97 protein-coding genes, 2 tRNA genes and 2 riboswitches (1 of these 101 cut by a window edge) are annotated in these 109,188 nt (G+C 64.8%); of the genes, 57 read left to right on the top strand and 42 right to left on the bottom strand.

The window, feature by feature from the left end:
• Positions 1 to 122: 122 nt before the first annotated feature.
• Entirely contained in the window at positions 123 to 608 is a 486-nt protein-coding gene (locus ACIQXM_RS17790; RefSeq protein WP_400933979.1) for an SRPBCC domain-containing protein, read from the top strand.
• Positions 609 to 617: 9 nt separating this feature from the next.
• Entirely contained in the window at positions 618 to 1,991 is a 1,374-nt protein-coding gene (locus ACIQXM_RS17785; protein ID WP_400933977.1) for an FAD-binding oxidoreductase, read from the top strand.
• Here the strand turns inward: ACIQXM_RS17785 and ACIQXM_RS17780 are convergent.
• The 5 genes from ACIQXM_RS17780 to otsA all read right to left on the bottom strand — a co-directional run bounded on the left by ACIQXM_RS17780 (position 1,981) and on the right by otsA (position 8,785).
• Complete coding sequence (locus tag ACIQXM_RS17780) at positions 1,981 to 3,705, bottom strand: glycoside hydrolase family 13 protein (RefSeq protein WP_400933972.1); 1,725 nt, start codon at positions 3,703 to 3,705, stop codon at positions 1,981 to 1,983. The two genes, ACIQXM_RS17785 and ACIQXM_RS17780, sit on opposite strands and share 11 nt — an antisense overlap.
• A gap of 129 nt (positions 3,706 to 3,834) precedes the next feature.
• Positions 3,835 to 5,205: a DUF4032 domain-containing protein gene (locus ACIQXM_RS17775; protein ID WP_400933969.1), complete on the bottom strand. Its 1,371-nt coding sequence runs from the start codon at positions 5,203 to 5,205 to the stop codon at positions 3,835 to 3,837.
• Between the two features lie 121 nt (positions 5,206 to 5,326).
• Positions 5,327 to 6,418, bottom strand: coding sequence for an ABC transporter ATP-binding protein (locus ACIQXM_RS17770; protein ID WP_400933966.1), 1,092 nt, complete (start codon positions 6,416 to 6,418; stop codon positions 5,327 to 5,329).
• 130 nt (positions 6,419 to 6,548) lie between these two features.
• Positions 6,549 to 7,325 (bottom strand): trehalose-phosphatase, encoded by a 777-nt coding sequence (gene otsB, locus ACIQXM_RS17765; RefSeq protein WP_400933961.1) that lies wholly within the window; start codon positions 7,323 to 7,325, stop codon positions 6,549 to 6,551.
• The gene (otsA, locus tag ACIQXM_RS17760) at positions 7,322 to 8,785 is read right to left on the bottom strand and encodes an alpha,alpha-trehalose-phosphate synthase (UDP-forming) (RefSeq protein WP_400933999.1); all 1,464 of its coding nucleotides are present in this window, start codon (positions 8,783 to 8,785) and stop codon (positions 7,322 to 7,324) included. Before otsA ends, otsB begins: the two co-directional genes overlap by 4 nt.
• 164 nt (positions 8,786 to 8,949) lie before the next feature.
• Here otsA and ACIQXM_RS17755 point away from each other — a divergent pair, with 164 nt between their 5' ends.
• Both ACIQXM_RS17755 and ACIQXM_RS17750 read left to right on the top strand, forming a co-directional pair.
• On the top strand, positions 8,950 to 9,822 hold the full coding sequence (locus ACIQXM_RS17755; protein ID WP_400933958.1) for a DsbA family protein: 873 nt from the start codon (positions 8,950 to 8,952) through the stop codon (positions 9,820 to 9,822).
• A gap of 151 nt (positions 9,823 to 9,973) precedes the next feature.
• Positions 9,974 to 10,050: transfer RNA gene (locus ACIQXM_RS17750), tRNA-Thr, on the top strand.
• A gap of 77 nt (positions 10,051 to 10,127) precedes the next feature.
• Here ACIQXM_RS17750 and ACIQXM_RS17745 read toward each other — a convergent pair.
• Entirely contained in the window at positions 10,128 to 11,105 is a 978-nt protein-coding gene (locus ACIQXM_RS17745; RefSeq protein WP_400933955.1) for a DUF5692 family protein, read from the bottom strand.
• 126 nt (positions 11,106 to 11,231) lie between these two features.
• On the opposite strand from ACIQXM_RS17745, the gene ACIQXM_RS17740 reads away from it, so the two are divergent.
• The gene (locus ACIQXM_RS17740) at positions 11,232 to 11,849 is read left to right on the top strand and encodes a TetR-like C-terminal domain-containing protein (protein ID WP_400933950.1); all 618 of its coding nucleotides are present in this window, start codon (positions 11,232 to 11,234) and stop codon (positions 11,847 to 11,849) included.
• 29 nt (positions 11,850 to 11,878) lie between these two features.
• On the opposite strand, the gene ACIQXM_RS17735 is transcribed toward ACIQXM_RS17740, so the two are convergent.
• Positions 11,879 to 13,087: an ROK family protein gene (locus ACIQXM_RS17735; protein WP_400933947.1), complete on the bottom strand. Its 1,209-nt coding sequence runs from the start codon at positions 13,085 to 13,087 to the stop codon at positions 11,879 to 11,881.
• 99 nt (positions 13,088 to 13,186) lie between these two features.
• Between ACIQXM_RS17735 and gap the strand changes: the two genes are divergently transcribed.
• Together gap and ACIQXM_RS17725 are read left to right on the top strand one after the other, a co-directional pair.
• Entirely contained in the window at positions 13,187 to 14,194 is a 1,008-nt protein-coding gene (gene gap / locus ACIQXM_RS17730; protein WP_400933943.1) for a type I glyceraldehyde-3-phosphate dehydrogenase, read from the top strand.
• Between the two features lie 260 nt (positions 14,195 to 14,454).
• Complete coding sequence (locus ACIQXM_RS17725) at positions 14,455 to 14,682, top strand: hexameric tyrosine-coordinated heme protein (protein WP_400933940.1); 228 nt, start codon at positions 14,455 to 14,457, stop codon at positions 14,680 to 14,682.
• Between the two features lie 28 nt (positions 14,683 to 14,710).
• On the opposite strand, the gene ACIQXM_RS17720 is transcribed toward ACIQXM_RS17725, so the two are convergent.
• The gene (locus tag ACIQXM_RS17720; RefSeq protein ID WP_400933937.1) at positions 14,711 to 15,457 is read right to left on the bottom strand and encodes a dienelactone hydrolase family protein; all 747 of its coding nucleotides are present in this window, start codon (positions 15,455 to 15,457) and stop codon (positions 14,711 to 14,713) included.
• 74 nt (positions 15,458 to 15,531) lie between these two features.
• Between ACIQXM_RS17720 and ACIQXM_RS17715 the strand changes: the two genes are divergently transcribed.
• The 4 genes from ACIQXM_RS17715 to ACIQXM_RS17700 all read left to right on the top strand — a co-directional run bounded on the left by ACIQXM_RS17715 (position 15,532) and on the right by ACIQXM_RS17700 (position 18,630).
• The gene (locus ACIQXM_RS17715) at positions 15,532 to 16,002 is read left to right on the top strand and encodes a GNAT family N-acetyltransferase (RefSeq protein WP_400933935.1); all 471 of its coding nucleotides are present in this window, start codon (positions 15,532 to 15,534) and stop codon (positions 16,000 to 16,002) included.
• 121 nt (positions 16,003 to 16,123) lie between these two features.
• A complete protein-coding gene (locus tag ACIQXM_RS17710; RefSeq protein ID WP_400933932.1) occupies positions 16,124 to 17,092 on the top strand; it encodes a patatin-like phospholipase family protein in 969 nt (322 codons plus the stop codon).
• Between the two features lie 5 nt (positions 17,093 to 17,097).
• Complete coding sequence (locus ACIQXM_RS17705; protein WP_400933929.1) at positions 17,098 to 18,177, top strand: PLP-dependent cysteine synthase family protein; 1,080 nt, start codon at positions 17,098 to 17,100, stop codon at positions 18,175 to 18,177.
• Between the two features lie 33 nt (positions 18,178 to 18,210).
• The gene (locus tag ACIQXM_RS17700; protein WP_400933926.1) at positions 18,211 to 18,630 is read left to right on the top strand and encodes a hypothetical protein; all 420 of its coding nucleotides are present in this window, start codon (positions 18,211 to 18,213) and stop codon (positions 18,628 to 18,630) included.
• A 12-nt stretch (positions 18,631 to 18,642) separates the two neighbouring features.
• Here the strand turns inward: ACIQXM_RS17700 and ACIQXM_RS17695 are convergent, their stop codons facing one another.
• Positions 18,643 to 19,227, bottom strand: coding sequence for a dihydrofolate reductase family protein (locus ACIQXM_RS17695; protein WP_400933923.1), 585 nt, complete (start codon positions 19,225 to 19,227; stop codon positions 18,643 to 18,645).
• A gap of 174 nt (positions 19,228 to 19,401) precedes the next feature.
• Between ACIQXM_RS17695 and ACIQXM_RS17690 the strand changes: the two genes are divergently transcribed.
• Together ACIQXM_RS17690 and ACIQXM_RS17685 are read left to right on the top strand one after the other, a co-directional pair.
• Positions 19,402 to 22,446, top strand: coding sequence for an alpha-mannosidase (locus ACIQXM_RS17690; protein ID WP_400933920.1), 3,045 nt, complete (start codon positions 19,402 to 19,404; stop codon positions 22,444 to 22,446).
• Between the two features lie 34 nt (positions 22,447 to 22,480).
• The gene (locus tag ACIQXM_RS17685; RefSeq protein WP_400933917.1) at positions 22,481 to 23,119 is read left to right on the top strand and encodes a peptidyl-tRNA hydrolase; all 639 of its coding nucleotides are present in this window, start codon (positions 22,481 to 22,483) and stop codon (positions 23,117 to 23,119) included.
• Between the two features lie 47 nt (positions 23,120 to 23,166).
• Here ACIQXM_RS17685 and ACIQXM_RS17680 read toward each other — a convergent pair whose 3' ends face one another.
• The 3 genes from ACIQXM_RS17680 to ACIQXM_RS17670 all read right to left on the bottom strand — a co-directional run bounded on the left by ACIQXM_RS17680 (position 23,167) and on the right by ACIQXM_RS17670 (position 25,360).
• Positions 23,167 to 23,628 carry a GatB/YqeY domain-containing protein gene (locus ACIQXM_RS17680; RefSeq protein ID WP_400933914.1) on the bottom strand — a complete coding sequence of 154 codons (462 nt, stop codon included), beginning with the start codon at positions 23,626 to 23,628 and terminating at the stop codon, positions 23,167 to 23,169.
• Positions 23,629 to 23,704: 76 nt separating this feature from the next.
• Positions 23,705 to 24,415 carry a bifunctional 4-hydroxy-2-oxoglutarate aldolase/2-dehydro-3-deoxy-phosphogluconate aldolase gene (locus tag ACIQXM_RS17675; RefSeq protein ID WP_400933912.1) on the bottom strand — a complete coding sequence of 237 codons (711 nt, stop codon included), beginning with the start codon at positions 24,413 to 24,415 and terminating at the stop codon, positions 23,705 to 23,707.
• Between the two features lie 117 nt (positions 24,416 to 24,532).
• A complete protein-coding gene (locus ACIQXM_RS17670; RefSeq protein WP_400933910.1) occupies positions 24,533 to 25,360 on the bottom strand; it encodes a DUF1684 domain-containing protein in 828 nt (275 codons plus the stop codon).
• 76 nt (positions 25,361 to 25,436) lie between these two features.
• Here ACIQXM_RS17670 and ACIQXM_RS17665 point away from each other — a divergent pair, with 76 nt between their 5' ends.
• From ACIQXM_RS17665 to ACIQXM_RS17655, 3 genes are all read left to right on the top strand, one after another.
• Positions 25,437 to 25,616 (top strand): hypothetical protein, encoded by a 180-nt coding sequence (locus ACIQXM_RS17665; protein WP_400933908.1) that lies wholly within the window; start codon positions 25,437 to 25,439, stop codon positions 25,614 to 25,616.
• A gap of 135 nt (positions 25,617 to 25,751) precedes the next feature.
• A complete protein-coding gene (locus ACIQXM_RS17660; RefSeq protein WP_400933904.1) occupies positions 25,752 to 27,281 on the top strand; it encodes an acetyl-CoA hydrolase/transferase family protein in 1,530 nt (509 codons plus the stop codon).
• 34 nt (positions 27,282 to 27,315) lie between these two features.
• Positions 27,316 to 28,605 carry an MFS transporter gene (locus ACIQXM_RS17655; RefSeq protein WP_400933901.1) on the top strand — a complete coding sequence of 430 codons (1,290 nt, stop codon included), beginning with the start codon at positions 27,316 to 27,318 and terminating at the stop codon, positions 28,603 to 28,605.
• 123 nt (positions 28,606 to 28,728) lie between these two features.
• Here ACIQXM_RS17655 and ACIQXM_RS17650 read toward each other — a convergent pair whose 3' ends face one another.
• From ACIQXM_RS17650 to ACIQXM_RS17620, 7 genes are all read right to left on the bottom strand, one after another.
• A complete protein-coding gene (locus tag ACIQXM_RS17650) occupies positions 28,729 to 29,112 on the bottom strand; it encodes an RNA-binding S4 domain-containing protein (protein WP_400933899.1) in 384 nt (127 codons plus the stop codon).
• Between the two features lie 13 nt (positions 29,113 to 29,125).
• On the bottom strand, positions 29,126 to 30,061 hold the full coding sequence (locus ACIQXM_RS17645; RefSeq protein ID WP_400933896.1) for an HNH endonuclease: 936 nt from the start codon (positions 30,059 to 30,061) through the stop codon (positions 29,126 to 29,128).
• A gap of 408 nt (positions 30,062 to 30,469) precedes the next feature.
• Positions 30,470 to 30,760, bottom strand: a complete 291-nt coding sequence (locus tag ACIQXM_RS17640; protein ID WP_400933893.1) for a DUF1540 domain-containing protein — start codon at positions 30,758 to 30,760, stop codon at positions 30,470 to 30,472.
• A gap of 98 nt (positions 30,761 to 30,858) precedes the next feature.
• Positions 30,859 to 31,782: a hypothetical protein gene (locus ACIQXM_RS17635; protein WP_400933891.1), complete on the bottom strand. Its 924-nt coding sequence runs from the start codon at positions 31,780 to 31,782 to the stop codon at positions 30,859 to 30,861.
• Between the two features lie 10 nt (positions 31,783 to 31,792).
• Entirely contained in the window at positions 31,793 to 32,158 is a 366-nt protein-coding gene (locus ACIQXM_RS17630) for a DoxX family protein (RefSeq protein WP_400933888.1), read from the bottom strand.
• 114 nt (positions 32,159 to 32,272) lie between these two features.
• Positions 32,273 to 33,292, bottom strand: coding sequence for a LacI family DNA-binding transcriptional regulator (locus ACIQXM_RS17625; RefSeq protein WP_400933885.1), 1,020 nt, complete (start codon positions 33,290 to 33,292; stop codon positions 32,273 to 32,275).
• Between the two features lie 121 nt (positions 33,293 to 33,413).
• Positions 33,414 to 35,138: an alpha-amylase family glycosyl hydrolase gene (locus ACIQXM_RS17620; RefSeq protein ID WP_400933882.1), complete on the bottom strand. Its 1,725-nt coding sequence runs from the start codon at positions 35,136 to 35,138 to the stop codon at positions 33,414 to 33,416.
• Positions 35,139 to 35,419: 281 nt separating this feature from the next.
• On the opposite strand from ACIQXM_RS17620, the gene ACIQXM_RS17615 reads away from it, so the two are divergent.
• The 3 genes from ACIQXM_RS17615 to ACIQXM_RS17605 all read left to right on the top strand — a co-directional run bounded on the left by ACIQXM_RS17615 (position 35,420) and on the right by ACIQXM_RS17605 (position 39,375).
• Positions 35,420 to 36,706, top strand: coding sequence for an extracellular solute-binding protein (locus ACIQXM_RS17615; protein ID WP_400933879.1), 1,287 nt, complete (start codon positions 35,420 to 35,422; stop codon positions 36,704 to 36,706).
• A 129-nt stretch (positions 36,707 to 36,835) separates the two neighbouring features.
• Positions 36,836 to 38,443 (top strand): ABC transporter permease subunit, encoded by a 1,608-nt coding sequence (locus ACIQXM_RS17610; RefSeq protein WP_400933876.1) that lies wholly within the window; start codon positions 36,836 to 36,838, stop codon positions 38,441 to 38,443.
• Positions 38,440 to 39,375, top strand: coding sequence for a sugar ABC transporter permease (locus ACIQXM_RS17605; protein WP_400933873.1), 936 nt, complete (start codon positions 38,440 to 38,442; stop codon positions 39,373 to 39,375). Before ACIQXM_RS17610 ends, ACIQXM_RS17605 begins: the two co-directional genes overlap by 4 nt.
• Here ACIQXM_RS17605 and ACIQXM_RS17600 read toward each other — a convergent pair.
• Positions 39,372 to 40,349 carry an aldo/keto reductase gene (locus ACIQXM_RS17600; protein ID WP_400933870.1) on the bottom strand — a complete coding sequence of 326 codons (978 nt, stop codon included), beginning with the start codon at positions 40,347 to 40,349 and terminating at the stop codon, positions 39,372 to 39,374. The genes ACIQXM_RS17605 and ACIQXM_RS17600 overlap by 4 nt on opposite strands.
• Before the next feature lie 157 nt (positions 40,350 to 40,506).
• Here ACIQXM_RS17600 and ACIQXM_RS17595 point away from each other — a divergent pair, with 157 nt between their 5' ends.
• Positions 40,507 to 41,523: a CHAD domain-containing protein gene (locus tag ACIQXM_RS17595; RefSeq protein ID WP_400933868.1), complete on the top strand. Its 1,017-nt coding sequence runs from the start codon at positions 40,507 to 40,509 to the stop codon at positions 41,521 to 41,523.
• A gap of 13 nt (positions 41,524 to 41,536) precedes the next feature.
• Positions 41,537 to 43,105: an MFS transporter gene (locus ACIQXM_RS17590; RefSeq protein ID WP_400933865.1), complete on the top strand. Its 1,569-nt coding sequence runs from the start codon at positions 41,537 to 41,539 to the stop codon at positions 43,103 to 43,105.
• A 26-nt stretch (positions 43,106 to 43,131) separates the two neighbouring features.
• Here the strand turns inward: ACIQXM_RS17590 and ACIQXM_RS17585 are convergent, their stop codons facing one another.
• On the bottom strand, positions 43,132 to 44,166 hold the full coding sequence (locus tag ACIQXM_RS17585) for an LLM class flavin-dependent oxidoreductase (protein WP_400933861.1): 1,035 nt from the start codon (positions 44,164 to 44,166) through the stop codon (positions 43,132 to 43,134).
• Positions 44,167 to 44,418: 252 nt separating this feature from the next.
• Here ACIQXM_RS17585 and ACIQXM_RS17580 point away from each other — a divergent pair, with 252 nt between their 5' ends.
• A complete protein-coding gene (locus tag ACIQXM_RS17580; protein ID WP_400933858.1) occupies positions 44,419 to 45,492 on the top strand; it encodes a lipid II:glycine glycyltransferase FemX in 1,074 nt (357 codons plus the stop codon).
• 48 nt (positions 45,493 to 45,540) lie between these two features.
• Complete coding sequence (locus tag ACIQXM_RS17575; RefSeq protein WP_400933855.1) at positions 45,541 to 47,376, top strand: threonine/serine exporter ThrE family protein; 1,836 nt, start codon at positions 45,541 to 45,543, stop codon at positions 47,374 to 47,376.
• 68 nt (positions 47,377 to 47,444) lie between these two features.
• Here the strand turns inward: ACIQXM_RS17575 and ACIQXM_RS17570 are convergent, their stop codons facing one another.
• From ACIQXM_RS17570 to ACIQXM_RS17555, 4 genes are read right to left on the bottom strand one after another with little or no spacing between them, the layout of a single operon-like run.
• Positions 47,445 to 48,302 (bottom strand): siderophore-interacting protein, encoded by an 858-nt coding sequence (locus ACIQXM_RS17570; RefSeq protein WP_400933852.1) that lies wholly within the window; start codon positions 48,300 to 48,302, stop codon positions 47,445 to 47,447.
• A 27-nt stretch (positions 48,303 to 48,329) separates the two neighbouring features.
• Positions 48,330 to 49,142, bottom strand: coding sequence for a uracil-DNA glycosylase (locus ACIQXM_RS17565; RefSeq protein WP_400933849.1), 813 nt, complete (start codon positions 49,140 to 49,142; stop codon positions 48,330 to 48,332).
• A 27-nt stretch (positions 49,143 to 49,169) separates the two neighbouring features.
• The gene (locus ACIQXM_RS17560; RefSeq protein WP_400933846.1) at positions 49,170 to 50,168 is read right to left on the bottom strand and encodes a cation diffusion facilitator family transporter; all 999 of its coding nucleotides are present in this window, start codon (positions 50,166 to 50,168) and stop codon (positions 49,170 to 49,172) included.
• Entirely contained in the window at positions 50,165 to 50,650 is a 486-nt protein-coding gene (locus ACIQXM_RS17555; protein ID WP_400933843.1) for a transporter substrate-binding domain-containing protein, read from the bottom strand. The genes ACIQXM_RS17560 and ACIQXM_RS17555 overlap by 4 nt, the downstream gene beginning before the upstream one ends.
• A gap of 109 nt (positions 50,651 to 50,759) precedes the next feature.
• On the opposite strand from ACIQXM_RS17555, the gene ACIQXM_RS17550 reads away from it, so the two are divergent.
• The 4 genes from ACIQXM_RS17550 (at position 50,760) to groL (ending at position 54,111) form a co-directional block, all read left to right on the top strand.
• On the top strand, positions 50,760 to 51,062 hold the full coding sequence (locus ACIQXM_RS17550; protein WP_400933841.1) for a DUF3263 domain-containing protein: 303 nt from the start codon (positions 50,760 to 50,762) through the stop codon (positions 51,060 to 51,062).
• 39 nt (positions 51,063 to 51,101) lie between these two features.
• Positions 51,102 to 51,713: a LytR C-terminal domain-containing protein gene (locus ACIQXM_RS17545; protein WP_400933838.1), complete on the top strand. Its 612-nt coding sequence runs from the start codon at positions 51,102 to 51,104 to the stop codon at positions 51,711 to 51,713.
• A 204-nt stretch (positions 51,714 to 51,917) separates the two neighbouring features.
• On the top strand, positions 51,918 to 52,121 hold the full coding sequence (locus ACIQXM_RS17540; protein ID WP_400933835.1) for a cold-shock protein: 204 nt from the start codon (positions 51,918 to 51,920) through the stop codon (positions 52,119 to 52,121).
• A gap of 352 nt (positions 52,122 to 52,473) precedes the next feature.
• Positions 52,474 to 54,111, top strand: coding sequence for a chaperonin GroEL (gene groL, locus ACIQXM_RS17535; protein WP_400933832.1), 1,638 nt, complete (start codon positions 52,474 to 52,476; stop codon positions 54,109 to 54,111).
• Positions 54,112 to 54,200: 89 nt separating this feature from the next.
• Here the strand turns inward: groL and ACIQXM_RS17530 are convergent, their stop codons facing one another.
• The 6 genes from ACIQXM_RS17530 to ACIQXM_RS17505 all read right to left on the bottom strand — a co-directional run bounded on the left by ACIQXM_RS17530 (position 54,201) and on the right by ACIQXM_RS17505 (position 61,279).
• The gene (locus ACIQXM_RS17530) at positions 54,201 to 54,491 is read right to left on the bottom strand and encodes a WXG100 family type VII secretion target (protein ID WP_400933828.1); all 291 of its coding nucleotides are present in this window, start codon (positions 54,489 to 54,491) and stop codon (positions 54,201 to 54,203) included.
• Between the two features lie 153 nt (positions 54,492 to 54,644).
• The gene (locus ACIQXM_RS17525) at positions 54,645 to 56,057 is read right to left on the bottom strand and encodes a sensor histidine kinase (protein ID WP_400933826.1); all 1,413 of its coding nucleotides are present in this window, start codon (positions 56,055 to 56,057) and stop codon (positions 54,645 to 54,647) included.
• A 54-nt stretch (positions 56,058 to 56,111) separates the two neighbouring features.
• Positions 56,112 to 56,825 (bottom strand): response regulator transcription factor, encoded by a 714-nt coding sequence (locus ACIQXM_RS17520; protein WP_400933823.1) that lies wholly within the window; start codon positions 56,823 to 56,825, stop codon positions 56,112 to 56,114.
• Positions 56,826 to 56,904: 79 nt separating this feature from the next.
• Complete coding sequence (locus ACIQXM_RS17515) at positions 56,905 to 58,551, bottom strand: DNA repair helicase XPB (RefSeq protein ID WP_400933818.1); 1,647 nt, start codon at positions 58,549 to 58,551, stop codon at positions 56,905 to 56,907.
• The gene (locus ACIQXM_RS17510; protein WP_400933815.1) at positions 58,544 to 60,889 is read right to left on the bottom strand and encodes a helicase-associated domain-containing protein; all 2,346 of its coding nucleotides are present in this window, start codon (positions 60,887 to 60,889) and stop codon (positions 58,544 to 58,546) included. The genes ACIQXM_RS17515 and ACIQXM_RS17510 overlap by 8 nt, the downstream gene beginning before the upstream one ends.
• Before the next feature lie 126 nt (positions 60,890 to 61,015).
• Complete coding sequence (locus tag ACIQXM_RS17505; RefSeq protein WP_400933812.1) at positions 61,016 to 61,279, bottom strand: hypothetical protein; 264 nt, start codon at positions 61,277 to 61,279, stop codon at positions 61,016 to 61,018.
• 275 nt (positions 61,280 to 61,554) lie between these two features.
• On the opposite strand from ACIQXM_RS17505, the gene ACIQXM_RS17500 reads away from it, so the two are divergent.
• Genes ACIQXM_RS17500 through ACIQXM_RS17490 form a run of 3 tightly spaced genes read left to right on the top strand, consistent with a single transcriptional unit; the run spans position 61,555 to position 63,846 of the window.
• Complete coding sequence (locus ACIQXM_RS17500) at positions 61,555 to 61,938, top strand: cold-shock protein (RefSeq protein WP_210231717.1); 384 nt, start codon at positions 61,555 to 61,557, stop codon at positions 61,936 to 61,938.
• Positions 61,939 to 61,952: 14 nt separating this feature from the next.
• Complete coding sequence (locus ACIQXM_RS17495) at positions 61,953 to 62,516, top strand: DUF3027 domain-containing protein (RefSeq protein ID WP_400933808.1); 564 nt, start codon at positions 61,953 to 61,955, stop codon at positions 62,514 to 62,516.
• A gap of 55 nt (positions 62,517 to 62,571) precedes the next feature.
• A complete protein-coding gene (locus ACIQXM_RS17490; RefSeq protein WP_400933806.1) occupies positions 62,572 to 63,846 on the top strand; it encodes an MFS transporter in 1,275 nt (424 codons plus the stop codon).
• A gap of 33 nt (positions 63,847 to 63,879) precedes the next feature.
• Here the strand turns inward: ACIQXM_RS17490 and serC are convergent, their stop codons facing one another.
• A complete protein-coding gene (gene serC / locus ACIQXM_RS17485; protein WP_400933804.1) occupies positions 63,880 to 65,010 on the bottom strand; it encodes a phosphoserine transaminase in 1,131 nt (376 codons plus the stop codon).
• A 228-nt stretch (positions 65,011 to 65,238) separates the two neighbouring features.
• On the opposite strand from serC, the gene ACIQXM_RS17480 reads away from it, so the two are divergent.
• From ACIQXM_RS17480 to fdhD, 9 genes are all read left to right on the top strand, one after another.
• On the top strand, positions 65,239 to 65,937 hold the full coding sequence (locus ACIQXM_RS17480; RefSeq protein WP_400933801.1) for a metal-dependent transcriptional regulator: 699 nt from the start codon (positions 65,239 to 65,241) through the stop codon (positions 65,935 to 65,937).
• Between the two features lie 65 nt (positions 65,938 to 66,002).
• Positions 66,003 to 66,214, top strand: a riboswitch (cyclic di-AMP (ydaO/yuaA leader).
• Between the two features lie 221 nt (positions 66,215 to 66,435).
• Positions 66,436 to 66,987, top strand: a complete 552-nt coding sequence (locus ACIQXM_RS17475) for a M23 family metallopeptidase (protein ID WP_400933798.1) — start codon at positions 66,436 to 66,438, stop codon at positions 66,985 to 66,987.
• Positions 66,988 to 67,081: 94 nt separating this feature from the next.
• Positions 67,082 to 67,271, top strand: a riboswitch (cyclic di-AMP (ydaO/yuaA leader).
• 3 nt (positions 67,272 to 67,274) lie between these two features.
• Positions 67,275 to 68,174: an NlpC/P60 family protein gene (locus ACIQXM_RS17470; protein WP_400933795.1), complete on the top strand. Its 900-nt coding sequence runs from the start codon at positions 67,275 to 67,277 to the stop codon at positions 68,172 to 68,174.
• 32 nt (positions 68,175 to 68,206) lie between these two features.
• On the top strand, positions 68,207 to 69,091 hold the full coding sequence (locus ACIQXM_RS17465) for an NlpC/P60 family protein (protein WP_400933792.1): 885 nt from the start codon (positions 68,207 to 68,209) through the stop codon (positions 69,089 to 69,091).
• Positions 69,092 to 69,302: 211 nt separating this feature from the next.
• Positions 69,303 to 69,803 carry an HNH endonuclease gene (locus tag ACIQXM_RS17460; protein ID WP_400933789.1) on the top strand — a complete coding sequence of 167 codons (501 nt, stop codon included), beginning with the start codon at positions 69,303 to 69,305 and terminating at the stop codon, positions 69,801 to 69,803.
• A gap of 8 nt (positions 69,804 to 69,811) precedes the next feature.
• Positions 69,812 to 70,495: a molybdenum cofactor guanylyltransferase gene (locus ACIQXM_RS17455; protein WP_400933786.1), complete on the top strand. Its 684-nt coding sequence runs from the start codon at positions 69,812 to 69,814 to the stop codon at positions 70,493 to 70,495.
• A 22-nt stretch (positions 70,496 to 70,517) separates the two neighbouring features.
• Positions 70,518 to 70,808, top strand: a complete 291-nt coding sequence (locus ACIQXM_RS17450; RefSeq protein ID WP_400933784.1) for a DUF6457 domain-containing protein — start codon at positions 70,518 to 70,520, stop codon at positions 70,806 to 70,808.
• Positions 70,798 to 72,096: a molybdopterin molybdotransferase MoeA gene (locus ACIQXM_RS17445; protein WP_400933782.1), complete on the top strand. Its 1,299-nt coding sequence runs from the start codon at positions 70,798 to 70,800 to the stop codon at positions 72,094 to 72,096. Before ACIQXM_RS17450 ends, ACIQXM_RS17445 begins: the two co-directional genes overlap by 11 nt.
• A 134-nt stretch (positions 72,097 to 72,230) precedes the next feature.
• Positions 72,231 to 73,058 carry a formate dehydrogenase accessory sulfurtransferase FdhD gene (gene fdhD / locus ACIQXM_RS17440; protein WP_400933779.1) on the top strand — a complete coding sequence of 276 codons (828 nt, stop codon included), beginning with the start codon at positions 72,231 to 72,233 and terminating at the stop codon, positions 73,056 to 73,058.
• A gap of 20 nt (positions 73,059 to 73,078) precedes the next feature.
• Here the strand turns inward: fdhD and ACIQXM_RS17435 are convergent, their stop codons facing one another.
• Positions 73,079 to 74,755 carry an ATP-binding protein gene (locus ACIQXM_RS17435; protein ID WP_400933776.1) on the bottom strand — a complete coding sequence of 559 codons (1,677 nt, stop codon included), beginning with the start codon at positions 74,753 to 74,755 and terminating at the stop codon, positions 73,079 to 73,081.
• 127 nt (positions 74,756 to 74,882) lie between these two features.
• Between ACIQXM_RS17435 and ACIQXM_RS17430 the strand changes: the two genes are divergently transcribed.
• Positions 74,883 to 76,781, top strand: a complete 1,899-nt coding sequence (locus ACIQXM_RS17430; RefSeq protein ID WP_400933773.1) for an ABC transporter ATP-binding protein — start codon at positions 74,883 to 74,885, stop codon at positions 76,779 to 76,781.
• Between the two features lie 81 nt (positions 76,782 to 76,862).
• Here ACIQXM_RS17430 and ACIQXM_RS17425 read toward each other — a convergent pair.
• Positions 76,863 to 76,939 (bottom strand) — tRNA-Arg (locus ACIQXM_RS17425).
• Between the two features lie 67 nt (positions 76,940 to 77,006).
• Positions 77,007 to 77,516, bottom strand: coding sequence for a MarR family winged helix-turn-helix transcriptional regulator (locus ACIQXM_RS17420; protein WP_400933770.1), 510 nt, complete (start codon positions 77,514 to 77,516; stop codon positions 77,007 to 77,009).
• A gap of 86 nt (positions 77,517 to 77,602) precedes the next feature.
• On the opposite strand from ACIQXM_RS17420, the gene ACIQXM_RS17415 reads away from it, so the two are divergent.
• The 5 genes from ACIQXM_RS17415 to ACIQXM_RS17395 all read left to right on the top strand — a co-directional run bounded on the left by ACIQXM_RS17415 (position 77,603) and on the right by ACIQXM_RS17395 (position 83,192).
• Complete coding sequence (locus tag ACIQXM_RS17415; RefSeq protein WP_400933767.1) at positions 77,603 to 79,741, top strand: MMPL family transporter; 2,139 nt, start codon at positions 77,603 to 77,605, stop codon at positions 79,739 to 79,741.
• A gap of 530 nt (positions 79,742 to 80,271) precedes the next feature.
• Positions 80,272 to 80,583, top strand: a complete 312-nt coding sequence (locus ACIQXM_RS17410; RefSeq protein WP_400933764.1) for a hypothetical protein — start codon at positions 80,272 to 80,274, stop codon at positions 80,581 to 80,583.
• A 90-nt stretch (positions 80,584 to 80,673) separates the two neighbouring features.
• Positions 80,674 to 81,309 carry a DUF5819 family protein gene (locus ACIQXM_RS17405; RefSeq protein WP_400933763.1) on the top strand — a complete coding sequence of 212 codons (636 nt, stop codon included), beginning with the start codon at positions 80,674 to 80,676 and terminating at the stop codon, positions 81,307 to 81,309.
• Positions 81,299 to 82,276: an HTTM domain-containing protein gene (locus ACIQXM_RS17400; RefSeq protein ID WP_400933760.1), complete on the top strand. Its 978-nt coding sequence runs from the start codon at positions 81,299 to 81,301 to the stop codon at positions 82,274 to 82,276. The genes ACIQXM_RS17405 and ACIQXM_RS17400 overlap by 11 nt, the downstream gene beginning before the upstream one ends.
• Before the next feature lie 52 nt (positions 82,277 to 82,328).
• Complete coding sequence (locus tag ACIQXM_RS17395) at positions 82,329 to 83,192, top strand: serine hydrolase (protein WP_400933758.1); 864 nt, start codon at positions 82,329 to 82,331, stop codon at positions 83,190 to 83,192.
• Positions 83,193 to 83,469: 277 nt separating this feature from the next.
• Here ACIQXM_RS17395 and ACIQXM_RS17390 read toward each other — a convergent pair whose 3' ends face one another.
• Positions 83,470 to 84,096 (bottom strand): hypothetical protein, encoded by a 627-nt coding sequence (locus ACIQXM_RS17390; protein ID WP_400933755.1) that lies wholly within the window; start codon positions 84,094 to 84,096, stop codon positions 83,470 to 83,472.
• Positions 84,097 to 84,221: 125 nt separating this feature from the next.
• On the opposite strand from ACIQXM_RS17390, the gene ACIQXM_RS17385 reads away from it, so the two are divergent.
• From ACIQXM_RS17385 to ACIQXM_RS17365, 5 genes are all read left to right on the top strand, one after another.
• A complete protein-coding gene (locus ACIQXM_RS17385; protein ID WP_400933753.1) occupies positions 84,222 to 85,028 on the top strand; it encodes an inositol monophosphatase family protein in 807 nt (268 codons plus the stop codon).
• An 87-nt stretch (positions 85,029 to 85,115) separates the two neighbouring features.
• The gene (gene pcrA / locus ACIQXM_RS17380) at positions 85,116 to 87,629 is read left to right on the top strand and encodes a DNA helicase PcrA (protein WP_400933750.1); all 2,514 of its coding nucleotides are present in this window, start codon (positions 85,116 to 85,118) and stop codon (positions 87,627 to 87,629) included.
• Positions 87,630 to 87,839: 210 nt separating this feature from the next.
• Positions 87,840 to 89,009, top strand: a complete 1,170-nt coding sequence (gene sucC / locus ACIQXM_RS17375; protein ID WP_400933747.1) for an ADP-forming succinate--CoA ligase subunit beta — start codon at positions 87,840 to 87,842, stop codon at positions 89,007 to 89,009.
• A 38-nt stretch (positions 89,010 to 89,047) separates the two neighbouring features.
• Complete coding sequence (gene sucD / locus ACIQXM_RS17370) at positions 89,048 to 89,950, top strand: succinate--CoA ligase subunit alpha (RefSeq protein ID WP_400933744.1); 903 nt, start codon at positions 89,048 to 89,050, stop codon at positions 89,948 to 89,950.
• A gap of 54 nt (positions 89,951 to 90,004) precedes the next feature.
• The gene (locus tag ACIQXM_RS17365; RefSeq protein ID WP_400933741.1) at positions 90,005 to 91,435 is read left to right on the top strand and encodes a sugar porter family MFS transporter; all 1,431 of its coding nucleotides are present in this window, start codon (positions 90,005 to 90,007) and stop codon (positions 91,433 to 91,435) included.
• Positions 91,436 to 91,534: 99 nt separating this feature from the next.
• On the opposite strand, the gene ACIQXM_RS17360 is transcribed toward ACIQXM_RS17365, so the two are convergent.
• From ACIQXM_RS17360 to ACIQXM_RS17350, 3 genes are all read right to left on the bottom strand, one after another.
• Positions 91,535 to 93,478, bottom strand: a complete 1,944-nt coding sequence (locus ACIQXM_RS17360) for a BCCT family transporter (protein WP_400933997.1) — start codon at positions 93,476 to 93,478, stop codon at positions 91,535 to 91,537.
• A 396-nt stretch (positions 93,479 to 93,874) separates the two neighbouring features.
• Entirely contained in the window at positions 93,875 to 94,702 is an 828-nt protein-coding gene (locus tag ACIQXM_RS17355; RefSeq protein ID WP_400933739.1) for an aldo/keto reductase, read from the bottom strand.
• A 9-nt stretch (positions 94,703 to 94,711) separates the two neighbouring features.
• Positions 94,712 to 95,836 carry a VIT1/CCC1 transporter family protein gene (locus ACIQXM_RS17350; protein WP_400933738.1) on the bottom strand — a complete coding sequence of 375 codons (1,125 nt, stop codon included), beginning with the start codon at positions 95,834 to 95,836 and terminating at the stop codon, positions 94,712 to 94,714.
• 310 nt (positions 95,837 to 96,146) lie between these two features.
• On the opposite strand from ACIQXM_RS17350, the gene ACIQXM_RS17345 reads away from it, so the two are divergent.
• The 3 genes from ACIQXM_RS17345 (at position 96,147) to ACIQXM_RS17335 (ending at position 99,896) form a co-directional block, all read left to right on the top strand.
• On the top strand, positions 96,147 to 98,039 hold the full coding sequence (locus tag ACIQXM_RS17345; RefSeq protein WP_400933736.1) for a long-chain-fatty-acid--CoA ligase: 1,893 nt from the start codon (positions 96,147 to 96,149) through the stop codon (positions 98,037 to 98,039).
• Between the two features lie 40 nt (positions 98,040 to 98,079).
• On the top strand, positions 98,080 to 99,243 hold the full coding sequence (locus tag ACIQXM_RS17340; RefSeq protein WP_400933734.1) for an AI-2E family transporter: 1,164 nt from the start codon (positions 98,080 to 98,082) through the stop codon (positions 99,241 to 99,243).
• A gap of 77 nt (positions 99,244 to 99,320) precedes the next feature.
• Positions 99,321 to 99,896 (top strand): helix-turn-helix domain-containing protein, encoded by a 576-nt coding sequence (locus ACIQXM_RS17335; RefSeq protein WP_400933732.1) that lies wholly within the window; start codon positions 99,321 to 99,323, stop codon positions 99,894 to 99,896.
• 25 nt (positions 99,897 to 99,921) lie between these two features.
• Here ACIQXM_RS17335 and ACIQXM_RS17330 read toward each other — a convergent pair whose 3' ends face one another.
• Entirely contained in the window at positions 99,922 to 101,619 is a 1,698-nt protein-coding gene (locus ACIQXM_RS17330; protein WP_400933730.1) for an FAD-dependent monooxygenase, read from the bottom strand.
• Between the two features lie 165 nt (positions 101,620 to 101,784).
• Here ACIQXM_RS17330 and speB point away from each other — a divergent pair, with 165 nt between their 5' ends.
• The 4 genes from speB (at position 101,785) to ACIQXM_RS17310 (ending at position 107,035) form a co-directional block, all read left to right on the top strand.
• Positions 101,785 to 102,753, top strand: coding sequence for an agmatinase (gene speB, locus ACIQXM_RS17325; protein ID WP_400933728.1), 969 nt, complete (start codon positions 101,785 to 101,787; stop codon positions 102,751 to 102,753).
• Positions 102,754 to 102,791: 38 nt separating this feature from the next.
• The gene (locus ACIQXM_RS17320) at positions 102,792 to 104,465 is read left to right on the top strand and encodes a thiamine pyrophosphate-binding protein (RefSeq protein ID WP_400933994.1); all 1,674 of its coding nucleotides are present in this window, start codon (positions 102,792 to 102,794) and stop codon (positions 104,463 to 104,465) included.
• A gap of 270 nt (positions 104,466 to 104,735) precedes the next feature.
• Complete coding sequence (locus ACIQXM_RS17315) at positions 104,736 to 105,233, top strand: MarR family winged helix-turn-helix transcriptional regulator (protein WP_400933726.1); 498 nt, start codon at positions 104,736 to 104,738, stop codon at positions 105,231 to 105,233.
• A 149-nt stretch (positions 105,234 to 105,382) separates the two neighbouring features.
• Complete coding sequence (locus ACIQXM_RS17310; protein WP_400933992.1) at positions 105,383 to 107,035, top strand: MDR family MFS transporter; 1,653 nt, start codon at positions 105,383 to 105,385, stop codon at positions 107,033 to 107,035.
• A gap of 177 nt (positions 107,036 to 107,212) precedes the next feature.
• On the opposite strand, the gene ACIQXM_RS17305 is transcribed toward ACIQXM_RS17310, so the two are convergent.
• The gene (locus tag ACIQXM_RS17305; RefSeq protein WP_400933724.1) at positions 107,213 to 108,442 is read right to left on the bottom strand and encodes an FAD-dependent oxidoreductase; all 1,230 of its coding nucleotides are present in this window, start codon (positions 108,440 to 108,442) and stop codon (positions 107,213 to 107,215) included.
• Positions 108,439 to 109,188, bottom strand: the 3' portion of a protein-coding gene (locus tag ACIQXM_RS17300) for a class I SAM-dependent methyltransferase (RefSeq protein WP_400933722.1). The gene runs 24 nt beyond the window's last position; only the last 750 of its 774 coding nucleotides appear in the window; its start codon lies off the right edge, out of view; it ends in the stop codon at positions 108,439 to 108,441. Before ACIQXM_RS17300 ends, ACIQXM_RS17305 begins: the two co-directional genes overlap by 4 nt.

The raw sequence follows: 109,188 nt of genomic DNA, 5'->3' as shown, positions 1-109,188 counted from the left end.
GTAGGTCACCGCCGGACAATATTTGAGGGAAGAGCCTGTGCCAGTGTTGGTACAGGCTCTTCCTGTTTAACCGGCCCCGCCCTAAAACACCGGCTGATCTTGCCGCGGGCTAGGCTTGGTTCATGAACTCTTCCCTTTTTTCGCACGCTGAGCAGCCCGAGCCGGCGAAGGATTCCGCCTCCGTTCCGGACGTCGTCGTGGAGCGTCAAGTGCCCCGCGAGCTGCATGAAGCGTTCAACGGCTTCACCGAATACCTGCACCTCTGGTGGCCGGAAGAATTTACCGAGTTTGGCGAAGGCACACACCCCGAGATTGAATCAGCCGCGCTGACGGAAAGCGGTCCCGAGGGAGAGAGCGCTGTTTGGGCCACAGTGGCAGAACGGGTCCAGGATTCCAAGATCGTCCTGGACTGGGTGCGCGGCCACAGCCCGCAGGCTCCCACCGAAGTCCGTATCCGCTTCGAGCCGGTGGACGCTGCAACCACCAGTGTCACCGTGCAGCATTCCGGATTCGCCGCGGTTCCGGAAGCGGAGGAAACGGCAGGGAAATTCGCGGTTGCCTGGCCGCAGATCCTTGACCGTTACGCACGTTTCATGGGTGCCCGGTAGCATCCTCATATGACCCCCGACACGCTCCTGGACCTTGCCCGCTCCCTGCCAGACATTGAGGTGCAAACCTCAGACGAGGTGTTGGCGGCCTACGGAACCGATCAGGGGCCTGTGCTGGAGTACGTCAATCCGCTGGCCGTTGTGTGGCCACGGAGCGTCAGCGAAGTGCAGCAGGTCCTGCGCTGGGCCTCGCGCACCGGAACCGCAGTGGTTCCGCGCGGCGCCGGGACGGGTGTTTCCGGAGGCGCACACGCCACCGCAGGCAGCATTGTGCTCAGTCTGGAACGAATGAACCGGATCCTCGACATCCGGCCCGAGGACGAGCTGGCCAAGGTGGAGCCCGGCGTCATCAATGCGGATCTCAACAATGCCGCTGCCGAGTTCGGCTTGATGTACGCACCTGACCCGGCGAGCTACCGGATGTCCACCGTTGGCGGAAACGTGGCGACCAACGCCGGCGGGCTACGGTGCGCCAAATACGGGGTGACCCGGGACTCTGTGCTGGCCCTCGACGTCGTGCTCGCTGACGGCACACTTATCAGCACCGGACACCAGACCTTCAAGGGAGTGGCGGGATACGACTTGACCGGGCTTTTTACCGGCTCGGAAGGAACCCTGGGCATCGTCGTCGGAATTACCGTACGGCTGCGCTACCTGCCCGTCAAAGTATGCACGCTCGCCGGCTTCTTCCCGGACATTGAAAGCGCGGCAGCAGGTGTGCTGGCGGTTGGCCGTGCCCGTGTACAGCCGGCCATCATGGAGCTGCTCGACGCCGAGACCATGGTGGCGCTGGACGCCGCCCATGGTTCTCTCCTGCGCTCCCGCGGCGCGGCACTGCTGCTGGTCCAAACTGACGGATACGGGGCAGACGCCGAGGCGGACGTTGTCCGTTCGGTCCTCACCTCCGCCGGCGGGCTGGTCACCGTGGAAGGTTCCGATGAAGCAGTGGAGATGGTGAACCTGCGCCGCCACAGCCGCGGAGACGCTGTCCACACCGAACATCGGGTGGGGGAGGACGTAGCAGTGCCGCGGTCGCGGCTGGTGTCCTACATAGCTGAACTCAACTCCATGGCGCGCCGGCACCGGGTCCGGCTGAAAGTGGTGGCACATGCCGGGGACGGCAACCTGCACCCGACCTTCTGGGTGGACAAGGCTGAGGGCAGCGCCGCCGTTCAACGGCTGGACGCTGCCCTCGATGAATCCATTGCCGTCGCCCTGGCGATGGGCGGCACCATCACCGGCGAACACGGAGTGGGCCAGTTCAAGCTTCGCTGGCTCGCGCAGGAACAGCAGGAAGAAGTGCTGGACCTGCAGCGGCGCATCAAGGCTGCCTTTGATCCTGCAGGGATTCTCAATCCCGGAAAGGCTATTCTTACGCGCTAGCCGGCAGCTGAAGCCAGACCGTGCTGTTGGGGCGGATCTTCGTCCCTTCAAGGGCGGACGCCGAGCTGGTGGCCAGGACGGGAAGTTCCGGGAGCTGCACCGGGTCATCGCCCATGTTCATGGCAACCAGGACGTTGTTGTTGACGAAGGCCACCAGGCCCTCGGCGTCATGGTCGGGCCACCAGGCCAGGGTTCCGGCACCCAGCCCAAGTTCACGCCTTAGGTCCAGGGCTTTGCGGTACATGTTCAGCGACGAGAACTGATCGCTTCGCTGGATATCGCGAGCGTGCCGGCCCCAATAACCGGGTTGCGGCAGCCAGGTTTTTCCGGCGCTGCTGAACCCGAAGGACGGTTCGCTGACCTTCCACGGCAGAGGTACGCGGCTGCCATCGCGGCCCACGCGCAGCCCTGCCGTGCGGTGATACGTCGGATCCTGCCGGAATTCATCTGCCATTAGGGTGTGGTCGGGCAGCCCGAGCTCCTCACCTTGGTAGAGGTACACCCCGCCGGGCAGGGCGAGCATCAACAGAGTCGCTGCCCGAGCCCTCGCCGCACCCAGCTGATACTGCGGCTGGGTATCGAGAGGCCCGATGCCGTCTCCGCTGCGCAGGGTGTTGGCCTCCAGCCCAAAGCGGGACACATGCCGGACGACGTCGTGATTGGACAGCACCCAGGTGGTGGGAGCCCCCACCTTGTCGAAAGCCTTCAGCGAAGAATCTATGATCTCCCGCAGTTTGGGGGCATCCCAGGGATGCGTGAGGAAGGCGAAGTTGAAGGCCTGCTGCATCTCGTCTGAGCGAACCCAGTCCGTCAACCGGTCCAGCGGATCCACGTTCGCTTCGGCGCAGAGCACCCGGTCGCCGTCGTACTCATCAAGGAGCTTCCGCCAGGACCGGAAGATATCGTGGATTTCCGCCTGGCCGAACATGGGGGCTTCGTAGCCCGGGAAGCCCTCCGAGGAGGCGCCGTCGGCCTGCCCGCCCCAGTCCGGCAGCCCTGATTTCTTGATCAGTGCATGCGCCACGTCCACCCGGAAGCCGCCCACGCCGCGGTCCAGCCAGAAGCGCAGAATGCGCTCGAACTCCCTCCGGACGGCAGGGTTGTCCCAGTTGAAGTCAGGCTGGGAAGTATCGAAGAGGTGCAGGTACCACTGGCCGGGGGTGCCGTCCGGGTTGGTGACACGGGTCCAGGCCGGACCGCCAAAGTGGGACTGCCAGTTGTTTGGCGGCAATTCACCGTGCTCGCCGGTGCCATCGCGAAAAATGAACATGTCGCGGGCCGGGGATCCCGGGGCCGAAGCGAGTGCGTCCTGGAAAAGGGGATGCTGGTCGGAGCAATGGTTTGGCACCAGATCCACGATGACACGGATCCCGTACTCTCCGGCCTTGGCCACGAGGGCGTCGAAGTCATCCAGGGTGCCGAAAATCGGGTCGACGGCGCAATAGTCGGCGACGTCGTAGCCGGCGTCCTTCTGGGGGGAGCGGTAGAACGGCGAGAGCCAGATGGCGTCGATCGCCAGTTCTGCAAGGGCAGGAATTTCTTCGGTGATGCCAGGGAGGTCGCCGACGCCGTCTCCGCGCAGATCGCGGAAGGACCGCGGATAGATCTGGTAAATCACCGAGGACCGCCACCACTCCTTGCCGGGCTGTCCGTCATGGACGGGTACGGTCTGGAGTACCCCTCCTGGTAAGCGGGAAACTGCTGATGTGGTCATGTTTGACGAGCTTCCTCCTGTCTCGGGAAGGTCTTTAATCAATTCCATCAAAGCAATTAAAGCGGAACGGCTGGCCTGCTGCCATGAACTGCACCACAGGCGGGAGCGGGTTTTCAGTGCAGTCCGGGGCTAGCCGTCGGCCATCTGATCCGGGGAACCGCCGGCTTCCAGAATGTTCATGGTGCGGGTGTCGGTGCTGAGCAGAATCGCCGCCTCGTCCCGGCGGTGGCGGAGCACCGTGTCCATATAGGACTGAACTGCTTCAGCCATGGGGACGTTCCGGTTCTCCTTCTCCGACATGTACCACCGGTGCTCGAGTACCTCGTGCACCACTTCTGCCTGTTCCAGCTTGCTGCCCAATTCACGCGGCACGGACTTCACGATCGGCTCGAAGACCTGGGTGACCCACAGGTGTGCGCTGAGCTCCTCTTCCAGGTCGGGGTTGTTGTCCGCCCGGTAGGAGTCCATGTCATTGAGCAGGCGCCGGGCCTGGTTTTCCTGTGCATCCAAACCCGTCAGCCGCAGCAGGCGGCGCTGGTGGTGGCCGGCGTCGACCACCTTGGGCTGCAGCTGCACCTGGGTGCCGTCGGCGGTGGTCTTGATGGTGAGTTCGTCGACGTCGAAACCCAGGTCATTCAGGCGCCGGATACGGGCATTGACGCGCCAGCGTTCGCCCAGTTCGAAGGATTCCTTTTCCGTCAGCTCAGCCCAGAGGTTCCGGTAGCTGTCCATGATCCGCTCGCTGGTGGCGAGTGGATCAACGGTGTCCTCGATCAGGCCGCCCTCGGCGAGGTCCATCAGTTCTCCGGCGATGTTCACCCGCGCAATTTCCAGGTCATACTCACGCTGCCCGCGGGAGAGCTCGGGATAGAGTTCTCCGGTTTCGGCGTCCACCAGATATGCGGCAAAAGCTCCGGCATCGCGCCGGAAAAGTGTGTTGGAAAGGGAAACATCGCCCCAGTAGAACCCGGCCAGGTGCAGGCGCACCAAGAGAAGGGCCTGGGCATCGATAAGGCGGGTCAGTGTCACCTGGCGGAGGGTCTGGGAAAAGACGGCGCGGTACGGCAGTGAAAAGCGCAGGTGCTTAGTGACCAGCACGGGCTGCAGCTCATTGCCTTCCGCATCGAAACGGCCGGTGATCACGGCCACCGGCGCCACGCTGGGGACATTGAGCCGGCGCAGCTTGCGCAGCATGTGGTATTCCTGCCGGGCTACATGCTCGCTGGTTTCCTTGATGGCGATCAGCTCGTCGCCCATCCGGGCAAAGCGGACGACGTGGCGGGAAATGCCGCGGGGCAGAGCAGCAAGATTCTCCTTGGGCCACTCCTCCAGCGGCAGGTGCCAGGGAAGATCCAGCAGTGCCGGATCCATGGACGCTGCCGTAATGTTCAGCGACGCGAGGGCTTTTTCCGGCGAAGCAGTCCTCAGGCGCGGCAGTTTGCCCGTCTGCCCATAGTCCGTTGGTTCATCTCGCCACTGGGCGCCTGCGGGTTCGGTCATAAGCACATGCCTTTGGGTGAACGTTCTGTCTGGAAGACATTACTGAGTTAAACACCAATGCGGTGGCCCCATACACGAGTCTAGAACAGGTGCAGGAGCCACCGCATATCAGCGGAGAGGTTTAGGCCTGATCGGCCAGACGCTCGCCGTTGCTGGTGTCAAACAGGTGTACGTGGCCCTGCTGCGGGCGCACATACAGGGTGTCGCCCTTCATCGGGGGACGGCGGCCGTCGACGCGGACAACCATGTCCCGATCAGTTCCGTCCAGCGTGGTGTGGCCGTAGACGTAAGCATCGGCGCCGAGCTCCTCCACCACGTCAACTTCCACCTTCAGGCCGGAGCCGGAGGAATCCACCAGTTCCAGGTCTTCGGGGCGGACACCAACGGTGACCGTGTTGCCGGCAGCCTGGCCCAGCACCGAGCTGGATACCGGGTAGATGGCGCCGCCAAATGCCACACCGCCGTCCACTACGGGCAGTTCCAGCAGGTTCATGGCCGGAGAACCAATGAAGCCGGCGACGAAGACGTTCTTGGGGTGGTCATACAGGTTGCGCGGGGTGTCCACCTGCTGCAGGATTCCATCCTTGAGCACCGCAACGCGGTCACCCATGGTCATGGCCTCAACCTGGTCGTGCGTGACGTACACGGTGGTGACGCCCAGGCGCCGGGTCAGGGACGCAATCTGGGTGCGGGTCTGCACGCGCAGCTTCGCATCCAGGTTGGACAGCGGCTCATCCATCAGGAAGACCTGGGGGTTACGGACGATCGCACGGCCCATGGCGACACGCTGGCGCTGACCGCCGGAAAGTGCCTTCGGCTTGCGGTCCAGGTAATCCTCAAGGTCCAGCAGCTTGGCGGCGTCGCGGACGCGTTCCATCCGCTCTTCCTTGCCGACGCCGGCAATCTTCAGGGCGAAGCCCATGTTGTCCGCCACGGACATGTGCGGGTAGAGAGCGTAGTTCTGGAAAACCATGGCAATGTCACGGTCTTTGGGCGGAACATCCGTGACGTCGCGGTCGCCGATGAGGATGCGCCCGGAGTTGACGTCTTCGAGTCCGGCGAGCATGCGCAGCGAGGTGGACTTTCCGCAGCCGGAGGGGCCAACCAGGACCAGGAATTCGCCGTCGGCGATCTCCAAGGTGAGGTTATCCACTGCGGGGCGCTCAGTGCCCGGGTACAGGCGTGTGGCCTGGTCAAACGTTACCGTTGCCATGATATTTCTCCTTCACGGGCAGGTACGTGCCCGACGATCCGTTGTGAAGTGCTATTGAGTTAAAGAACGGGTGGCAGCGGTTGTGGCCGCGGTCACAGGGTCAGTATGCCATACCCGCGGACCGTGCAGGCTATCTGTGTCCGCGCCGCAGTTCCAGCAGTGTTTCCAGGACCTCGGTGAAGGCCTCCGGTGACTCAACCCGGAAGGCGGCACGGCTTTCTCCGGCCCCGATTTTGATGCCCACATCCGCCGGCTGCAGGGCGGCGAAGCCATGCTCGTCAGTCACATCGTCCCCGGCAAAGAGCACTCCCTGAGCTCCGGTGAGTTCGCGCAGTGCGCGGATGCCCTCGCCCTTGTTTGTGTGCACCACGGACGCTTCCAGTACCCGCTTCCCATCGGTGACCTGTACGCCGTCGAGGGCTCCGAGACCGCGCCGGCCGGCATCGGTCGCGGCGGATGCCACGTCATCGGGCGCACTGCGGGTATGGAGCACGACGCCGGCCGGCTTTTCTTCCAGCCAGGTGCCCGGGTGGGCGCTGGTCACGGTTTCCACTGCCTGCCGTGCGCGGGCCAGCAGGCTTGCCTGCTCCGGGGTCAGCCGAAGCGGCTGCGCATTGGGCCCGGTCCATGCCTCCGCGCCGTGACTGCCGATCAGCATGGTCTCCGGCTCGGGGGAGGCTGTCCGGCGCAGGCTGTCCAGGGCACGTCCGGAGATGAGCGCCGTGAAGGTTCCGGGGAGGGCCCCCAGGGCGGCGACCGCCGCAGCGGATGCCGGCAGCGGGCGGGCGTCATCGGCATGTTCCACCAGCGGAGCCAGCGTGCCGTCAAAGTCCAGCGCGACCAGCAGCGTTTCGGATGAGGCCAGCCGGGCCAGTGCTTCTGCAAGCCCCTCGGGAAGATTGCTCACCGGGCGGCCTCCGGCTCCACCTGCTGCAGGGCGTTGAGGAAGTTTTTGGACCAGCGCTCAACGTCGTTCTGCAGGACCTGCCGGCGCATCAGGCGCATGCGGCGCTGGGCTTCGCGGTCCGGCATATTGATCGCTGACAGGATGGAGTCCTTGAGCCCGTCGATGTCATGCGGGTTCATCAGAATGGCTTGGCGCAGCTGGTCCGCGGCGCCGGCGAATTCGCTGAGCACAAGGGCACCGGTGTTGTTGATGCGGGCGGCCACGTACTCCTTGGCCACCAGATTCATGCCGTCCCGCAGGGCTGTGACCAGCATGACGTCGGCCGCCAGGTACAGGGCCACCATTTCCTCCACCGGGTAGCTGTGGTGCAGGTAGCGGATGGCCGTGTTGCCCATGGTGTCGTATGTGCCGTTGATTCGGCCGACGGTGCCTTCAACTTCTTCGCGCAGGAGCCGGTACTGTTCCACGCGCTCCCGGCTGGGGCTGGCCACCTGGATCAGGGAGGCATCCTCGACGTTGAGCTTGCCGTCCTCCAGGAGCTCGCCGTAGGCCTTGAGCCGGTGGCTGATGCCTTTGGTGTAGTCCAGCCGGTCCACCCCGAGCAGGATGGTCTTGGGATCTCCCAGCTCCCGGCGGATCTGCTTGGACCGCTCGATGATGTCCTCGCGCTTGGCCAGCTCGGTGATTTGGTCCACGTCAATGGAGATCGGAAAGGCCTCGGCCCGCGAAACGTAGGAGACGCCGTCGTCGTTGGTGACGTGCACCTGCTGCTGCCGGACCGTGTGGCCGGCAAAGCGGCGGACGCAGCGCAGGAAGTTGCTGGCGTCGGAGGGACGCTGGAAGCCGATCAGGTCCGCACCGAGCAGGCCCTCAATGATGTTGCGGCGCCACGGCAGCTGGGCGAAGATCTCCAGCGGCGGGAAGGGAATGTGGTTGAAGAAGCCGATTTTCAGGTCCGGCCGGTCCTTGCGCAGCATCTGCGGAACCAGCTGCAGCTGGTAATCCTGGACCCACACCGTGGCGCCCTTCGCTGCCATGGTGGCTGCGGCGTCGGCGAAACGGCGGTTCACCGTCCGGTAGGAGTCCCACCAGGTGCGGTGGAACTCCGGCGGCGCAATCACGTCGTGGTAAAGCGGCCAGAGGGTGGCGTTGGAAAAGCCCTCGTAGTACAGCTCCACCTCGGAGGCGCTCAAGGGGACCGGGAGCAGATGCATGTTGTCATGATCGAACTCCTCCAGTTCCTCGTCCGGAGCTCCGTGCCAGCCCACCCAGGCGCCGTCGGCCTTGGCCATGACCGGGGCCAGTGCTGTCACCAGCCCGCCCGGGGAGCGCCGCCAGCTTTCGCCTTTCTCGGTGCTTACCCGGTCCACCGGAAGACGGTTGGAAACTACGATGAAGTCGAAAGCGCCATACCCGTCCCTGGCATTTTCTGCGGAATCGGCGGCAGCAGCGTTCACGATATGGACCCCTTGTTGGCTTAAGTGTTTAGGCCACTCTATCCAAGGCCGGAAACTTTGTGCCCGCTGAAGCCGTTGCAAGTAAGGGCCTGCACACTCGTTGGCCTAAACTGTTGCCTGCCGGCCGCATGCCCAAACGGGCAGGTGCGAGAGAGACATGAGGAACTATGACTGAGCGGAACCCCAAGCCCAGCAAAGCTGATCGTACGGCTGCTGCGCGTGACCAGGCGCGCGCCCTGCGTGAAGCCCAGAAGAAAAAGGAGCGGCGCAACAAGCTCCTGATCCGCTGGGGTGTGGTGGTTGCCGTGGTGGCCATCATCGTGATCGTTGCGCTGATCGTGATTAATTCCATCCGCAGCGGCAACGGTGCTGAGGCGGAAACCGGTACGTCTCCGGCCAACGCCAACCAGTACGGCGGCATCACGGTGACTTCCACCGACTCGCTGCAGCCCGAGGAACCGTTCGATGTGGACGTCGCGTCGCTGCCGGACGCGCCGACCGAGAACAAGGATGACGCCCCGGTTCCCCCGGGCATTGCTCCCGCCGAGGCAGGCCAGCCGGTGCCCATTGTGGTGTACGTGGATGTGAACTGTGTTCACTGTGCAGAATTTGAGGCTGCCTACAACTCCCAGATCGCTTCGTGGCTGGATGCCGGCGACGTCACCTTCCAGTACCGGACGGTCGCTTTCCTGGACCGCGGTTCACCGACCAATTATTCTTCCCGGGGCGCTAACGCCGCCGCCTGCGTCGCGGACACCAATCCTGAGTCCTACTGGGATTTCATGACTGCAATCTTCGGCCACTACGAGCAGGGCGAAATGAAGAACGCGGAATTGGCTGACATGGCCGATTCCGTGGGTGCCGGCGAGGCCGCTGACTGCATCAAGAATGACGGCTTCCGTGCCTTCGTGAAGTACACGGACCGCCTGGCCCGCGTCGACTATGTTGGCGGAACCCCCACCGTGTACGTCAACGGTGCCGAGACCAACGCGAACGATTTCACCGCCGCCGTTGAGGGCGCAATCGCAGCCAACAAGTAACCATTTTCCGGTTCTCCGGTGCGCCCGTTTCCCGCGTCGCCCCTTGCGGGTTTCGCGGGAACGGGCGCTCTGGGTTAACCTTGTCTAGCGCAGTTGCCGTGTTTGCCTTTTTCAAGCACGACGACGGCGGTTGCCGGCTTTGGCCGGCGCCGCCCCCTTAGCTCAGCTGGCCAGAGCACCTGTCTTGTAAACAGGGGGTCGCCGGTTCGAATCCGGCAGGGGGCTCCACTTAAAAAAGCCGCTCCTCCTCAGATGTAATGCTGAGGAGGAGCGGCTTTTTTATGCCCTGCCGGCGCCTGGCCGGATTAGACGGTAACCGGCCGGCCCGATTCCGGGGACCCAGGCAGGGCAGCCGGGGACTCGCCGGGGAGGTTCGCGTCGCGCACCTCCTGGTACTGAGGCAGGTGGGTGTACAGCTCGTCGCGCAGCGGGTTGCGGTGCCGCTTGACGATGGTGAACACCTGGTAGACAGCGACGGCGATGTTGGCCGCCAGTGAGATGGCCGACACGAGGAACAGCGCGGTCGGGTTGTGCGAGGATTCGACGGCGAACGGCGACGTGCTCACGAACGTTGGGACCGCCATCGTGAACATCATCCACAGCGCCAGCGTGTGGGCGCGGTGCTGCAGCCACGCACCCTTCTTGAGGAAGAACGCGGGGATCGTGCAGGAGATGAGCAGCGCCGCACCGGCGTAGAACGAGTGGTCACCGACGCAGTTATAGACGTAGGCGAAGTTCCACAGGTCGTACGCGATGATCCAGAACCACATCATGTCCGGCCAGATCATGTCCTTGGACTTGTCGCGGGAGACGATGATGCCCGTCCAGCCGCAGATGGTGAGCAGATTCAGGATGCCGGCGATGGCGTTCATGTAGTTCCACGGACCGCCGACCATGAAGACGCCGTCGTGCATGCCCTGCAGGCCCGCCACCTCGAAGTCGCGGATGACCGCTTCGGCGATGTTGATCGCCAGGATCAGTGCTGGGAACATCAGCATCCAGCGGTTCTTCGCCAGACGCGGGACGTACCGGATGAGCATGAAGCCCAGGCATCCGAGGAGTGCCGAGTACACCTTCACCCAGTGGAACCAGGTGCCGGTGGACGACCCTTCTCCGGCTGTGTGGGGCCACACAAAAACGGTCAGGAGGACGGGCAGCGCCACGAAGAAGGCCAGGCCGGCCCACTTCCAGCGCCGCGTCACTTCGTTAAGCGCAATGAGGGCAACCAGGACGACGCCGAACATCGCCCAGGAATACCAGGGAATCGATTCGTACAAGAACATCTAGGGACCTCTCCTTAGCAGCCCGGTGTATAAATGCCTTCGGTTTTAAAGGTAAAAACGCAAGTACCACGGGTCATTAGACACTTGGACCGATGTGTCCAAAAACGCCCGGTGGTACCTTCAGGCATGACCCATGGGGGCACCGAAGCGCAGCGTCATGCGGACGCGCGGGCGGCTCTGGCGGCCGCTCTCAAGGCTCGGCTGCGCACCGAGCCGCTCGATAAGGTGACGGTCACGCAGCTGACGCGCGACTGTGGGCTGACGCGACAGGCGTTCTACTACCACTTCCCCGACGTGCGGCATCTGGCGGTCTGGGTGTTTGAGACTGAGGTCGCCCGCCGGGTCCGGACCTTCGCCGCTGAGGTGGGATGGGCCGACGGACTGGTCTGGTTGATGCGGTACCTGCGTGACAACCGCTCATCGACTCTCGGGGTGCTCGACGGAGTGGGGCAGCCCGGGCTCGAGCGGTTCCTGTTTTCGCAGATGCGCCCCGTCACTGAAGCAGTGATGGACCGGGACGGCGGCGGGCCGAAGCGTCCTCAAGACCGCATCCTGGTGGTCGACTTCTACACCTCGGCCGTGCTCGCCGTGGTGCTGCGGTGGGTCGCGGACGGCATGGTTGAACACCCCTATCATGTGGTCGGCGATCTGGAGATCATGCTGCACGGCGCTGTGCGGGAGTCCGTCCGCCGCCTCGACGCACGTGGAGCGTCGCGGGGCGCGAATCGGCCGAGAACAACATGAACTGTGAATCCTTCACCGCTCCGCGTTACTCAGTTGGGACGGCGGACCTGCGGCACCAGCTCCAGCAGATGCTCCTCCACATGGTCCAGCGCCAGGCGCAGGGCGCCGGTGGGAACCAGCAGCTTGCCCATGTTTGAAACGGCCAACCTGGGCGGATCCGACACATAGCCGGCAAGTTCGCGCGTCATGGCCGGCAGCAGTGCCTCGGCAGACGCCGCTACGGCGCCGCCAATGACGATCAGCCGGGGATCAAAGAACGAAGAAACCAGGGCCAGCACCCGCGCCATCCGCTGGGCAATCCGCTCCAGGATTTCTTCTGCCACGGGATCACCGTCCGCAGCGGCCTCAAAAACGTACCGGGCGGAAGCACGGTTGGTCTTTGGTCCCACCAGCTCCCGGATCCGGCCGCTGTGGCCGGCCTTCAGGGCCGCGCTGCCCCAGACGCGGGCGAGTTTGGCGATGCCGTCCTCATTGCCCACGCCCGCCACGAGTTCCAGCCCGCCCATGGCTCCGGTCCCGCCGCGGGAGCCGTGCAGCAGCCGTCCGGCATCAATAATGCCGCTTCCCAGGCGCTCGCCGGCAAGGATGACGGCTAGGTTCTTTTCGCCGGAACCCACACCGCACCAGCGTTCCGCCAAAGCGGCAAGCTTGGCGTCGTTCTCCACCAGCATCGGCCACCCCCTGACTTCACCGAACTCCTTCTGGAGCCCCAGTTCAAACATGGGTGCTGTTGCCTGTCCCGGGGCGAGGGTACCGTCCCCGGACACCTGTGCCGCGATGCCCGTTCCGAGGCAGAGCACCGCAGCGGACGTGATGCCGGCGTCGCCGAGTGCGGCGTCAACCGCGTTGGTGAGCACCCGGCGTCGTTCAGCCGGTTCACCGCCATGGCGGGGGAAGCGCGCTTCGAAGCCGCCGACGACGGTTCCGGCCAGGTCCGCAACCAGAACCCGGACGGTGGCGATGCCGACGTCGAGCCCCAGGACGTAGCCGGCGTTTTCGTTGAATTCGAAGCGCCGCGCGGGCCGACCCTTCTGGCCTTCGGGCCGGGGAGGCACCGTCTCCCGCGCCCAGCCGCGGCTGATCAGGTCATCACAAACTGCGATGACGGTGGCGCGCGTCAGCCCCGTGGCCTCGATCAGGTCGGTGCCCGTTGCCGAGGGCGTGGAACGCAGCACCTCGAGCACCGCCCGAAGGTTGGTGCGGCGCAGAAGTTGGGGTGTGTTGGCCGAGGGGTCCATTGGGCTGCCTTTGACGTGTGGCGGTGATAACAGCATAATTGTAGGAGGTAATAAATTTAGTTTCTAAATCTAATCCTGACGAGCCTGAGGAGGCCCCCCATGACGGTACGAGTCGGAATTAACGGTTTTGGTCGCATTGGCCGCAATTTCCTGCGAGCAGCACTGGAGCACGGAGAAGGCTTTGAGGTTGTTGCAGTAAACGACCTCGGCGATCCCGCCCAGCTGGCGCACCTGCTGAAGTACGATTCCGTTGCCGGACGCCTGAGCGAAAAGGTCTCCGTCGAAGAAGGCAACCTGGTAGTGGGCGGATCCACCATCAAGGTCCTGGCTGAGCGCGATCCCGCGAACCTGCCCTGGGGTGAGCTCGGCGTTGACATCGTCATCGAGTCCACCGGTTTCTTCACCAAGGCCGAGGACGCACAGAAGCACATCACCGCCGGCGCCAAGAAGGTCCTGGTCTCCGCACCCGCCTCCGGTGACGCGTTCACCGTGGTGATGGGCGTCAACGACGGCGACTACGATCCCGCCAAGCACAACATCATCTCCAACGCTTCCTGCACCACCAACTGCCTGGGCCCGCTGGCCAAGGTCCTCAACGACGCCTTCGGCATCGAAAAGGGCCTGATGACCACGGTTCACGCCTACACGGCAGACCAGAACCTGCAGGACGGCCCGCACAAGGATCTGCGCCGCGCCCGCGCCGCAGCCCTGAACATGGTGCCCACCTCCACCGGTGCAGCCAAGGCCATTGGCCTGGTCCTGCCGGAGCTGAAGGGCAAGCTGGACGGCTTCGCCATCCGCGTTCCCGTCCCCACCGGCTCCGTCACCGACCTGACGGTCACGCTGGAAAAGGAAGCCACGGTCGAGGAAATCAACGCCGCCTACGCCAAGGCTGCACAGGACCCGCGCTGGGCCGGCATCCTCACGTACACCGAGGATCCCATCGTTTCCTCGGACATCGTGGGCGACCCGTCCTCCTGCATCTTCGACTCCGGTCTGACCCGCGTCATGGGCAACCAGGTCAAGATCGTCGGCTGGTACGACAACGAGTGGGGCTACTCCAACCGCCTGGTCGACCTGACCGGTCTGGTTGCCTCCAAGCTCTAAGGCAGCACCTCTCCTTCCGGAGAACAGCAGAGAACAACGCACGACGGCGCCGCGCCGGACCGCTTCCACGGTCCGGGCGGCGCCGTCGTCGTTTAATGCAGTGTGCGTGGAACCTGAGCCGACCCCTTCCGCTTTGGGTGTAGCGCTCCTTGTTTCGGCCCGCTGAAAGCGCACACACTGGGACAGACAGCACAGCTCGCCAGCAGTAGCAGCAGCAGCGGGTCCGCGGACACCGCGCCCACCCTGAGAGGACGGACACCATGGAGCTCGTTCCCAACAACACCCTGATTTGCGCAAGCCCGGAGGACGGCCGCAGGCTGGCCCTCAGCTTGGCCCTGCAGACCTCCTTAGCGATCCAGCCCGACGATCATGTGCAGGAAATCATCCGCGACGCGTACGCGAACAACCCTGAAGGCCTCATTGCAGCCGGCCACGTGGTTGCCACCGAGTTTGCAACGATCGCGGCCGCCAACAACTACTGGCGCTGATCGGCCCCCTTGGACAGTCGAGACGGAGCTAGGCCAGCGTTTTAGCCAGGAACTCCAGCGTGAGCCGCCAGGCGTCGTCAGCGGCATCCTTGTCGTAGGCAAACCGGTTGGTGTCGTTGAAGAAAGCGTGTCCGGTGCCGGGATACACCTCCGCCGTGAAATCGATGCCCGCGTCGGTCATGGCAGCTCCCAAATCGGGAAGCTTGTCCACCAAACCGGTGTCCTGATCACCGTAAAAGGCCAGAACCGGGCACGTGACGGTTGAGAGCTCGGGAACCGAGAAGTCGGCCCGGCCGTAGAAGGAGACGCAGGCCTTGAGCCGCGCTTCCTGGACGGCGAGGGAGAGGGCAAAGGTTCCTCCCATGCAGAAGCCGACGACGCCGATCCGCCCGTTCACGCCCTCGGCCGACTCCAGGAATTCAAAACAGGACTGCACCCGTGCCGAAGCCTGGGCTGAGAAGTCGGGGGAGCGGAACGGCGACATCAGTTCCCGCAGCTTTGGCTGCGCGGCGTGGCGCTGCTCAGGATCCGGATTGAAGAGCTGCTCACCGAGTTCAGTGGCGACATCATCGGTGATGCCGTGTTCGCCCAGCAAATCCGGGGCGACAGCCAGGTAGCCCTGTGCGGCAAACCGATCCGCCACACTGCGGATCTGGCTGACCAGCCCCCACGCTTCATGAATGACAATGACGCCGCCCCGCGGAGTTCCCTCCGGGCGGGCAACATAGGAATGAACCGCAGCGGAATCCTTACCCATAACCATCAATTCGTCCATGCCGACACCCTGCCACACAACGCACCGCCAAGCCACGAAGACCGTCGGCAGGGCAGGTTTGGTAGCCTGCCACGATGTACACAGTTCGTCAGGGGAACCCTGCAGATGTGCCGCAGCTGGCCAGGCTCCGCGCGGTCTGGAGTGCAGAGCAGGAACGCGCCCCAGCCCCGGAGCTCACAGCAGGAGACGGACCGCCGGATGGTTTTGTCGAAGACTTCCGGCACTGGGCGGAAGGGAATCCCCGTGAATTCTTCGTGGCTGAGGAGGACGGGGAACTGATCGGCATGGTGAACCTGCTGATCTTCGAGCGAATGCCCAAGCCGGGTAAAGGGCCCTCCTGTTGGGTGTACCTGGGCAATGCTTACGTGCTGCCCGTACACCGCAGTGCCGGCGTCGGCACCGGGCTGATGCAGGCGGCCATTGCCTTTGCCCGGGATCTCGGAGCAGTCCGGATGGTGCTGGCGCCCTCGCCCGAATCCGCGGATTTCTATGCCCGGCTCGGTTTTGAACCGGCCTCCGAACTGGCCGTGCACCGGTTCACCTAGAACCTCACGCGCAAAAACAGAGCCGGGGCAGGCCCAGCCGCAAGACAGCCTTGACCCTGCCCGCCCCCGCGGCAAGCGTTAAGGCCACCTTGGCACTGCACCGCACCCCTCAGGAGCCCCCATGCTGCGCATACTCTCGATCGACGGCGGCGGTGTCCGCGGCATCATCCCGGTCATCTGGCTGACGCACCTGGAAAAGCGGTCCGGGAAGCGCACCGCTGACCTGTTTGACCTCATTGTGGGAACCTCCGTCGGCGGAATGATCGCCCTGGCCCTGACCTGCCCGCGCGACGGCGGCGCTCCCTACAGTGCCGCCGAGCTGCGGCATCTGGACCTGGGCAGCGTAAAGAAGATATTCCCCCGCGGCCACCACGCGAAACATCCGGCACAGGCGCCGGGAACGGCCGCCTATTCCGCAGCACCGCTGCAGGAATTCCTGCACCAGGTCATGGGAAACGCGAAACTGTCCGAGGCATACCGTCCCGTGGGCGTTGTGACGTGCGATTTGGCCCACACCCAGGCACTGCACTTCACCGGCGGCGGGCTGGACCAGTCACAGCTCGGGGATGCGGATATGGCGCTTGCAGCCCGCGCGACATCGTCCCTGCCGAAGTACTTTCCCGCCGTCGATTATACCGATCCGGGCGGCACGGCCCGGGAACTGGTGGACGGCGGGCTGGCCGCCGATGACCCTGCGCTGGTTGCGTATTCGCTGGGCCGGACGCTTCAAGCGGCCGACGACGGCGCGCTGCTGGTCTCGCTGGGAACCGGCACCAGCGAGAGATCATCGGGGTTGCTGCTGAGCTCGGAACAGACCCGCAACAAAGCCGAGGCCCGGGGTCCGGAGCGGGACTTCTCCATGGTGCTCGAGGGACCGGGGCAGCTGATGCGCGAAAGCCTCCGCCGGCTTCTGGGCGGGGACTATGTCCGGATCCAGACCAGGCTCCTGCCCGGCACGCACCACGACTCCGACGACGCGAGCCCGAAAAACATCCTGGGGCTGCTGGCCACGGCTGAGAAAATGGTCCTGGAGTCATCCCCTGAGCTGGACCGGCTGTCCGCCGTGCTGCAGGAGCCGCCTGTAGGCTGAATCGGGTGACTATTACCCAGGCGGAAAACCGACGCTGGTCCGAGGATGCCATCCGGCGCATCGAGGCCGACAACAACCGCTCCGCAGACACCCACTTGTTTGAAGTTCCCGTCCCGGCCGGCTGGTCCGTGAAGGTGTACCTCAAGGACGAATCCACCCACCGCACCGGGAGCCTCAAGCACCGGCTTGCGCGGTCGCTGTTCCTCTTTGGGCTGGTCAACGGCTGGATCACCCGCGGCATGACCATCGTCGAGGCCTCCAGCGGCTCCACCGCCGTGTCCGAAGCCTATTTTGCCCAGCTGCTGGACCTGCCTTTTGTGGCCGTCATGCCCCGGACCACCAGCGCCGAGAAGATCGCGCTGATCGAGCAGTACAACGGAACCTGCCATTTTGTGGACGATCCTTCGCAGGTGTATGCGGCGGCGGAGGAAATAGCGCGCGCTGCCGGCGGGCATTACATGGACCAGTTCACCTACGCTGAGCGGGCCACCGACTGGCGCGGCAACAACAATATTGCCGAGTCGATGTTCGGACAGCTGAAGCTCGAAGACTTCCCCGTACCGGAGTGGATTGTGGTGGGAGCCGGAACCGGCGGAACCAGCGCGACGATCGGCCGCTACATCCGGTACCACCGTCATGGAACCCGCCTGGCAGTGGTGGACCCGGAAAACTCGGCGTTCTTCCCGGCCTGGCAGAGTCCCGGGACATCCGCCGTCGGCGGTCCCTCCCGCATTGAGGGCATTGGCCGGCCGCGGCTGGAACCCAGCTTTGTTCCCGCCGTCATAGACCACATGATCCAGGTTCCCGACGGCGCCTCCGTTGCCGCTGCCCGGCACCTGTATGCCTCCGCCGGTCTTCATGCCGGGCCCTCCACCGGGACCAACCTGTGGGGAGTATGGCAGCTGGGGGCGCAGATGGAAGCCGAGGGCCGTGCCGGCAGCATCGTTTCCCTCATGTGTGATTCCGGGGACCGGTACGCGGCCTCCTACGGCGACGACGCCTGGCTGGCGTCCCGGGGGCTGGATCCGGCACCGGCGGCGGCACTGCTCAAGGAGCTGTTCGAGACCGGACGCTGGCCCAAATAGGTTCTGTCGGCTTCGGACTGGGAATATGGAACTATGCGATCACTCAGCCACCAGGAAGCCACCCGCCTTGCAGAACAGACAGCGGCAGTAGCTGAGGCCCACATCCCCTATGGATCAGGGCTGGGTGCCCCGGCGTCGTTCACCCTGGCGTGGCTGATGGCGGGTGCGGGTATCGACGACGTCCGCGTGGCCAGCGGAAGCTCGGGCATGGGGGACCATTTCTGGATTGAAACGGACCAGTGGCGCATCGATCCGACGCTGCGCCAGTTCCCGCATCTGGTGCACCGTTCACTGGTGGAGCCGGTCACCGAGCCCGGCAGCTTTGAAGCGTTGAAGTACCACACGGTTCCCCGGTCACGGGAAGATGCAGTCCGGGAAGTGTCCTACGGTTTCCGGAACGCTGCCGAAACGGAAACGTTCGTCAACGAAATCACCGCCGCCGTCAGCCTGTAGAACGGTCAGGCCCTAGCCGCCGCCCGGTCTTCCGGCGGTGCCGGGCAGGATACCGTAGCGCAGGAACACCACGCCGTTGTTGAACCGGCGCTCGTCGAGCAGTTCGAGGCTGAGCTGCAGCCCGTCGGGCAGGAAAGGTTTTCCGCCGCCGACGACGACGGGCGAGAGCAACTGCTGTATCTCATCCACCAGCCCTGCCCGCAGCGCCTGGGCGGCGAGCAGCGGGCCGCCGATTGACAGGTCCCGGCCGGATTCTTCCTTCAGCCGGCGGACGGCGCCGGGATCGAAATCCCGCTCCAGCCGGGTGTTGGACGTGTCCGCGCTCAAGAGGGACCGGGAAAAGACAATCTTTGCCGCACCCTTCCAGATCGCGGCGTAATCCCGGATAGCCGGCGGTTCGGAGGCGGTGTCCATGGTCTCCCAGGCTGCCATCACCTCATAGAGTCCCCGGCCGTAGAGCTGGGTGCCGGTGTTGCGCTCCAGGTCGTTGACGAAAGCGTGGACTTCCTCATCCGGCATGCTCCAGTCGAAGTTCCCGTCCGCATCGGCCACATAACCGTCCAGCGAAGTAATGCATGTATATATCAACCGCCCCATGCCGTCCTCCTGCCTTTGAAGGGATCCCGCTGGTTGTTGCTGCCGGGATGTTGCTGATGCCTTCCGCCGGGTCGTGCCGCCACGTTAGCATCCGGTATCTGCCAATGCGGGGTTCCTCCCGTAAAGAGGGCGGCGCCTTCGCCAGGAGCAGGCTTATGAGAGGGTAGGTTCCCCGTGCACGACAGCCGCGAACTGGCGGAAGCCCGCGTCAACAGGTTCCTCCGTGAACGACTGCCCGGCAGCCTCTGGAGAAACCGGACACCGGCGGACGTCTCGGTTTGGGAGGCGCCGGGGGAACCGGTGCCGTTCGCCCGGGCGGTCACCCGGGACTTCCTGCCCTTCAGCGCCGGACAGCCATGGGGCGCCCCGTGGGGAACCACGTGGTTTCGTGTGTCGGGGATGGTTCCCGGATTCGACGAGGGCAGCGGGTACCGGCCTGAACTGCTCATCGACCTCGGCTTTGACGGGCAGGGCCCGGGATTTCAGGCGGAGGCCCTGGTCTACGCGCCCTCCGGCGACGTTGTGAAAGCGGTGGAACCGCGGAACCTGCACGTTCCGCTCCGCCAGGGTCCAGGGGAGCCCTTTGAGTTTTACGTGGAAGCCGCTTCCAACCCCAATGTCATTGCCGGCTTCAGTTATGCGCCCACCCCGCTGGGAGACCCGGCGACGGCCGGCACTGATCCGCTCTACGTTTTGCGGTCCGCAGACGCCGCCCTGCTGGATGTTGAGGCCTGGAACCTGGCCCAGGATTTCTTCACCCTCAACGGCCTGATGCATGAACTGCCGATGGACCTGCCCCGCCGCTATGACATTCTGCGGGCCATGGAGCGGGCGGTCAGCAGTGTGGACCCCTCGGACATTTCGGGTACGGCAGCGGCTGCCCGGGCGGAGCTGGCCGGCGTGCTGTCATCTCCTGCCTATGCCAGCGCGCACCGGGTCCACGCAGTGGGGCATGCGCACATTGACAGTGCCTGGCTGTGGCCGGTGCGGGAAACGGTGCGCAAGGTGGCACGCACTTTTGCCAACGTGCTGGAGCTGATGGAGCAGGACCCCGATTTTATATTCACTGCCTCCTCGGCTCAGCAGTACGCGTGGCTGAAGCAGTATTACCCGGAGCTGTTCGCCAGGGTGGCGGAACAGGTGGCCGCGGGACGGTTTGTGCCGGTGGGCGGCATGTGGGTGGAAGCGGACACGAACCTGCCCGGAGGAGAGGCGATGGCCCGCCAGTTCCTGGCCGGCAAACGGTTCTTCCTGGAGAACTTCGGGGTGGAATCGGAGGTGGTGTGGCTGCCGGATTCATTTGGCTACTCAGCTGCCCTGCCGCAGATTGCCCGGGCGGCCGGCGCGCGCTGGTTCCTGACACAGAAGATTTCCTGGAATGAAACCAACGTCATGCCGCACAGTACCTTCCGGTGGGAGGGCATTGACGGTTCTTCCCTGTTCACCCACTTCCCGCCGGTGGATACGTACAACTCCGAGTTGTCCGGGCAGGAGCTGGCCCGCGCCCAGCGCCAGTACAAGGAGAAGGGGTTCGGAAACACCTCGCTGGTGCCGTTCGGCTGGGGCGACGGCGGAGGCGGGCCCACGCGGGAAATGCTGGCGGCCGCCCGGCGCACGGCCTCGCTGGAGGGATCACCTGCGGTCCGGTTCTCCGGCCCGGAACGGTTCTTTGCAGCGGCGGAGGCCGAGCTCGCAGAGCCGGCCACCTGGTCAGGAGAGCTGTATCTTGAGTTCCACCGGGGCACCTACACCAGCCAGGCCAACACCAAACAGGGAAACCGCCGGAGCGAGCATCTGCTGCGCGAAGCGGAGCTGTGGGCTGTGGCTGCGCACCTGCGCATGGGTGCTGAGTACCCCTACGAGGCCCTGGAACAGGCGTGGCAGACGGTTCTGCTGCAGCAGTTCCACGACATCCTGCCGGGCACGGCCATTGCCTGGGTATACCGGGAGGCTGAGCGCAATTACACGCTGGTGGCCGCCGGGCTCCGGGTTTTGATTGAAAACTCCGCGCGGGCGCTGCTGGGCGACGGCGGCCTGACTGCGGCGCTGAACGCCGGGCCGTATCCCGTGGCGGGAGTGCCGGCCGGCGGAGCGGGACCGGCACCCGAACCCGGTCCGTGGACCTGGCAGCGCTGGACGGACGGATGGGTCATCAGCAGCAGCCGGCTGCGGCTGGCCGTAGACAGCGAGGGGCTGTTCCGTTCACTGTCGGATTTGCCCGGCGGCCGGGAAGTCTTCCTGCCGGGACGTCCGGGCAACCTGTTCCAACTGTTCCGGGACACCCCCAACCAGTGGGATGCCTGGGACCTCGATGCCTCCTACAAGTTCAGCACCCTGGATCTGATGCAGCCGGACGCCATGGAGATGGAGAGCGGCAGCGGCAACCGCATCCTGAGAATCACGCGCTCTTTCGGCAACTCCACCCTCGTGCAGAAGATCTCCCTGAGCCCGGACGGAGCTGCGGTGGACCTGGAGGTTGAAGTGGACTGGCACGAGCAGCAGAAACTGCTCAAACTCGCCTTCCCGCTGGATGTTCACGCTGCCGAGGCGGCATCGGAGATCCAGTTTGGCCACCTGTACCGGCCCACCCACGCCAACACTTCCTGGGACGCGGCACGATTTGAAGCAGTGGCACACCGGTGGATCCATGTGGGGGAGCCGGGCTACGGGGTGGCCGTGGCCAACGATTCGACCTACGGCCATGACACCTTCCGCGAACTGGTGGAGGGCCGGAGCTGCACCACTGTCCGGCTGTCCCTGCTGCGAGGCCCGGTGTTTCCGGATCCCACGGCTGATCAAGGTCCGCACAGCTTCCGCTTTTCGCTCCGCCCGGCGGCCGGCATCCCGGAAGCGGTTGCCGAAGGCTACCGGCTGAACCTTCCCCTGCGCCGAATCAGCGGCGTCGCCGGAACGGCCGTAACCCCGGTGGTGACGGTGGACAACCCGGCAGTGGTGGTGGAAGCGGTGAAACTGGCCGAAGACCGCAGCGGAGACATAGTTGTCCGGCTTTATGAGGCACACGGAAGCCGCGCCGGTGCAACGGTGCGGACGGGGTTCAGCTACGACGACGTCGTCTCCGCTGACGTGCTCGAACGGGCGGTACCGTCCGGATTGCCGCTGGTGGTTGGCGGGGGAGCGGAAGGGGAAACGGTGGAACTGCTGCTCCGCCCGTTCCAGATCGCCACGCTGCGATTCCGGCGCGGTGCACGCGGGCGGTAAAAAACAGCCTGCCGGGTCGTGAAAAACTGGAAGCATGCAACCCAGTGACACTGTCCAGCCGATCGTCCTGCTCGTGGATAAGGAAGATCCCGCAGCCCATCTGGATGCGGTGGCTGCTGCCGCCGTCGCCAGCGTCAGCGCCTATGCCCGCAGGACGGAGGACACCGCGTGGGAGAACTGGGTGTTTGGCCGGTTCACCAAGTCAGTTCGGCGGGCGGGACCGAAGGTATTCGAAAAGATGGCGGCGTCAGCGCCGTCGGGAACCGTCGTCGTCGGCCGGGCGAAAGCTGTTGCCTTTGAACCGGTCACCTACGAGGAGATGCCCGGGAAACTGCGCGGGCTGCAGGTTTCCGGCACGCATCTGCCGGATGACGCTCCGGTTCCCGGGACGCCCGGAGCTCCGGTGATCGTGGTGAACGAGGATCTGGAGATGTCCACGGGTAAAGCCGGCGCCCAGGCAGCCCATGCCCTGCTGGCCTGGTACCTGACACTGTCCGGCGAGGAACGCACCGCCTGGTACGACGGCGGACACCCGGCCAGCGTCCGGCTTGCCGCAGGAACCGAGTTCACCGCGCTCGCAAAGGATCCGGGCGCCGGACCGCTGATTGTTGATGCGGGGATGACGGAGATTGCCCCGAACACGGCCACCGCGTTCGTTGCGGCCGCCGGCTAGATCCGGCGGCCACCCGCTCCGGCGGCAAGGCGGAGGACTGCCTGAAATCAGGAGAGGCGGCTGCGAACGATCTCGCTGACAGCCTTGCCGTCGAAACGTCCGGCGACCTTGGCGGTCACCGGCTTCATGAGGGCACCCATCTGACGCATGGACAGTTCGGTGCCGTTGGCCGTCAGCTCCGCCACAGCCTCGTCCACAATGGCTTCGACGTCCGCCGCGGTCAATGCTGCCGGCAGATAGGCTTCGATAACTTCGGCTTCCGCGGTTTCAGCGTCAGCGCGCTCGGTTTCACCGGCCTCACGGTAAATCCCCGCGGTGTCCCGGCGCTTCGCGGCTTCCTTCTGCAACAGGGAAATGACCTGCGCGTCGTCGAGTTCCACGGGTGTCTTGCCGGACTTCTCCCGGGTCTCGATTTCACCGAGCACGTTGCGCACCGTCATCAGTGCGGTGCGGTTGCCGGCCTTCATGTGGATCTTCATATCGGCCTGGAGCTGTTCTTTGAGTGTCATGGGGACTCATTTCCGGTGGAGATCGTGGTGGATGCTTCTTCCATGATCTCAGCTGCGCGGGCTTAGCTCTGCGGTCTCAGCTCGGTGACCGCAGCGGCGCTTCCGCCGCCGCGGCGCAGACCAAGCGGGTCCGAACACCCAGGGCACGGATGTTCCCGCCGGGGAGCAGGGCATCGCCGAGAAGGGAACGACCCAGTCCAACGGCGGCCGCACCCGCTGCCAGCCAGCCGGCCGCTTGGTTCCACCCGATGCCGCCGGCAGCGATCAGAGGGACCGCGGGAAGCGTCCGCCGGATGGTGCGGAGGTAGCCCGCTCCCAGGAACCCGGCAGGAAAGAGCTGCACCGCGGTTGCGCCGGTCCGCCACGCAAGGTGCACCTCACTCGGTGTGAGGGCGCCGGCATAGCTGGCAATTCCGCAGCTGCGGGCGGAATGGACCACATCGGGTGCCACCTGGGCAGATGCGACAAAGCGGGCGCCGGCACCGGCGGCCCGAAGAACATCGTCGGGAGTCAGGACCCCGCCGATGCCCAGCTCCACGTCCTCGGGAAGCCGGGGCCGGAGGTATTCGAGGGCCTGGATCGTTCCGGGTGCAGCGTTTGTCAGCATCATGGCACCCACTCCATTGGCCGCCAGCGTGTCCGCAGCGGCCGCGACCCGGGTGAAGTCCGGGCCGGGCCCGCCGCCCGGGAAAGTGCCCGTCTCAAGCACGGCCATGATCCGGCACTGGTGGAGGGCGCCGCCCATCGGTGCCCGGTTTGGCAAGGGACTGACGGGTTCGGTGCTCACGGTGAAACCTCCGGGACGCTACGGCTGAAGGGCGAAAGGGCGCCATCCTTGGACGATGCGTTCCTTTCGCAGTGCATACTCCCGGGCAGTTGCCCAGCTGCAGCATGCATCCTCCGTTCAGGCCGGGGATTCTGAAGCGAATCCGGGATCTTTCTCCCCGGCTTCAACAGGGGAACCGATAATATTTCCGCCCACCGGCATGGGGCAGGTTCCAAAAGGCGTAAAGGCGCTGGGGTAATTGACGGCGCGGTTGAAGTCCAGGGTTACTTCGGACGTCCCGGGTGCGGGCACCTCGAAGGCGACCTTCCGCCAGCCGGCCGTGCTGTGGTGGTTGGTCGCATCGTGAAAGGTAAGGGCCAGGCGGCTGCCGCCCTCGGCGCTGACCTGAAGCCGGCAGTCCTGTTCCCAACCGGGCAGACGGAACACCACTTCCCCCACTGTGAGATGCACGCCGTCGACGGCGGGATGAGCGGTGCGGATCGGAACCTCCACCGGTTCGGGGTACGCCGCAAAGCGGCCCCGGATTACCAGATCCGGCCGGAAATCAAACGTCGGGACGCCCGTGAAAGCGGTAAACACGGGAGATTCCGCGTCCCGGGTGCGCAGAGCATAGCGCCCTCCCCGACGGGCCAGCTCCACCAAAACCTGCCGGCCGCCGGTATACACCCAGGACAGCGATTCCTCGTCCGCGAGGGAGGCGGTCACTGTCCCGTCAACGGGGAGGCCGGTTGATGCCAGGGTCAGGCTGTCCGCCGGACCGGCGGACAGCACTGCTGCGTCGTCGGCGGACCACAGCCCGGGAAGGCCCTCCGCCGGTGCGGGCCTTTTCGTCAGCCACTGCAGGGACGTCAGCGTCAGCCAGCCGTGCTCCTGCGCCAGCTCGGCGTTTCTGCTGCTGCGAAAGCGGTGCCACTGCTCCAAAGCTTCGGATGTGGGGGTGTTCATGGTTCCTCCGGTTCGGCAGCCGATTGTTTAACCCGCCGCTTGAGGAAGTGTAGCGGGGAGCTTTGTAGGATGAGGCATGGAAAACATGGAAAACAGCAGCACCTCCGGTCCTTCACTTGAGCAGTTGCGGCGCCGCCAGACAGAACTGGTGGCTGCTCTCGCCGTCGAACACAACAGTGCCGCGCTGGGCGCCCTGAGCACGGAATTGGAGTCCGTCCTTGAACAGATCCAGCAGGCCTCCGGCCGTTCGATGTAACGCAGTCCTGCGGCCTGCTTCCGCGCGCTAAGCCCTTCCCGCAGCAGGGCCTTGGCTGTGTCTTGGATGACACCTGAATATGACGCACGCCTCACAGCCGATAGTGTTGGTTGGTCCCATCTAGGAAAGGCCACCATGCACGACCGCATTCACCACGAAGGACTTTTTGGGCGCAGGATGTCTGCTGAACAGGCCGCGGCGCTCATCAAACCAGGCGTGACCGTGGCGATGAGCGGTTTCACCGGAGCCGGCTATCCCAAAGCAGTGCCGCAGGCGCTCGCCCTCCAGATGGAGCAGGCCCATGCGCGCGGCGAGGACTTCCAGATTAAGGTGCTGACCGGCGCCTCCACCGCTCCTGAGCTTGACGGTGTGCTTGCAAAGGCCGGCGGCGTGGAACTGCGTCTGCCGTACCAATCCGATCCCACTCTGCGGAAGCGGATCAACGACGGCGAACTGGAGTACATCGACATCCACCTCGGGCACGTGGCCCAGTACACGTGGTTTGGGTTCTACGGCCACATTGACCTTGCCGTGATCGAGGTGGTGGGCATCAACGAGGACGGCTCGCTGATACCGTCGTCGTCAGTTGGCAACAACAAGACCTGGATTGAGCAGGCGGACAGGATCATCCTGGAAGTCAACATCCAGCAGTCGGCTGACATGGACGGAATGCATGACGTCTATTACGGGACTGCCCTGCCGCCGCACCGCAAGCCGATCATGCTGGTGAATCCCGATGACCGGATCGGTGAACCCTATTTGCGGCTGGACCCGGACAAGGTGATCGCCGTCGTCGAGACCGATGCACCGGACCGGATGACGCCCTTTGCCGCCCCGGATGAAACCTCCCAGCAGATCGCGGCCCACCTGATTGATTTCTTCGGCGACGAAATCCGGGCCGGCCGCCTGACGGACAAGCTGCTGCCGCTGCAGTCCGGCGTGGGCAACATTGCCAACGCTGTCCTGGGCGGGCTGGCCACCTCGGGGTACACGGGGCTGACGGCCTACACCGAAGTAATCCAGGACGGCATGCTGCACCTGATCCGGGACGGGGTGATCCGGGTGGCGTCCGCAACGTCCTTCTCGCTCAGCCCGGCAGGGATCGAGGAGTTCAACTCCAATATCGAGTTCTACCGCAAGCGGATCATCCTGCGCACCCAGGAGATTTCCAACCATCCCGAACTCATCCGCCGCCTGGGCTGCATCGCCATGAACGGCATGATCGAGGCCGACATCTACGGCAACGTGAACTCCACCCACGTTGCCGGAACCGCCATGATGAACGGGATCGGCGGGTCCGGCGACTTTGCCCGCAACGGTTTCCTGTCCGCATTCCTGTCTCCGAGCACGGCTAAGGGAGGCAGGATTTCCGGAATCGTTCCGATGGTCAGCCACGTGGACCACACCGAGCATGACACCATGCTGGTTGTGACCGAGCGGGGCCTCGCCGACCTTCGCGGGCTCTCTCCGAAGCAGCGCGCCCGCACGGTTATTGAAAAGTGCGCGCATCCGGACTTCCAGCCGCTGCTGCAGGACTATTTTGACCGCGCCTGCCGGGAGAGCTTCGGCAAGCACACTCCGCATCTGCTGGACGAGGCCCTGTCCTGGCACCAGCGATTCGTGGAGACAGGTGACAGCCGCTTGCCGGAGCACGTTCCGGCCTAACGTCATTTTCCCCGGTGCATGCTAGAACTCTTCAGTGAGTGAAATTGAAAGTCCCGGAGCAGGGCAACCCAAAAACCGGCGCAAGGGACGTGTCCCGTTGCCTCTCTGGGCTGCGGCTGCCGCCGTCGTCCTGATTGCCGTCAACCTTCGTCCCGGAGCTACGTCAGTGGGCCCGGTCCTGGCCGAGCTGGAAGCAGCCCTGGGCATGGGGGCCACTCAGGCCGGGGTCCTGACCGCTCTGCCCGGGCTCACGTTCGCGGTCATTGGAGCACTGGCCGTATCCCTGTCCCGCAGGGCAGGGCTCAGCCGCACCATCACCATTGGGCTGGCCGCCGTCGCGGCGGGCCTGCTGCTGCGGTCGGTGGTGGAGTCCTCCGCGGTGTTCCTGGCCCTGACAGTACTGGCGTTTGCCGGCATGGCGGTGGGCAACATCCTCGTCCCGGCCTTCATTAAACGGCACGGGGGCACACGGACCGCCCTGCTGAACTCCGTGTACGGCACTACGCTGGCGGTCGGTGCGACCCTTCCGCTGCTGATTGCCGGACCGCTGTCCGCGGGCGGCGCGGACGGCTGGCAGCTCAGCATCAGGGTGTGGGGCGCCGCCGCGCTGATTGCCTTTGTCCCGTGGACCCTGATTTCGATTCGCGACTGGCGCGCCGGAGCGGAGGAACGCGCCGAGGCGGGAAGGACGGCTGCGGATGACGGCGGGCGGGTGCACATCACGTCGTCGCGCACTGCTGTGGCCCTGTGCGTGTACTTTGGTGTCCAGTCCATGAATGCGTACGTGCAGTTTGGCTGGGCCGCGCAAATCTACCGCGACGCAGGACTGAGCCAGTCCTCCGCGGGCCTGATGACAGCGATAATCGCTTCACTGGGAATTCCGGGCGGATTGATCATGCCTTCGCTGGTGGCACGGGCGCCGGGCCTGAAGTTCTATGTGGCCGCACTGGCCGTCTGCACCGGCGCCGGCTACGTGGGCCTGCTGCTGGCACCCGCCGAGGTGCCCTGGCTCTGGGCCCTCCTGCTGGGCGTGGGAGGGTTTGCCTTCCCGACGGCGCTGGCCCTGATCATTGCGCGTTCCCGAAGCCCCCGGGTCACCGCTGAGCTGTCCGGATTCTGCCAGCCTGCGGGATACCTGCTGGCGGCGCTGGGGCCCTTCGCCATCGGCGCGCTTCATGAATCCACGGGAAGCTGGACGGTGCCGCTGATCATTTTGATCGCTTCCTCCGCGGCCATGGCGGCCGCCGGAATCCTGGCGGCTGCCCCGCGGTTTGTCGACGATCAGCTGCGGCCTGCCGCCGCGGGAGTCCTGCCGCAGGCCTGACCGGCGGGCCTGACCCGCCTGACCCGCCGGACCAGCCGGACCAGCCGGACCAGCCGGACCAGCCGGACCCGACCCGGACCAGGCGGACCCGACCCGGACCAGCCGTCGCCGGCCCGGGTCGGGTCAGCGGTCCCCGCGCAGCCGGTCGATCTCGCGGCGGTCCTTCTTGGTGGGGCGTCCCGCGCCCCGGTCCCGCATGGGTATCCCGAGGGCGGGACCAACGGGGCGCGGCGGGGTGTGGTCGGTGAAGCAATGGGACGCAGCCTCTGCGCCCACCCGCTTGGCGATCAGCTGGCGGACTTCCAAGATGCGTTCGTAGCCCGGCTGGCGCACGCGGATGGTGTCTCCCGGCTGGACCGGCTGGGCCGCCTTGGCAGGGTTGCCGTTGAGCCGGACATGGCCGGCCCGGCAGGCGGCGGTGGCAGCGGACCTGGTCTTGTAGGCCCGAACGGCCCAAAGCCAGGCATCCACGCGGACTGATTTTGAAGTACTGGCTGGAATGCTCATGGGGTTACCGATTCTACTGCGCGTCCGCACCGCTGGAGGGCGCGCTCCGGAGGCGGTCGGCGTCGTCCTGGGCTTCCAGCTGTTCCGGCGTGGGCACCGTGCCGGGCAGGGGATTCCGGACGGGCAGCGGGCCGGCGGCCGAGGCCAGCATCTGCCGAAGCTCCGCAGGAGTGAAGGGATCGGGGGCGCCGCGGTGGGCCATGGCGTGGCAGTTGGGGCACAGGGGCACCAGGTCAGCCACCGGGTCCAGGGTGTAGTCCGGTCCGATGGCGGCAGGCGGAACAATGTGATGCACCTGCACAAAGTTCGCTCCGTTGGGCCCGTAAACCTGCTGCATCGACAGCCCGCACGCTGCGCAGGAGGTGCCGTGGAACGCGACACACCGGGCAACGGCGTCGGGGTCATGTTCATAGCGGTTGACAGCCACCTGCCTCAGCGTGTCCTGGGACATGCTTCCCGGAACCGGGATGGTGGGATCCACATCCCCCTGCCAGCCGTCCGGGACCGGCCTCGACCGCAGATATGAGGCCCACGCCGCACGAACCTGTCCCTGCACCTGCTCCGGAACAACGGTTCCCGTACTGCGCACCGCACCCCAGTTCAGATCTGGAACGCTCGCCGTCAGCAACTCGGCCGGCAGGGCGTCACCGGGCGGCAGAAGCAGATCAAAGACGATGCCTGCCAGCAGCCCCAGCCGGGCCGGCAGAGCTGCCCCGGGCTGCGGACCCGAAGCCACGACACCGTGTCCGAGCAAGCCGCGGCCGTGCCGGCCCTGGGCAAACAGCCACACATCGGTTCCGCGGTCCAGATGCTGACCGCGGCCCACGCGCCACCGGGTGCCGAAGAGCCCTGTGCGGTCCACCGTCGCGGCAGCCATCGCGTAATCCGTGCGGCCCGGGCCGGCACCAAATGCTGTGGCCGGATTCCAGCCGAGCACCACGGCGGCCATCTGTTCTCCTCTGCTTGTTCTCCACGGGCGAGTTTGACCCGGCTGAGCTTACCCGCCGTGAAGGCTTGAAGCATCAGCGGGTGCTTCCGGCGGCCTGCGGCGGCGCGGCCCTGCTGATCCGGGCCTCCCGGCCGTGGCCTTCGCGGACACGCAGCTCATTCTTCCGAATCTTACGGATGCCCTGGTCAGGCGCGCGCACTGGCGGACCATCCGGCGCGCCAAGTGTTCAGGGCCACGACGACGCCTCCGCTCCGGGTACCGCGCGGTGGGCAATGAGCGACCGCCGTCGACCGACCGATGAGCTGGAGCATCTGTCCGCTGCGGGTCTGCCTGAGCGGCGCCGTGCAGGAGGCGCAGGGGCGTCAAGGCTGTCAGGTGCGGGTCACACGTCCGTTGGTGGGGCGCAGATTAGCGGGTCTGGTACGTCAAGCAGTCCGCTGATTCTGCTCCGGGGCCCACTCTGACATCATGGGCGGTGCACATGAGGTGGTCATTGTGGGTGCACTCGCTCCGGGCGCACGCTCCGACCGAGGCCAGGACCTTTGGCAGGCCTCCCGTTGCCGTGGTGTCGATAAACGTGGAACAGCTGGCATGGTCCGGGGCTCCGCCTACGGTAATGGCATAGGCCGTGCAGCCGTCATGGTTGTAATCGCAGCTGTGGACGGAGCAATCGCTGACGGGCGCCACATGATCAGTCATGGTTCCTCCAAGGGGGAGTTGCTGTCTGTCGAATTCCGAACGTACCACCGGCGCGCGCCAATAATTAGGACGAATTTGTTGGACGTATTTGGCACCGGTCAGCCTTCGTCCAGGGCCTCCAGGCGTGCCTGGGCTTTTTCCACTGCGCGCCGTGCGGCGCGCGCGGAGCGGCGGGCAGCGTCGCGGGCGCGTTCCACGGTGCCGGCGCGTCGGTCCACGGCGATCACTTCGCTTTCCAGTGTGCGGATGCGTTCGCGGAGCTCGTCGATTTCATCCGTCAGCTCATCCCGGCGGTCAGCAACGGCGTCAACCTCCTCCTGTGCGGTCTGCAGGGCATTTTCCGCCTGCTCGGCACGCTGCCGGGCGTCGGCCAGGGTGGTCCGAGCGGCGCGGAGCGCGCGGACGGACGCGGCTTTTTCCCTGGGCGACGGCGCGCTTCCGGCGTTGGTATTCCCGCCCCCGGTCCGGGGGCGGGCAGGCCGCTTTCCGGCCAGCGCGGCCGCTGGCCGGACCAGCACGGGATCCGCGACGGCGCCGTCCACGTTTACGGGGTCCCAGCCGTTGGCTTCGAGCGCCCGGACCAACTGACCGCTGGCGGCGGCGTTGGCTGCTTCGGCGTCGGTCATGGCGGCCCACAGCGTTTGTTCCACCTCTGCACCCACGGCAGCACTGACCGGGCGGCCCAACTCCTCGGCGAGTGCGCGGGCCTCCCGAGCGGCTGACCGCAGCAGGCGCTGGCGTTCCCCGCTGAGACGGCGCAGTTCCTGCTGGTCAAGGTCCTGCTGGGCTTCGCGCAGGACGGCGCCCAGTTCCAGGACCTCGGTCACCAGCTCCGGGCGGTGCAGCGCGAGCATGTTGACCAGCCAGGCCCCGGCGGACGGTTTGGGCAGCGATCGGATTTCCCTGCCCAGCTCTTTGTCTCCGGCCTTCGACGCTTCTGCGGCAAGCTTGTTCCTGGCTGCAGTGAAGCCGTCCGGCATCAGCGCATACAGGTCAGCGATGATCCGGGCCTTGTCCGTCATTGCGGTTCACTCACTCCATCCGGTCAATCCGGCCCCACGCCACAAATGCGGCCATCACCAGCAGGATAGCCGGAAGGACAGCGGCTTGCCGCTGGTTCCGGCGAAGGTGAAGCAGGACCGCCAGGGCCATCAGGACCACCAGCCCACAGGCGGCCAGGGGTGTCAGAAGCGGAGCCCATCCCAAAACTCCGGGGACCAGGAGGGTGAGCCCGGCGAGAAGCTCCACGGCTCCAAGGGCGCGGATGGCGGCGGGGGAGTAGCCGTCGGTCCACGGCAGTTTTCCCAGCTGCCGGGAGGATCGTGTCAGCCGCTGGCCGCCGATTCCCATGAACATCAGTGCCAGGACTATCTGCAGGATCCAAAGAAAGAGAGACATGGCCGGGAGAGTGTTCCTTTAGCAGGACTGATTGACGCTTTAGTCAAGCACGGTTGGAACGCCAAGACGAGGGCACGGGTGCCGCTGCGAAGGGTGCGGGTCCGGTCCGTCCGGTCAGCGGCGCAGATCGGCCGGCACCGAGGTGCTGGACCGGACCACGAATTCCGTGGGGTAGAACCGCTGAATCCAGTCTGATTCGAGCGGTGTCTGTGCCAGAAGGGACAGAACGGCGGCGACGGCGGCTGCCCCCTGGCCCTTCGGATCCTGGCTGATGGTGGTTAGTCCAAACACCTCTCCCAGCTCGTGGCCGTCAATGCCGATGACGGACAGATCCTCGGGAACGCGCAGACCCAGGGCCTCCGCCGCGAGGATGGCACCGATAGCCAGTTCATCTGAGGCGCAGAAGATTCCGGTGGGCCGGCCGTGCGGAGACGCCAGCAGTGTCTTGGCGGCCTGCGCACCGCTGGCCACGGAAAAATCGGCGCTGTTGATATGCATGCAGTCCAGCCCCGCCCGGCCCATGGCCTGTTCGTAGCCGTCCCGGCGGGTGCTGCCCAGCCGGAAGTCCCGCACAAGTTCCTCGCCTCCGCCGATGTGGGCAATCTGGCGGTGCCCCAGCGAAATCAGATGTTCCGTCGCGAACGCAGAGATGTTGGCCTCGTCCACCCGGATGGTGTGGGTTTTCGGCAGCGGGCCGCCGATGGCGACAATCGGCTTTCCGACGGCATGCAGCTGGGCCAGTTCCTCATCGGTGAGTCTCAGCGCCACGGCTATGACGGCATCGAGCCGCTTGCGCCGCAGCATTTCGGTCAGCACGCTTTCGCGGTGTCCCGGTCCGTCGCTGGTGTTGTAGAGCGTGAGGTCATACCCGGCATCGATCAGGGCGGCGGCAGCACCTTCCAGCACCTGGGAAAAGTACCAGCGGCCCACCGTGGGCATCACGATGCCGATATTTCGGCTGCGGCCGGAGGCCAGCGACGAGGCGTTGTAGGACAGGACGTAGCCCAGTTCATCTGCGGCCTCCTGCACCTTTTGGCGGGTAGCCTCGGAGACTTTCCCGTTGCCGCTGAGGGTACGGGAAACCGTGGCCGAGGAAACGCCGGCACGTGCGGCCACATCTTTGATGCCTGCCACGTTATTTTGCCTCAATTCGGCCACGCCTGGCGGCTGCCTTAGCTGCTGGTTGGGGAAAACCGGCTGCTGGGAGGAGCAGAACCGGGCTGCGGCACCGGACCGGGGTCCGGTGCCGCACGCATTAGCTTAGCCGGAGCCAGACGGCGCGGTTGGACGCGAGCATTCCATCGGCTGCTGCGCCGGGCTCGCTGGCCACCAGCACCTCACCTTCCGGCAGGGCCACCGGCTCGGTGCCCATGTTCAGTACGGTCAGCACGCTTCCGTTGAGGAAGGCCACCACTGAGTTGCCGTCGACGTCGGGCCACCAGGCCAGCGAACCGGCCCCGAGGGCGTATTCCCGGCGCACGGCAAGGGCGCTGCGGTACAGGTTCAGGGTTGAGGCCGGGTCCTCCCGCTGGATGTCGCGGGCCAGCGAAGCCCACTCCGCTGGCTGGGGCAGCCAGGCGGAGCCGGTGCTGCTGAAACCGAAGCTGTCCGCGGCCGAGTACCACGGCAGGGGGACACGGCAGCCGTCACGGCCCAGGCGGGCGCCGCCGGTGCGGTGGTAGCTGGGGTCCTGCCGGAAATCGTGCGGCATGGTGGTGTGGTCCGGCAGGCCCAGTTCCTCACCCTGGTAGAGGTAGACGCCCCCGGGCAGGGACAGCATGAGCAGTGTGGCGGCGCGGGCGCGGGAGAGGCCAAGTTCGTGGTTGGGCTGAGGATCCTCCGGGCCCAAACCGTCGCCGGGGCGCTCCTGGTGGCCTTCAATGCCAAATCGCGTGGCGTGGCGGACCACGTCATGGTTGGAAAGTACCCAGGTGGTGGGTGCCCCCACCTTGTCAAAGGCCTCCAATGAGGAGCCGATGACGTGGCGGACGGAGCCGGGATTCCAGTCATGGTTCAGATAGGCGAAGTTGAACGTCTGGTGCATCTCATCGGGGCGGACCCAGTCGGAGAGGCGGTCCAGCGGGTCAATGGTGGCTTCGGCGCAGAGCACGCGCTCGCCGTCGTACTCTTCCAGCAGTTTCCGCCAGGACCGGAAGATGTCATGGACTTCCTGCTGGCCGAACATGGGCGCCTCGTGGCCCGGGAAACCGTCCGAGGAGCAGCCGTCCGCCCGGCCGCCCCAGTCCGGCAGGCCTGATTTCTTGACCAGGGCGTGGGCCACATCCACGCGGAAGCCGCCCACGCCGCGGTCCAGCCAGAACCGCAGGACGCGCTCAAATTCGGTGCGCACGGCGGGGTTGTCCCAGTTGAAGTCGGGCTGCGTGGAGTCGAACAGGTGCAGGTACCACTGGCCCGGGGTTCCGTCCGCGGCGGCGGTCCGGGTCCAGGCGGATCCGCCGAAGTGGGACTGCCAGTTGTTGGGCGGAGCATCGCCGTTGTTGCCGGTGCCGTCGCGGAAGATGAACATGTCCCGTTCCGGGGATCCCGGAGGTGAGGCCAGAGCGGCCTGGAACAGGGTGTGTTCGTTGGAGCAGTGGTTGGGGACAAGGTCGACAATGATCCGGATTCCGTGGCTGTCCGCAGCCGCCACCAGGGCGTCGAAATCTTCCAGCGTTCCGAACAGGGGATCGACGGAGCAGTAGTCGGCAACGTCGTAGCCGGCGTCGTTCTGCGGTGACTTGTAGAACGGGGAAAGCCACAGGGCGTCAATGTCCAGCTCTGCCAGCGAGCCCAGCTCAGCCGTGATGCCGGGCAGATCCCCGATGCCGTCTCCGCTCAGGTCGCGGAAGGAGCGCGGATACACCTGGTAGATGACCGAGGAGCGCCACCACTGGCGGTCGTGCTCGCTGGAGGCAGCGTGGAGGGGGACGAGGGAGGGGCCGGCAACAGGGCCGGTGACGGAGATTACATCGCTGAGCATGGGAGCCATACTAGGGGTATCTCGGCCCATAAATGAAAACGCTTACATAGAGGCCTTCAACCCCTCAGGTAGCTTATCTTTTGTGACCCGCCGCACCTCACAAAGTGATGCAGATCTGTGATTGGACGCACAAGGTGTACACGCTTACACTTTCTCCATACATAGGTTCTGACGGAGATCTCCGTCTGCTCCCGACCCTTGTGCTGTCACGGTTCAAAGAGGTTTCCGTGCCGGCAACGAGAATGCCGGTAACCACTTGAAAAACTAGGAGAGGTACACCAATGAAGGTGCACACCACGGGAACGACGGCGTTTGGCCGCCGTTCCTTCGCTCTCGGGGCCGTTTCGGTCACCGCTGCCCTTGTCCTCAGCGCCTGCGGCGGCAGCGACGCCGCCGAGAGCAAGGACTCCACCGACCTGGCCAGTGCCGGCGCCACCACCCTCACCATGTGGGTTGACGCGGAGCGTTCCCCGGCCCTGACCGATGTCACTGCACAGTTCAAGGAAGACACCGGCATTGAAATCAAGCTGGTCACCAAGGATTTTGAGCAGGTTTCCGATGACTTCATCACCCAGGTCCCCACGGGCAAGGGCCCGGACCTGATCGTCGGCCCGCATGACTGGCTGGGCAAGTTTGTCCAGAACGGCGTGATCGCGCCCATCGAGCTCGGTGACAAGGCTGACGAATTCCAGCCGTCGTCCGTTGCCGCCATGACCTATGAGGGCAGCACCTACGGTGTTCCCTACTCCATTGAGAACATTGGCCTGCTGCGCAATGCTGACCTGGTTCCCGAGCCGGCAGCCACCATGGATGAAGTGATTGCCAACGGCAAGGCCGCCGTTGAAAAGGGTGCCGAGTTCCCGTTCCTGGTGGGCATGGACCCCAAGCAGGGCGATCCTTACCACCTGTATCCGTTCCAGACCTCCATGGGCGTGCCCGTTTTCGGAACTGACGAGAAGGGCGGCTATGACGCCTCCAAGCTGGAACTGGGCAACGAAAACGGTGCGGCCTTCGCCGCCAAGGTGAAGGAATGGGGCGAGGCCGGCGCAGGCATCCTGAACTCCAACATCACCGCTGACATCGCCAAGGAGAAGTTCAATGCCGGAGCGTCCCCGTACTTCCTGACCGGCCCGTGGAACGTTCCGCTGGCACAGGAAGCCGGAATCAACGTCGTCGTCGATCCCCTTCCCACCACCGGTAACTTGCCTGCCCAGCCCTTCATCGGCGTCAACGGCTTCTTCATCAGCTCCAAGAGCCAGAACTCCCTGGCAGCCACCGAATTCGCCCTGAACTACCTCACCACCGAGGCCGTCCAGGATGCCATGTTCGAAGGCGGCGGACGTCCGCCGGCCCTCACGGCCTCCTTCGACAAGGCTGCCGAAGACCCGATCGTTGCCGCCTTCGGCAAGATCGGCGCCGATGGCGTTCCCATGCCGGCGATCCCCGAAATGGGCGCCGTATGGGCTGACTGGGGCGGCACCGAGCTTGCCCTGATCAAGGGCCAGGGTGACCCCGCGGAATCCTGGGCCACCATGGTCGGCAACGTGGAAGCCAAAATCGCCAAGTAGTCCGGCATCAGCCGCACCTAAGTTAGATACGTCCGCCGGCGGTTTCGCCGGCGGACCAGGTTTGCGGGCCGGGACGGTGCCCAGTTTCTGAGCGCCGTCCCGGCCCGAACCGGTTCAAGGAGAACCCCGATGGTTGACCAGCTGGACACACCTGTCCGCTCCGACAGTCCCGCACCCCCCAAGAAGCCCCGCCGCAGCCCCGATTCAACAGCCGGCCTGCTGGCCAAGATCCTCCTCCTGGGCCTGACGGATGCATTCGCGGTGTTCGTCCTCATGGCCCTGTTCATGAACGAGAAATGGCTCCTCCTCGTCGTCGCCGCCGCGGTGACCGTGCTGATCAACTGGATCTATCTGCGCCGCGGAGGCCTCCCGGCCAAATACCTGGCACCCGGCGTCCTGTTCCTGCTCATCTTCCAGGTCTTCGTGGTGGTGTACAGCGGCTACATTGCGTTCACCAATTACGGCGACGGGCACAACAGCACCAAGGACGACGCCGTCTCCTCCATCTCCATGAGCGCCCAGAAGCGCGTCCCGGATTCTCCTGCCTATCAGGTGTCCGTGGTGGAAAAGGATGATGTGCTCTCCCTTCTGGTCACCGATCCCGAGGGCGCCGTCCGCATCGGCACCACCGGCCAGCCGCTGGAGGACGTCGACGGCGCCGAGACGGGCGGCACCGGCAAAGCCACCGGCGTCGACGGCTACCGGACCCTGACCTTCAATGAACTGCTCTCCGTCCAGCAGGACATCACCGCCATCAAAGTGCCGCTCTCGGACGACCTCGCCGACGGCACCCTGCAGACCGCTGACGGTTCCAATGCCTACGTCTTCAAGCCGGTACTGATTTACGACGAGGCAGCGGACACCTTCACCGACACCGACACCGGTACCGTCTACAAGGACGGCGGCGAGGGCTCCTTTGTGGCGGACAACGGCGAACGCCTGGCCACCGGCTGGAAGGTGGGCGTGGGCTTCGACAACTTCGAGCGCGCCTTCACCGACCCGGACCTCCGCGGCCCGCTGGTCAGCGTCATCCTCTGGACCTTCGCCTTTGCCCTTTGTTCCGTGCTGCTGTGCTTTGGGCTGGGGCTGTTCCTGGCCCTGACGTTCAACCACGCCAACCTGCGCGGCAAGAAGTTCTACCGCACCATCATGATCCTTCCCTACGCCTTCCCGGCCTTCCTGGCCGGGCTCGTGTGGTCCGGAATGCTCAACCAGCAGTTCGGCTTCATCAACGAAGCGCTCTTTGGCGGGGCGGACATCCCGTGGCTGACCGACCCGTGGCTGGCCAAGTTCAGCGTGCTGCTGGTGAACACATGGCTGGGCTTCCCCTATATGTTCCTGGTGTGCACCGGCGCCCTGCAGTCACTGCCCGAAGACGTCAACGAGGCAGCGCGCATGGACGGAGCCTCCGCCTGGCGGATCTTCCGGTCCATCAAGCTGCCGCTGCTGCTGGTCTCCACCGCTCCGCTGCTGATCTCCACATTCGCGTTCAACTTCAACAACTTCAACGTGATCTTCATGCTCACCGGCGGCGGGCCCCGGTTCTCCGACACCAACATGGACATCGGAGCCACCGACCTGTTGATCACCTTGGTCTACAAGGTGGCGTTCGGCCAGGGATCCGGACGTGACTACGGGCTGGCGAGCGCCCTGGCGGTCCTGATCTTCATCATCGTGGCAGTTATCTCAGCGGTCAGCTTCCGGCAGACCAGGGCCCTGGAGGAAGTGAACTCATGAGCATCTCGACTCAAACCCCGGCCGGCAAGCGGTCCCCGGCGGGCACACCTGACCGGACTGTTCCGCAGCCCCGCAAGAGCTTTGGACACTGGTTCCGGGACAAGGGCTGGCGCCACCTCGTAGGCGTGGTCATGGGCGTTTTTGCGCTCTTCCCGCTGGCCTATGTGCTTTCGGCGGCGCTGAGCCCCACCGGCACCCTGGTCTCGGCCAACGGCCTGTTCACCACCGTGCAATTCGACAACTTCGTCGACCTGTTCTCCGATCCGCAGAAGCCCTTCGCCAAGTGGTTCGTGAACACGCTCGTCGTGGGGCTGGTCACCAGCGCCGGCACCGTCTTCCTGGGGGCACTCGCGGCGTACTCGTTTTCCCGGATGCGGTTCACCGGCCGCCGGTTCGGACTGATGAGCCTGATGCTCCTGCAGATGTTCCCGCAGATGCTCGGCGTCGTGGCCATCTTCCTGCTGCTCAGCGGCATCTCCGACGTTGTGCCGTGGCTCGGGCTGGGCAGCCAAACCGGTCTGATCATGGTCTACCTGGGCGGAGCCCTGGGCGTGAACACCTACCTGATGTACGGCTTCTTCAACACCGTGCCCAAGTCCCTGGACGAGGCGGCGCGGATTGACGGAGCCAGCCATGTGCAGATCTTCTTCACGATCATCCTGCGCCTGGTCACACCCATCCTGGCCATTGTGGGACTGCTGTCCTTCATCACGGCCACCGGCGAATTCCTGATCGCCTCCATTGTGCTGAACGATCCGGACAGCCAGACACTGGCCGTGGGCCTGTACTCCTTCATCGGGGACAGCCAGTCCCGCACCTGGGGCGTTTTCTCCGCCGGCGCAGTCCTGGCCGCACTGCCGGTCATGGCGCTGTTCCTGTTCCTGCAGCGTTTCATTTCCTCCGGACTGACCTCCGGAGCAGTAAAGGGCTAAAACCCCGCCGGGGCCCGTGGAGTGTAATCCTGCTCCAACTCCTCCAGGTCCTCCGGCGAAAGCCGGAGGTCCAGGGCGGCCACCGCGTCATCCACATGCCCGACGGCGCAGGCACCCACCAGGGGTGCGCTCACCACCGGATGGGCGAGGACCCAGGCAAGGGCCACCTGGGCACGGGTCACTCCGTGGCGCAGTGCTACCCGCAGCACTGCGCCGGCCACTGCCCGGTTGGCATCCTGCTGCCCGGAGTAGAGGGAATGGCCCAGCTCATCCTGCTGCTGCCGGAGGCTGACCTCGTCCCACCCGCGCGCCAGCCTGCCGCGGGCCAGCGGCGAGTAGGCGAGCACACCGGTGTGCGTGGCCGTGCACAGGGGAAACATTTCCCGCTCCTCCTCGCGGTAGACAAGATTGTAATGGGCCTGCATGGTCACGAACGGGAACCACCCGCGGGCCTGCTGCAGCGCCAGCGCCTGCGCGAACTGCCAGGCATACATGGTGGAGGCGCCCAGGTAGCGGACCTTTCCGGCCCGCACCAGGCCGTCCAGGGTTTCGAGGGTTTCCTCCAGCGGAGTGGAACTGTCCCACCGGTGGATCTGGTAGAGATCGATGTAGTCCGTTCCCAGCCGCTTCAGGCTTTCGTCCACCTGCCAGAGGATGTGTTTGCGCGAGAGGCCCCATCCGTTGGGGCCGGGCGTCATTTCCCCGTGGACCTTGGTGGCTATGACCACCTCTTCCCGGCGTGCGTCCTTAAGGACTGTTTCGCCGATGATCCGCTCGCTGTCTCCCGAGGAATACACGTTTGCGGTGTCAAAGAACGTGATGCCCAGCTCCAGGGCGCGGCGCAGCACCGGCCGGGACTCGGATTCGCGCAGCGACCACCCGTGGGTCCCGCGCTGCGGGTCGCCGAAGCCCATGCACCCCAGGCCCACCGCCGACACAGCAGTGCCTGAGTTTCCCAGTTTTACGTATCTCATGCGTTCGCTCTTTTGCCTTGGCGGAACAGCGCCCGGCGGCCCGGGTACCGGCGATGCTACAGCCGGGGCAGGGAAGCGGAAAGAGCATAGCCGCACTGCACCGCCGCACTGCACCGAACCCCTGCCCGGAACCAGTTTCACGGTCCTATACTGAGCCATGCCTACCGCTCAGGAGCCGCAAATCCGGGCAGCCTTCCGGATCCCCGGCAACACGGATGCCTCATCTCCCGCCCAGCCGGTCCCAGCCGCAGCCGCGGAACACATTGCAGGGAGAGTGGCCGCCAACGAACCGGCGCCGTCCGAGCCCGAGGGCCCGGTGGGGCTGCTCCTGGTGGAGTACCTGCACGGACAGTTCCTGGCCATGCTTCGGGAGGATCCGCGGGTGCGGGCCAACGAGGCGGATGCCGTCCACAAGATGCGCGTCAGTACCAGACGGATGCGGTCGGCGTTGGCCAGCTACCGCAGAGTCTTGGGTCCTGGACAGGTGCAGGAGGTGCGCGATGAACTGAAATGGCTGGCCGGGGTTCTGGGTGCCGCCCGGGACGCCCAGGTGATGCGCTCGCGCCTGCAGTCCCTGGCGGCCGCGCAGCCGCCGGAGCTGGTGATGGGACCGGTTCGCCAGCACATTGACGAAGAGCTGCTGGGAGAATACCGGGCCGCCCAGGCGCTGGTGCTGCAGGCGCTCGACGGCGACCGTTACCGCAGCCTGCTTGAGCGGCTGGAGATTGTGGTCACCAAACCGGACTTTACTCCCGAAGCGGACGCGCCGGCTGCGCAAACAGCAGCACGGATGCTGACACGGGACCGGAAACGCCTGCACCGGCAGGTGAGGGAGGCCCGCACCGCGGGCAGCGGGAACCCGGGGTCCGAATCCCTGCACGAGGCGCGCAAGGATGCCAAACGCCTGCGCTACGCGGCCGAGGTTGCCCAGCCGGTGTGTACCAAAGGGTCCGCCGAGCTTGCGGCCGGCGCCGAACATATCCAAAAGATCCTTGGCGAGCATCAGGACAGTGTGGTCAGCCGGGAGTATCTGCGCCGGCTCGGTGCCGAAGCCGCGGGAGCCGGCCGAAACGGATTCACGTACGGACTGATGTACGAGGTGGAAGAAGAACGCGGAAGGACAGCACGGAAGCGGTTCCGGAAAGCATGGTCAGGATTCCCGCGCGTGGTTTGACGGAGGTGTCCTGATGGATTCGGTATCGCCCTGGGCGCCCCTGCGGCGCCGCGCCTTCCTGATTCTCTGGCTCGCCAATCTCGGGTCCAGCATTGGCACGTGGATGCAGACAGTGGGCGCGCAGTGGTTTCTGGTGGAGAAAGCGTCCAATCCCGCCTTGGTGTCCCTGGTCCAGACAGCCAATCTGCTGCCTTCCCTTTTGCTTGGGCTTATTGCCGGTTTCCTTGCCGATGCCTTCAACCGGCGGCGCCTGATTCTCGGGGCGAATCTGTTTGCAGCGGCTGCTGCCGCCGTCCTGACCGTCATAGCGGTGCTGGGCCTGCTCGATCCGGATTCGCTGCTCCTGTACACCTTCCTGATCGGCTGCGGGGTGGCGCTCAGCCAGCCGGCATGGCAGGCCATCAATCCCGACCTGGTGCCTTGGGCGGAAATCCGGGCGGCTGCCGCCCTGAGCAGCATGGCGGTAAACGGCGCCCGGGCCGTTGGTCCGGCCGTGGCAGGTGTCCTCGTCTCCTTCTTTGGCCCGGCCTTTGTGTTCGGGCTCAACGCGGTGTCGTTCCTGGGAACGGCGCTGGCCGTCTATGTGTGGCGTGCACCCCCGGGCCCGGATGATCCGGAACGGCTGCGCGAGGCGCTTGCGGCCGGAATGCGGTACATCCGGGCGGCGCCGCGGGTCCGGCGCATCCTGTTGCGGACCGCTTTCTTCATGGCGCCTGCGAGCGCGTTGTACGCCCTGCTTCCGGTGGCCGTGAACGGCCACCTCCACCTCGGCTCCACCGGCTACGGCCTGCTGCTGGGCGCACTGGGGGCCGGCGCCGTCGTCGGCGTGGTGCTGCTGCCCCGGGTCACGGAGCGGATCAATGACAACCTGATGCTGGGGCTGGCAGCGGCCGTATTCGGCGTCGCTACGTTTGCCGCCGGCTTCCTGCCCGCCGGCGTGCTGGCTGTGCTGCTGGTGTTCGCGGGCGTGTCCTGGATTGCCACCTTTTCCATTCTTAACAGCGCCATTCAGCTCACCCTGCCGGAATGGGTGCGTGCCCGCGGGCTTTCGGTCCAGCTGATGGTCACTACCGGGGCCCAGGCGCTGGGGGCTGTCCTGTGGGGGTCCCTGGCAACCGCCTTCGGTTACGCCCCCGTACTGGCCGCGGCGGGAATCCTGCTGGTGGCAGCGGGGCTGAGTGTTTCCGTCCTGCCGCTGCTTCCGCGCACCGGCAAGCTGGACCGGAGCGTTGCGGAAGCTGATCTCGGCATCGAGACGGAAGAAGAGCCCGAGCCCGATGCGGGGCCGGTCACCATCCTCATCGCCTATGAGCTTGCTCCCGACAAGGCGGCCGACTTTGTGCAGGCCATGCATGAAGTGAAGCTGTCACGGATGCGCACCGGTGCCCGGGACTGGGAGCTGGTGCACTCGGTGACCGACTCCCGCCAGTTCCGCGAGATTTACGACGTCGCCACTTGGCGGGAGTACCTGCGCCAGGAGCGTGAACGCATCACGGGAGAGGACCGCAGGGTGATGGACCGGGCCGCGGAGATGGCCGAAGAGCCGCCCCGGGTCCGCTGGTTCCTGCCCGCCTCCGCCTAGCTGCACCAGGCGGAGGCGGGCAGGCGCTAAGCGAGCTGCTCGCGGACCAGCGGTGCCACTTCCGTGCCGTACAGGCGGATGCAGTTCATCAGCAGCTCGTGCGGCAGTGTTCCCAGGCTGTACTTCAGATCGAAGCGGCTCAGCTCCAGTTCCCGGGCCACCCGAACGATTTTGGCAGCGACGGTCTCCGGGGAGCCGATAAACAGGGCGCCGTCGGGACCCGCTGAGGCCAGATAATCGCTGTGGGTGGTGGGGCTCCAGCCGCGCTCGCGGCCGATCCGGTTCTGCATGCGTTCAAAATGCGGCCAGGCCTCTTCAAGTGCCTGCTCATCGCTGGCCGCTATGTAACCGGGGGAGTGCGCACCCACCGGCAGCATCGGGCGCTGGAACTGGGCCAGCGCCCGTTTGTACAAATCGACGAACGGTGCGAAGCGCGCCGGTTCACCGCCAATGATGGCCAGCATCAGCGGCAGGCCGTAATGGGCGGCCCGAACGACGGACTGCGGCGTGCCGCCCACGGCGATCCAGGCCGGGAGCTCACCGGAGGCGGTGGGAGGGTACACGCGCTGGTTCTGCAGGGGCGCCCGGGTGCTGCCGCTCCAGGTCACCGGCTCTTCGCGGCGCAGTTGGGCAAAGAGCTCGAGCTTTTCCTCAAAGAGCTCCTCATACTGTGCCAGGTCCAGGCCAAACAGGGGGAAGGACTCGGTGAAGGATCCCCGGCCCAGGATCACCTCGGCCCGGCCGTTGGACACCGCGTCCAGGGTCGAAAAGCGCTGAAACACGCGGATCGGATCATCGGAGCTCAGGACCGTTACTGCCGAACCCAGCCGGATCCGGCTGGTCTGCCCGGCGATGGCTGCGAGAACCACATCGGGAGCGGAGACGGCGAAGTCCTCGCGGTGGTGTTCACCGATGCCAATGAAGTCAATGCCCACCGAATCGGCCAGCACCGCCTCAGCCACCACATTGCGCAGGACCTGGTGCTGTGGAAGCCGCTCACCGGCCGGGTCCGAAGTGACGTCTCCAAAGGTGTCCAGTCCAAGTTCCAAATGCTGGCCCATGTGTTGTTTCCCGCTTCCGCTACAAGTACATGATTTTGCATCTAGTGTAGCCGGGGCGGGGCCGCAGGGAGGCCCCCGTACAGGCAGCGGCAGCCGGGTCTACGTCACACTGCTGCGGGGGCTCGGATTTCATACTGGGAACATCACACCGGATAGACTTGGGGGCGGTTCCTTGGGCAATCCCGGGGTCCGCTTCGGATCAGCAGCCGATGGCGCAAGTGATCAAGCGATCAAGTGATTAGTTGAGGTATTTTGCGAGACTTTAGTGCACGCCTGGCCACAGCCGACGAGATGGAAAAGTGGGACAGCCATGTGCTGTCCAACCCGTGCGGCGGGAACGTGCTGCAGTCTGCATCCTATGCGGAGGTCAAGTCGCACCACGGGTGGAATCCGATCCACTTGGTGTTTACCGGCCACGGTTACACGACGTACAACCTGGCCATCGAAAAGAAGGTCCCCGGCCTGGGCAGTCTCTGGTACCTCATCAAGGGGCCGGACGTAGCGGAACCGTCGCATGTGCCCGAGGTGCTGGATGCTTTGCGGCGGTTCATCAAGGACACCAAGCGCAACGTGTTCGCCGTCAAGGTGGAACCGGACATTGTGGACAGCCCGGAGGTGCGTGCCCAGTTCCTGGGCGCAGGCCTGGTGAAGACCTTCAATCTGCAGCCCAATGACTCCACGGCACTGCTGGATACGACTCCGGATACTGAACAGCTGCTCAAGAACCTCTCCTCGCGCGGGCGCAACGCCGTCCGCCGGGCGATCCGCGAGGAAGCGGACGTACGCCGGGTGGAACCCACCGAAGAAAACATGCGCATCATGTACAAACTGATGAGCCACATCGAGGACCGGTCCTCCGCCCGGATGCGCTCCTATGAGTACTACCACCGCTTCTGGTCCAACTTTGTGGCCGCGGGCCAGGGCCGGTTCTACTTCGCCTTCGAGAACGACGAACCCACAGTGGGTGCCTTTGTCATTGCCTACGGCAAAAAGGGCACGTACAAGGACGGCGGATCCAAACCGCGCCGCAACCAGTACGGGGACTCCCACCTGGTTCAGTGGACCGCCATCAATGAGCTGAAGGAAGACTTCGGCATTGAGCAGTATGACTTCTGCGGAACTCCTCCCAGCGACCAGCTGAAAAACAAGGAGCACCCGCACCACGGCCTTGGCCTGTTCAAGACCAGCTTCTCGAAGACGGTCACGGACTTTGTGGGCTGCTATGACCTGGTACTGGATCCGGTGCGGTACAAGATCTGGAACACCATTGGCGAGCGGGTGGCCCGCCAGATCTACTGGCGCCGGCACCAGCAGCCGTTTTACTAACCAGGAAGCACGCCTGAACGCCGATTCAGGCACAACAAAGGCGAAAGGGTGAGTCCTTTGGAGAACACGTCCGATGCAGACCGCCAAGAGCCTGCTCAGAACCCCGACCCGATGGTGGGACCGATTCCTGTAGTCCGGCCGCCCAAAGCGGTTGGTTCCAGGGGATCCGGTTCCCAGGCATCCCGCGCCCAGGTGCGGCGCCCGGCGGCGCCCGGCCAGGCGCCGCAGTCAGCTAAGGCAGCAGGCCTGCCCACCGGTCCGGAAGGGACGGGACTGCGCAGCACGAAACCGAAGCCGCCGCCTCCCACCACCTCGGTCATGATCACCCCGCCCAAGGGCGGCGCCGGCGGGCTTGTCCAGGATAAAACCCAGTCCGGCCTGCCGCGGCCGGACACGGGCCAGTCGCCGCGGAAGCCGCGCGCGCGCAAAACCGTGCCCGGCAGCCACCATCATCCCGGCAGCGCCAATGCCCTGCGGCAGGACCGGTCCTCTGCGGCTGCCCGGCGGATGCTGCGCAAGTTGGTGCAGGGCGAAACTCCGCCCACCCAGGCCATGTCCATTGTGGAGCGGCTGGCCGGATCTCCCTACGCCAACCCGCTGGTGCGCAGCGCCGGACCGGATGCCTCGGCACGGAAAACCCTTGACCTTGCCCTGGGCCTGGCCGAAACCATGTTCCGCTACGGCGCCGGCGCCCTGGAAGTGGAAACTGCCATCATTGCGGTGACCGCTGCCTTCGGCCTGGACAGTATTGAAGTGGACATCACCAACCAGTCGGTGCTGCTGAACTATTCGCCCAAGGACCAAACCCCCATCACCGTCATGCGGGTGGTCCGGTCCTGGACCAACAACTATGCCGGGCTTGGCCTGGTCCACCAGCTGGTCACGGACATCATCGACGACGGCATCACCCGTGCCGAAGCGGCCAACCGGCTCAATGAAATTACGCACCGGCCCAAGCCGTTTCCACGGTGGGCCGTCACCTTTTCCACCGGCGCCTTTGCCGCCGCCATTGTCGGTTTCATCGGCGGCGGACCGCTGGCGTCAACGGTGGCCTTTGTCAGTACGTTCCTGGTGAGCCTGCTGCAGCGCGTGCTGGGCCGCTGGCGGGTGCCGGACTTCTTCACCACCGCGGCGAGCGGCTTCCTGGTCACGGCCATCGCCATGATCTTCTGGTCATTCGAGGTGCCCATTACCCCGGGCATTGTGGTGGCCGGAGGAATCCTGCTGCTCCTGCCCACGGGCCGGCTTGTCTCCGCCGTGCAGGATGCGATCAACGGGTTTCCCGTTACGGCTGCCGGACGTTTCCTGTCCGCGTTCCTGACATTCGGCGCTCTGGTGGCGGGCATCGCCGTCGCGCTGGTGACGGGAGCGCTGCTGGGGGTGCCGCGCGTGGACGTTACGGAGGTGGCAGGGTCGCAGTATCCGTTCGTGCTGACGCTGCTGCTGCTCGCCGTGGCGCTGGCAACCATCTGCGTGGTGGAGCAGTCACCCCTCAGCCTGGTGCTGCCCACGGTCCTCACCGGGGCTGCCGGATTCCTTGTGTTCGAGCTCGCGGAACTGGTGGGAATGGGTCCGCGGCTTACACCGGCGGTCTCCGCCATTTTCATTGGCATCATGGCACGGATCATTGCCCTGCGCATGGGGGCGCCGCAGCTGATTGTGGCGGTTCCGGCAGTGCTCTTCCTGTTCCCGGGGCTCTCCATTTTCCGCGCCATGTACGGCCTGAGCATCGCATCCGATGACATCACGGTTGGCGCCGTGGGGATCTTCAACGCACTGACCGTGATCCTGGCGATCGCCGGAGGCGTGGTGTTTGGAGACAATCTGGCCCGTCCGCTGACCCGGAACCTGTCCGGTACGGACCGCAGAAACCGCCGCCGCTAGGAACCCGGCTGGCCGAACGCTGCTGAAGGCGCTCCGCAGCCGGGCCGAAGGGCCCCGGAGGATGAGATCTAGAGGATCTTGCCCACCGGGGTCCTTTTTTCTGCCTGGAATGCGTCTTCAGTGCGTCCCGCCGCCCAGTACCCGGACAGCGATACCTGCCGGCGTTCCAGGCCCCTGGCACCGAAAAGAACGTCCCGCAGGGCCTTCATGGCTTCCCGCTCACCGTGGGCGAAGACCTGAACGTCATTGCTTGGCCAGGGAGCGGCGGCCACGGCCGCGGCGAGCAGGCCCGTGTTCCCGGCCGGGAGTTCTCCGCGGTAAAGCCAGGTCACGGTCACTCCTTCCGGCGCGCTGAGGGGCTGCCGGTCCCGGGGGCCGCCCACTTCCACAAAAACCTGCCCGACGGCGGCGGAGGGCAGGGCTTCCAATACGGCGGCCGTGGCGGGAAGCGCGGATTCATCGGCCGCAAAAAGGTACCAGCCGGCGTCGGGATCCGGATCGAAGGCTCCGCCGGGGCCGGTGAAGGAGAGGCGTTCGCCGGCGGCTGCGCCGGCCGCCCAGGGACCGGCAAGCCCCTCGTCGCCGTGGACCACAAAGTCGATGGCGAGCTCCCGGGCTGCGGCATTGACACTGCGGATGGTGTAAGTCCGCGAGACCGGCCACTGATCCCGCGGGAACTGCTCCCGGAGGGCCTCAAGCTCGGCGCTGCCGTCCAGCGGCTTCCCGTCCGGCCCAAACCAGATCTTGCAGTACGCGTCTGCAAAGCCGTTGCCTGCAAAGTGCTCAAAGTTGGGTCCGCCCGCAATAATCCGGACCATGTGCGGAGTTAACTGCTCGCGCCGCAGGACTTCCAGGGTCAGCAGCGGCCGGGACCTGCGGGGAGGATCCTGGGCAGGCTTTCCGGCGGGCACAGCAGAGTTGGGCATGTATTTCTCCTTGGTCAGGCGTTTCCCCTACCGTATCCCGTCCAGGGCCCAGTCCACGGGCTCCGCACCCTGACTCTGCAGCAGCTCGTTGACCCGGCTGAACGGGCGTGAGCCGAAGAATCCCCGCGAGGCCGAGAGCGGGCTGGGGTGGGCCGATTCGATGCGCGGCACCTCACCCAGCAGGGGAACGATTGAGCGCGCGTCATTGCCCCAGAGCACGGCTACCAGGGGTTCGCGGCCGCCGTCGGCTGACCGGCGGCCGACGACGGCGCGCACGGCCAGCTCGGTGATCTGTTCCCAGCCTCGTTTGCGGTGTGACCCGGCGTTGCCCGCCCGGACCGTCAGGACGCGGTTCAGCAGGAGCACGCCCTGATCCGACCAGGCGCTGAGGTCCCCGTGCGCGCAGGGCGTTATGCCGAGGTCGGCGTCGAGCTCCTTATAGATGTTGTTGAGGCTCCGGGGCAGCGGCCGCACGCCGCGGTCCACGGAGAAGGACAGTCCGACGGCGTGGCCCGGGGTGGGGTACGGGTCCTGGCCGATCAGCAGGACCTTCACTTCGGCCAGGGGACGGGAGAAGGCACGGAGGATGTTCCCGGGCTCCGGGAGCACCGCATTGCCTGCCCCGCGCTCCTCTTCCAGCCAACCGGCGATCCGGTGCAGCTCGGACCGGGCCGGGGCCAGGGCCGCGGCCCAGTCCGGTGCCATGACGTCGCTCAGTGCAGCAGGCGCCGCAAAGGGGAAGGGGACGCCGGCCGCAGCGGAGCCCGGCTCGGATGACAGGGACCCCTGCGGCAGGTACTCCGGCGGAAGCGGGAAGAGCGTCGGTTCGTTGGCGTTCACCTTTCCAGCCTAAGGCTGCCCGGGAGCTTATTCCTCCCTGCCCGACTGTTGGACGCCGCTATGGCCGCCGGTTTCATCGGGAAGGGCGGATACCGGGATCAGTACGGTGTCACGCAGCTTCCAGTCCAGGCCGGCGCAGCCGCTGCGGGCTTCGGCAAGCAGATCCAGGGAGAGATCGGCGCCGGAGGCCGGCACCACAAAAGCTTCTACGTGGAAGACCTGTCCCTGGTCCCGCATCCGGATTCCGGCGTCGTCCACCCAGGGCAGGGAACGCAGGTACCGGCGCACCTCGCCGGCCAGCGGGTGCGGGCCCTCCTCGTCGAAGGTGGTGGCAGCGGTGTCCATCAGGTCTGTAATGGCTCCGCGCATGTTCCGCAGCCCGTCGCGCAGGATGCTCAGGGCGATGAACAGTGCTGCGGCTGCATCCGCCCACCAGAAGCCGAGCCCAATGCCGGCCACGCCCACGATGGACCCGATGGCAGTCATCCAGTCGGCCTTGTTCATGTCAGCATCGGCATACAGGACTTTGTTGTGCAGTTCCCGGGCCAGCCGGATCTTGATTCGGCCAACGATGACCGGCGGAATGGTGGTCACCGCCATGACCACCATCATGAGCCATCCCAGCCAGATGCTGGTCCCGAAGATTTCCACGGTGCCGATGGGGGGATGTTCGCGTTTGAACAGGCTGGTAGCTGATTCGTAGATCAGGAAGGAACCCATGGCCGTCAGGGCCACGGCAGCGACCAGGTGGGCAACGCCGATGGATCGGTGATAGCCGTAGGGGTAGTTGCTGCTGGGCGGCCGCGCCACCAGCCTGACAGCGAGGAGGAAGGCCAGCGGCGGAATGAAGGAGAGCAAATCTTCGACCCACGCTGCGCGCATGGCCTGCGAGTTGCCCATGACCAGGAATACGGCCGTGACCGTAACCACCAGGAAGCCCAGGGTGATCCATTCCAGGCGTACCGCCCGGCCCAGGGCAGCCGACTGGCGCTCCGGCAATTCAGTCCGTCCCTGCCAGGTGCTCATTGCGTACCCTCGCGGTCAAGGAATTGTTCGAGTTCGGAGAGGAAGGCATTTTCACCCAACGGTGCTGCCAGCACATGCTTCCGGGATTTCCCCCAGCTGTCGGTGGTTTCCGTATAGGGGCGGGTCAGGGCCGCTTTGTCCGTCCAGGGTGAGGATTCCGTGAGGCCGCCGATCACCAGATCCAGTTCGCCGTGGTGCAGGGCTTCCATGAGGTGCTCCTCGCCGCCGTCCACCCACTGGACCTCGGCATCCAGGCTGGCAGCGAACTCCCGTGTCAGATCAGCTTCACTGCCGGCGGGTTCCGCACCCCGCACGTCGCTGTACGGCGGGGAATGGGAGACTCCCACCCGCAGTGTTCCTCCGCGAACCCGGTCCAGGGTCCCCTCCGGATCAGCGGGAATCCCGGAGCAGGAGGACAGGGCGAGGGCCAAAAAAGAGAGGGCCAGCATGGCTGCCACCCGCGATGCGCGCTTCACCAACATAGCTCTAGACGATAACCCAACAGCCGAAACAGCGCAGCCCGCGCAAATGACAAGCCTGTTATTCAGCAACTAGCATGGAAGGAAACCGTCACCTTATCCGGGAGAATTTGTGTCCAACCCAACCGAAGCCTTTTCGCTGGAGGGTGCGGTTGACCCCGAAAGTCCCCTGGGCGAGCAGGAGCAGCAGATGCTTGCGCTGGAACGGGCCTGGTGGAAATATGCCGGGGCCAAGGAGCAGGCCATCCGTGAACTGTTCGGCATGTCCGCCACCCGCTATTACCAGGTCCTCAATGCGCTCATCGACACCGAGGAAGCCCTCGCGCACGATCCGATGCTGGTCAAGAGACTGCGTAGACTACGTACAACCCGTCAGCGTGCGCGCACCGCCCGTCGCTCAGGCTTTGACGTCTAATTCCGGCGCCGCCGCAGACCCAAGGACTGATACCGAACCATGAGCCCATATCCCCGGGATGAGTTTGACAAGGTCCCCGAGACATCATCGCGACAGGGCGTCCACCGGGAACGGCTGATCCCCGCACAGTCCCGCGGACTCGGCCTGATCATTACCGTGGGAGTGCTTGCCCTGGTACTGGGCCTCGCGGCCTACTTTGTCCTTCCCCGGCTTGGCATCGGGGCGGACGACGCCGCAGGGCCGGCCGGAGATCCGGCGGCAGCCGCGCAAGCTTCGGCACCGGCTTCCGAGCCCGAGCCGTCGGAGGAGTCCGATACTTCCGCCGCTGCTTCCCCGAGCGAATCTCCGGCATCTGAGGAGGCATCGGACGGCGTGGACCGCAGCCAGCCCGTGGTGGTGCTGAACGGAACCGGAATCCCGGGGGTGGGCTCCATCGTTTCCGGCCGGATCGCGGCAGGCGGCTGGACCGCCCAGGAGATCGCCGTCTGGAGCGGACAGCAGCTCCCAGGATCAGTCATCTTCTACAACGGCGCGGACCAACTGGCCGCTGCCCAGGAGCTTTCCCTGCTCCTGGAGATCCCCACCGTCGCCGAATCAGCTGAATTTGACCTGGTCACCGTGGTGGCCGGGCCCGGATTCCAAGAGGAATAACACTCTTTCGTAAAAACTGCATAACGATCCCCCGCCCGGGCCTGCGAGGCGTTTTCTGCTGGCTACAGTGAATGCCAGCCGTGCCGCGCACGGTCCGAATCGAGCAGGGGAATCCCGCTGTCCGCCGGACCGGCTGCGTGCCGGCCCGTTCCGCCACGGGCAGCCTGGCGGAAGGCACGTTCGGAACAAGGCGGGAGAAAGAGCATGGCGCAGGGGATCGTCAAATGGTTCAACGGAGAAAAGGGCTACGGGTTCATCACCGTGGATGAGGCTCAAACGGACGTGTTTGTCCATTGGTCCGCGATCCAGGCGTCCGGTTACCGCACCCTGGAAGAGGGCCAGCGGGTGCAGTTTGAGATTGGTGAAGGGCAGAAGGGCCCGCAGGCGGAGGACGTCCGCGCAGTGTAGACGAGCGTCCGCTGTCCGGCGGGCCAAGCGGCGGCGGCACCCCCGGCAGGGGGTCGCCGCCGTTTGGCGTGCACCTGCCTGTGCTCCGGCTTCCAGATGTACGTGAGGGACACAGCGCGAAGCCGTGATCGCTTGCACTCAGTGGGAGGGAGTGCTAATTATTGAGTTAGCACTCTTGCCGGATGACTGCTAAAAAGCGGTCGGCGTTGAGTGAAAGAGCAAGCCACTGAGGTGAGGGCCTGGGTACGCGTAAAAGAGATCGCGCGCACAGGCCCGTCCGTCGCGGGCACCGCAGTCTGGAATGCAACATCTAAGCACCCAGCATGACTGTTCCGGAAGGACGAAAGCCGTTATGGCCAAGATCATTGCATTTGACGAAGAGGCACGCCGCGGCCTCGAGCGCGGGTTGAATATCCTCGCCGACGCCGTAAAGGTCACCTTGGGCCCCCGCGGCCGCAACGTGGTCCTTGAAAAGAAGTGGGGCGCTCCCACCATCACGAACGACGGCGTTTCCATCGCCAAGGAGATCGAACTCGACGATCCCTACGAAAAGATCGGCGCAGAGCTGGTCAAGGAAGTTGCCAAGAAGACTGACGATGTTGCCGGTGACGGTACGACCACGGCAACCGTCCTCGCCCAGGCACTGGTCAAGGAAGGCCTGCGCAACGTTGCTGCCGGCGCTGACCCGCTGAGCCTGAAGCGCGGCATTGAGAAGGCAGTCGAGGCCGTCACGGCCGAGCTTCTGTCCTCCGCCAAGGAAATTGAGACCAAGGAGCAGATTGCTGCCACGGCTTCCATCTCCGCCGGTGACCAGCAGATCGGCGATCTCATCGCCGAAGCTCTGGACAAGGTTGGCAAGGAAGGCGTTATCACCGTCGAGGAGTCCAACACCTTTGGTCTTGAGCTTGAGCTCACCGAAGGTATGCGCTTCGACAAGGGTTACATCTCCGGCTACTTCGTGACTGACGCCGAGCGCCAGGAAGCAGTCCTGGAAGATCCGTACATCCTGATCGTCAACTCGAAGATCTCCAACGTCAAGGATCTCGTTGCCGTCCTCGAGAAGGTCATGCAGTCCGGCAAGCCGCTGCTGATCATCGCCGAAGACGTTGAGGGCGAAGCCCTGGCAACCCTGGTTGTCAACAAGATCCGCGGCACCTTCAAGTCCGTTGCCGTCAAGGCACCGGGCTTCGGCGACCGCCGCAAGGCCCAGCTGGCGGACATCGCCATCCTCACCGGTGGCCAGGTCATCGCCGAGGAAGTCGGCCTGAAGCTGGAAAACGCCACGCTCGACCTGCTGGGCAAGGCCCGCAAGGTTGTTGTCACGAAGGACGAGACCACCATCGTGGAAGGCGCCGGCGACGCCGAGGAAATCGCGGGCCGCGTCAACCAGATCCGTGCCGAAATCGAGAACTCCGATTCCGACTACGACCGTGAGAAGCTGCAGGAACGCTTGGCCAAGCTGGCCGGCGGCGTTGCAGTCATCAAGGCCGGCGCAGCCACCGAGGTTGAGCTCAAGGAGCGCAAGCACCGCATTGAGGACGCTGTCCGCAACGCCAAGGCAGCAGTTGAAGAAGGCATTGTCGCTGGTGGCGGCGTTGCCCTCATCCAGGCTGGCCTGAAGGCTTTCGCCAACCTGACTCTTGAGGGTGACGAAGCAACGGGCGCAAACATTGTGCGCGTTGCCATCGACGCTCCGCTGAAGCAGATCGCTTTCAACGCCGGCCTGGAGCCGGGCGTTGTTGTCGACAAGGTCCGCGGCCTGCCCGAGGGCTGGGGCCTGAACGCTGCAACCGGCGAGTACGAAGACCTGCTGGCCGCCGGCGTCAACGACCCGGTAAAGGTAACCCGTTCTGCCCTGCAGAACGCGGCTTCCATCGCCGGTCTGTTCCTGACCACTGAAGCAGTGGTTGCCGACAAGCCTGAAAAGGCTGCACCGGCCATGGCCGGCGGCGACGAAATGGGCGGCATGGGCGGTATGGGCGGCTTCTAGCCCCCACTGCTGACCCGCAAGGTCCAGCTAGCCAGCTAAAAGGCGCGGCACCCTTGAGGTGCCGCGCCTTTTAGCGTTCGCAGAAAGGGCTAGTGCCGAAACAGGGCGACGTTGGCTGCTTCCGTTTCCGCGTACTGCGCCGATGCATGGCTGAGAGCCAGGTTGATGCTGGCCAGAGACTCCTCCACCTTGGCCTGGGTGCTGCGCCAGTCCGCCACCAGGGACTGGAAGTTCGACGATGCCTGTCCCTGCCACGACTCGCTGAGGGACTGCAGGCCTGACTGCATCCGGTTGATCTCCGACTGCAGCCGGTCGATGGTCCCGCGGACCTCGGCGCTCTTGGCGTCCAGAACCTCGCTGTCCACTGAAACTAGTGCCATGGTGTCTCCCCTTCAGAAGTTGCCTGCAGCTCCGCGAGCCTTGGACTTCCCAAGGCTAGGCTGGCAGGCCCTGCGCCGCACAGGCGCGGATACACCTGTGGACAGAACAGGAAAACGGCGCCGGGGCCGGCCCTGTGGAGGGGATGTCCCGTGCTAGCTGCCCGGCTCGGAACGCTCCGCGTCGAGATCCTCCGCAGGGTGGTAGGGGAGGCGGATGGAGAGGGTGGCGCCGCCGCCTTCCGTTTCAGACAGCCGCACAGTGCCGTCGTGCTGTGCCACCAATGCGGCAACAATCGCCAAGCCAAGGCCTGTGCCGCCTGTCTCCCGGTACCTTGAGGAGTCGGCACGGTAAAACCGCTCAAAGACCCGCGCCGCATCTTCCTCCGAGATGCCCGGGCCGTGGTCCCGCACCTCCAGCACGGCGTCCGAGCGGTTGTGGATAACCGGTGCCACACCAACGGCAATCTCAATCGGGGACCCGTCAGGCGTGTAACGCAGGGCATTGGTGATCAGGTTCGCCACTACCTGCCGCAGCCGGGCCTCGTCTCCCAAAGCAGGTGCAGGACGCGGCTGCTGCCCGTCCAGGCCCACCACGCGGATCTCCCGGCCCGGCGAGCTGGCACGCGCGTCCATCGCTGCATCGTTGCCCAACAGCATCAGGTCCACCGGTTCGTACTCCAGGGGACGCTGTTCATCGACACGGGCCAGGGTGAGCAGATCCTCCACCAGCTGGCCCATCCGCTTGGCCTCACTCTCGATCCGGCCCATGGCCGCAGCCACCTCCTCGGGTGTCTGCAGCGCACCGTGCCGATACAGCTCGGAGAATCCGCGGATCGTGACCAGCGGGGTACGCAGCTCGTGCGAGGCATCCTGGACGAAGCGGCGCATCTTTTGCTCGGACTTGGTCCGAGCAGCAAAAGCGGTTTCAATGTGTGCCAGCATGGCGTTCAGGGAGCGGGACAGCCGGCCGATTTCCGTGGTCGGGTTGCCGACGTCCACACGCCGGGAAAGGTCGCCGGCAGCGATGGCCGCGGCCGTCTTCTCCACTTGGCTCAACGGGCGGAACTGCCGGGTCACGGCCCAGTAAGCGATCCCGGTGGCGCCCAGGGTGCCGAGCAGCCCCACGGAGAACACCAGCGACGCGGCTTCATCCACGGTGGCGGCCACGTCGCCCAGCGGCAGCGCAACCACCACCGAACCGGGCGCGGCCTCAAGGGAGAAGACCTTCAGCCGCCAGCCCTTGCTGCCCGGCGCAGTTCCGGGAACCGTCTGTCCCTGCTGGTCGAGCTCCCTCACCTGCTCGGCGGTGTAATGGTCCACCACGGGGGTGTCTTGTCGGGGATCGGTGTGGGTCTCGGGTCCGTAGCTGCCGTCGTCGGCCAGATAGAGCCCGTAGAACTGGAACAGGGAGGTATCGCTCCCAGGGCCGTCCGACAGCAGATAACGGGACACTGCCGGGGCATTGTCGCCGATTTCCACATCAAGACGCGTGATCAGGATCTGCCGCAGCACGTAGATCGTGGCCAGCCCCGTGATGGTCACGGTGATGACCATCAAAACTGCCATGATGGCTACGAGCTGGGATCGCAGCGAGGCGGATTTCCAGCGGCGGAGCAAGGCTTAGCGCTTCTCCGACGTGCGCAGCAGGTAGCCCACCCCGCGCTTGGTCTGGATCAGGGCGGGAGCGTCCGGGCTGCGGTCGATCTTGCGCCGCAGATAGGAAATGTAGGACTCAACTATGGAAGCATCCCCGTTGAAGTCGTACTCCCAGACATGGTCCAGGATCTGTGCCTTGGACAGCACCCGGTTCGGATTGAGCATCAGGTAGCGCAGCAGCTTGAACTCGGTGGGGGAAAGATCGATGATCACCCCGCCGCGGCGTACTTCATGGGCGTCGTCATCCAGCTCAAGGTCGTCAACGCGGAGGACGGCGTCGTCCTCGTCGAGCGGCTGGGTGCGCCGCAGCACTGCCCTGATGCGGGCCACGACTTCGTCAAGACTGAACGGTTTGGTGACGTAGTCGTCTCCGCCCACGGTCAGGCCGGTGACCTTGTCCTCGGTGTCGTCCCGTGCGGTCAGGAACACCACCGGGAAGTGCCGGCCGGCTGCCCGCAGGCGTCGGGTCAGTGTGAAGCCGTCCATATCCGGAAGCATGACGTCCAGGACCGCGAGGTCGGGGGCATGCTCCTCCACAGCGGCCAGAGCCTCCCGCCCGTTGCCGGCAGCCACGACGTCGAAGCCGGCGAAGCGCAGCGAAGTGGACAGGAGTTCGCGAATGTTGGGCTCGTCGTCAACAACCAGGAGACGGGCTTCAGGTCCGGATGATTTGTTCACTGCACCAGTTTCTTACATTTAGCTGTGCGTTGTCTGTAGGCGGGCTCGAAGGTTGCTGACCGCGGGCTGATACTCGCCGCTACACCGGCTTTTCGATATCCGAGGCATCCAGGATGGAGTACGCATAGCCCTGCTCAGCCAAAAACCGCTGCCGCTTGGCAGCAAAGTCCTGGTCCACCGTGTCCCGGGCCACCACTGTGTAAAAGTGCGCCGCCTTGCCGTCGGCCTTGGGCCGCAGCAGCCGGCCCAGCCGCTGGGCTTCCTCCTGGCGGGACCCGAAGGAGCCGGAGACCTGGATGGCCACTGAGGCTTCGGGAAGGTCGATCGAGAAGTTGGCCACCTTGGACACCACCAGCGTATTCAGGGCGCCCTCGCGGAACTCATTGAACAGCCGCTGGCGTTCCTTCACCGGAGTGTCGCCCTTGATAACGGGTGCGTCCAGCCGCTGGGCAAGCTCGTCCAGCTGGTCCAGATACTGCCCGATCACCAGCGTCTGCTCGCCTTCGTGGCGCTTCACCAGCTGCTCCACGACGTCGGTCTTGGTTTCCGACGTCGAACACAGCCGGTATTTGTCACCGTCTTCGGCCATGGCATAGGCAACGCGTTCATCCCGGGGCAGGTCCACGCGCACCTCAATGCACTCTGCCGGGGCGATGTAGCCCTGGGCTTCGATGTCCTTCCATGGAGCGTCGTAGCGTTTCGGGCCGATCAAGGAGAACACCTCGCCCTCGCGGCCGTCCTCCCGCACCAGGGTGGCTGTGAGGCCCAGCCGCCGGCGGGCCTGCAGGTCCGCCGTCATCCTAAAGATCGGAGCCGGCAGAAGATGCACCTCGTCATAGATGATCAGGCCCCAGTCGTTTGCGTCCAGCAGCTCCAGATGGGGGTACAGGCCTCCGCGCTTGAGCGTCAGCACCTGGTACGTGGCAATGGTGACCGGGCGGACTTCCTTCATGGCACCGGAGTATTCGCCGATTTCGTCCTCGGTCAGCGATGTGCGTTTGAGCAGCTCATCCTTCCACTGCCGAGCAGACACCGTGTTGGTGACCAGGATCAGCGTGGTGGTGGAGCTGGTGGCCATGGCTGCCGCGCCCACCAGGGTCTTACCCGCACCGCAGGGCAGGACGACGACGCCGGAACCGCCGGCCCAAAAGTTCTCGGTGGCGAGCTTTTGGTACGGACGCAGGGCCCAGCCGTCCTCGTTCAGCATGATGGGGTGCGGTGTACCGTCCACATAGCCGGCCAGGTCCTCGGCCGGCCAGCCGAGCTTCAGCAGCAGCTGCTTGAGCTGCCCCCGCATTGCGGACTGCACCACCACGGTCTCGCCGTCGATGCGCGGACCCAGCAGCGGCTGGATCTTCTTGGCGTGCATCACCTCTTCCAGCACCGGATAGTCCGTGGTCCTCAGGACCAGGCCGTGCTGGGGATCCTTCTCCAGCCGCAGCCGGCCATACCGGGACATGGTTTCCTCAATGTCCACCAGCAGCGAATGCGGCACGGGAAACCGGGAATAGGTCAGCAGGGTGTTCAAAACCTGTTCGGCATCCAAGCCTGCAGCCCTGGCATTCCACAGGCCAAGCGGTGTCAGCCGGTAGCTGTGGATATGCTCCGGAGCCCGCTCCAGTTCTGCAAACGCCGCAATGGCGTGCCGGGCCTCGGTTGACTGGGGATGGTCCACCTCCAGCAAAATGGTTTTATCACTCTGGACAATCAACGGTCCGTCAGCCATGCGCCGGGGTATCCTCCACTATTTCTACGTCCATGATTCGGTGCACCGACACCACTCGCTCCACGTCCCGGCGCGGATCGAAAACCCGCACCCGTCCGTCGGTGACTGATAAGGGAACGAATATCTCCTGCCGCTGATTCCCCTGGCTGTCCACAACGCCCATTCGGACAGAACTTCGGGTGCGGATGGCCTCCCGCAGGATCTCCAGCCCGACCAGCGGTTGGCTTTCGCCGTGCCCTGCCACCGGAGGTCCGTCGCCGCGGAGTGCGGCCAGCTGCTCGGAGATGTCCTCGTCAGTCAGGTGCCAGGGGTTGATCCGGGTCCGGGAAGACGCGGGCACCGTCACGGGGGGATGGGCATGTGAACCTGCCACCGGGCGCGCCCTGCCCTCCAGCGCCGGCGAGTAGCCCAGTTCGCGCAGGGTGTAGGACAGTTCCTGCGGACTTGCCACTGATCCGACGACGGTGGGCGAGAGGCGTACGAGGCCCAGGGCTGTGGTGCCCGGATCTGCCAGCAGTCCGGTCAGGCCGTCTTCGTCGTCGCTGCGCAGATAGGAGGCCATGGAGCCGACCCGGAGCCGGCCGTAGCGGGCCGCGGTGTCTTCGACCAGGTACTTCAGCGGCTGGGGCACATCAGTGGCGGAGTGCCGCTGCAGGAATTCCATGATCTCGGCAGCGCTCTGCCCGCTGTCCAGGGCTTGCCGGATGGAGTCGGCGGAAAAGCGGTAGATGGCAGCCGGCCCCTGGCCCTCCGCTATGGAAATGGCGGCAAGGCGGCGCGCGACGCCGGGCTCCAAGTATCCCGGAGCCACGGCAGTCAGGTCTGCCTGCAGGAGAAACGAATGAAGCGGCTCCGGCAGGGCGCCGCGCAGGCGTTCCAGGGCCGCGTCCCACTCCCCGGCTGCCACCGCAGCCCCCAGTTCAGTGAGCGCACCGGACCCGAGCAGCCCCAGCTGGGCTGCTTCCTTGAGGATCCCCGGGACCAGCCGCGCAAACCTGCGCTGGAGACGCGGCTGGTGCCAGGTCAGTGCGCTGACCAGGCCGGCGGCGTCGAGGGCCCCGGTGGTTCCTTCCCCGGCGGTGTCCCCAGCCGCCAGGCGGGCCAGCATTTCCAGGGCCCGCTTGCGCACGAGGGGAGCATCCGGACGTGATGCCTCGGCTGCCAGGGCATTAATGGCACCGCCGCCGGGCAGCGGGCTTCCGACCAGGGACGGAGCACGGTCCGCTTCGAGCCAGGCCGAAACCAGCTGCTTCCACTGCTCATCCCGGTCCAGGGTCAGCCACTCCCGCTCCGTGACACACCACCGTGATGTAGTGACGTCGAGGGCGAGCAGCCCGGACAGGGCGGACAATTCCAGCAGCCAGGCGGTGGCGGAAGCATCAATGCGCAGTGACTCGGAGACGCGACGCACTTCCCGCACGCCCACTCCGCCGGAGCGCAGGGTGCTGATGGGAGTTGTCTTGGCCAGGGTGAGCAGCTCGGTCACCAGCCGCAGGGTTTCCGCCACCGCCCCGTACGCGGCGTTGTCCCGGACACTGTTGGGAACCTGGCGGGTGACCGGTGCCGGCGGGGAAAGCTGGAAATCGGAAACGATGACATGTCCGCGGGACGCCTGCCCCACCGGACGGGGGAGTTCAACGTGCAGCGCGTCCAGCGGGACCAGGAGGCCCCGGGCCACCAGCCACTCCACCGGGGTGGGGGAGGGGTTGTCCAGTACGGCGCGGCCCATGGTGGCCTTTTTGGGAATGGCACCTACCGGGGAGTACTTGAATCGTTTGAGGAGCTCCTGCGTTTGGGGCGGAGCATCGGACATCAGCGAGGCCCAGGCCGCCGGATCCGAAACCAGATGGTGCAGGGAATGGGCCGCCGTGGCCGGCGTGTCCGCCCGCTCCATGGCGATGCCGCTTTTGCGCAGTCCCTCCACGATGCCCACCAGGCGCTGCCCGAATTCGGGCTGCTGGACGGCAAGGGTGGAATAGGGCCGGCCGAGGCCGGCCGGATAAGCTCCCAGCGCTTCACCGAGCACTGACACCGGCAGGTAGAACCGGCGTCCGGCGTCGGCCTTGGGGGCCCCGGGGTGCGGGGTGGCGCGGCGAAGCAGGGCCAGAGCATGCAAATGGTTCAGGATGGCGTCCAGCGCCTTGATGGTGGACCCCGCGATGGCACTCTTCAACCAGGACGCCGTAGTGCTGAGATGCGAATCCTCATTGGTGGTGAGGTCCACTGCTTCGAGGACCTGAAGCTCAGGCGCAGTGAGCTTTTCCAGCACCCGCTGCACACTGATGCGGGTTGAGGCACGCGCAGCGAGGGCCTGGAAATCGGGAACGGGAGGCAACACCAGATCCGGTCTGGCCGCGAGCAATTCACGCAGCTGGTCGTCGCTGCGTGAAGCTAGATCTTCGGCTAAAGCTCGGATCGCGGACATCGTCTTTACGTTACCCGAACCGGTTCCAAAACGAACGGCCTAGCCGCGCCGCCGGCGGCGAATTCCGTCAATTATTAGCGCTGCCATCAGGAGGAATGCTGCCGGGAGGGCATAAATGGCGCCCGCTGCATAGCCGGGCCACACACTTTCCCCGCGCAGGGCCGAGAGCAGGACGGCACCCAGGCAAAGCAGGCCCAGAACTGCAAGCAGTGCTGCCACACCGGTGAGGACACGCCGCCAGCGGGGTACGTCTGCTGCAGTCCGATGCGGTGTCCTGCCGGGGGAAGGCGCGCTGGTGTCCATGAATTTAACGCTAACAGCGGAAACTCCCGGTTCCAAAGGTCCGCCGCGGGAGAAGGAATGCACTGCCGGGATATTCTAAAGGGAACAAGCTTCCCAGTAGTATCTCTCCCGTAGTATCTGGATGACCAGGTATCTGGACGACCCAGTATCGGAAGCATCCGGTAGGTGCGGAACTACCGGAGCGTTCATTTCTGCATACGGCCGGCACTGCGGGTTGCGCAACACTGCGGCAGGTATAGCTGCTGCACTCATTAGCTAAGAACGAGGTAACCGAAGTGCCCATCGGCAAGGTGAAGTGGTTCGACACTGGTAAAGGTTTTGGATTTCTGGCCACGGACGAGGGGCAGGAAGTCTTCCTTCATGCCTCGGCCCTCCCCGCAGGCGTCACCGAGGTAAAGCCCGGTACCCGCATGGAGTTTGGCGTTGCCGACGGCCGCCGCGGCCCCCAGGCGCTCTCGGCCCGCATCCTTGAAGCGCCGCCGTCAGTGGCACGGGCCACGCGAAAGAGCGCGGATGACATGGCGGTTATTACGGAAGACCTTATTAAACTATTGGATGCAGTCTCGAACGGCCTGCGCAAGGGCCGGTACCCGGACAAGAAGCATGCCACCAAGGTGGCGGCCGTTCTGCGCGCCGTCGCCGATGACCTGGACGTATAAGGCGGATCCACTGCATGACCACTAGCGCAACAACCCATTCCGAATCGGCTTCTCCGGCTCCCGAAGCTTCCGGAGGGCAGTCGCCTGCCAAGGCACCGCGGCGTGCTGCACGACGCCCGTCCAAGCCTGACGCAGTGCTTGCCGCCGCCGTTGAAGCGGCACGTGCAGGACTTCTGGAAGTTGTTCCCCCCGAACAGATCGGCGCCTACATAGGGGCAACGCCGGACGCTGAGCGCCTGGTGACGCACCGTTTTGAATCCCTGCGTCCCGGGTACAACGGCTGGCACTGGTACGCCACCGTGGCCAGGGTGCCACGGGGCAAGGCAGCCACGGTCTGCGAGGTGGGGCTGCTTCCCTCGGAAAATGCCGTCCTCGCTCCTGAGTGGGTGCCGTGGTCGGAGCGGATCCGTCCGGAGGATGTTGCCGCGGAGGAAGCCGCAGTTGCCGCGGAGGAAGCCGCCCGGGCACAGGCGCAGGCCGACGGCGGCGACGGGGACGAGCGGGACCGCGGCGAACGCTCTGAAGAAGGTGCCGGTCAATCCGCAAACGGCGGGGCGGGAACGCAGGAGGAGCGCTAAACCATTGGTCGCGGGGGCAGCAGTCATCAAGTTCATGGTTGGACGGTGCTGAGCTGTGTTCCGTTCACTGCGCTTCTTTAACTACCGAATCTGGTTCATCGGTGCGCTGGTGTCCAACATTGGCACCTGGATGCAGCGGACCGCCCAGGACTGGCTGGTCTATGACATCCTCACCGCCCAGGATGCAGCGGCCATGGGCATTGTCATGGCGCTGCAGCTTGGGCCGCAGCTGCTTCTGGCGCCGTGGGCAGGTTTGGTGGCTGATACCTATAACCGGCGCAAGGTGCTGCTGTTCACCCAGGTGGCCATGGCTGTGCTGGGGCTGGGCCTGGGTGTGCTCGTCCTTTCCGGCGAGGCCCAGCTGTGGCACGTCTACGCGTTTGCCCTGGCTTTGGGCGTGGTGTCAGCCGTCGATGCGCCGGCGCGCCAGAGCTTCGTCTCGGAAGTCGTGGGCGAGGCCGACCTGCCCAATGCCGTGGCGCTTAACAGCGCCTCCTTCAACGGTGCCCGCATGGTGGGCCCAGCAGCTGCCGGCCTGCTGACAGTGGCCGTTGGCCCGGGCTGGGTCTTCCTTATTAACACGTTCACCTTCGCCGCCATGGTTCTGGCGCTGCTCAAGATGCGCAGCTCCGAGCTGCGGGTGCTGCCCAAGGCCCCGCCGGGGAAGGGGCGGATCAGGGCAGGACTGAAATATGTCCGGTACCGCCCGGATCTGGTGATGGTGCTGCTGGCAATCTTTATTGTGGGAACGTTCGGCCTGAACTTTGCCGTGTATATCGCGGCGATGGCCCGTACCGAGTTTGGCCAGGACGCCGGGATCTTTGGACTGCTGAACTCCGTCATGGCCATCGGGTCCGTCACCGGGGCGCTGTTGTCCGCCCGCAGGGACAAACCCCGGCTGCGTTTTGTCTTCGGGGCCGCCGGTGCCTTCGGGGCCGCGTGCCTGGTTTCCGCTGCCTCTCCCACGCTTCTCTGGTTCGCAGTGTCCCTCATCCCGGTGGGCCTGTTTGCGCTGACGCTAATGACCAGTGCCAATGCCTATGTCCAGACCACCACTGCGCCGGTGATGCGCGGACGTGTGATGGCCCTGTACTTTGCCATCTTTATGGGCGGAACTCCCATCGGCGCCCCGCTGGTGGGGTGGGTGGCCAACAGCTTCGGGCCGCGCTGGAGCCTCGGTGTTGCCGCGGCTTCCGGACTGATCACCGCCGTCGTCGGCTTTGTCTGGGCCTGGCGGGCCCACCACCTGCGGATCCACTATGACCGCACCCTTCCCCGGCGGCTGCACATGACAACGAATGAAACGAAACAGGACCCGGAACCTGCATAGGGTCCGGGTCCTGCATCAGGGATGAACCGCCTGCTACCGGGAGTGCTCAATGACATAGTCGATGCACTGCAGCAAAGCACTGACGTCGTCCGGCTCAATGGCCACGAAGGTTGCGATGCGCAGCTGGTTGCGGCCAAGTTTGCGGTACGGTTCCACGTCCACGACGCCGTTCGCGCGCAGCGTCTTGGCGAGGGCAGCCGCGTCAACGTGATCTGCAAAATCAATGGTGGTGATCACGTTGGAACGGTCCTCGGGCCGGGCAACGAACGGGGCCGCCACGGGGGAATCCTCGGCCCAGGAATAGATTCGGCCGGCCGAGTCCGCGGTGCGGGCCGCAGCGAAATCCAGGCCTCCGTTCGCGTTGAGCCATTCAATCTGGGCGTTGAGGGTCACCAGCGTGGACAGCGAGGGCGTGTTGTAGGTCTGGTTCAGCCGAGAGTTGTCGATAGCCGTCTGCAGGTTGAGGAAGTCCGGAATCCAGCGGTCCGAGGCATTGATCCGCGCGGCGCGCTCCAGCGCCGCCGGGGAGAACATGCCCAGCCAGAGGCCCCCGTCGGACGCGAAATTCTTCTGGGGAGCAAAGTAATAGACATCGGACTCGGCGAGGTCGACATCCAGGCCGCCCGCCGCCGACGTGGCATCGATCAGGATCAGGGAGCCGGGATCCGCGCCGGCAACGCGTGCCACCGGGGCGGCAACACCGGTGGACGTTTCATTCTGGGGCCAGGCGTAGACATCCACCCCGGATTCGGCTGCCGCAACGGAACGGGTGCCCGGTTCAGCTTTGATGATGGAGGACGGCGCAAGGAAGGGCGCCTTGTTCGTGGCAGCGGCGAACTTGGAACCGAACTCGCCGAAGGACAGATGCTGGGCCTTGTCCTGGACCAGCCCAAAGGACGCCACATCCCAAAACGCGGTGGAGCCGCCAACACCAAGCACCACCTCATAACCGTCAGGGGCGCGGAACAGGCTCGACAGTCCCTCGCGGATGCTTCCCACCAGGTTCCGGACGGGAGCCTGGCGGTGGGAGGTGCCCAGCAGACGGGTTCCGGCGCGGGACAATGCTTCCAGCTGCTCCGGACGAACCTTTGACGGACCGGCCCCGAACCGCCCGTCCCTGGGAAGGAGTTCGGCGGGGATCTTTACTGCGGCTGTTTCGCCCATGGGGTATCGCTCCAAGCGGTAGGCAGGGTGCTCTGATGTGCTTTTTATTCTGCCCCACAGCCCTGTCCGCTTGCGATTTGTGAACCCGCCCGCCGGGACGCACGGCGCCGACGAAATTATCTGCCCTTTGTCCGGATGAGCTAACGTATTGGCAGAACTGACCTGTGGGGGCGGCGTCCGCCGTTGTTCTCCTGATCTTCCCAATTGAGTACCTAGGAGCGGCCTGCCATGACGGACCTCATTGACACCACCGAAATGTATCTGCGGACCATCCTGGAACTCGAAGAAGAGAACATCGTGGCTCTCCGGGCACGCATCGCCGAGCGGCTGCGCCACTCCGGGCCAACCGTGTCCCAGACAATCGGGCGGATGGAGCGGGACGGCCTGGTGGTGGTCTCGGGCAACCGGCACCTGGAGCTGACAGAGCAGGGACGCCGCCGTGCCACCGAAGTGATGCGCAAGCACCGGCTTGCCGAACGCCTGCTCTCCGACGTGATCGGCCTGGACTGGGCCTACGTCCATGACGAAGCCTGCCGCTGGGAACACGTCATGAGTGAGCGCGTGGAGCGCCGGTTGTATGACCTGCTGGGGCACCCCACGGAGTCGCCCTACGGCAACCCCATTCCGGGCCTCGCCGAGATTGGCGGCGTGGCCGCTGAACCGTTCCACGACGGCGTAACCAACCTCGTTTCCGCTGTGGCGCAGGCAGAGCCGGGAACCAAGATGAAGCTGGTCCGGCTGGCCGAGCCGGTGCAGGTGGAACCGGAGCTGCTCTGCCAGTTCGATGAGGCCGGTTTGCGGCCGGGAGCGGAGATCAGTGCCGAAGTGGTGGGGGGCTACGTTTCCGTGCGTGTTCCCGGAATCGAAGGCGCCCTGGAGCTTCCTCCAGAGGTCGCTGCCCACGTGTTTGTCTCCACACTCGGATAACGAAATGGTCTCTTTTGGGCGTTTTCGCCTATAGTGACTTATTGACGTTGAAATAACACCGTTATCCGGGCCTCACGCCGAACCCTGCCACTGGCCCGGATTTACATAGTTCAGGCAGGGGCGGAGGACCCATCACCGGCAGCTTTGACTGCCTTGGGGTGAAGCCTCCAGCATCAGCACGGCCCCGTATCGACGGAGCGGCCGGGCGCTGAATGCGGGGCCGAGTTTCTCCACTCGAATCCGACAGCTAACTTCGCAGGCATATGAGAGAGGTATACCTTGTCGAAGCATGCTGCCCCGGGCAGGCGCCGCGCGTCTGCCCCGGCCCCCGCTCCCTGCCCATATAACGGCCCCAGATCCGGCCGTCGGCGAGCAGAACCACATCATCGTTCCATTGGCGGTGCCGCGCAAAAAGTCGCCATCACCGCCGCAGCATCGGGCCTGATCCTCACGGCTGCGGTCCCCACCACCGCAGCGGTCAGTGAACCAGCCCAGGAAATGCAGCCTGTCGCCGTGGAAGCACCGGTAGTTTCAGCCGATCCCGGAGTGGCCGTTAACTTTGACCGGCCCGCCATGAGCAGCCGGTTTGATCCGGAAGCAAAGCTGCATCACGTGGCTGTGGCGTCCGGCGGGGAGATTTCCGCCGGTGCATCCGCGGGCGCTCTTGCTCGGCCGCTGGCCTCGGAACTCGTTCAGACCTCCGGCTTTGGCTACCGCGTCAGCCCCATCACCGGTGCCGCAGACGAGCTGCACCGCGGCCAGGACTTTGCCGCTGCCTGCGGCACGGATGTCACGGCTGCCGCAGCCGGCACCGTGACCTTCTCGGGTTGGCACGACTTCGGCGGCGGAAACCGCGTGGTGGTTGATCACGGCAACGGCGTGGAAACCACTTACAACCACATGTCCAGCCTGGGTGTGGCGGTGGGGGACAAGGTGGAGCGCGGAGCCCTGGTGGGTGCCAGCGGCACCACAGGTGCCTCCACAGGCTGCCATCTCCACTTTGAAGTGATGGTCAATGGCGAGGTCGTTGACCCGCTTGGTTGGCTGTGACCTCAGGATAACCATTTCGTGACCTGAACGTGACATTCGACAAATGTTGTTGTAGGGTCGTCCTCGTGCTTGATCGGCCAAAGGTCGGGCACTCTCGAACAGATCGCCGAGCTCTGCCACTGTTTGAGGTCCGTTCGCAACATCGCATGGCAGAGGCGGGGGAACCACATTCGGGTTTCGAAAGAAGCCCTAGGGGTTAAGTTGCACGGGCCTTACCTCCCACGCAACCGGGTGACTCCCATCCGAATCCGACAGCTCACCTCGTAGGCATTGGGAGAGGCAAACTTGTGTCATCAGTAGCTCACGGCCGCCGTCGCGCGTCCGCAGTCCAGTCGAGCCCCATTTCAGCACTGTCCCGGGCCGTAACCTCCAATGTTGGAACCTTCGGCCGCCAGGCCGCCGTCGTCGTCGCCGCTTCAGGCCTCGTTCTCGCGGCAGGCCTTCCCGCCCAGGCAGCCCCCAGCGCCGACCGCCAGGTTCTCGAAGCCACCCCGCTTAGTGTCGTCACTCCAACCGGCGCTGTTTCTGTCTCCGCACAGGCACCGTTTGAGCTGGCCACCATGCAGCCCGTCTCCTCCGTTTCCGGAGCGGATTACCGTGCCCGCATCGCAGCAGAAGAAGCGGCTGCCGCCGCTGAAGCCGCTGCTCAGGAGCAGGCAGCTGTCCAGGCTGAGCAGGCCGCTGCAGTCCAGGCCGAGCAGGCTGAGCAGGCCGCTGCCGCTCAGGTGCAGCAGGCTTCCGCACCGCTGGCAGCCACCACTGCCAACTGGGCACCCGCAGCTCCCGCACCGGTCCAGGCCCAGGCTGCTGCCCCGGCACCCGCCGCTGCAGCTCCCGCACCGGTTCAGGCTCCGGCCCCCGCTCCGGCTCCGGTAACCAGCGGCGTCGGCGCAGCACTCGTTGCTTCGGCCTACGCACAGCTCGGTGTTGCACAGGACTGCACCGCCATGGTGGAGAATGCACTGCGCTCCGTCGGCAAGTCGGTGGGCGACCTCGCCCCCGCACAGTTCTACGCTTTCGGCTCGGTTGTTGGCTCGCCTGAGCCCGGCGACCTCGTCATCACCTCCGGCCACGTAGCCATCTACGTGGGGAACGGCCAGGTCATCAGCGGCGGCTTCGACGGTATGAACACCGTGCTGCACCCGCTGTCCTACCTCGGCGGCGCAAGCTTCGTCCGCGTCAGCTAAGTCCTGCCGCAGATAACGGAGATTGCACCCGCATGACATCTACACCTGAGCGCGCCCGTCACCGGGCGCCCGCAGCACGCACCGCTGCGCTGAGCACGCTTGCGCGGGCAGTATCTGCCAACGCCGGAACGTTTGGGCGTCAGGCTGCTGTGGCAGTTGCCGCATCAGGCCTGGTGCTGGGCACCGGCGTCGCGGCTAATGCAACAGGTTCAGACGTGGTCCGCAGTGCGGAAACCAGCACGTTGGATCTGGCAGCGTCTACGCAGCTGATGGTTCCCGCAACTGCCGTGGTGAGCTTTGACCGTCCGGCCGTGGCAGGCGTCATTCTGGCTCCGGAAGTGCAGCCCGAGGAAGCTCCCTCTGAGGATGTGCAGGCTGATGCTGCGCAGCTCCAGGCAACCGAGCTCCCGGCAGCGCAGCCCGAACCGGCAGCGCAGCCGCTGCCGGCTGAGGCTCCGGCGCAGGCACCTGCCCAGGCGGCGTGGACGGAAGAAGCTGCTCCGGCCATGGAACCGGCAGGTTTTGTTTCCGCTCCGGCGTCCGCTCCGGCGTCCGCTCCGGTGCGGGAAGCGGCTCCGGCTGCCTCCTCCGGCACTGCTGCGACCATCGCTGCCGCTGCCTATGCGCAGCTGGGCGTGTCACAGGACTGCACCATGCTGGTGACCAACTCATTGGCTGCCGCTGGCATCAGCTTCCATGACTGGCCTGCCGGTTACCTGTCCCTGGGAACCATGGTCAGCGCCTCGCAGGCCGTTCCCGGCGACCTGATCTACTACGCCGACGGCGGCATGGGCATGGCTCACATTGCTGTTTACGTTGGAAACGGCCAAGCCATCCACGGTGGTTTCAACGGTAATTCCACTGTTGTGGCTCCGGCAGAGCTGGGCTCGGGCGGCGTGTACATCCACGTCCGCTAGAAAACGGTACACATGGTTTGCCTGCCGGTTCGCCGGCAGCGGTCAAGGGTTTCTCCTCCGGGAGGAACCCTTGATCCGTTTAAACCGCCGGGCGGCGCCGAAAATGGCGAAGAGCAGGATCCGGGCATACTCTTTCCATAGATCATGTGAAGTACCGTCAACCGCGGCGGGCAACCTCCCGCCGATGGACCGCAGGCGGAGAGGAATGTGCATGCGCACTCTCGTTCTGAATGCAGGCTATGAGCCGCTGGCCGTTGTGAGCTTCCGCCGGGCGCTGGTGCTGGTGCTGTCAGGGAAGGCCAGCGTTATTGCCGAGAGCGGGGAACCGGTGGTGGGACCCACGGAAATTCTTCCGCGCCCCTCGGTGATCCTGCTGCACAGGTACGTAAAAATTCCTTACCGCGAAGGCACCCCTGTTACCCGGCGGGGGGTTCTGCGCCGGGACCTGCACCAGTGCGCGTACTGCGGCAAGGCCGCCTCCACGGTGGACCACGTCCTGCCTCGATCCAGGGGCGGAGAAGACAGCTGGGAAAACATGGTTGCCTGCTGCCTGCGCTGTAATAATGCCAAGGGTGACAGGACCCTGAATCAGCTCGGATGGCAGCTGCGCATCCACCCCCAGCCGCCTCACGGAGCTCGTTGGCAAATCCGCGAACTGGAGCGTCCGGCCCCGCAGTGGAGCCAGTTCCTCGATGCCGGCACGGCTGCCTGATGCCGGTGATGGATTCAGGAACGCCCTCGTTCAATGCAATCGTGCTGGCCGGCGGACGGTCTTCGCGCTTGGGCGGAACCCCCAAAGCGCTGCTTCAGTCGTCCGGGCGCACGCTGTTGGCTGTCGCCCTGGAAGCAGCATCCGGTGCTGCCGGGCGTGCCGTCGCCGGACCGCCCCAACTGCAGGAGGTGCTGGAGGCAGGCGGAATACCCGCCCTGCTGATCCGTGAAGATCCTCCATTTTCCGGGCCCGCGGCCGCGGTGGCGGCGGCCTGGACGGCGCTGGCCGAACAGGATGAACAGGCTGGCCGGAGGCCACCCGAGTGGACTCTGGTCCTGGCCTGTGACATGCCGTTCATCTCCCGGGCAGTAAACGCGCTCTTGTCCGAAGCTTCCGGCGGTACACGCGGCCCGGTGCCTCTCTCGCTCCTGGCCGTTGACGAATCCGGACGCGAGCAGCCGCTGGCCGGGCTGTACCGGACGGCCCATCTGGGGGCTGCCATCGGCTTTTTCGACAGGCCTGCAGGACTGGAAAACCTTTCGATGAAGCGGCTCCTTGCTAGGGTGCAATACAGGAGCGTTGCGGTTCCGCCCCACAGCACAACGGACATTGACACGTGGGAGGATGCCACGCGCTGGTCGGTGGATACCGGCAGCGCCGGGGATGCTGAGCATCCCGCAACGCGCAATTGAAAGCCCGTTAAGGAGCAGGAACATGGCAAGCCAAGAAGAACAACTCGAGGAGTGGTGCCGGAAACTGCTCACCGCCTTCGGGCTTGAAGGAACCGGGGTTGATGTCAGCGCAGTGCTGCAGCTGGCTTCCGACGCGGCACACTCCGTGGTTCGCCCCGCTGCTCCGCTGACCACTTTCGTGGCCGGATTCGCTGCAGGCCTCGCGGCAGGCAGCGGCCAGGCCGGCGACACTGCCGCCATGAACGCGGCCATGGGCGTGGCAGCCCGGGAGTGCAAAACCTATGCTGAAACCGGAGACGTTAATGACCACTGACAATTCCACCCCCGTGATACTTCCGCTCCAGCCCAATGCCCCCTGGGCGAATGCGCGCAGCTTGGCGTTCTCCGCAGGCCGGGCGCTGCCCTATGAAACCGTGCAGCTGGCCGACGCGCTGGGCCAGGTCCTCGCCCAGGATGTGCCGGCTCTGCAGCCCGTGCCGCATTACGCCTCGTCCGCCATGGACGGCTGGGCAGTGGCGGGACCGCCGCCGTGGCACCTGGTGACCCAGGAGGAACCGCACGTCGAGCGGTGGCAGATCCACAGGGAATCCGGGCGCCGTCCGCTTCAGCCCGGCCAGGCAGTCGCCATTCTCACGGGCGGCATGATTCCTGCCGGCGCCTTCAGCGTGCTGCGGTCCGAAAGCGGCATTGTCTCCGGAACCGACCATCCGGTCCTGAGCCTCAGCTCCGCGGCCCGGCCGGACGAGCCCGCGGCCGGCGAGCATATCCGCCCGGCCGGAGAGGAAGCAGCAGCCGGAGAAGTCACCATCAAGCAGGGGACCCTCCTCAACCCGGCGCATATAGCCCTGGCGGCGGTGTGCGGGCATGACACCCTGCCGGTGCTCCGCGCACCGCGGGTGTCCCTGCTGCTGACCGGGGATGAGGTCATCGAGTACGGACTGCCAGAATCCGGGCAGGTCAGGGACACCTTTGGGCCCCAGCTGCCCCAGCTCATCACGATGATGGGCGGCCGCATGGATGTGGTCAGGCGCGTCTCGGACCGCTATGAAGACGTAGTGGCTGCCCTGAGCAGTGATGCCACCGATGAAACCTCCATCGCCATGTCTTCCGGTGACGTCCTGGTCACCACCGGCGGCACGGGCCGTTCGGAAGCGGACCACCTGCGGCAGGCCCTGGAGGACATGCAGGCGGAATTGCTGATTGACGGCATCGCCATGCGCCCGGGACACCCCACCATGCTGGCGCGGCTTCCGGACGGACGGCTGCTCGTCGCGCTCCCCGGCAACCCGCTGGCAGCGATGATGGCAGTGTTCTCCGTCCTTCAGCCGCTTTTGGACGGACTCCGCGGAGCATCGCTCTCGCCGGAGCGCCATGTCCTGGTGGGTGTGGACATGGAGCCCCTGCCCGGACGCACACGGCTGGTCCCGTGCCGGATCGAGAACGGACGGGCCGTCCCGTCACCGTATTTCCGCTCCGGCATGCTCCGCGGAATAGCAGATGCGGACGCAGTCATGGTGGTGCCCGAGGCAGGGTGCACCATGGACGAGGCCGTCACCGCACTGCCGCTGCCCTGGTCGGTGCAGGAGCCGCCGGCACGGTAAATGCCCTGCGGGTGCCGGGCAGGCACCGCGTGGGCTAATCTCAAAAAGGGAAACCGGCCGGGGAATCCGGCCTGGCATCCCGGAATCAGCGGATCCGTCACAGGGCGGGTGCAGCACGCGTCTAAGGAGACGGAATGGGACGGGTTACCCGCCGCGGACAGGTTACTAAGTTCCGGATTGACGGAACCACCACCAAGCGCGAGGATGTGCTGGCCGGTGAGGAGCCCCTGGAAATCAGGGTAGAGGGACGCTCCTTCACCGTCACCATGCGCACCCCCGGCGACGACTTTGATCTGGTGGCGGGTTTCCTGGTGTCTGAGGGCATTATCTGGGATCCGGGACAGCTGATCAGCCTGCGCTACTGTGCCGGCGTCGACGATTCCGGACAGCAGACGTTCAACGTAGTGGACGTGCAGCTTCGCCCCGGGACTGCGCTTCCGGACACAGCCATGGAACGGCACGTGTACACCTCAAGTTCATGCGGGATCTGCGGCACTGCTTCAATTGAAGCGGTGCGGAAGTCCTCGCACTTCTCCCTGGGGGCCGACGACGTACGTGTGCCGCTGCCGACACTGGCGGGGTTGCCGGAAAAGTTGAGGCAGCATCAGAAAGTCTTTGACCGTACCGGGGGAGTCCACGCGGCAGGACTGTTCAGTGTTGACGGAGAGCTGCTCTGCCTGCGCGAGGACGTGGGACGCCACAATGCAGTGGACAAAGTAGTGGGGTGGGCCCTGCGGGCGGGAATGCTGCCGCTGCGCGGGACAGTACTGCAGGTTTCCGGACGGGCGTCCTTTGAACTGGTTCAGAAGGCCCAGCTTGCCGGGATTCCCGTGCTGGCCGCGGTGAGTGCGCCGTCGTCCCTTTCGGTGGAACTGGCCCAGGACGCCGGAATGACCCTGGTGGGCTTCAGCCGCGGCACTTCGCTGAACTGCTACGCGTTCCCGGAGCGTATTCTGGCCTGACGCCGGGAATACCCCGCCGGTCAGCGGGCGGGAAGGGAAACGGTGACCGTGGTTCCCCGCCCGGCAGCGGAGTCAATGCCCAGTTCCCCGCCGTGCCGGTGGACGATGTCCTGCACGATGGCCAAACCGAGCCCTGTTCCAGGGATGGCCGCGGCTGCTGCATTGGATGCCCGGAAGAAACGCTGGAAGAGCTTCGGGATATCGGCTGCCGGGATTCCAATGCCGTTGTCCGCCACTTCCACCCGCACCCGGGTTCCGGCCTCGCCGCGGATAACGACGCCGCGCACCTCCACATACCCGTCCGGAAGCGTAAATTTCACTGCATTGGACAGCAGGTTCGTGAACACCTGTTCCAGCTGGGCTTTGTCTCCATCCACCAGGAGCGGGGCAGCCGCAGGGGCCAGCCGCACGGTAATCGCGTTGGCGGCGGCGGCGGGAGCCAGCGCAGCAGCCACTGAGGACAGCAGCTCCCCGAGGTCGATCTCCTCCACGGAGGGCAGATTCGTCTGAGCCTCTGCGCGCGAGATAGTCAGGAGATCGGAAATGAGCTGGTTGAGGCGGACCGCATTGCGCCCTACTATGTCCAGCATTTGTGCCACGTGCGGCGGGACCTCCCCTCCTGAGCCGTCCAGGATGAGTTCGAGGTAACCGGTGATGGAAGTCAGGGGTGTACGCAGTTCGTGGTTTACTGTCGCCACGAAATCTGTCTTCGCCTGATCAAGTTCCCTTAGCCGGGTCACCACTTCACGCTGGCCCGTAATGAGGTGGCCCTGCAGCAGTCCGTGCGCCAGGTTTCCGCACACATGCTGGATCAGGGAAAGCTCGGTTCGGCTCCACCTCCGGGCTCCCGCGGTTCCCGCGATCCAGACATAACCGAACACCTGGTCCCCGTGGGCCAGCGGCGCCAGAACCGAGGTGCGCGGATGGGGCGGCGTACCGGTGGGCAGGATGGTGTCTTCCACAGTGCCGGGGCAAAGATGGTCCTCCACCCGCAGGACCGTCTCCCGGTCCCACAGGGAGGAACACAGCAGAACCGCGTCCGGGAGCGGGACCTGCGGCAGATCGGCAGCTTCCGGAACACGGTTCCACGATGCAGTCAGCTTGGGAACGCGTTCATCCGGGAAGGTGTCCATCCGGACAGAACACGCACCGAATGCCTCGCCGAGTCCCTGCACCACCAGTGCTGCCATCTGCCCGGGATCATTGGTTGCTCGCAGGGCCGCGGATACCGCGCGGGTTTTCTCCCGGAGGCGGGCTGCTGCGATGCGGCGGCGGCGGGTTGCGCGGCTGCCTGCCAGAAGCAGGGCAACCCGGTTGGTGAGATCCTCATCCACCATCCGTCCGCTCGCAAAGTGGGTGATGCCTGCCCGGACCATTGCCTCTATGTCCAGTTGCCCGTTCCCCGACAACAGGAGGATCGGCACGCCGGCGATTAAGGGTTCCTGCCTCAACCGGCGCAGCTGTTCGGGCCGGACACTTGCGAGCATTTCGGCATCGACAATACCCAGGACGACGTCGTGTTCCTGGACCGCCCGGATGCTCTGATGTTCATCGGCTGCCTGCAGCGGTACCACCCCTGCCGCCCGCAGGACCGTTTCCGCCGTGGCCCGGAGATCCGGATTCCGAACGGCCACCACCGCATACTGCACGTCTGCAGCGTCGGACGTTTCCTCCTGCGGTAGAAGCGCCGTGGGCATGGAAGCCTTTCGTCAGTTGCCGGGTTCCTGATGACAGGCGGCGAATGGAAGTGTACCAGCGCACATTCGGAATGCCGTGTCAGTGCCGAGGCTTAAGCTGGACAGTGACGACAACGGAGGACTCATCATGAGCATGGAAGGCGCGGCGTGGAGTTCCCTTCATAAGATCTCCAGCGCCAAGGGCGGCACCAACAAGATTTCCCGGGAGACTCTCAGGCGGATAGTCGCGTTCGCAGCTCCCTATAAGAAGCAGCTGATCGGCTTCATCCTGCTGTCCACATTGGGAGCATTCCTTGCCGTGGCCACTCCGGTGCTGGCCGGTGAAGTGGTCAACGCCATCGTGGACCGCTCCGCCACCGGAACAGTGATCCGCCTGGCCCTGCTCATTGCCGCAGTGGCCGTAGCGGACGCGGGAGTGTCGCTGGCTACCCGCTGGTTCTCCTCTCGCATCGGCGAACAGGTCATCCTGGACCTGCGGACAGCAGTGTTTGACCATGTCCAGAAAATGCCGATCGCCTTTTTTACCCGCACGCGAACGGGGGCACTGGTCAGCCGGCTCAATAATGACGTCATCGGCGCCCAGCAGGCCTTCAGCGGCACCCTCTCCGGGGTGGTGAGCAACGTTGTTGCCCTGGCACTGACGCTCATCGTCATGCTCAACACCTCGTGGCAGGTGACTGTTCTGGCGATGCTGCTGCTGCCGGTGTTCCTGATTCCGGCCCGCCGCATGGGCGGGAAGCTGGCGGCGCTGCGCCGCGAAGCTGCCAACCACAACGCTTCCATGGGCACCCAAATGACCGAACGGTTCTCCGCACCCGGAGCCACCCTGGTGAAGCTCTTTGGCCGGCCGGAGCAGGAGTCCACTGAATTTGCCGTCCGTGCCGCCCGCGTGCGGGACATCGGCGTAAAGATGGCCATGATGCAGGCCGTCTTTGTCACCGCGCTGACGCTGGTGTCAGCGCTCGCGCTGGCACTTGTCTACGGCCTGGGCGGTTACTTTGCGCTGACCGGCAATCTGGACACCGGCGACGTCGTGACCCTGGCGCTGCTGTTGACGCGCCTCTACGCACCGCTGACTTCGCTGGCAAACGCCCGCGTGGAAATCATGAGCGCGGTGGTCAGCTTCGAGCGGGTGTTCGAGATCCTGGACCTCAAGCCGCTCATTCAGGAGAAGGAAAACCCGGTTCCGGTTCCGGACGGTCCGCTGGGCGTCGAATTCGACGACGTCCGGTTCGCCTATCCCACTGCTGACAAAGTGTCGCTGGCCTCCCTGGAGGATGTTGCGGTGCTGGATTCGCGCGGCGGGGAGGAAGTACTGCACGGAATTTCGTTCCGGGTGGAGCCCGGCCAAACGGTTGCCCTGGTGGGCACTTCGGGCGCCGGCAAATCCACCATCGCGCAGCTGCTTTCCCGCCTGTACGACGTCGATTCCGGTGCGGTGCGTTTTTCCGGCACCGATGTGCGCGATGTCAGTTTTGCCTCCATCCGCCAGGCTTTGGGCATGGTGACGCAGGACGGTCACCTGTTCCATGAGAGCATCCGGTCCAACCTGTTGCTGGCCAATCCCGATGCCACCGAGGACCAGGTGTGGGATGCCCTTCGGCGTGCACGCCTTGAAGACCTCATCCGGTCCCTTCCGGACGGCCTCGATACCATGGTGGGGGAGCGCGGCTACCGGCTTTCAGGCGGAGAGCGCCAGCGCATGACGATTGCGCGGCTGCTGCTGGCGCAGCCGCGGATCGTCATTCTTGACGAGGCAACTGCGGCACTGGACTCCACCTCTGAAGCCGCGGTGCAGGCCGCTTTGGGTGAGGCTCTGGAAGGTCGGACCGCCGTCGTCATTGCCCACCGGCTGTCCACGATCCGCAACGCGGATAAGATCCTGGTCATCGAAGGAGGGCGCATCGCTGAGCAGGGAACGCATGCCGAACTCTTGGAGCTGGGTGGACGTTACGCGGAGTTGCACGGGACGCAGTTCGCCGTGGAAACCACGGTGGATGCCGCCGCGGATGAGGTCCGCAGCTAGGGGCCTGTGTACAAGGGTGGCCCGTGTAAAAGGGCTTCCTTGTACACAGGGCTTCCCGGGCGGAAGCGCCCTTTAAAGAGGTGGTGCCCCCGGCCGGAATCGAACCGACGACCTGCCCTTTAGGAGAGGGCCGCTCTATCCTACTGAGCTACGAGGGCGGACTGCCGGGCTGGCCGGCAGGCGGTTATCAGCTTACCTGTTTCTGTGGCCGGGTTGGCGCAGGCGCTAGGGCGTGTGTTGTTCGGGTGACGTGTCCGGTGCCTGCGGTTCGGCCTGCTCGAGTGCGGCTTGATGGGCGGCGTAGGCCGAGCGCATGTCTTCCATGAACCGGTGGATGGTTGTCAGTTCCTCGGTGGTGTAACGGTCCATCACCTCAGCGGTGAGGGCCCCGAGCGGTCCGAAGTAGGCGCCTGCCATCTGCATGGCCAGGGGCTCGAAGTGAAGTGTCACTTTTCGGCGGTCCGCATGGGTCCGGTTTCGGTGGATATGTCCGATCCGCTCCAACCGGTCGATGACTGCTGTGGTGGCGCCGGAGGAGGTGCCGAGCTTCGCGCTGAGCTGTCCTGCCGTCAGTGCCTCATGCCGGACCTCGGCTTCCATGATGAGGGTCAGCGCACGCATGTCCGTGTTGTTGAGCCCCTGCTGGTGCGCAAAGGTGTCAGCAACCCGCTGTCCGTCCAGTCCCATGCCGCGGATGGCATTAATAATGTTTCGCCGCAGATCATCGTTTTCCACGATCCTATGGTAACTCGAGATTGAAGTATCTCTATAAGTGAGATACTTTTTGCAGGAGATACTTTATTACGCAACCAGGAGCGAGCATGTACGCAGGGATAGTGAAGTCGGCCAAAGCGGCCTGGATCACGCTGCTGCTGAGCCTTGCGGTCGTCATTGGCCTCTTTGCTTTGCCGGCGCAGGAAAACGAAGCAAGCACGGTTGGCGGGCTGAGTGACAAATACCAGACCACTCAGGTCAACGAACTCCTCGAAGAGTTCCCTGATGCCCAGGAATCCACCGCGCTGATCGTGGTGTCCCGTGAAGACGGCGCCGCATTGACGGACGCTGACCAGGCGGCGATTGCAGACATCAATGCTGCGGCCGCGGAACTTGGGGCCGTGGGTCCGCCTCCCCAGGTTCCGCCGATCGTGTCGGAGAACAAGCTCGTAGGCCTGGTACCGGTGACGCTGCAGGCCGCGGCCGACGACGGCGACGCGGTGGCAGCTGAAGTGGAAAGCCTCCGCGGGAGCATCTCGGATGCCGCACCGGAAGGCATCAAGGCCGAGCTCACCGGCGGAGCGGCATTTACCGCAGACCTCGCCGGCGTGTTTTCCGGCGCAAACTTCATCCTGCTGACGGTCACCGCCGGCGTGGTGGCGCTGCTGCTGCTCATCACGTACCGGTCCCCGTGGCTCTGGCTGGTTCCCCTGGCCGTAGTGGCAACCATCGAACAGGCTGCCCTGAAGGTTGTGGACCTGCTGGCGCCGGTGGTGGGCATCGACGTTGACCCCTCAGCTGTGGGCATCACCAGTGTGCTGGTCTTCGGTGCCGCCACCAACTACGCGCTGCTGCTCATTGCCCGCTACCGCGAAGAGCTGCGCATTCACGAATCCAAGTACGCCGCCATGGGCAAGGCGCTGACCCGCACCCGGGAAGCGATCATCGCCTCGGGCGGCACTGTGATCCTGGCCCTGCTGGTCCTGCTCTTCACCGACACCATGAGCTACCGCGGCCTGGGCTTCTCCGCGGCTACCGGCATTGTCCTGGCCATCCTCAGCGCGCTGTTCATCCTGCCCTCGGCACTGGTGCTGCTGGGACGGAAGCTGTTTTGGCCGTTCGTGCCCAAGGTGGGGGACGCTGCCCGCGAAGGAAAGTTCTGGGGCAAGCTGGGTGAAATGACGGCACGGGCGCCCAAGCGCATTGCCGCAGTCGCCGTCGTCGTCCTGCTCGCTGCCGGCGGTCTCCTGTTCAATGTCCAAATCGGGCTGAGCGAAAACGAGCAGTTCACTGAAAAGCCGCAGGCGGTCACGGCCGCCGAAACCCTCGCCGAGGGCTTCCCCGCCGGCTCCACCTCGCCGGTGACCGTCCTGGTCGCCTCCGACACGGCGGACGCAGCGGCGGAGGAACTCGCGGCTGTGGAGGGCGTTTCCAGCGCTGAGGCAGCCGGGGAAAACAACGGCATCACCCGCATCGATGTGGTGGACAGCTACGAACCGGGGACGGCGGACGCCAATGCCTTCATCGTTGACCTGCGCGATCAGCTGGCCGAAACCCCTGAATACGAAGCCCTGGTGGGCGGGGAAGCGGCCGAACGCGTGGACCAGCTCGCCGCCAACCAGCATGACCTGACGCTGGTGGTCACCTCCGTCATCATCTTGGTATTCCTGGTCCTGGTGGTCCTGCTGCGCAGCCTCGTAGCGCCGGTCCTGCTGGTTGCATCCGTGCTGCTCACATATGTTGCGAGCACGGGCATCAGCTGGTTCCTGTTCGTGAACGTGCTGGGCTTCCCTGCGCTGGACACACTGACCCTGCTGTACTCCTTCATCTTCCTGGTGGCCCTGGGTGTGGACTACAACATCTTCCTGACCACCCGGGCACGTGAGAACGCCATGACCATGGGCACCAAGCCGGGCATGCTCAGTGCCCTGCGCTCCACCGGCGGCGTGATCACCAGCGCCGGCATCCTGCTGGCGGCCGTGTTTGCCGTCCTGGGTGTCCTGCCGCTGGTCACACTGACCCAGGTGGGCATTACCGTGGCCATCGGTGTCCTGCTGGACACCCTGGTGGTGCGGACCGTGATTGTTCCGGCGCTGGTCTTCATCCTCGGGGAGAAGTTCTGGTGGCCGTCGAAGCCGGAGTCCAGCGACACAACGGGCGGCCGGCACGAGGGCGCGGCCGTGGATGATTCGGACGCAGTGTCCATGCCGGCACCCTCCGGTGCGCACCGGGCCGATGTCCGGTAATGCAGCAGCCACTGGCACGGCAATAGAAACGTAAGGCAAGCGACGCAGCTTTTGTGAGAGGGCCCGTCCGGACGATACCGGGCGGGCCCTCTCCCGTTCCGTGTCCGGCGCATAACTCCCGTCGGGAATGCATCTCACCGACCCGGGTTTTCGCTGTCTTGAGGCACTGCCAAATGGTTGCATTCCCCCTCTGGAGCTCACCCTGCGGGCAAATGACACCCGGGCTAGGCAATTTCTCACGCGGTATTTCCGTGAGGAGGCAACGACGGTAGCGTCGCCCGTAACTCAGTCATTCAAAAGCCGGTAATCCCTCAATTGCCGTGGTTAGCGGAATCATAGTAGAACCGACTGCGTTCCGAAACCCCCACACCTCAAAGTTCATGCTTCCGAATAGTGCAAGCAAGTACTTAACTCCGAATCCTTGACACTTTGCAAGAGGCCTGTAAATATCTCTTGGTCAGGGTCCGGGGATGCTGTATGACCGGGCTAAACATATAAATGATGGGAGAAAGTATATGCGGAAGATTCGTATGGTTGCTATTACTGCTGTAGCTATTGGTGCATTGGCTGCAGGGCCGGCCGCTGCCAATGCCGTAACGCACTCCAGTCCTGATTCCCAGATTTATGCCACAGCCGCCCCGGCCACAGCAGCTGCGCCGGATGCCGCGCAGCCGCATATCTTCGGTGCGGCAGTTAACGTTGGCCGGGCCATGTACTCGGGTTTTAAGGCAGGCACAGCACCGCGTGAGGTGGGCAGGGTGCTTGGCTGGGGTTCCTTCCTCGCCAGCTCACCGGTTGAAGACACCAAGTCGTTCAACCAGGACCAAGCCTTCGACCGCTAGTCGGGGATTTCTCAATATCCTCCGAGCTGAAAGGTCCCCGCGCATGCGGCGCGAGGGCCTTTCAGCGTTCATAAGGAAAGACAGCCTCCCATGAAATTTCGTCCCCGCTATCTGCTTGCTGCCGCCGCTTTGACGGGAGTTGCGGCTTACACAGGCATGACTCTGGTTGTCACCGGGCCGTCGAATCCCATCAAAGTGGCCCTGGCTCCGCGCATAACTTCGCTCTACAGCCCATATTTTTCGCAGAACTGGCAGTTGTTCGCACCCGATCCACTGGCTCAGGAGCGCGGACTTTTGGCTCAAATGAGATGCGGGAACGGCACGGAAACCGCCTACGAGGACATAACTTCCAACTTGGTTGCCGAGCTGCAAGGAACACGTTTGTTCCCGAGCCGTGAACACAGAATTATCAGCAACGGCATTTCCCGTCGATTCGAAACCGACGAGGTCGTGCAAAAAATCATTGACAAAGATGTGACCAGCGACCAAGCAGAGGAAGTGAATGAATACGCCCGTGAGTTGAGTGACCGTAACGTGGCTGCCTCGGAGGCCTTACTCGCCGAGTATGCCGCTAGGAGGCTGGATGTGAATAAGTGCCCGGGGGACGTTGACTCCGTTCGCGTCCGTTACGTATTTCATGATTATCCTGGCTGGTCACAACGCCGGGACTGGGATGCAGAAGGGGTTGTCACAACAATCGATTCGGAGTGGATCAATGCCAAATGATGTTGTCGCTTCATGGGCCGGGTCAGTGCGCGGGCGACTGGACTGGATGCTGGAAGCACGGCACGCGACGGCGGCAGTCGGCTTTATTCGTTGCGTCTACGGACTTACAACCTTCGCCCTGCTGGTCTCAAGTTGGACTGACCGGCACCTTTTCTTCGGACCGACAGGTCTGTTTTCGTCACCCGAGCTCAACGCACAGTGGCGAGGTGAGGACTCTTGGAGTGTCTTTGACCTAGCCCAATCCGTGGCTGCCTTCGAGGTCCTCTATGGTGCGGCCATGCTCGTGGCAGGGCTCACCATGCTTGGCATCGGCGGCAAGCCCATGCTGGTGCTGCAGTATGTGGTGACGTGGAGCGTGTTTTCGCAAAATCCGCTTTTGGGTGACGGCGGTGACAACATTATGTATATTTGTGGCCTGTTTCTGATTTTGACGCAGTGCTTCGAGCGGTTCAGGGTCCTTCCTAGGCGGAAAGCACTTTTCCGGCGGCACAGCCTGCCGTGGCTGTTGAATCTCAGTCATAACACTGGAATCATTCTTATTGCCGTACAAATTTGTATCGTCTACTTTATTGCCGGAACTTTTAAGATGCAGGGCGAGATGTGGACAAGCGGTACTGCACTGTATTACGTATTGCGAAATCCTGAGTATCACCTGCCCGGTTTGGAACTGCTGTTCCACTTTGCGTTTCCCAGTATCATTGGGTCTTACGTCACAGTGCTCTCCCAGGTGCTATTTCCCTTCCTGATGCTCTTCCGGCAAGCCAGATTGCCTGCAGTGATTCTGATGATGACTTTTCACATCAGCATAATGGTGGTAATGGGGCTGACGTCATTCGGATTGATTATGTTCGCATGTGATACAGTTTTCGTCAATCGTCATCTAACCAATCTGATCGACAAATTCAAAGGCTCGGATTCCCGCGTGACGACCAAGGAAATGGGTGCCACGGAGCCCATGGCGAATTGAGGTTGGTGAGGGTTGGTTTCCATTATTAGGACTAATACAGAGCGGAGCGTCAATGGCTGAACTGCGAGCTGTCCCATCCCTCAAGCAATGTTTGCTCATCGGCGAGGATCAGGATGAGATCCGCTGGGTCAAACCTGAAAGTTGCGCCGACTCACCCTTTGAATGGGCGTCCATCACCAAGACTCTTACCGCAAGTATTGCCCGGAGGCTGGCGTTGGAGGACGCGATTGACCTAGTTCTCCCGGTGGCCGCCCAATCGAGCCGCCTGGCGGAGGCTCCGGCCTGGGTCACGCCGATGTCTCTCTTGTGCCACACCTCGGGTCTCCCCCGGATGCCTGAGGGTATGAACGACAGGAAAGATCCGTACAAGGGAATGACGAGGGAGCGGCTAGCGGATCAATTGCCATCTGTTTGGGCTGCGGTTGATGGTCCCGGGGATCCGGCCTCCGTATCCTATTCAAATCTTGGATATGCACTTCTGACGCTGCTACTGGAGGAGGCATCGGGGTCGGACTGGAGTGACCTCGCGGCCACCCAATTGAAATCCATGGGAATTTCTGAAGGGGTCTACGTCAGCCCTCCGGAGGGAGGGCTGGTGCTTAAAAGTGTACTGGGACGAAAGAGATTGCCCTGGTCGCTCGGCGACGGTGCTTTTATCGGTGCCGGAGGCCTTTGGGGCACGCTGGACGCGTTGGCGGCATATGGGCAAGCATCCCGTACCTGGTGGAAATCGAATTCAGTGGAAGGTTTGCCACTGGGATGGTTGTCCAGTGACGGTTATTGGTCTCATACGGGCGGTTCAAGGGATACTTCAGCTATTCTCGTTTTCAATGACAACTTGGTTCTGGCGGCGAGTACCATAGGTTTCGGCCCGTTCGAATCTGAAAAAATTGCCCGGAAGGCCTTGGGCCGCTAAATCCTTCAAACGCAGGGAGTATCCAGTGAAAGACAGCGACGTGTCGAAACGCAGAGTATTTTGGTTCGCCTTGGCTGCACTTTGTCTCGGCGCTTCGGGGTTCATCTTCGCTGGACGAACGATGCTTGGCGATTCGCTCGGCGACGGAGCCTACAGGGTGCTGATAATGACGGCATACGTTCTTCTGGCCGGAGTCGCCGGGAGCCTCACCAAGGGGTTTGCGGCGGCGAAAAGCCCGGCCGAGTAGCTCCGCCGGGCTGGACTCCGTCCGCCTTGCCTATTGCGGGAGCCGCTGGGAAGACTTCGGAACGCGTCGGCCGAACACGGCAACAACAGCAGCCAGCAGGCTCAGCGCAAAGAGTACCCACCGGGCGATGGTCAGGGCGCTGGCCAGCGTGGCGTCGGCACTGGTCAGAGTTCCGGTGCCCAAGGCTGCATCAATGGCGACGTTCTCCCACAGGTCGACAATGACAAAGAGGATCGGGGCCGCCCACAGGACCCAGCGCCTGATCCGGCCGCGGGCGTTCAGCCCGATGATCAGCAGCCAGGTAAACCCGAACATCAGGGGGAAGATGGTGCCCGCTGTTTTGTGGACGTAGCTGAGCTGGCCCAGGGCATCCACGTCCATGACCGAGCGCAGGTCAGCCAGGTACTCCATGCTGTAACCGCCCACCAGCGAATCCGGCATGGCCATGCCGTTGGAGAGCTGCGTCATCTGCTCCAGCACCATGAGGTGCAGGTAGAAGAACATAAACAAGGTGGTGGCAACAGCTGCCGCCAGGAGCAGATTCGCGTTGGACTTGGTCTGCTGCGGAGAGCGGGGAGCTGTGGTCTGTGCAAGATGCGGAGGCATTGCCGCTTCGGAGCCGTGCTTCGCTGCCCGCTGTGCCGGAGTTTTTCCCATGCCTATAAGGGTATCGCCGCTTGTCTTCATCAGCTTTGCGGCGCGGAGGCAGCCCGGCCCGACGCCGGTGCGCCGCTCCGGCCCGTTTCCTTTGGTTCGCAGGGGGCTGCAGATAGGCTGTCGGCATGAACGTTACCGCCACGAAGGATGACTTTTCCCTGGCCGCTGATCTGGTGCGTGAAGCCGGTGCCCTGGCACTGCGCATGCGTTCGGCGGGACTGACAGCCACCGCCAAGACCAGCGTGTCCGACGTCGTGACAGCGGCGGATCACGCCGCGGAAAAACTTGTTGTGGAGCAGCTGCGCAGGCTTCGGCCGCACGACGGGATCGTGGGGGAGGAGGGTGCAAGCGTGCAGGGCACTTCGGGCCGGTCCTGGGTCATTGACCCGGTGGACGGCACCTACAACTTTTTTGCCGGATCCACCTACTGGTGCTCCGCGATTGCCCTGAAAGCAGACCAGCCGGAATCTCTCGACGGAGACCCGGACGTCCTGCTTGGAGCCATCTACCAGCCGCAGGAAGATCAGCTGTGGGTTGGGGGACAGGGGCGTCCCGCCACGCTGAACGGGGCCCCGATGCCGCCGCTTCACGATGCCTCCCTGGACCGGCTCAGCGCCGGAACGTATCTGCATCCCACCTGGCTCCGCCGCCCCGAGGTGGCCGGCCCCTGGACGGCTGCGGCCTCGGGGACTGCCACCATCCGCATGCTGGGATCGGGTTCCTGCGATCTTGGCGGGGTAGCTTCCGGGCGCCTGGGCGCCTGGTTCCAGCACAGCTGCCCGGAATGGGACTGGCTGCCGGGCAAGGCCATTGTGCGCGCTGCCGGCGGAAGCACCGCTGTGGAGGAAGTGAACGGATTCCGCTGGCACATCGCCGGAACGGCTTCAGCGGTCAGAGAAATCCGCGACGCGCTCGCGTCCGCTTCTGCCTGACGCCGCAGCCGGGTCCGGACGGCCGGCTGCAGCGCAGGCCGGGGCCGCCGGAAATGGTCGGTGCCAGCGCCTAGACTTAAGAACACCATGGACTATCTTTTTGATCCGTACTTTTCAGCCGCCAAAACCGACTCTCCCAAGACCGGCCCTGCCAAAACCGACGCTGCCAAAACCGACTCCGTGAAGACGGATGCGGCACCGGCCGGTTCCTTCGGTGCGGAGCACCACAGGGCTGCCTCCCGCGTGGACGAGAAGCGGGCGGCGGAACTGCTGCACGGCCTGAATCCGCAGCAGGAGGAAGCCGTGAAGCATGCCGGCTCGCCGCTGCTGATCGTTGCCGGCGCCGGGTCGGGAAAAACGCGGGTGCTCAGCCATCGGATTGCCTATCTGTTGGCCACCGGCCGGTCCAACCCCGGCCAGATCCTGGCCATTACGTTCACCAACAAGGCCGCGGCGGAAATGCGTGAGCGCATCGAAGCACTCGTGGGCGGGGTGGCCAAGACCATGTGGATTTCCACGTTCCACTCCTCCTGCGTGCGCATCCTGCGCCGCGAGGCGAAGACCGTGGGCATGAATTCCAACTTCTCGATCTACGACTCCGCCGATTCCCTGCGGCTGATCACCCTGGTAGCCAAGGGCCTGGACCTGGATCCCAAGCGCTTCACTCCCAAGATGATCATGCATAAGATCTCCGCGCTGAAGAATGAGCTGGTTGATGAGGAGTCCTTTGCCGCCTCCGCCAACTACGCCGATCCGTTCGAGCAGGCCGTGGCGGACGTCTACAAGGGCTACGCCGAGCGCATGCGCTCAGCCAATGCCATGGACTTTGACGACCTGATTGCGCAGACGGTGTACATGTTCCGCGCTTTCCCCGGAGTGGCCGAGTATTACCGCCGCCGGTTCCGCCACATCCTCGTGGACGAGTACCAGGACACCAACCACGCCCAGTACGCCTTGGTCCGGGAACTGGTGGGTGTGCCCGGGGAAGGCAACACGCTGGACATTCCGCCTGCCGAGCTGACCGTCGTTGGCGACTCGGACCAGTCCATCTATGCCTTCCGCGGTGCCGATGTCCGCAACATCAACGACTTCGAGAAGGATTACCCGAGGGCCCGCACCATCCTGCTGGAGCAGAACTACCGCTCCACCCAGACCATCCTCAACGCGGCCAACGCCGTCATTTCCCGCAACCCCAACCGGCCGGAAAAGCGGTTGTGGACGGCCGAAGGCAACGGCGAAAAGATCGTTGGGTACGTTGGCGAAAACGAGCACGAAGAAGCCCGTTTTATTGCCGAGGAAATCGACCGGCTGCAGGACGAAGAGAACCTGCGCCCGGGCGACGTGGCGGTCTTCTACCGCACCAACGCACAGTCACGGTCCCTGGAAGACGTCCTGGTGCGCGTGGGCTTGCCCTACAAAGTGGTGGGCGGCACCCGGTTCTACGAGCGCAAGGAAATCAAGGACGCGCTGGCCTACCTGCGCGTGCTCGTGAACTCCGACGACGTCGTGAACCTGCGCCGGATCCTCAACGAGCCCAAACGCGGGATCGGCGACCGTGCCGAATACTCCGTGGCGGCCCTGGCCGAGCGGGAACGCATTTCCTTCATGGCAGCCCTGCGGCGGGCCGGCGAGGCACCCGGGCTGGCCACCCGGTCACTGAACGCGGTCAACGGGTTCGTCAAGCTCATCGATGATCTGGCCGAAGTGGCCAACGGCTCCGGCGCCTCTGCCGCCCTGGAAGCCGTGCTGGAACAGACCGGTTACCTGGCCCAGCTGCGTTCTTCAGCAGATCCCCAGGACGAATCCAGGGTGGAAAACCTTGCCGAGCTGGTGGCCGTGGTCCGCGAATACGAAAAGGACAATCCCGAGGGGTCGCTGGGCGAATTCCTGGAACAGGTTTCCCTGGTTGCCGACGCCGACTCCATTCCCGACGCCCCGGAGGGATCAGCCGAGGAAGTTGCTGCTGCGGTGGAGGAATCCCGGCGGCAGGGCGTGGTCACCCTAATGACGCTGCACACCGCCAAGGGCCTGGAATTCCCCGTGGTCTTCCTGACCGGCATGGAGCAGGGACTGTTCCCGCACCAGCGCTCCGCCACCGACCCGGCGGAACTGGCCGAGGAGCGGCGGCTGGCCTATGTGGGCCTGACCCGCGCCCGGAAACGCCTGTACATCACGCGTTCGGAAGTGCGCAGCATGTGGGGGCAGAGCCAGTACAACCCGGCCAGCCAGTTTGTCGGCGAAATTCCGGGGGAGCTCATTGACTGGAAGCGCGAAGGGATGGACCGCCCCGCCTGGGGCGGAAGCACCGGTTCCGGCTCCAGCCGCTACGGCGGCTCGCACTGGGGCGCCGGGTCGGCGTCGGGCTCCGGGACCGGCGGCAACATCTCCGCCGCGCCCGTTGCCAAGGCCATCGGCCGGGTCCAGCCGCAAAAGGAAGTCATTGCCGTGTCCGCGGGGGACAAGGTCAACCACACGTCCTTTGGGCATGGGACCGTGCTCGCGGTGGAAGGAAGCGGAGACAAGACCGTAGCGAAGGTCAAGTTCGACGTCGGTGAGAAGCGCCTCCTGCTGCGGTACGCGCCGCTGACCAAAGAGTCCTGACGCTTGCGGTATGCTCCGTCCTCATAGCTCACGGTGCCTAATTTCTACAAACCATAGAACTGTGCGCTTAATCACTAAAGGGGTACTCTGGGGACGGCGTCGGACAGCAAGCGACTAAAGTTCCCAGAGAGGCAGACCGGCGTGACGCATCTGCTTCTGCGATCATTTGATCGAATGTAAACCTACTTCGACGTAGAAGGACACTAGCCCGTGGACCTGTTTGAATATCAGGCGCGCGATCTGTTTGAGGCGCACGGAGTACCCGTGCTTGCCGGAATCGTGGCGCACACTCCTGAAGAAGCAAAAGCTGCAGCCGAGAAGATTGGCGGCGTAGTTGTCGTCAAAGCGCAGGTCAAGGTCGGTGGCCGAGGCAAGGCCGGCGGCGTCAAGGTCGCCAAGACCGCTGACGAGGCGTTCCAGTACGCCTCCGACATCCTCGGAATGGACATCAAGGGCCATACCGTCAACACCGTGATGATCGCACAGGGTGCGGACATTGCCGAGGAGTTCTACTTCTCCGTTCTTCTGGACCGCGCCAACCGCAACTACCTGGCCATGTGCTCGGTTGAAGGCGGCATGGAAATCGAGGTCCTCGCCGTGGAGCGCCCCGACGCCCTGGCCCGCGTTGCCGTTGACCCCGCCGTGGGCATCGACCAGGCAAAGGCAGAAGAGATTGTCGACGCCGCCGGTTTCGCGCCTGAGCTGCGCGAAGGCGTCGTCAACGCCATCCTGAAGCTGTGGGACGTCTTCGTCAAGGAAGACGCCACGCTCGTGGAGGTCAACCCGCTGGTCCGCACCGGAGCCGGTGACATCGTTGCCCTCGACGGCAAGGTATCCCTGGACGAAAACGCAGACTTCCGCCAGCCCGGCCACGCCGCGCTGGAAGACAAGGATGCAGCGGACCCGCTCGAGGCCAAGGCCAAGGCCAATGACCTGAACTACGTCAAGCTCGACGGCCAGGTAGGCATCATCGGCAACGGCGCCGGTCTGGTCATGTCCACGCTGGACGTCGTCGCCTACGCCGGTGAGAAGCACGGCAACGTGAAGCCCGCCAACTTCCTGGACATCGGCGGCGGAGCCTCGGCATCCGTCATGGCCGCCGGTCTGGACGTCATCCTGAACGACGAGCAGGTTAAGTCTGTGTTCGTCAACGTCTTCGGTGGCATCACCGCCTGTGACGCCGTCGCCAACGGCATCGTCAAGGCCCTGGAAATCCTGGGCGACGACGCCAACAAGCCGCTGGTCGTCCGTCTGGACGGCAACAACGTCGAAGAAGGCCGCCGCATCCTCGCCGAGGCCAACCACCCGCTGGTCACGCTGGCAACCACCATGGACGAAGGCGCCGACAAGGCTGCCGAGCTCGCTCACGCCGCTCGCTGATCCAGAGCCTGTCGAACCTTTAGAAAGAGAATCCCCTTATGTCTATCTTCTTGAACAAGGACTCCAAGGTCATCGTTCAGGGCATCACCGGCGGCGAAGGAACCAAGCACACCGCCCTGATGCTCAAGGCCGGAACCCAGGTTGTCGGCGGCGTTAACGCCCGCAAGGCCGGTACCTCCGTTACCCACGGCGACGTGGAACTGCCCGTCTTCGGCACCGTCACCGAGGCCATGGACAAGACCGACGCCGATGTCTCCATCGTCTTTGTGCCGCCGGCCTTCACCAAGGACGCCGTCATGGAAGCGATCGACGCCGGCATCGGCCTCGTCGTCGTCATCACCGAAGGTGTTCCCGTGCAGGATTCCGCCGAGTTCTGGGCCCACGCCCAGTCCAAGGTGGACGAGAACGGCAACCAGATCACGCGCATCATCGGCCCGAACTGCCCCGGCATCATCACGCCGGGCGAAGCCCTGGTTGGCATCACCCCCAACAACATCACCTCCAAGGGCCCGATCGGCTTGGTCTCCAAGTCCGGCACCCTGACCTACCAGATGATGTACGAACTGCGGGACCTGGGCTTCTCCACCGCAATCGGCATCGGCGGCGACCCCGTCATCGGCACCACGCACATCGACGCCCTGGCTGCGTTCGAAGCTGACCCCGAGACCAAGGCAATCGTCATGATCGGCGAAATCGGCGGCGACGCCGAAGAGCGCGCTGCCGAGTACATCAAGGCCAACGTCACCAAGCCGGTTGTAGGCTACGTGGCTGGCTTCACCGCTCCCGAAGGCAAGACCATGGGCCACGCAGGCGCCATCGTCTCCGGTTCCGCAGGAACCGCACAGGCCAAGAAGGAAGCTCTTGAAGCTGCAGGCGTCAAGGTCGGCAAGACGCCGTCCGAAACCGCCACCCTGCTGCGCGAAGTTTTCGCAGCGCTCTAATACGCACGCATCTGCCCCCGTCGGCCGGAGTTTTTCCGGCCGGCGGGGGTTTTTGTGCGCTTGGCTATATCCAGAAAGAACGTGATGTCCGCAACTGAAACCCCCTCCGGCCGGCAGGGCCGCAACCGCCACCGCGGCGCGCTGGGGCGTGCCTCCTGGATTGCCACCCTCGGAGGCTTCCTGTTCGGTTATGACACGGGTGTCATCAACGGCGCGCTGCCCTTCATGAAAGATGACCTGGGACTGACCCCGTTCACCGAAGGACTGATCACGTCGAGCCTGCTGTTCGGGGCGGCATTCGGGGCGCTTGCCGCCGGGCAGCTGGCTGACCGGTTTGGCCGCCGCCGCCTGCTCATGGTCCTCGCCGCGGTCTTCCTCGCAGGCGCCCTGGGCACTGCCGCAGCACCCGCCGTCGGCCTGATGGTGGTTGCCCGCGTGGTGCTGGGCCTGGCAGTGGGCGGCGCCTCCGCCGTCGTGCCCATGTTCCTGTCCGAAATTGCCCCCGCCAACCGGCGCGGACAAATGGTGACCCGCGACCAGCTGATGATTGTCACCGGCCAGCTGGCTGCCTTTACCGTTAATGCAGGCATCGGCAATGTGTGGGGCGGAGAAGACCATATCTGGCGGTGGATGCTTGCCGCGGCGTCGCTGCCGGCCATTGCCCTCTGGATCGGCATGAAGTTTGTTCCGGAAAGCCCGCGCTGGCTTGCCGCGAAGGGACGCTATCCGCAGATGATGGCCGTCCTGCATAAAATCCGCAGCTCCGAAGATGCACAGGCCGAATACGACGGCGTCCGCGCCCTGGCCGCCGAGGAAACCACCCGTCACGGGTCCTTGAAGGACTTCGCCGAGCCCTGGCTGTTCCGGGTGCTCCTGATCGGCATGGGGATGTCAGTGGTGCAGCAGATCACCGGCGTCAACGCGATTGTGTATTACGGCACCCAAATCCTGGCCGACGCCGGATTCGGCACCGAGGCCGCGCTCACCGCCAACATCGCCAACGGTGTGGTGTCAGTTGCCGCGGCAATCCTGGGCATCTGGCTGCTGGGCAAGGTGGCACGGCGGCCTATGCTCATCACCGGGCTGGTCGGCACTTCCACAACGCTGCTGCTGATTGGAGTTGCCTCCATCACCATGCCCGAGGGAACTGCGCGCGGCTTTGTGGTGCTGTCCCTGACCGTGCTGTTCCTTGCCTTCCAGCAGGGCTCCATTTCACCGGTGACCTGGCTGATGATTGCGGAGATCTTTCCGCTGCGGGTCCGCGGTCTGGGGATGGGCCTGTCCGTGTTCGTCCAGTGGATGGCGAACTTCGCCGTCGGCTTCTGCTTCCCGGTGCTGATGGCCGGATTGGGGATCTCCTCCACGTTCTTCATCTTCGTGGCCCTGGGTATCTGCGCCATCCTCTTCGTGAAGCGCTTCATGCCCGAGACCCGGGGAAAGAGCCTGGAAGAGGTGGAAGCACAGCTTCGCGGTTCGGCTCGGTAAGGGCGGCCCGAGTAATGCAAAAGGTTTCGGCCGCCGCAGGATGCGGCGGCCGGAACCTTTTTGTTGTGTTGCTTCAGTGTGGCAACCAGCTCGACGGAGTTAGCGGCCCGGGTTCTGCGTGTCCCCGTTTGCTGATTTCTCTGTCGGTGCGGGCGGCGCCGGCACCGTGGCAGGCGGTACGACGTCGTGCGCTGTCGTGTCGTGCTCGACGGTGGACAGGTCAAACGTTGATCCGCCGTGCTCGTCCACGCCGGCGGCAATGGCACGCTGCACCACTGACTTGGTCAACTCGCGGCGCAGGGCCATGGGGTCGCGGCTGAGGTCCCTGGCCAGCGCCACGGTCATGAGGAGCATGACAATGGCGAACGGCAGGGCCGCCACAATGGTGATGCGCTGCAGGGCTCCCAGAGCTGCCGATGGATCATCGCCACCGGCCATGAGCATGACCGCGGCGACGGCGCCGGTCAGGATGCCCCAGAAAATGACGACTGCGCGGGCCGGCTTTTCCGAGCCGTTGGAGCTCAGGGAGGCCATGACGAGGGAGGCGGAATCCGCTCCGGTGACAAAGAAGATGCCCACCAGGACCATTGCCAGCACTCCAACAGCGGCGGCGATGAGGTTGGGCATGGGCAGCAGTGCGAGCAGCTCGAAGAGCGCGCCGTCGGATCCTGCGGCCGCTGTCAGGGCGTCCGCCTCTCCCGGTGCCGCGCTCTGCTGCGTGCCGATGGCGGCTCCGCCGAAGATGGAGAACCACAGAACCGTCACCACGAACGGCACCAGCAGGACGCCGGTCACGAACTGGCGGATGGTGCGGCCTCGGCTGATCCGGGCAATGAACATGCCCACGAAAGGCGTCCAGGACAGCCACCAGGCCCAGTAGAAGATGGTCCAGCCGGAGAGCCATTCGCGCATGGATTCGTCACCCACGGCCTCGGTCCGGGAAGCCATCTCTGCCATGTTGCCGGCATAGTCGGCAATGGCGGAGGGAATCACGTTCAGGATAAAGAGGGTGGGTCCGGCAATGAAGACGACAATCGCCAGAAGGAGGGCCAAGCCCATGTTGATGTTGGAGAGCCACTGGATGCCCTTGGAAATTCCGGACATGGCTGAGGCCACGAAGCAGGCCGTCAGAATGGCGACGATGCCCACCAGGATCGGCGTGCCCACCGTTCCCATCCAGCCGCTCGACTCAAGTCCGCTGCCGATCTGGAGTGCGCCCAGTCCCAGCGAGGCTGCGGTGCCAAACAGGGTGGCGAAGATGGCGAAGATATTCAGCAGCTTCCCAAGCGGTCCGTCCACCCGTGCCCTGCCGAACAGCGAGGTAAAGGTGGAAGAAATAAGCTGTTTGCGGCCGAGCCGGTAGCTTCCGTACGCCATGGCAATGCCGACAATGGCGTACATGGCCCACGGGTGCAGGCCCCAGTGGAACATGGAGGTGGCCATCGCCGTGCGCAGGGCTTCGGGTGTCTGCCCGTCCACGGTGCCCGGGGGCGGCGACACATAGTGGAAGAGCGGTTCTGCCACCCCGTAGAACATGAGGCCAATGCCCATGCCGGCGGCGAACATCATGGAGATCCAGGACAGAGTGGTGAACTCCGGTTCCTCGTCATCCTTGCCCAGCGGGATGTTTCCGAATCGGCCCAGCGCCAGCCACAGGACGTAGACCACAAAGAAGGACGCCAGGAGCACAAAGAGCCAACCGGTATTGGTCATGACCCAGTCCAGAGCGGCCTGTGACGAGGTCGCCAGGGAATCACCGCCGAAGAAACCCCAGAGGATAAAGGCGATGGCCAGCGCGCCGGTGATGCCGAAGAGAACCTTGTCCAGTCGGGCCGGAGTCTCGGTGCTGCGCGCTGCTTCGTGCGCACGCTCGGTTTCCCGCAGCTGCTGCAGCAGCTCCTGGTCGGGGTTTACGTCTGCTTCAATGGTCGCTGCGGGCAGATCATAGCCGTGCAGTGAAGCTGTTCCGGGGGCTGCGTCAGGGAGGTTCGCTCCGCCGCGTCCTTCCCCGCCCTGCCCCGGAAAGGGGTTGGGATCAGTCATGTTAGCCATAGGCCTTCCTTGGTGTTAACGGAAGAAGTGCCCGGCTCCTCAGGGAGTGGACGGGCGGCTTGGGACGAGGCGGCTCATCAGCGGATTCGCAGACGTGGACTCTGCGTCCAATGGTTCTGCGGGCATGGCTCTACCGGGTGATGAAAGCGACGCTGCCCCTCTTCTGCGTTCTTCCGTACCTGGTACGTAACGACTCGTAGTCATTATCAGAGTTTCCCGGCTGGGCTTTCAAGTCAAATGCATGGACGGCCGGCCAAGCAGTGCGAGGGCACGTTAGCGCGGTTCTACGCCAATTCCGGCGGCCGGGCGGTGGCAGAAGACACACCCGTCCCTCAGCAAAAGGTGCAGTGGCTTTGACCGGAAGTGACGGTGCAGCGGGCTGCTGTCCTAGTGGCCGAAGCTGTCCGAATCGGTGACCGGGAGCCCCGTTTCCAGACCTTCCAGGGCGGACATTTCCCCGGGATCAAGCTCAAAATCAAAAATGTCCAGGTTCTCCGCCAAGCGCTGCGGGTTCGCGGATTTGGGAATGGTGACGATGCCGGACTGGACATCCCAGCGCAGGACAACTTGGGCCGGAGTCTTGCCGTACTTGGCCGCAAGGTCTTTCAACAGGGCTTCCTCCAGCAGGGAAGTGCCCTTGCCCAGCGGACTCCAGGCTTCAGTCACGATTCCCAGCTCGTCGTTGGCTGCGCGCACGTCACGGCGCGGACGGTAGGGGTCGAGCTGAACCTGGTTAACTTCCGGAACCAGCCCGGCGTCGGCGAGCTTTTGCAGATGGGCGGGCTTGAAATTGGAGACCCCCACTGCCCGCACCAGGCCTTCCTCCTGTGCGGCGCGCATGCCGCGGAAAGCGTCGACGTACTGGTCAAGCCCCGGATTGGGCCAGTGGATCAGCAGCAGATCCACGTATTCCGTGCCCAGCCGCTGCGTGGAGGCGTCCAAAGCCCTGCGAACGCCGTCGTAACTGTGCCATTCCTTGTTGAACTTGGTGGTGATGAAAGCATCGGCGCGGTCGATTCCGCTGCGGCGCAGCCCCGCGCCCACCCCCTTTTCATTGCGGTAGTTCTCGGCGGTGTCGAAGTGGCGGTAGCCCAGGCCCACGGCGGTCTCCACGACGCGGGCGGCCTCGTCGTCGTCAAGGGGCCACGTGCCCAATCCGATTTGCGGAATGGCGGCTCCGCTGCGCAGCGGAAGGACAGGCACGGAAATATTCATGGGGGAAGCCTAAGCCACCCCGGTGCCGAAGAGGAGCCCGAGCAGGTAGGTAGCGCCGGCAGCGCCCAGCCCGATGGCCAGCTGGCGCAGTCCGCGCTTCAGCGGCGAGGCACCGGAAAGCAGGCCCACCACCGCGCCGGTCATGAGCAGGGCAAGGCCCACCAGGACACAGGAAAGGACGACGGCGGCCACACCCGTAAGCCCGAAGATGTACGGCAGGACCGGGATGATGGCTCCGGAAGCAAAGAAGCAGAAACTCGATACTGCGGCGCCGAGTCCGGTTCCCACGGTTTCGTGGTCGTCGCCGCCGTCATCCTCAGCCTCGGGATTGAGTGAAAAACTCGGGTCGCAGTCGCAGCTGTACAGTCCCATCCGTTCAGCTGCCCGGTGTTCGGCTGCTTCAGCTGTCATGCCCCGTGCCCGGTAGACCAGCACCAGTTCGTTGGCGTCGATGTCCAGTGATTTCGCGGCATCCAGGGTGATCTGGGTGGGGCGGGAGGCTTCCAGCAGCTCACGCTGGGAACGCACCGACACGTATTCGCCGGCGCCCATGGACAGCGCGCCGGCCAGCAGGCCGGCCAATCCGCTGAAGAGGATGAAACCACTGGACACACCGGTGGCTCCGATGCCCATCACCAGGGCCAGGTTGGATACCAAGCCGTCATTGGCACCGAAGACAGCTGCCCGGAAATTGCCGGCGAGCCGCGTCCGTCCGCGGGTGGCCAGGCCGCGGACCACTTCCTCATGGATTTGCTCATCCGCCGCCATGGCGCTGGTGGCATGGGGATCCTGCGAGTAGGGGGAGCGGCCTTCGGCGCGCTGGGCCAGGGCCAGTACAAAGACCGATCCGAAGCGCCGGGCCAGAAAGGCCAGCATCCGGTTGCGGAGGGTTGCTCGAACCTCGCGGCGCCCGTCGTCTCCGAGCAGCTCCCGCCAATGAGCCTCATGGCGGCCCTCAGCTTCGGCCAGTGCCAGCAGGATGTCGCGTTCTTCGCCCTCACGGCGCTCAGCCAAGTAACGGTAGGTGTCTGCCTCGGCGCGTTCATCCGCCAGATACTGCCGCCACCGTTTGAGGTCGGACGACGACGGCGGCTCGGAACCTGAGAAGCGCTCATCTGCGGGGTGGGTGTTCACAATGCTCCTGATGCGGGGACCGGAGCAGTTTTTCGGGAGGCTCCGGTCAGTTGGTAACAAAACTGACCGAAGGTCTCGCTCGCCCGTGCGTTGAACACTGCGGGTGGAATGCCGGGCCGCACAACGGCGGCCAGTATGTCGACAGACCTCGGCTGCCCGCCCACCCCGGACCTGAAACGCATTCGCTGCTGCGTGCGTTTACTACCATGGATGATGCGGGAGGGCCGGAGCTACTCCCCTTCAACCTAACAGTGTAGCCGAGAATGCAGCCGGGAATAATGAGTGGGCAGAGGAAGGCGGGATGCGGTCAATGGGAGACATTTTTGGCAGCGGATCGGGCGGGCCACGGCAGGAGGGCCTCCGCCCAGCGGCTAAAGTCGGAGACGTGAGTACTTCTAAGCTTTCAGCCTCGGCAGGCTTCCCGCGGCCTTGGACCCGCCACTACAGCACCGGGGTCCCTGCAGACCTCGGCCTGCCGGAGGGATCCCTGGTGGATATGGTGGACGAATCAATCCGGAAGTACCCCTCAAAGCCCGCCCTTGAATTCTTTGGTGCGACCACGAGCTATCAGGCCCTCGGCGAGCAGATCCGGCGGGCGGCTACCGGATTAAAGAAGCTCGGAGTGAAGCAGGGTGACAGGGTTGCCCTGGTGCTGCCGAACTGCTCGCAGCACATTGTGGCGTTCTACGCGATCCTGCGGCTGGGCGCCGTCGTCGTTGAGCACAACCCGCTGTACACCGACCGGGAGCTGCGCCACCAGTTCGAAGACCACGGAGCCACCGTTGCCGTGGCGTGGGACCAGGCAGTGAACCGGTTGCAGGCGCTTCCGGAGGACATCCCGCTGCGCACCATTATTTCGGTGAACCTCATCGACAGCATGCCGCTGAAAAACCGGCTCGCCCTGAAACTTCCGGTGCCCGCTGCACGCCGGGCCCGCAGTGCCCTGACCGTATCCAAAGCTCCGGCTGCCGGACCCCGCCGCCTGGTCGGGTGGAAGAAGCTGCTGAACAACAGGCCGCTGCCCCGGCGGCATCCCCGCCCTGCGGCGTCGGACCTTGCCGCCATCCAGTACACCAGCGGCACCACCTCCAGCCCCAAGGGCGCCATGCTCACCCACGCCAACCTGGTGGCCAACGCTGCGCAGGGGAGGGCCTGGGTGCCCGGGCTGCGTCCGGGCAGGGAAACGTTCTACGCCGTCCTGCCCATGTTCCACGCCTACGGGCTGACGCTGTGCCTGACCACCGCCATGAGCCTCGGCGCCAAACTGGTTCTGTTCCCCAAATTCGATGTAGACCTGGTGCTGAAGGCGGTGAAGAAATCGCCTCCCACCTTCCTGCCCGCCGTGCCGCCCATTTATGACCGCATTGCGGCCGGGGCCAAGGAACAGGGCATATCGCTGAAGGGCCTGCGCCACGCGATTTCCGGTGCCATGAACCTGCCGGCGTCCACCGTCAAGGTGTGGGAGGAAGCCACCGGAGGGCTCCTGATCGAAGGCTACGGCCTGACCGAAACCTCACCGGTGGCGCTCGGCAATCCGATGGGCCCCACCCGGAAGTCCGGGACAGTGGGCGTGCCGTTCCCGCTGACGGATATCCGCGTTGTGGACCCGGAAAATCCAAGCATTGACCGTCCGCAGGGCGAACCGGGGGAACTGCTGATCCGCGGACCCCAGGTCTTCCAGGGGTACTGGAACAAGCCGGCGGAAACGAGCGCTGCGCTGCTGGACGGCGGCTGGTTCCGGACCGGCGATATCGTCACCGTGGATGAAGACCATTTCGTCACCATCCGCGACCGGATCAAGGAACTGATCATCACCGGCGGCTTCAATGTTTCTCCCACCGAGGTGGAGGAAGCCCTGATGCGCCATGAAAGCATTGCCGACGCCGCCGTCGTCGGCATTGGCCGGGCCAGCGGGGGAGAGGACGTGGTGGCGGCAGTGGTCCTGAAGGAGGACGCGCATTTCCACCCCGAAGACCTCCGCGAGTACGTCCGCAATGAACTCGCCGCCTACAAGGTGCCCCGCCGGATCGTGCAAATCCCGGATCTGCCGCGCTCGCTGATCGGGAAGGTGATGCGCCGCCATGTGAGGGACAGCCTGTCCGGATCTGCTGCTGCCGAACCAGGCGCCGCCGGCGGCAACGTGCCGGATACTCCGGAGACTACAAAACCTGCCGACGGCGGCAGCACCACCGAAAACAGCTAGAACAACTCTTCACCCGGTTCCGCAGACAGGAAGATCAGACATGCCCAGAACACCGTCCACCCTCAAGCGCGGATCGGCTCGGGAAACTCCCAACGGGTATTGGAGCGGCACCCTTGGCCATGCCGGCCAGCGTTCCGCCCAGATCCTGCTGGTTCTGCTCCTGGTGGGCGTGGCAGTTTACGGGCTGCTGCAGATCACGCTGGTGGTCATCCCCGTGCTGCTGGCCCTGATCCTGGCCGCAGCCATCGCTCCGTTCGTGAACTGGCTTCGGCACAAGGGCTGGCCAAGCGCCCTCGCCACCGGGGTGTCCTTCCTGCTCCTGCTGGCGGTTTTCGGCGGGCTCATCACGGGCATCGTCTTTGCTATCCGCAGTGAGTGGAGCTCGCTGGTGGACCAGGCAGTGGATGGCTTCAATCAGCTCTATGAACTGATCCAGGACAGCCCTATCCCGCATGACGCCGCCACCATCGAAAACGCCCGTGACACTGCGATCAGTTTCGCCACCAGTTCCACCGTGGGGAACGGTGCACTGGCCGGCATCGGCGTGGCCACCAACTTTGTCACCGGGTTCCTGCTGATGGCCGTGGTCCTGTTCTACTTCCTCAAGGACGGGGAGAAGATTTGGGCCTTCATCCTTCGCTGGTTCCACGGCGAACGGCTGCAAAAGGCACGTCTGTCCGGAACCCGTGCCATGGAAGTGCTGGGCGGATACGTGCGCGGAACCGCCATTGTGGCCGCCGTCGACTCGATCTGCATCGGTGCTGCCCTGTTCATCCTGCAGGTGCCGCTGGCCCTGCCGCTGTCAGTGATCGTGTTTGTTGGGTCCTTCATTCCGCTGGTGGGTGCCACGGCTGCCGGAGTGCTGGCGGCCCTGATCGCCCTGGTAGCCAACGGTCCGGTGGTGGCGATGATCGTCGTCATCGTGATCATCCTGGTCAACCAAGTGGAAGGCAACTTCCTGCAGCCGGTGGTGATGGGCCGGACCCTGAGCATCCACGCCCTCGTGATCCTGCTGGCCCTGACCGCCGGAACCATCCTTGCCGGCATTGTCGGTGCCATCCTCTCGGTTCCCATTGCCGCCGTGACCTGGGCGATTATCAAAGTGTGGACCGGCGAAGACGACGGCGATCCCATGGAAGAGGACGACGACGAAGAATCGGACTCGGAAGATGCCGAAACCGCAGAGGCCCCGGAACGCAGCTAGGGTACCGATGTCGGAACCGGAGAAGGCACCTCTGCGGGTTTGCGGCAGGGACGAGAAGTGAGAGGACGGTTGCCGTCATGAAGGCCCTGCCCGTAGAGCCATCCAATGCCCCCGTGGCCATCGGGCCGAAGATCCGCCTCGCGCGGCAGGCCCGGCGAATGACCATTGAGCAGGTGGCCGGAGCGACCGGCCTGACGAAGGGTTTCCTGAGCCGCGTGGAGCGGGACCTCACTTCGCCGTCGGTCGCCTCGCTGCTGACCCTGTGCCAGGTGCTGTCCATCTCCATTGGAGACCTTTTCTCCGCTCCTGCCAGGGAGCTGACGCGCTGGAACGACGCACCGTCGGTGCATCTTGGCGGCACCGGAATCACCGAGCGGCTGGTAACTCCCCGGGCGGAACGCCGGGTGCAGGTGATCCGGGCCGTCATTGCACCCCATGGGTCGGGAGAGACCGAGCTGTACTCGGTGGACTGCGATGTAGAGGTGGTCCATGTGGCGCGCGGGAGCTTTGTCCTGCTGTTTGCCGGGGAGACGATGGAGCTGTGCGAAGGAGACACCGTGACGTTCCCCGGGCAGGAACCGCATTCCTGGCACAACCCCTCGGACGAGGAAGCCGTGGTCCTGTGGACTCTGGTTAGTCCGGCGGCCAGCTGACGACAGCCGGCCGCCGGTTCCCGGTTTAGGCTTCTGCTGTGGCGGGCTTGACGGCTGACGCAGGTGTGGTGAGCCGGTTCAGGTAATCCACTGCCGCAGTGGTGTCGATGCCCTCGGAACGGAAGCCGATGTGCCCGTCCGGCCGCACCACCAGGAGTTCCGGGCGGCGGACACTCAAGCCAAGCCGTTCGAACGCCAGTCCGCTGACGTCCTGGACCTCGTTGGGGTTTTCCGCTGCCAGCCGGCTGCCAACGTTCAGGCGGCGGACGCTGACCCACGGGGAGAGCCGTTCCAGGGCATTGTGCAGCCGCAGCTGGGCGTCTGCCGGCCAGCCCGGACCGCACAAGAGGACGTGGAAGCCGGGGGTGGAGAGGATGTCGTGCAGGCGCAGTTCACGCCCGTGGTCCAGCACCACGGCGTCCGGGAGGCGGTCGCCGGCTTTGGGTCCGGCCGTGAGGAACGCAGGCAGCCGGCTAGCGCCGGTGTCCACGACGTCACTGCCGCGGTACTGCGTGTCCAGCTGGGAGACCGTCCGGAAGAGGCGGTGGCGCAGGGCCTTGGAGCCCGAAGCCTTGGGTGCGAGGGCGGGAAGGAGCTTGGTCCGGGGAAGCTTCAGCAGGCCGTTCTTGCTGGAGGCCAGCCGGAAGATGCGGTCCGTAAACTGCAGGACGCTCTGGCCCACGGGCCGCCGTTCGGCGTCATAGCTGTCCACCAGGTCATCCGAAGCCAGTCCGCGTGCACCCAGGGACAGCTTCCACCCAAGGTTCAGCGCGTCCTGGATTCCGGTGTTCATGCCCTGGGCCGCCACGGGGGAGTGAACATGGGCGGCATCGCCGGCCAGGAAGACTGAGCCGTCCTGGAAGTATTCGGCCATCTGGTGGGAGAGCTTGAAGGTGCTGATCCACTTGGCGTCCGAAAGTGCCACTGTGCCGCCGGTAAACCGGTCGGCGATGGACTGCAGGGAGTCCAGGGTTGCCTCGGCGGTGTCTGTCTTTTCCTTCATGCCGATCAGCCGCCAGCTGGCGGGGCTGCCCAGCGGGAACAGCAGCATGAAGCCGTCCTCATTGAGGTAGGAGTGCACAATGCCCGGTTCCACGCCGTCGGCTTCCAGATCTGCCAGCACAAAGGTCCCGGGGTAGCCCCCGCCGCGCCAGTCCATGCCGGCCTTGGCGCGGACGGTGCTGTGCGCGCCGTCAGCACCCACCACATAGCGGGCGCGGACGCGTTCAATGCCACGGTCCATCCGCTGGATCTTGGCTTCCATCCCGGCAAAGGGATCGTGGGAGTCCAGGCGTTCCAAGTCGTGGAGCTCAACACCGCGCTCAACCCGGACTCCGCGTCCGGCGAGGTAAGAAAGCAAGGCGCGTTCCGTTTCCGCCTGGGACAGGAAGAGCAGATGCTGGAACTCGGAATCTTCGATGCCGGCGTCGGCCAAATCCACGGGGATGGTTTGGTCCGGAAGGTGGAGGTGCATTTTGCGTGCCGGGCGGCCGGCTGCTGCCAGCGCAGTGCTGATGCCGAACGGGCGGAGAGCTTCCAATGTGCGCGGCTGCAGAGCCAGCGCCCGTGAGTGTTCCGACCGGTTCATTCCGCGGTCAATGATTCGGAAACTGGTGCCAAAACTCACCAGTTGGGCCGCGAGGGCCAGCCCTGTGGGCCCCGCCCCCACGATCAGAACATCGACGTCGTAGTTACTGTCCGCACTGTGTTGTTGAGCCGCCATAGGAACAGCCTAGTCTTGACGGGAGCTGCCGTTCCACTTTAGCCTCAGGGAAAACAAATGATGCCTCACAGGCAACGGCGTCCCGGAGGTTCGGGACGCCCGTACCGGAGAGGCCTGCACAGGGCATGGCCGGTTTCGGGCAGGTCCGGAATCGGAGCAGCCAGCATGCAGAATCCGCCGCGGATCACCGCCAACGGGAATATCGGACCAGTGGACGCGGCCCTGGTGCCGCGGTACGCCGGTCCGGCCACGTATGCGCGCCTGCCGAGGCTGGACCAGGTCGATGCTGCGGATGTTGCCGTTGTCGGTGTTCCCTTCGACTCGGGGGTCTCGTTCCGCCCCGGCGCCCGCTTCGGAGCCAACCACGTCCGCGAGGCTTCACGGCTGCTGCGTCCGTACAATCCGGCGCTGGATGCGTCGCCGTTCGAAAACCTGCAGGTTGCCGACGCCGGGGACATGGCGGTAAATCCGTTCAACATCGACGAGGCCATCGAAGCCATCCAGGCCAACGCGCTCGGCCTGACTGAATCCGGAACCAAGCTCCTGACCCTGGGCGGGGACCACACCATTGCCCTGCCCCTGTTGCGCGCCGCCGCTGAACGCGCCGGGCAGCCCGTTGCCCTGCTGCACTTTGACGCCCATTTGGATACCTGGGACAGCTACTTCGGCGCGGAATACACCCACGGCACACCCTTCCGTAGGGCGGTGGAGGAAGGGATCCTCGATACTGAGGCCATTTCGCACGTGGGCACCCGCGGACCGCTCTACGGCAAGCGGGATCTCGAGGATGACCGGCGGTTTGGTTTTGGCATTGTGACGTCCTCCGATGTTTTCCGCCAGGGGGTGGATGAGGTGACCGCCAAACTCCGGGACCGGATTGGAACCCGGCCGCTCTACGTTTCCGTTGACATCGACGTCCTGGACCCGGCCCATGCGCCCGGAACCGGCACCCCTGAAGCCGGCGGTATGACCAGCCGCGAACTGCTGGAAATCCTGCGCGGGCTGCGGGGCCTGAACCTGGTGGGCGCCGACGTCGTCGAGGTTGCCCCGGCGTACGACCACGCCGACATCACCGCCGTGGCCGCTTCCCACGTCGCCTACGATCTGATCACGCTGATGGGACTTTCGGGATGAGCGCACGGGTAGAAGAGGGCGGCCTCGAAGAAGGCGGCATGGACCGGGGTATCAGCGGACAGGCGCCGGTGCGCAACGGCGGTGACCTTGTGGTGGAAACCCTGGCCGCGCTCGGCGCCACCACTGTATTCGGCATCCCCGGCCAGCACGCGCTGGGGCTCTTCGACGCCCTCTCCCGCTCGAAGCTTCGGTTTGTCTCCTCTCGGGTGGAGAACAACTCGGCCTTTGCCGCCGACGGCTTTTCCCGGGCCACGGGACAGGTGGGCGTTGTGTTCCTGTCCACCGGACCCGGAGCGCTCACCGCGCTCGCCGGGCTGCAGGAAGCCTACGCCACGGGGGTGCCGATGGTGGTGGTGGCCAGCCAGATACCCATCGAGGGCCTTGGCGCCCGCCGCCGCGGCATGCTGCACCAGCTGGATGACCAAAAGGCGTCGGCCGCCAATGTCACCAAAAGCCAGCGCCTGATCCAGCACGCCTCGGGCATTCCCTCGGCCATCCAGGATGCCTGGACGGAATCCATTTCCTCGCCCATGGGTCCCGTGTGGCTGGAAATCCCGCAAAACGTCCTGTTGAACCCGGTGATGGTTCCTGCCGTCGAGGATGCCCGGGCAGAGCCGTTCGACAATCCGCCGCGGACCGAGCTGGTCAAGGAAGCGGTCCGGTGGCTTTCCGGAGCGCAGCGTCCGGCCATCATTGCCGGTGGTGGAACCCGCCGGGGAGGTGCTGAAGCGGACCTGTTGTCCCTGGCGGAGAAGCTGCGGGCACCGGTGATCTGCACACCCGGGGGAAACGGTGCTTTTCCCTGGAACCATGAGCTGTCCCTGCAGTCCTGGATCGAGGACCGCCACACCACCGATGTCCTTGAGGAGGCCGACGTCCTCGTGGTGATCGGCTCCTCCCTGGGCGAGGTCACGTCCAATTACTTCACCCTTGCGCCGCGCGGCCGAATCATCCAGATAGATGCCGAGCCGCGGGTGCTCGAGTCCAACCGGCCCGCACTGGGCATCCGTGCCGACGCCGGGCAGGCCCTCGCAGCGCTGGTGGAGGCTCTCGACGTCGTTCTCCCGGGTTCGCAGGCAAAGGTTCCGGACTGGAACGGGCTGGCACCCGAAGATGTCGTGGCCCAAACCCTGGCGAAGGTATCCGCCCGCCTGGACGGCCAGGACTTGGCGACGGAACGGAAATTCATGGCTGATATCCGCGCCGCGGTTCCCGATTCCATGCAGACCTACTGGGACATGACCATCTCTGCTTACTGGGCGTGGAGTTGCTGGGACGCCAAATCCGGACAGTTCCATTCCGCCCAGGGTGCCGGCGGCCTGGGCTACGGCTACCCCGGAGCGATCGGGGGTGCCGTTGGGCTGGGGGAGCGCGTCCTCGCCGTCTCCGGTGACGGCTCGGCCATGTATTCCATCGCCGAACTTGCTACCGCCCGCCAGCACAACCTGCCCGTGACCTGGTTGATTGTTGATGACGGCGGTTACGGCATCCTGCGCGAATACATGGTGGATGCTTTTGGCAAGGCCACCGCCACCGAGCTTGCCGGTCCTGACTTCGTGAAGCTGGCCGAGTCCTTTGGCGTGCCGGCTCGGAGAACCGCGCCCGACGCCGTGGGGGCGGCACTGGCTGAATCCCTCGACGCCGAAGGGCCCAACGTGGTGGTGGTCGAAGCGACTCTTAGCCTCTTCTCCCCAACGCATCTGGCGGTGTAAGCGGCCCGCAGCGACCTAAGCGGTCCGGAGGGGTCCAGGGTGGAGGGTTCTGAGCGGCTTCCGGTGCGGCGCCAAGAATATGCCGAGCAGGAAATATGTGGAGCAAGGAATATTCAGCCCCGGTTGAGCGCTGACTCCGGCGATCCCGCCTGAGGCATCCCCACCGAATATTCGCAGCGTGAAACAACTCTTGCCACTATTTCGTTGACTCAGGCAATTACTTCTCGTATCGTTGCCTGAGGCAAACAACATTATTCAGACAGGTGCTTTGTGGCAGTCAACCAGCAGTCGGCCGAAGAACTCATCAGCTTGGTTTTCAAGCTCCAGCGCCAGCTGCGTTGCCTCTCGCAGAAGAGCGCGGATCCACGGGGGCCGGGCACTGCTTTGCAGGGAGTCATGCGGATGATCGGCGATGCCGGCGAGATCCGGGCCACCGAACTGGCCGAGAAACTGGGCATCGGGGCGGCAGGACTGAGCCGGCACATCACCGAATTGGTGGAAATGGGCTACGTCTTCAAGCGGCCCCATCCGGATGACGGCCGGGCGTACCTGATGAGCCTCACTCCGCTGGGAACCCGGGTGGTCGCCAGCGAGATGCGCCGCCGCGCCGCCCTGTTGCAGGACATGCTCGGGGACTGGACAGGTGAAGAAGCACGTTCGGCCAGCGAATCGCTGGCCAAGCTCACAGAATCACTACACACAGCAATCCGCGCAATGAAGCCGGGTACCCAACAGATGCCCATCCCGGCAGGAGAGACAGCGAAGTGACAGAGTCGCAGAGAACCACCGCAACCAGTCCCGGCCAGGACGCCACGGCGCCCGCATCCGGCATCGACCCCAACGAACCCAACAACCCCAAGCGCGCCAAGGGCCGCCGGAGCGCCAAGCCGGCCCGGCAGAACCACGTCCCCGGCGAAATGAGCCACCGCCAGATCCTTCAGGCCCTGACCGGCCTGCTCGCGGCATTGTTCACCGCCATGCTGAGCACCACCATTGTGGCGAACGCCCTGCCTACCATCATGGCGGACCTGCACGGCACGCAGACGGACTTCGCCTGGGTGGTCACGGCGGCGCTGCTGGCCAACGCCGTCTCCACTCCCATCTGGGGCAAGCTCGCCGACCTGTTCAGTAAGAAGCTGCTGGTCCAGCTGAGCATCATCGTCTTCGTCATCGGCTCCGTGGTTGCCGGTTTGGCGGACAACATGCCGGTCCTGCTCACTGCCCGTGTCATCCAGGGCATCGGCATGGGTGGCCTGACCGCGCTGGTCCAGGCTGTCATCGGCTCGATCATCCCGCCGCGCGAACGTGGGCGGTATTCCGGCTACATGGGCGCGGTCATGGCTGTTGCCACGGCCGGCGGACCGCTGCTGGGCGGTTTCATCGTGGACAGCCCGCTGGGCTGGCGCTGGACCTTCTTCCTCTGCGTGCCGCTGGCCGTCGTGGCACTGTTCCTGCTTCAGGTGACCCTCCGCCTGCCGCATACCCGCCGCAAGGTCAGCATCGACTGGCTTGGTTCGCTCCTGCTGACCGCCGGTGTTTCCCTGCTGCTGATCTGGGTTTCGTTTGCCGGCAAGTCCGGCTACTACGAATGGATGTCCTGGCAGACCGCCGCCATGGTGGGCGGCGCCGTCGTTCTCCTGGCGCTGCTGGTCCTCGTGGAGTCCAAGGTCCGCGAACCCATCATCCCGCTGAAGATCATCCGCCAGCGCACCACCGCCCTGGCCATTGTGGCCTCTGTGTCCGTGGGTATTGCGATGTTCGGCTCCACCACTTTCCTGGGCCAGTACTTCCAGATTGCCCGCGGCTTCAGCCCCACCGAAGCCGGACTGCTGATGCTGCCGATGATCGCAGGAAACCTTGCCGGATCCGTGGGTTCGGGCCAGCTGATCAGCCGCTTCGGCAAGTGGAAGCGGTTCCTGATTGCCGGAACAATCATGGTTATTGCCGGAACCGGCCTGGCCGGAACCATGGACCATGAGACCGACATGGTCCTGGTCAGCCTGTTCATCTTTGTCCTCGGCCTGGGCATGGGCCTGCTCATGCAGAACCTCGTCCTGGCGGTGCAGAACACCGTCCGGGTTTCCGAGGTGGGCTCGGCCAGCGCTTCGATTGCGTTCTTCCGCACCGTTGGCGGTGCCATCGGTGTCTCCGTCCTTGGCGCCGTAATGTCCAGCTCCGTGAGCAGCCGCGCTGCCGACGGCCTTCGCGCCGCCAACATTCCGGTGTCCGACGGCGGTGCGGGCGATTCGCTGGACATTGGCAGCCTACCGCCCGCCATCCAGGGCATCTTCCGTGCAGCGTACGGTGACGCCACTGCCACGATCTTCCAGATCGCCGCTGTCATCTCCGTGGTGGCATTCATTGCCGTGCTTTTCATCAAGGAGCAGATCCTGCGCCGCACGCTCGACATCAAGCCGACCCCCACGACGTCGGTGGAGCCGGGAATGAACGGTGGCTCGGACGTTGTGAACTCCGGAGCAATGTCCACTGTCCCGGACACTGTGCAGGACAACGGAACCGCCGCTGAAGCCGCGGAAACCGTGCAAGGGAGCGGCGCCGGAAGGCGATAATCCTCCGGCCGACGGCGGTGCCGCCCGCCGGAGGCTGCGGACTCAGCAGCCAGATCCTGCATAGTCAGGCCCGGTCCCCTCAGGGGCCGGGCCCGACTGCGTCAGGCTGCGGCTCATGAACGACGTCTGCTTGAAGCTGCGCCGGTGCCTATTCCACGGGCCTCTTTTGCCTGGAGCCTATTGCATGGTGAACCGGCGGGCTACCAGATTGCCGGCCGTTGGGGACCGGAGGATCCGGGCCAGCCCCGCATTACGGCCCGCCAGAATCCGTGGAGCCAGCGGCCTGCCCAGTGCCATGTTCAGCTGCGCCTGCAGGGAGGCCACCAGCGCAGCCCGGCGGCGGTCCCGGCCGAAGGCTTCCAGCTTCGATCCGACGTCCTGTCCCTGCAGGGAAGCGGTGATGATGGGGGCGAGCGCCTCGGCATCCAGCCAGCCGAGATTCATGCCCTGGCCGCCGATGGGGCTTACTTCATGGGCGGCGTCGCCGATGAGTACCGTGCGGCCCCGGACCAGCCTGCGCGCCAGTGCGGTGCGCACCGAAAAAGCGCTGAGCATCGTGTTCGTTTCCGGATCCGGGTACATTCCGGTGCGGTCGCTGACCAGGCGGGCCAGGTCCGTCGCCGTGGCCGACTCCATGAGCCGGCCGGTGTGCGCCACCCATCGCCGCACTCCGCCGGGCAGGGGGAAGCTCTCCACGATGCCGCCGGACTCGAGGTACAGCACGCCCACGGCGCCGTCCCCGGTAGTGTCCGCAAAGTCTCCCATCAGGTACGTGTCCGGGAGCGCACGGGTCCGGCACTGTGTTCCCACCAGCTGGCGCAGGCCGGAGCGGGCGCCGTCGGCCGCCACTGCGATCCGTGCGGACAGGGCAAAAGTTCCCCCTCCGCCCGCCGGGCCGGTGCCCGCCGGGCCGGTGCCCGCCGAGCCGGCGCCGAGCAGCAGGACCCGGCCGCCGTCGTCGTGCAGTCCGGTCACCTTCACCCCGCGCACCAGCGCCGCGGGGTCCAGCTCGCGCAGGCGGGCCTCCAAAATGGCCTCCGTGCGCAGCTGCGGAAGGGTGAGGACGTAGGGAAACCGCCTCGAAACCGCGGAAAAATCCACTTCCGCCACCCGCCGGCCGCTGCTGCGGGCCTCGCCGCGGCGGATCTGCACGCCTTCGCCGCTCATCATTTCGGCAACCCCGGCAGCAGCCAGCGCGTCCAGCGCCGGGGGATGGATGCCGATGGCGCGTGAGTGCAACGAGCGCTCTGTCCGCTGCTCCAGGACCTGCACGCGCACGCCCTCCTGAGCCAACAGCACGGCCAGGTACATGCCCACGGGCCCGCCGCCTACCACTGCCACATCGGAAACAGGCCGCGGAACGGCAGTTAAACGGAGCTGGGGAGGGGGCTCCAGCGGCGGCGTCACGGCTGCCTCCCGGCGGGTGAATACAGCAGCAGGTTCTGCCACGGCCGGTGTTGGACGCAGTCCCACCCCGGCGGGGCAGCTGCGGCCAGTTCGGCGGCGGTGTAGCTGCGGCGGATGGAGGTCAGCCCGTCCTGCCGGATGAAGCTGCCGGGGAAGAACGGCAGCGTTCCGGCCGAGAAAAGGGCGTAACCCCAGCGGTTGCGCTCAATATCGCTGTGCAGGACCAGCCGGGTGGCCAGTTGTTCCGAGTCGGCGAGCAGGGAACTGAACTGTTCGCCGGTGAGGTGGTGCAGGACGTGGTTGGAAATAACGACGTCGTAGGTCCTGCCTTCGGCAACCAGCTCGCTGCTGAACGCGCGGCGGAAACCCAACCCGGGCACTTCCCGGCGCGAAGAGGCAAAGTCGTGCGCCCGTTCGTCCGGGTCGATGCCGGTGATCTCCAGGCGAAGGCCGTCCCGCCGTGCCCAGCGCGCCAGCATCCGGGGAACGTCACCGCCGCCGGAACCGATGTCCAGCAGCGTGTTGGTGCGCGAGGTTTCGAACCGCGGACGCAGGTACCGGACATAATTGCGCCGCCAGCCGGACACCACCGAGTTGATCAGCCAAAACTGGGCATAGGTCCGCCGCAGTTTTGCCGGGTCGCAGTCGGAACGGTCCATTTCCTCCACTGCGCGGACATCCCGTTCCGTAAGGGACCGCAGGCGCGGCGGGGTGAGCCGCCGCGCCAGCGGCCCCTGGGCGAGGCG

Origin of the sequence: Arthrobacter sp. NPDC097144 (assembly GCF_044762205.1) — a bacterium.
Classification (GTDB): Bacteria; Actinomycetota; Actinomycetes; order Actinomycetales; family Micrococcaceae; genus Arthrobacter_B.
The sequence above is the reverse complement of the archived record's forward strand: the minus strand, read 5'-3'. Positions and strand labels throughout refer to the sequence as shown.

Excerpts from the sequence above, each read along its gene's own strand:
- ACIQXM_RS17790 (WP_400933979.1), top strand. The coding sequence starts at position 123 with ATGAACTCTTCCCTTTTTTCGCACGCTGAGCAGCCCGAGCCGGCGAAG.
- ACIQXM_RS17785 (WP_400933977.1), top strand. The coding sequence starts at position 618 with ATGACCCCCGACACGCTCCTGGACCTTGCCCGCTCCCTGCCAGACATT.
- ACIQXM_RS17780 (WP_400933972.1), bottom strand. The coding sequence starts at position 3,705 with ATGACCACATCAGCAGTTTCCCGCTTACCAGGAGGGGTACTCCAGACC.
- ACIQXM_RS17775 (WP_400933969.1), bottom strand. The coding sequence starts at position 5,205 with ATGACCGAACCCGCAGGCGCCCAGTGGCGAGATGAACCAACGGACTAT.
- ACIQXM_RS17770 (WP_400933966.1), bottom strand. The coding sequence starts at position 6,418 with ATGGCAACGGTAACGTTTGACCAGGCCACACGCCTGTACCCGGGCACT.
- ACIQXM_RS17755 (WP_400933958.1), top strand. The coding sequence starts at position 8,950 with ATGACTGAGCGGAACCCCAAGCCCAGCAAAGCTGATCGTACGGCTGCT.
- ACIQXM_RS17745 (WP_400933955.1), bottom strand. The coding sequence starts at position 11,105 with ATGTTCTTGTACGAATCGATTCCCTGGTATTCCTGGGCGATGTTCGGC.
- ACIQXM_RS17740 (WP_400933950.1), top strand. The coding sequence starts at position 11,232 with ATGACCCATGGGGGCACCGAAGCGCAGCGTCATGCGGACGCGCGGGCG.
- ACIQXM_RS17735 (WP_400933947.1), bottom strand. The coding sequence starts at position 13,087 with ATGGACCCCTCGGCCAACACACCCCAACTTCTGCGCCGCACCAACCTT.
- gap (WP_400933943.1), top strand. The coding sequence starts at position 13,187 with ATGACGGTACGAGTCGGAATTAACGGTTTTGGTCGCATTGGCCGCAAT.
- ACIQXM_RS17725 (WP_400933940.1), top strand. The coding sequence starts at position 14,455 with ATGGAGCTCGTTCCCAACAACACCCTGATTTGCGCAAGCCCGGAGGAC.
- ACIQXM_RS17720 (WP_400933937.1), bottom strand. The coding sequence starts at position 15,457 with ATGGACGAATTGATGGTTATGGGTAAGGATTCCGCTGCGGTTCATTCC.
- ACIQXM_RS17715 (WP_400933935.1), top strand. The coding sequence starts at position 15,532 with ATGTACACAGTTCGTCAGGGGAACCCTGCAGATGTGCCGCAGCTGGCC.
- ACIQXM_RS17710 (WP_400933932.1), top strand. The coding sequence starts at position 16,124 with ATGCTGCGCATACTCTCGATCGACGGCGGCGGTGTCCGCGGCATCATC.
- ACIQXM_RS17700 (WP_400933926.1), top strand. The coding sequence starts at position 18,211 with ATGCGATCACTCAGCCACCAGGAAGCCACCCGCCTTGCAGAACAGACA.
- ACIQXM_RS17695 (WP_400933923.1), bottom strand. The coding sequence starts at position 19,227 with ATGGGGCGGTTGATATATACATGCATTACTTCGCTGGACGGTTATGTG.
- ACIQXM_RS17685 (WP_400933917.1), top strand. The coding sequence starts at position 22,481 with ATGCAACCCAGTGACACTGTCCAGCCGATCGTCCTGCTCGTGGATAAG.
- ACIQXM_RS17680 (WP_400933914.1), bottom strand. The coding sequence starts at position 23,628 with ATGACACTCAAAGAACAGCTCCAGGCCGATATGAAGATCCACATGAAG.
- ACIQXM_RS17670 (WP_400933910.1), bottom strand. The coding sequence starts at position 25,360 with ATGAACACCCCCACATCCGAAGCTTTGGAGCAGTGGCACCGCTTTCGC.
- ACIQXM_RS17665 (WP_400933908.1), top strand. The coding sequence starts at position 25,437 with ATGGAAAACATGGAAAACAGCAGCACCTCCGGTCCTTCACTTGAGCAG.
- ACIQXM_RS17660 (WP_400933904.1), top strand. The coding sequence starts at position 25,752 with ATGCACGACCGCATTCACCACGAAGGACTTTTTGGGCGCAGGATGTCT.
- ACIQXM_RS17650 (WP_400933899.1), bottom strand. The coding sequence starts at position 29,112 with ATGAGCATTCCAGCCAGTACTTCAAAATCAGTCCGCGTGGATGCCTGG.
- ACIQXM_RS17645 (WP_400933896.1), bottom strand. The coding sequence starts at position 30,061 with ATGGCCGCCGTGGTGCTCGGCTGGAATCCGGCCACAGCATTTGGTGCC.
- ACIQXM_RS17640 (WP_400933893.1), bottom strand. The coding sequence starts at position 30,760 with ATGACTGATCATGTGGCGCCCGTCAGCGATTGCTCCGTCCACAGCTGC.
- ACIQXM_RS17635 (WP_400933891.1), bottom strand. The coding sequence starts at position 31,782 with ATGACGGACAAGGCCCGGATCATCGCTGACCTGTATGCGCTGATGCCG.
- ACIQXM_RS17630 (WP_400933888.1), bottom strand. The coding sequence starts at position 32,158 with ATGTCTCTCTTTCTTTGGATCCTGCAGATAGTCCTGGCACTGATGTTC.
- ACIQXM_RS17620 (WP_400933882.1), bottom strand. The coding sequence starts at position 35,138 with ATGCTCAGCGATGTAATCTCCGTCACCGGCCCTGTTGCCGGCCCCTCC.
- ACIQXM_RS17615 (WP_400933879.1), top strand. The coding sequence starts at position 35,420 with ATGAAGGTGCACACCACGGGAACGACGGCGTTTGGCCGCCGTTCCTTC.
- ACIQXM_RS17610 (WP_400933876.1), top strand. The coding sequence starts at position 36,836 with ATGGTTGACCAGCTGGACACACCTGTCCGCTCCGACAGTCCCGCACCC.
- ACIQXM_RS17605 (WP_400933873.1), top strand. The coding sequence starts at position 38,440 with ATGAGCATCTCGACTCAAACCCCGGCCGGCAAGCGGTCCCCGGCGGGC.
- ACIQXM_RS17600 (WP_400933870.1), bottom strand. The coding sequence starts at position 40,349 with ATGAGATACGTAAAACTGGGAAACTCAGGCACTGCTGTGTCGGCGGTG.
- ACIQXM_RS17595 (WP_400933868.1), top strand. The coding sequence starts at position 40,507 with ATGCCTACCGCTCAGGAGCCGCAAATCCGGGCAGCCTTCCGGATCCCC.
- ACIQXM_RS17590 (WP_400933865.1), top strand. The coding sequence starts at position 41,537 with ATGGATTCGGTATCGCCCTGGGCGCCCCTGCGGCGCCGCGCCTTCCTG.
- ACIQXM_RS17585 (WP_400933861.1), bottom strand. The coding sequence starts at position 44,166 with ATGGGCCAGCATTTGGAACTTGGACTGGACACCTTTGGAGACGTCACT.
- ACIQXM_RS17570 (WP_400933852.1), bottom strand. The coding sequence starts at position 48,302 with ATGCCCAACTCTGCTGTGCCCGCCGGAAAGCCTGCCCAGGATCCTCCC.
- ACIQXM_RS17560 (WP_400933846.1), bottom strand. The coding sequence starts at position 50,168 with ATGAGCACCTGGCAGGGACGGACTGAATTGCCGGAGCGCCAGTCGGCT.
- ACIQXM_RS17555 (WP_400933843.1), bottom strand. The coding sequence starts at position 50,650 with ATGTTGGTGAAGCGCGCATCGCGGGTGGCAGCCATGCTGGCCCTCTCT.
- ACIQXM_RS17545 (WP_400933838.1), top strand. The coding sequence starts at position 51,102 with ATGAGCCCATATCCCCGGGATGAGTTTGACAAGGTCCCCGAGACATCA.
- ACIQXM_RS17540 (WP_400933835.1), top strand. The coding sequence starts at position 51,918 with ATGGCGCAGGGGATCGTCAAATGGTTCAACGGAGAAAAGGGCTACGGG.
- groL (WP_400933832.1), top strand. The coding sequence starts at position 52,474 with ATGGCCAAGATCATTGCATTTGACGAAGAGGCACGCCGCGGCCTCGAG.
- ACIQXM_RS17530 (WP_400933828.1), bottom strand. The coding sequence starts at position 54,491 with ATGGCACTAGTTTCAGTGGACAGCGAGGTTCTGGACGCCAAGAGCGCC.
- ACIQXM_RS17525 (WP_400933826.1), bottom strand. The coding sequence starts at position 56,057 with ATGGCAGTTTTGATGGTCATCACCGTGACCATCACGGGGCTGGCCACG.
- ACIQXM_RS17515 (WP_400933818.1), bottom strand. The coding sequence starts at position 58,551 with ATGGCTGACGGACCGTTGATTGTCCAGAGTGATAAAACCATTTTGCTG.
- ACIQXM_RS17505 (WP_400933812.1), bottom strand. The coding sequence starts at position 61,279 with ATGGACACCAGCGCGCCTTCCCCCGGCAGGACACCGCATCGGACTGCA.
- ACIQXM_RS17495 (WP_400933808.1), top strand. The coding sequence starts at position 61,953 with ATGACCACTAGCGCAACAACCCATTCCGAATCGGCTTCTCCGGCTCCC.
- serC (WP_400933804.1), bottom strand. The coding sequence starts at position 65,010 with ATGGGCGAAACAGCCGCAGTAAAGATCCCCGCCGAACTCCTTCCCAGG.
- ACIQXM_RS17480 (WP_400933801.1), top strand. The coding sequence starts at position 65,239 with ATGACGGACCTCATTGACACCACCGAAATGTATCTGCGGACCATCCTG.
- ACIQXM_RS17475 (WP_400933798.1), top strand. The coding sequence starts at position 66,436 with ATGCAGCCTGTCGCCGTGGAAGCACCGGTAGTTTCAGCCGATCCCGGA.
- ACIQXM_RS17465 (WP_400933792.1), top strand. The coding sequence starts at position 68,207 with ATGACATCTACACCTGAGCGCGCCCGTCACCGGGCGCCCGCAGCACGC.
- ACIQXM_RS17460 (WP_400933789.1), top strand. The coding sequence starts at position 69,303 with ATGCGCACTCTCGTTCTGAATGCAGGCTATGAGCCGCTGGCCGTTGTG.
- ACIQXM_RS17455 (WP_400933786.1), top strand. The coding sequence starts at position 69,812 with ATGGATTCAGGAACGCCCTCGTTCAATGCAATCGTGCTGGCCGGCGGA.
- ACIQXM_RS17450 (WP_400933784.1), top strand. The coding sequence starts at position 70,518 with ATGGCAAGCCAAGAAGAACAACTCGAGGAGTGGTGCCGGAAACTGCTC.
- ACIQXM_RS17445 (WP_400933782.1), top strand. The coding sequence starts at position 70,798 with ATGACCACTGACAATTCCACCCCCGTGATACTTCCGCTCCAGCCCAAT.
- fdhD (WP_400933779.1), top strand. The coding sequence starts at position 72,231 with ATGGGACGGGTTACCCGCCGCGGACAGGTTACTAAGTTCCGGATTGAC.
- ACIQXM_RS17435 (WP_400933776.1), bottom strand. The coding sequence starts at position 74,755 with ATGCCCACGGCGCTTCTACCGCAGGAGGAAACGTCCGACGCTGCAGAC.
- ACIQXM_RS17430 (WP_400933773.1), top strand. The coding sequence starts at position 74,883 with ATGAGCATGGAAGGCGCGGCGTGGAGTTCCCTTCATAAGATCTCCAGC.
- ACIQXM_RS17415 (WP_400933767.1), top strand. The coding sequence starts at position 77,603 with ATGTACGCAGGGATAGTGAAGTCGGCCAAAGCGGCCTGGATCACGCTG.
- ACIQXM_RS17410 (WP_400933764.1), top strand. The coding sequence starts at position 80,272 with ATGGTTGCTATTACTGCTGTAGCTATTGGTGCATTGGCTGCAGGGCCG.
- ACIQXM_RS17405 (WP_400933763.1), top strand. The coding sequence starts at position 80,674 with ATGAAATTTCGTCCCCGCTATCTGCTTGCTGCCGCCGCTTTGACGGGA.
- ACIQXM_RS17400 (WP_400933760.1), top strand. The coding sequence starts at position 81,299 with ATGCCAAATGATGTTGTCGCTTCATGGGCCGGGTCAGTGCGCGGGCGA.
- ACIQXM_RS17395 (WP_400933758.1), top strand. The coding sequence starts at position 82,329 with ATGGCTGAACTGCGAGCTGTCCCATCCCTCAAGCAATGTTTGCTCATC.
- ACIQXM_RS17390 (WP_400933755.1), bottom strand. The coding sequence starts at position 84,096 with ATGGGAAAAACTCCGGCACAGCGGGCAGCGAAGCACGGCTCCGAAGCG.
- ACIQXM_RS17385 (WP_400933753.1), top strand. The coding sequence starts at position 84,222 with ATGAACGTTACCGCCACGAAGGATGACTTTTCCCTGGCCGCTGATCTG.
- pcrA (WP_400933750.1), top strand. The coding sequence starts at position 85,116 with ATGGACTATCTTTTTGATCCGTACTTTTCAGCCGCCAAAACCGACTCT.
- sucD (WP_400933744.1), top strand. The coding sequence starts at position 89,048 with ATGTCTATCTTCTTGAACAAGGACTCCAAGGTCATCGTTCAGGGCATC.
- ACIQXM_RS17360 (WP_400933997.1), bottom strand. The coding sequence starts at position 93,478 with ATGACTGATCCCAACCCCTTTCCGGGGCAGGGCGGGGAAGGACGCGGC.
- ACIQXM_RS17355 (WP_400933739.1), bottom strand. The coding sequence starts at position 94,702 with ATGAATATTTCCGTGCCTGTCCTTCCGCTGCGCAGCGGAGCCGCCATT.
- ACIQXM_RS17345 (WP_400933736.1), top strand. The coding sequence starts at position 96,147 with ATGGGAGACATTTTTGGCAGCGGATCGGGCGGGCCACGGCAGGAGGGC.
- ACIQXM_RS17340 (WP_400933734.1), top strand. The coding sequence starts at position 98,080 with ATGCCCAGAACACCGTCCACCCTCAAGCGCGGATCGGCTCGGGAAACT.
- ACIQXM_RS17335 (WP_400933732.1), top strand. The coding sequence starts at position 99,321 with ATGAAGGCCCTGCCCGTAGAGCCATCCAATGCCCCCGTGGCCATCGGG.
- ACIQXM_RS17330 (WP_400933730.1), bottom strand. The coding sequence starts at position 101,619 with ATGGCGGCTCAACAACACAGTGCGGACAGTAACTACGACGTCGATGTT.
- speB (WP_400933728.1), top strand. The coding sequence starts at position 101,785 with ATGCAGAATCCGCCGCGGATCACCGCCAACGGGAATATCGGACCAGTG.
- ACIQXM_RS17320 (WP_400933994.1), top strand. The coding sequence starts at position 102,792 with ATGGACCGGGGTATCAGCGGACAGGCGCCGGTGCGCAACGGCGGTGAC.
- ACIQXM_RS17310 (WP_400933992.1), top strand. The coding sequence starts at position 105,383 with ATGAGCCACCGCCAGATCCTTCAGGCCCTGACCGGCCTGCTCGCGGCA.